Here is a 115,343-nt window from a genome sequence, read left to right on the forward strand (position 1 = left end):
ACCGGCTTGATGATGGTAGCCAAAACGCTGCCTGCGCAAACCGCGCTGGTCGATCAGATGCAGGCACGCAGCGTGTCACGCCAATATGATGCAGTGGTGATTGGTAAACCTGTATCGGGCAGTACCATTGACGCGCCTATTGGCCGTCACCCTAAAGATCGTAAGCGTCAGGCGGTAACCGCATCGGGCAAACCCGCGATTACCCATTTTCGCGTGGTTGAGCGCTTTCGTGCTCATACCCACGTGCGCTGCAAGTTGGAAACGGGGCGCACCCACCAAATCCGCGTGCATATGGCCCATGCCCGTTATCCCTTAATTGGTGACCCCATGTACGGCGGTCGCGCCAAGCTGCCGCCGGGTGCTGCGGAGCCGTTGAAGGAGATCCTGCGTGAGTTTCCCCGTCAGGCGCTGCACGCGCGTAAATTAATTTTCAAGCACCCGGTCAGTGGCGAAACATTAACCTTTCAGGCAGACCTCCCCGATGATTTGTTAATGTTGTTGGATTACCTGCGCGAAGATAATGAGACGATGCGATGAGCGATGCCATTAATTTACGGCCGACGCTTTTAGTGCCGGACTGGCCTGCACCGACTAACGTACGCGCCTTTGTGACGACCCGGGAATCAGGGCCTAGCCAGGGTGATTTTGCCGCTTTTAATACCGCCTTACATGTGGGCGATAATGCTGATCATGTGGCGCTTTGCCGTCGTTTGCTGCAAAAGGAAATAGGCGACGAGCGGCCTCTGCTGTGGCTGAACCAGACCCATGGCGCCCGCGTGCAACAGGTTTATCAGTCCGAGGCTGCCGACGCGGACGCGGCCATTGCCACGTCCAGTGAGTATGCCTGTGTAGTGTTAACAGCCGATTGCCTGCCGGTGATGTTCTGCAATCGAGCGGGTACCCAGGTGGCGGTTGCCCATGCTGGTTGGCGTGGTCTGGCGGGTGGTGTGCTGGAGGCGACCATTGCCGCCATGAACACTGACCCCGACGATATTTTGGTGTGGTTAGGTCCTGCGATCTCTAACGCCCAGTTTGAAGTGGGGCCGGAAGTCTACGGCGCCTTTGTTGCCGTTCATCCAGATACCGCTGACGCCTTTGACCATAGCCCTTATCGTCTGGGCCATTACATGGCCGATTTATACCGTCTGGCGCGCTTTCGCTTAGAGGCGCTGGGGGTCAATAACATTAGCGGCGGCCACTTCTGCACCGCCTGCGAGTCGCGTTTCTACTCCTACCGTCGCGATGGTGGTAAGACAGGACGTATGGCCAGCGTGATCTGGATCAATTAACGTCAATAAAAGCTTCTTTTAAGCCAGCGGTTTGCGCCGCCACCTCTTGAAAAGCGTCGAACTGACGCCATTTAACTTGTCAAGCTAAGAGTGATTTAGCACGTCTAATGACACGTTATCGGGTTACGCGGTGCGTCCAAACGCACGGCTACCCCAGGAGGAATTCCATGCGTTTTGATAAATTTACCGCCAAGCTCCAGAGCGCGATTGCCGAGGCGCAGTCGCTGGCTGTGGGTCGCGGCCATAATCAGCTAGACCCCGCCCATTTGCTGCTAGCCCTGCTCGACACCAAAGACACCGGTATTAAAGCCCTGATTGAAAAAGCCGAGGGCAGCCCTTCGCGCTTGCGTGATGGTTTGGTACAGCAGTTGGATAACTTGCCCAAGGTGGGGCAGTTCGATGGCGAAGTGCAGCCATCGCGGGATTTCATCAAGCTTTTCAACTTAACCGATCGCGAAGCGCAGAAGCGCGGTGACCAGTTTATTGCCAGTGAGCTTGTGCTGCTGGCGGCGCTGGAAATGAATTCGGCGATTACCAAACTGCTCAAAGAAGCCGGGATTAACCGTAAATCTCTTGAGGCCGCCATTAACAGCCTGCGCGGCGGTGCCACCGTCGACGATGCGAACGCTGAAGATCAGCGTGAAGCACTCAACAAATACACCATGGACCTTACCCAGCGTGCGCTGGACGGCAAGCTTGACCCGGTAATCGGTCGCGATGATGAAATTCGCCGTACGATTCAAGTGCTGCAGCGGCGTACTAAAAATAATCCGGTACTTATCGGCGAGCCGGGCGTGGGTAAAACCGCCATTGTCGAAGGCTTGGCCCAGCGCATCGTCAACGGTGAAGTGCCGGAAGGCTTAAAAGATAAACGCGTGCTTTCGCTGGATATGGGCTCGCTGCTCGCCGGCGCGAAATTTCGTGGTGAGTTTGAAGAGCGCCTAAAAGCCGTGCTCAAAGAGCTCTCCCAGGAAGAGGGGCGGGTGATCCTGTTTATCGATGAGCTGCACACCATGGTCGGCGCGGGCAAAGCCGAAGGCGCCATGGATGCGGGCAATATGCTCAAGCCTGCCCTGGCGCGCGGCGAGCTGCACTGCGTCGGGGCGACTACCCTGGATGAGTACCGCAAGTACATCGAGAAAGATGCCGCGCTGGAGCGCCGCTTCCAGAGGGTGTTGGTGGATGAGCCTTCCGAAGAGGACACCGTGGCCATTCTGCGCGGCCTGAAAGAGCGCTATGAAGTTCACCACGGCGTGGATATTACCGACTCCGCTATTATTGCCGCGGCTAAGCTCTCGACACGCTATATCACTGATCGTCAGTTGCCTGACAAAGCCATCGATCTCATCGATGAGGCCGCCTCGCGGATTCGTATGGAACTGGACTCCAAGCCAGAGTCGATGGATCGTCTTGATCGCCGCTTGATCCAACTCAAAATGGAGCGGGAAGCGCTTAAGAAAGAGACCGATGAAGCGACTAAAAAACGCCTGGAAGCACTTAATAATCAAATACACGAGTTAGAGCGCGAATACGCCGACTTGGATGAAATCTGGAAAGCCGAGAAAGCCAGTATTCAGGGGGCTGCGCAGTTTAAGGCCGAGCTTGAGCAGGCGCGCATTGACCTGGAACAGGCCCGCCGTCAGGGCGACTTGGGCCGTATGTCGGAAATTCAGTACGGCAAGATTCCAGAGCTCGAGAAGAGAATTGCTGAAAGCGGCGAGGGGGAAGCGGATACCTCCAGCCACCAGCTGCTACGCTCCAATGTCACTGAAGAGGAGATCGCCGAGGTGGTTTCCCGCTGGACGGGCATTCCGGTCTCCAAGATGCTCGAAGGCGAGCGCGATAAACTGCTGCGTATGGAAGAAGCGCTGCATCAGCGGGTGATTGGGCAGGATGAAGCCGTCGAGGCGGTCGCTAACGCGGTGCGTCGCTCTCGGGCAGGGCTTTCCGATCCCAACCGGCCTAACGGCTCGTTTCTGTTCCTCGGCCCCACCGGGGTGGGTAAAACCGAGCTATGTAAGTCGCTGGCCAACTTCCTGTTCGATACCGAAGAGGCGATGGTACGTATCGATATGTCGGAGTTTATGGAGAAGCACTCCGTGGCTCGCCTGATTGGTGCACCTCCCGGCTACGTCGGCTATGAAGAGGGTGGCTACTTAACCGAGGCCGTCCGCCGCAAGCCTTATTCGGTGCTGCTGCTGGATGAGGTGGAAAAAGCCCACCCGGATGTTTTCAATATTCTGCTGCAGGTATTAGAGGATGGCCGCTTAACGGACGGTCAGGGGCGCACGGTGGACTTCCGCAATACCGTGATCGTGATGACCTCTAATATGGGCTCGGACATTATCCAGCGCATGGGCGGCGACGTTAGTGCTGATAAAGACAGCGACTATGAGGCGATGAAAAACATGGTCATGGAGGTGGTGGGTAACCACTTCCGGCCTGAGCTGATCAACCGTATCGATGAAGTGGTGGTGTTCCACGCCCTGGGCCAAGAGCAGATTCAGGCGATTGCCGGTATTCAGCTTGAGCGCTTAAAAGTGCGCCTCGCCGAACACGACCTGAAGCTTGAGGTTAGCCCAGAAGCGATGGCGCAATTGGCGGTCGTAGGCTTTGACCCTGTCTATGGGGCCCGGCCACTCAAGCGGGCGATTCAGAGCCGTATCGAGAACCCGCTGGCCCAAGACCTGTTGGGGGGTAAATTTGCCCCTGGTGATACCATTCATATCAACGCGGAAGACGGAAAACTGGTGTTTAGCTCATAATTGATGTCGCTACTTCGCGCAATTGAATAGGTCAAAAGCCCCGCTAGTAAAGCCAGCGGGGCTTTTTTTATGGCTTCTTGCGACCTTTGTTGCGTTTGGCCTGATCGGAGGTTGACAGGCTGAGGGCGCTAATGGAATCTTGTCGGTTCCTGATTTGCGGGCGCGGACTCAACGGGCAACCCCTAATTACCGCGTGAAGGGTAGGCGAAAGCCTCTACCCGCCGAAGGACTTCCGGGCTTGGGCTAACCGCCCAACCTGGCCAACGCCCCGACACGGCGAACTGCCGTGAAAGGGAACGACTGATTTATGTTTGGCATACATCGGCGTTCCCGATAAGAGTGCAGGCCCTAACCGGGCCTCCTGCCAGGGTTTGGCATCAGGTGTCGGCAAGGGCCGACAGCGGCATACCGCCGCACTCGACACCGTGCCCAGTTGGGTACGGATCGCACTCGAGACCTTCAGGGGAGAAATACAGTGGAACTGCTTTCCGGCGCAGATATGATCGCCCGCTTCTTGCAAGATGAGGGCATCGAATACATTTATGGTTACCCCGGCGGTGCAGCGCTGCATATTTACGATGCACTCTTCCGCCAGGACAAAGTGAAGCACATTCTGGTGCGTCACGAACAAGCGGCTACCCACGCCGCCGATGGCTATGCCCGCGCTTCGGGCAAGCCCGGCTGCGTACTGGTCACCTCAGGCCCCGGTGCCACCAACGCCGTTACCGGTATTGCTACCGCCTACATGGACTCGATTCCCATGGTAGTGCTGTGTGGCCAGGTGGCGAGTCATCTGATCGGTGAAGATGCCTTCCAGGAAACCGACATCGTTGGTGTGACGCGCCCGATCGTGAAGCACAGCTTCTCGATCCGTCATCCGTCTGAAATCCCGGAAGTGCTCAAAAAGGCCTTCTACTTGGCATCTACCGGTCGGCCAGGCCCGGTGGTGGTCGATATCCCTAAAGACATGACCGCCCCCACCGAACGCTACGAGTACGTCTACCCGAAAAAGGTCAAGATGCGCTCGTACAACCCGGTCACGCGCGGTCATACCGGGCAGATCAAAAAAGCCGTCGAGATGATGCTTAAGGCCAAACGCCCGGTGTTTTATACCGGCGGCGGTGTAGTAACGGGCAAAGCCAGTGAAGGCCTGACTGACTTGGTCAAACAGCTGGGCTATCCAATTACCACCACCCTGATGGGTATCGGCGCGTATCCTCAAAGTGACCGTCAATGCTTAGGCTGGCTGGGCATGCACGGCTCCTATGAATCCAATATGGCCATGCACCACGCCGACCTGATTATTGCCATTGGCGCGCGGTTTGACGACCGCGTCACCAACAGCACGTCGAAGTTCTGCCCGACAGCTAAAATCATCCATGTGGACGTCGACCCAAGCTCGATCTCTAAAACGGTGCGTGCCGATGTGCCTATCGTGGGCCCGGCCTCCAGCGTTATCAATGAGATGATCAGTTTGGTGCAGGGGCATAAAATTGCCCATCCTGAAGCACTGACTGAGTGGTGGGAGAAGATAGATGGCTGGCGTGCCGACCGTGAAGGCAAGCTTTATGAGCCTTCCAAGGTGGGTGAAGCGCTTAAGCCACAGGAAGTTATTGAAGCGCTTTGTCGGGTAACCCGAGGCGAAGCCTACGTGACTACCGATGTTGGTCAGCACCAGATGTTTGCTGCCCAGTACTACAAGTTTGATAAACCCAACCGACTGATCACCTCAGGTGGTTTGGGCACCATGGGCTTTGGTTTCCCCGCCGCCATGGGTATCAAACAGAACTACCCGGATGATGACGTAGTGTGCGTCACCGGTGAAGGCAGCTTCCAAATGATGATGCAGGAGCTCTCTACCTGTAAGCAGTACGGTGTAGGCGTTAAGATCGTCAACCTTAACAATGCGTCGTTGGGTATGGTGCGTCAGTGGCAGGACTTGAACTATAAGTCACGCCACGCGCACTCCTATATGGAGTCTTTGCCGGACTTTCATATGCTGATTGAGGCGTATGGGTTTACCGCTATTACCGTCAATACCCTTGATGAGTTGGAGCCTGCGCTGGAGCGTGCCTTTGCTGATAAGCACGAGCTGGTCTTTCTTGACGTGAAGGTCGACCCTTTTGAGCACGTCTATCCGATGCAGGTGCCGTTAGGTGCCATGCGCGACATGCTGCTGTCTAAAACGGAGCGTACCTGATGCGTCATATCATCTCGATTCTGTTAGAAAACGAACCGGGKGCGCTGTCACGTGTAGTCGGGTTGTTCTCGCAGCGTAACTTCAACATTGAAACGCTTAACGTAGCGCCCACTGAAGACCCGTCGCTCTCGCGCTTAACAGTCACCACCGTGGGCGACGACCGGGTGATCGAGCAGATCACCAAGCATCTCAATAAGCTGATTGATGTGGTCAAGCTGGTGGATCTCACTGAAGGTAACCATATCGAGCGCGAGCTGATGCTAGTGAAGGTGAAAGCGCTCGGTGCGGCCCGCGATGAGGTGAAGCGCACCGTGGATATCTTCCGTGCTCAGATCGTCGACGTATCGCCGAGCCTGTACACCGTGCAGATTACTGGCGATGCGGGCAAGCTGGATGCCTTCCTGCAGGCCATGGCGCCAGTGGGTATTCTAGAGGTCGCCCGTACCGGGGTCTCGGGTATTGCTCGGGGTGATAAGGTGTTATCGCTCTAAGTGCCCGTAGTGCAACACTTTAAATGAAGTGAAAGCGCCGCTTCCATGGTTTGCATGGAGGCGGCGCTTTTTATGGATGGCTGTATGGTCGTTCGCTTTTACGCTTATGTTTGCCTATACCTAGGTGCAATTGGCTGGCTGGGCAGCACTCACCGTGTAGAATGAAAGCGATCACTGTTCCCGTGACTTCACTTTTAATGGATGAAACCTATGACACAGGACGCTCGCGATCAAGAGCATGCTAGCTCGGATCAGCCAAACTCAAGCCCAGGTCAGGAGGGCTCTTCACAGCCAGACAGTACTCAATCAGGTAGTGTTCAGCCTAATGGTGCTCAGTCAAACAATGCTGATCAGTCAGATAGTTCTGATCAGTCAGAAGTAGTCGGTAATGAGGACTTGGCGGCGGCCTTCTTGCGTGAGACGGAAGTGGTCGAGGAGACCGTAGAGGACGGCAAAAAGATTCGTCGTCGGGGTATCTATTTACTGCCTAACTTATTTACCACTTCGGCACTTTTTGCCGGGTTCTTTGCGGTGGTGGCTGGCATTAATGGTGAGTTTACTTCGGCTGCCGTCGCGATTTTTATTGCTATGGTGCTGGATGGCTTGGATGGCCGTGTCGCACGAATGACCAATACGCAAAGCGAGTTTGGCGCTGAGTATGACAGCCTGGCCGATATGATTTCATTCGGTATGGCGCCTGCTTTAGTCGCCTTTACCTGGATTCTGCAAGACATTGGTAAAACCGGCTGGGTGGTTGCCTTTCTTTATGTTGCTTGCGCGGCACTTCGTCTTGCCCGCTTCAATGTTCAGATCGGTAGTGTCGATAAAAAGTGGTTTATCGGCTTAMCAAGCCCTTCTGCAGCGGCGCTAGTGGCAGCCAGTGTGTGGACCTTCCATAGCTTTGATGCTGACGCCTTTGGCTTCAAACTGCTAATGCTGGTAGTCGTGGCGGCGGCAGGCGTGCTTATGGTGAGTAATATCCGCTACTACAGCTTCAAAGATCTCGACTTTAAAAAACCGGTACCTTTTGTTGTGCTGCTGGCCATCGTGCTGGCCTTTGTAATGATCTCGGTTGAACCCTCTGTAATGCTGTTATTGCTGTTTGGTGCCTACGTGGCTTCAGGCCCTGTTTTAGCCGTTATGCGTAAGGCAAAACCCAAGAACTGATTTTTACCCTATCTTCATAAAATTGTTTTTACAAAAGCCCTTGCCAACTCGGCAGCGAAGCCTTAAAGTACGCATCCGCTGCCGGGGACGCCAAGCGTTACCAGCGGTGCATAAGGTGTAAAAGCCTTGGTTTGTCAGGCAGTTAACGCTTTTGCAAAAGCAAGCGGTTTTGGATGTTGATTGATCCGCATCGAAAACAACGCCCTTGACAAACGCCAGGAAATGCGTAGAATACGCCTTCCTCGCTGAGGCAGGCCAGTTCAACGGCAGCCCGGTTACTTTCACAGTAACCAAGCAGCGAAACAGCTCTTTAACAATTTGATCAGGTAATTCATGTGGGCGCTTGCTGATGTTGGTGACAAATCACCAAATATCAAGGCAAGCGACTCAAGCAATAAGGTTTTAAAGGATTCGTCCTTTGGGATCTGTTTTGAATGAATTCGTTTGAACCTTGAGCCAAGTTTGGTTCGCTTCTGTCACTTTCGAGTGGCGGGTAAGAAMCGCATAGATCTTAAACTGAAGAGTTTGATCATGGCTCAGATTGAACGCTGGCGGCAGGCCTAACACATGCAAGTCGAGCGGTAACAGGGGKAGCTTGCTMCCCGCTGACGAGCGGCGGACGGGTGAGTAATGCATAGGAATCTGCCCGATAGTGGGGGATAACCTGGGGAAACCCAGGCTAATACCGCATACGTCCTACGGGAGAAAGGGGGCTCCGGCTCCCGCTATTGGATGAGCCTATGTCGGATTAGCTAGTTGGTAAGGTAATGGCTTACCAAGGCAACGATCCGTAGCTGGTCTGAGAGGATGATCAGCCACATCGGGACTGAGACACGGCCCGAACTCCTACGGGAGGCAGCAGTGGGGAATATTGGACAATGGGGGCAACCCTGATCCAGCCATGCCGCGTGTGTGAAGAAGGCCCTCGGGTTGTAAAGCACTTTCAGCGAGGAAGAACGCCTATCGGTTAATACCCGGTAGGAAAGACATCACTCGCAGAAGAAGCACCGGCTAACTCCGTGCCAGCAGCCGCGGTAATACGGAGGGTGCAAGCGTTAATCGGAATTACTGGGCGTAAAGCGCGCGTAGGTGGCTTGATAAGCCGGTTGTGAAAGCCCCGGGCTCAACCTGGGAACGGCATCCGGAACTGTCAGGCTAGAGTGCAGGAGAGGAAGGTAGAATTCCCGGTGTAGCGGTGAAATGCGTAGAGATCGGGAGGAATACCAGTGGCGAAGGCGGCCTTCTGGACTGACACTGACACTGAGGTGCGAAAGCGTGGGTAGCAAACAGGATTAGATACCCTGGTAGTCCACGCCGTAAACGATGTCGACCAGCCGTTGGGTGCCTAGAGCACTTTGTGGCGAAGTTAACGCGATAAGTCGACCGCCTGGGGAGTACGGCCGCAAGGTTAAAACTCAAATGAATTGACGGGGGCCCGCACAAGCGGTGGAGCATGTGGTTTAATTCGATGCAACGCGAAGAACCTTACCTACCCTTGACATCTACAGAAGCCGGAAGAGATTCTGGTGTGCCTTCGGGAACTGTAAGACAGGTGCTGCATGGCTGTCGTCAGCTCGTGTTGTGAAATGTTGGGTTAAGTCCCGTAACGAGCGCAACCCTTGTCCTTATTTGCCAGCACGTAATGGTGGGAACTCTAAGGAGACTGCCGGTGACAAACCGGAGGAAGGTGGGGACGACGTCAAGTCATCATGGCCCTTACGGGTAGGGCTACACACGTGCTACAATGGCCGGTACAAAGGGCTGCGAGCTCGCGAGAGTCAGCGAATCCCTTAAAGCCGGTCTCAGTCCGGATCGGAGTCTGCAACTCGACTCCGTGAAGTCGGAATCGCTAGTAATCGTGAATCAGAATGTCMCGGTGAATACGTTCCCGGGCCTTGTACACACCGCCCGTCACACCATGGGAGTGGACTGCACCAGAAGTGGTTAGCCTAACGCAAGAGGGCGATCACCACGGTGTGGTTCATGACTGGGGTGAAGTCGTAACAAGGTAGCCGTAGGGGAACCTGCGGCTGGATCACCTCCTTAAACGATGCGTCACAGTCGGTAAGCGTCCACAATGAATTACCTGATCAGATAGCTGTTGATGCGCAGTGATAAGCCAGCCGCCTACGGCGTTGCCTTATCACTGCGTATAGCAGTCGCTCTTTAACAATGTATATCATGCTGACAAGAACATACCGCAAGGTATGGTCTTAAATTGTGATACGTCTCAAGCGTATCCGGCAAAATGAAACGTGATCATTGCGACATCCAGACTCCTTCGGGTTATAGGGTCAAGCAATGAAGCGCACACGGTGGATGCCTAGGCAGCCAGAGGCGATGAAAGACGTGGTAGCCTGCGATAAGGCTCGGTGAGGTGGCAACAACCTGTGACCCGGGCATTTCTGAATGGGGAAACCCACTCATCATAAGATGAGTATCGTGCACTGAATACATAGGTGTACGAGGCGAACCAGGGGAACTGAAACATCTAAGTACCCTGAGGAAAAGAAATCAACCGAGATTCCCCTAGTAGCGGCGAGCGAACGGGGACCAGCCCTTAAGCATGTGACTGATTAGGCGAACACGTTGGGAAGCGTGGCCGTAGCGGGTGATAGCCCCGTAGTCGAAAATCTGATCATGTGAAATCGAGTAGGTCGGGGCACGAGAAACCTTGACTGAAGACGGGGGGACCATCCTCCAAGGCTAAATACTCCTGGCTGACCGATAGTGAACCAGTACCGTGAGGGAAAGGCGAAAAGAACCCCGGAGAGGGGAGTGAAATAGATCCTGAAACCGTGTGCGTACAAGCAGTAGGAGCAGACTTGTTCTGTGACTGCGTACCTTTTGTATAATGGGTCAGCGACTTATATTCAGTGGCGAGGTTAACCGTATAGGGGAGCCGTAGGGAAACCGAGTCTTAACTGGGCGACACAGTCGCTGGATATAGACCCGAAACCGAGCGATCTATCCATGAGCAGGGTGAAGATTGAGTAACATCAATTGGAGGCCCGAACCAGGATCTGTTGAAAAAGATTTGGATGACTTGTGGATCGGAGTGAAAGGCTAATCAAGCTCGGAGATAGCTGGTTCTCCTCGAAAGCTATTTAGGTAGCGCCTCACGTAGTACCGCCGGGGGTAGAGCACTGTTTCGGCTAGGGGGTCATCCCGACTTACCAACCCGAGGCAAACTCCGAATACCGGTGAGTAACGCGTGGGAGACACACGGCGGGTGCTAACGTCCGTCGTGAAAAGGGAAACAACCCAGACCGTCAGCTAAGGTCCCGAAATCCTGGTTAAGTGGGAAACGATGTGGGAAGGCTCAGACAGCTAGGAGGTTGGCTTAGAAGCAGCCATCCTTTAAAGAAAGCGTAATAGCTCACTAGTCGAGTCGGCCTGCGCGGAAGATGTAACGGGGCTAAACCAGGTACCGAAGCTACGGGTTCATCCTTTGGATGAGCGGTAGAGGAGCGTCGTGTACGCCAATGAAGGTGGATTGAGAAGTCTGCTGGAGGTATCACGAGTGCGAATGCTGACATGAGTAACGATAAAGGGAGTGAAAAACTCCCTCGCCGGAAGACCAAGGGTTTCTGTTCGACGCTAATCGGAGCAGAGTGAGTCGGCCCCTAAGGCGAGGCCGAAAGGCGTAGTCGATGGGAAACGGGTCAATATTCCCGTACCGGACATGGTTGCGATGGGGGACGAAGAAGGCTAGGTGAGCCAGGCGTTGGTTGTCCTGGTGAAAGTGAGTAGGCTGAGGGTTTAGGTAAATCCGGACCCTTTCAAGGCCGAGACACGAGATGAACTGACCACGGTCAGGAAGTCACTGATGCCACGCTTCCAGGAAAAGCCTCTAAGCTTCAGATCATGTGCGACCGTACCCCAAACCGACACAGGTGGTCAGGGTGAGAATCCCAAGGCGCTTGAGAGAACTCGGGTGAAGGAACTAGGCAAAATGGTGCCGTAACTTCGGGAGAAGGCACGCCGGCGTAGGGTGAAGAGACTTGCTCTCCTAGCCCGAACCGGTCGAAGATACCAGGTGGCTGCAACTGTTTATTAAAAACACAGCACTCTGCTAACGCGCAAGCGGACGTATAGGGTGTGACGCCTGCCCGGTGCCGGAAGGTTAAATGATGGTGTTAGCCGCAAGGCGAAGCTCTTGATTGAAGCCCCGGTAAACGGCGGCCGTAACTATAACGGTCCTAAGGTAGCGAAATTCCTTGTCGGGTAAGTTCCGACCTGCACGAATGGCGTAATGATGGCCACGCTGTCTCCACCCGAGACTCAGTGAAATTGAAATCGCCGTGAAGATGCGGTGTACCCGCGGCTAGACGGAAAGACCCCGTGAACCTTTACTATAGCTTCACACTGGACGCTGATGTTGCCTGTGTAGGATAGCTGGGAGGCTTTGAAACTCGGACGCCAGTTCGGGCGGAGCCAACCTTGAAATACCAGCCTGGCATCATTGGCGTTCTCACTCAGGTCCGTTATCCGGATCGAGGACAGTGTGTGGTGGGTAGTTTGACTGGGGCGGTCTCCTCCTAAAGAGTAACGGAGGAGCACGAAGGTACCCTCAGCACGGTCGGACATCGTGCATTGAGTGCAAGAGCATAAGGGTGCTTGACTGCGAGACAGACACGTCGAGCAGGTGCGAAAGCAGGTTCTAGTGATCCGGTGGTTCTGTATGGAAGGGCCATCGCTCAACGGATAAAAGGTACTCCGGGGATAACAGGCTGATACCGCCCAAGAGTTCACATCGACGGCGGKGTTTGGCACCTCGATGTCGGCTCATCACATCCTGGGGCTGAAGTCGGTCCCAAGGGTATGGCTGTTCGCCATTTAAAGTGGTACGCGAGCTGGGTTTAGAACGTCGTGAGACAGTTCGGTCCCTATCTGCCGTGGGCGTTGGATGTTTGAGAAGGGCTGCTCCTAGTACGAGAGGACCGGAGTGGACGACCCTCTGGTGTTCCGGTTGTCACGCCAGTGGCATTGCCGGGTAGCTATGGTCGGACGGGATAACCGCTGAAAGCATCTAAGCGGGAAGCCCCCTTCAAGATGAGACATCCCTGAGGCCTAGAGCCTCCTGAAGGGCCCAGCGAGACCAGCTGGTTGATAGGCACGGTGTGGAAGCGCTGCAAGGCGTTGAGCTAACGTGTACTAATGGCCCGTGAGGCTTGACCCTATAACACCCAAGGGGTCTGGTCGTGATGATGACGCAACATTCAAAGCCGGATACGCAGCGTGTGGCCCAAGCGACATAACGCCAGGGCGACAGGCAATGAGACGATCACAAGATAGCAAAAACGCTAGTCAGCATGATGTACATTAACAGTTACGCCTGACGACCATAGCACGCGTGAACCACCTGATCCCTTGCCGAACTCAGAAGTGAAACCGCTTAGCGCCGATGGTAGTGTGGGGTCTCCCCATGCGAGAGTAGGTCATCGTCAGGCACTTATTATGAAAAATCCCCCAGGGCTGATGCCTTGGGGGATTTTTTTTGTGTTGGGTGAAGGGTAAGTCGTGAATCGTGAGTAGAAAACGTTGGTGAATGGGGGTCTCCCCAATATCCTGTTCCGCCTCACGCCTCACGCCTCACGCCTCACGCCTCACGCCTCACGCCTCACGCCTCACGCCTCACGCCTCACACTAAGGCTATCCGCAGATTGTCTCCAGGGCTTCAATCAAACTATCCATCTCATCATCGGTGCCGATGGTGATACGTAGGAAGTTGTTGAGCTCGGCGGTATTAAAGTGGCGCACCAGAATGCCCCGCTCGCGCAGGCCCGTAAATAGCTGGGCGCCTGAGTAGTCGGGGTGCTGGGCAAGCACGAAGTTGGCCTTAGAAGGCAGCACCTCAAAGCCCAAATTTTCGAGGCGCTGACGGGTACGCTCACGGGTGGTAATCACATGCTCGCGGCAGGCTTCAAAATGCTCGACATCTTTCAGCGCGGCGATGCCTAGTAGGCTTGCCAAACTATCGACAGGATAAGAGTTAAAGGAGTCTTTTACCCGCAGCAGGCCATCAATCAACTCCTGTGAGCCCACCGCATAGCCCAACCGCAAACCTGCCAAACTGCGTGATTTAGAAAACGTGCCGGTGACCAGCAGGTTAGGATAGCGATCAATTAGCGCTACAGCGCTCTCAGCGCCGAAATCGACATACGCCTCATCCACTAGCACTACGCGATCAGTGACTCGCTTAAGCAGTGCCTCAATGGCCTCCAGCGGGTGCGCATGGCCGGTAGGCGCATTCGGGTTGGCAAAAATAACGCCGCTACGGTGCGTGGCCGCCGCCAGCGCATCAATATCGACTTCCCACAGGGCGTTAAGGGGATGCTTACGCAGCTCAACGCCATAAAGATTGGCGTAGACGGGATAGAAACTATAGGTGATCGTGGGTACGTCGAGGGGCGCGTTATGGCGGAAAAATGCCTGGAAGGCAAGCGCCAGCACTTCATCGGAACCATTGCCTACAAAGACTTGGCTGCTCGCTACCTGAAACGACTCCGCTAATGCTTCACGCAGCGCTGCAGAGGTTGGGTCAGGATAGAGGCGCAGATGGTCTGTCGCGTAATCGCGCAGCGCCTCACCGACACCCGGAGCGGGCGGGTAAGGATTTTCATTGGTATTGAGCTTAACAAGCTGCTCGCGTGGCTGCTCACCGGGCACGTAAGGGGTAAGTTCGCGAACGGCCGGACTCCAGTATTGGCTCATAGGGGTAACCTGATTATCCTAGCAAGGTACACCATGGTCGCTTGAAGGCTAACTAAGCGCAAGCATTCGCGTAGCTAGGGGTGTGCGTCGCACCTTGTAGCGGTTATGCTGTCACAAGTGCGCGTAAATAAATGTGATGTCCAACACGAGATTAAGGAGACACTCTATGCAACTTAAGAGTTTGCTGGCCGGTTCGGCCATGTTGGCACTGCTGGCTGGCTGTGCAAGCGGCCCTATGGAACAGCAGCAAGAGGAAGCGGCTGCCGCACAGCAAAATTACCAGGGCTCACTGCCTTGCCGTAATTGCGATGGTATCGATCTGGATGTCACCATGGTGGGTGAAGATATGAGTCCAGCTGAAGAACGCACCTTCACGCTGAACGCCAGCTACCGTAACCACCCTCAGACCCCGCCAGATGAAAACTACGCGGGTAACTGGGAAGTGCTAACAGGTACACCGTCTGACCCGGACGCTACCGTTTACGAGCTGACGCCCGATGGCGATGGTCAGATTTACTACTTCATGCGTATCGATGACAGCACGTTGGAGTTGATTGACCCAGAGCGTCGCCGCTTTGAAAATGGCGAAATGCTGCAGCTAAAGCGTCAGTAACGCGTTAGCCAGTAGTACAAAAGGCGGCCACTGGCCGCCTTTTGTGTTTGTAGCGGTGAATAGCGTAACGCAGGCAAGTGCAACAGGTTTAAGCAATTTAGCGCTTGTGGCAACTCAGCGAAGATAAGCCATAAAAGCTAGCAACAGTAGGAGTGTAATGGCAGTGGCTAAAGCCAAAAGCGCCTTTGTATGCACCGAGTGCGGCGCCGAATACCGTAAATGGCAGGGGCAGKGCAGCAGTTGCCAAGAGTGGAACACCCTCAGCGAAGTTCATTTGGCAAGCGCCCGCCCCGGTGGGGGTGCAACCCCCGGCCGATCTGGCTACGCGGGTGATCTGTCGCGCGAAGTGATCGACCTGGGTAATGTGGATCTCAGCGAAGTACCACGTATGAGTTCCACCTTCGCAGAGTTTGACCGTGTGCTGGGCGGCGGGCTTGTGCCTGGCTCTGCGGTGCTGTTGGGGGGCAATCCTGGCGCGGGTAAATCGACCCTACTGCTGCAAACGGCCTGCAAGCTGGCCCAGCAGCGTCGTATCCTCTATGTGACGGGGGAGGAGTCGCTCTCTCAGGTCGCCATGCGTGCCCATCGCTTACAGTTGCCCACCAATGGTTTGAAAATGCTGGCCGAGACCAGTGTAGAAACTATTCTGGCGGTGGCTGAGCGGGAGAAACCAGAGATTTTGGTGATCGACTCCATCCAAACCATGCATCTGGAAGATATAGCTTCTGCGCCTGGTGGCGTTGCCCAAGTGCGCGAGTCGGCCGCCGCGCTGACGCGCTTTGCCAAGAAGACCAATACCGTCTTATTACTGGTGGGGCACGTCACCAAAGACGGTTCACTGGCTGGCCCTAAAGTGCTTGAGCATATGATTGATGCCTCGCTGTTATTAGAAGGCGGTGCAGACTCACGCTTTCGCACCCTGCGCGGACAGAAAAACCGCTTTGGTGCCGTTAACGAGCTCGGCGTTTTCGCTATGCTAGAGCAGGGCCTTAAAGAGGTTAAAAATCCCAGCGCGATCTTTCTTTCCCGTCAGGAGGAGCAGGCCCCAGGTAGCTTAGTCATGGTCGTCTGGGAAGGCACTCGGCCGATTCTGGTCGAGGTTCAGGCGCTGGTGGATGAGTCCGCGCTGGGTAATCCACGCCGAGTCGCCGTCGGCGTGGATCAAAACCGTCTGGCCATGCTGTTAGCGGTACTTAATCGCCACGGCGGCCTGTTTACCGGCGACCAGGACGTATTTTTAAACGTCGTCGGAGGTGTCAAAGTGCTCGAAACCAGCGCTGATTTGGCAGTACTGTTGGCGGTGGTCTCTAGCCTGCAAAACCGAGCCCTGCCCAAAGAGCTGGTGGTCTTTGGTGAGGTTGGACTATCGGGCGAAATACGCCCGGTGCCCAGTGGTCAGGAGCGCATCGCCGAAGCCGCCAAACACGGTTTTCTACGTGCCATTGTACCCCGCGCTAATGCCCCCAAGCAGCCGCCCAAAGGTATGGAGGTCATTGCCGTGGATAAGCTTAGCGACGCGCTGGACGCTCTGTAGTATGCGCCATGCTGGGCTAAACTGATGATATTCCCCAAGTGCCAAGGAGAGACACGATGAGTTCGATTCGCTTGACCCAATATAGCCACGGCGCAGGCTGCGGCTGCAAAATCGCCCCAGATGTGCTGGATGGGATTCTGGCCAAGGCAGGGCCAGCGGCGGGCCATAAGCGGCTTATCGTCGGCAATCAAGGGCGCGAGGATGCGGCCGTCTACGATCTGGGCGATGGTCGCGGCATGATTGCCACCACGGACTTCTTTATGCCCATTGTCGATGACCCCTTCGATTTTGGACGTATCGCCGCCACCAATGCCATCAGCGACGTTTACGCCATGGGCGGCAAGCCAGTGATGGCGTTAGGTATTCTGGGCTGGCCGCTGGATAAGCTTAGCGCTGAAGTAGCGGGCGATGTAATGGCTGGTGCCCAGGCGGTGTGTCGCGAATTAGGCGTTGCTCTGGCCGGTGGCCACTCTATCGATGCGCCCGAGCCAATTTTCGGGCTCGCTGTGAACGGCTTGGTCGATCTAGACAAGCTCAAGCTAAACAGCACCGCCAAGCCCGGTGATCTGTTGTTCTTAACCAAACCGTTAGGCGTGGGTATGTTAACCACGGCAGAGAAACGTGGTTTGTTGGAAATGGGCCATCACGGGCTTGCCCGGGAAACCATGCTCAAGCCCAATAACATTGGCGTGAAGTTGGCCGATGTGAAAGGGGTGAACGCCATGACCGATGTCACTGGTTTTGGTTTAGCAGGCCACCTTGCGGAAATGTGCCAAGCCAGCAGTGTGATGGCACAAATTGATTTCCGTAAGCTGCCACGTCTCGCCGAGGCGGAGTCGTATCGTCGCCAGGGAGCTGTGCCTGGCGGTACGCTGCGTAATCGCGATGCCCTGGGTGAAAGCCTGCCCGCCATGGACGAAGCCCACTGGCAGTGGTTATGCGACCCACAAACCTCCGGCGGCCTGCTGCTCAGCGTTGACCCCGCCTGGGAAGATGACGTTGAGCGCATCGGTCGTGAATTCGGCCTGTCGTTACACTCATTTGGAGTAATGAAAGCGCGTCAAGGCAACGCCTCCATTGAGGTGGTCGGGTGACACTAGCCACGACGCCAGCGGTATTGAGTTTAATCAGAGAAGAGCAGCCGCTAATTGATGTGCGCGCCCCTGTGGAGTTTGCCCAGGGCGCGCTGCCGGGGGCCGTCAATCTGCCCTTGATGGTCGATAATGAGCGTCATCAGGTCGGTATTGCTTATAAAAGGCACGGCCAAGCCGCGGCGATTGAGCTGGGCGAGCGTTTAGTCAGCGGCAAGGTCAAGCAGGCCCGGATAGCGGCGTGGCAGACGTATTTAGCCGAGCATCCGGATGCGCTGATTTACTGCTTTCGCGGTGGGCTACGTTCAAAAATCGCACAGCAGTGGCTGGAAGAAGCCGGTATCTCAAGGCCGCGCTTAGAAGGTGGTTGGAAAGCCATGCGCCAAGCGCTGTGTGAGCGCATTGACGCGGCCGCGCTTCAACCCATGCTGGTTGTCTCGGGGCTGACCGGGTGTGCAAAAACGACGCTGATTAACCAGCTTGAGAACGGCGTTGACCTGGAAGCCTACGCGCACCATAAAGGCTCTGCCTTCGGGCGCAGGCCCGAAGAGCCTGCCACGCAAATCAACTTTGAGCATGCGCTGGCCAAGCGGCTAATTGGGCTGACGGAAGGGCTGGTCATCGAAGATGAGTCCCGCCAGATTGGTAATGCCAATATTCCCTTGAGCTTCTGGCGAGCGCTGCAGCAATCGCCACGGGTGCGTATCGAAATGCCGTTGGATTGGCGCCTCGCTCAAATCCAGCAGGACTATATTATCGATCTGGAGCTGGCCTATGCCGCTCGCCATGGCGATTATCAAGGCTGGCAATTAATGCAGGCGCAGTTAAGCAACGCGCTTATTCGGTTAGGAAAACGCTTAGGCAATGCGCGCCTGCAGCGCTTACAGCGGCTGCAGGCACTGGCCTTTAAGGAGCATGCCCAAGGCAACCCTCAAGCCCACGAAGCCTGGCTTGCGCCGCTACTTACCGAGTACTACGACCCGCTTTATCGCTACCACTTAGAGAAGCAGCGCGACGCTGCTCCGCCAGAAATCCATGTGGGTGATTGGGATAGTTGCTTAGCGGCCGTCAGGCAGTGGAACCGCTGACGGCCATATATCTTGCTGCGGTTACGCCGCTTTAAGCCACTGAGTCATAACGCGATCCAGTAGCGGCGCCAAATTAATAAAGCGGTTAGGGGTCTCAAGGATCTGCGCATCGTCCTGAATATAGCGGGCGGCGGCAGGCGATGCATTGGGCCACTCGGCAGTGCCCAGCAGCTGTTTTACGCTAGCCGCGGTGGCTTCCAGATGGCAGAGCAGGCCGATGACGCGCCCCCTGTCCCAGGCAAATCCTTGCAGCGGCGCTGCTTCGCTACCGCCTAAGGGAAAAGCATCGTCGGGTAGGCTGAAGACGTAGCGGTGCCACATAAAAGCGGTGAATGTTTCGGGTAAATCCAGCGCGCTTTCCGGCGCTAAGGKGACCGTATGCCAGCCTGTTTCAGCATAAGKGCCAGGCGCCACCACTGAGCCCAACGCCTGGGCAATCCAGTGAGCACCCACGCCAATACCCAACAGCGGCTTTTGGCCGTCCAGATAGCGGTTGATCAGTTTTTCTTCAGCTTTAAACCACCCCGCTGATTGGCTGAGCAGCGCCTCTGGGCCATCAAGCACAATCAGCGCATCAGATTCGCTTGGGCGGGGTGTTAGCTCACCTGCGTAGAGATGAAAAACGGTGTAACTATGGCCCATACTGGTTAGCCAGTCGGTTAAACGGGCGGGGCCATGGTCAGGGCCGTGCTGTAGCAGATGAATATGCATGGTAATCTCCTCGCCGGCCGTACAATCATCAAAGCGCTGGGGGATCACCCCAAGCGTATAGAGAAGATAACGTACCCGCTACTTTTCACCAATATCCCACGTCAAGCGATCCAGGAAATCACTATGGTGTCGAAACCTCAGGGCTTTTACCAACGGCTGCAAGAACTCACACTCCCTGCCCAGCAGGCCTTTATGGCGGCGCTGTGTGAGCGCTTGCTGCCTAACTATGTGCTTTATGAGCAAACCACTGGCCAGGGTGATAGCCATACGCTGCGTACTGTGCTGAGTTTGGTTTGGGAACGGCTTAATGTGCCCAATGCCAGTATCGACTTTGCCCGCCAAGCGGAAAAGCTCGCCGAGTGTGAGCCGCCGGAACAGGATGACAGCTTTGGTGCCCGGCGTGCCCTGGATGCGGTGGTGTCGGTTTCGGCGCTGCTGGACACCCTGCAAGGCGACTCCCCAGAGGCCGTGTTGGACGTGAGCCGCACCTCTCGAGCGGGCGTACGCGCCTTTATAGAGCTCACCGAGGGTGAGGTTGACTCCCAGGCGTTGGCGCTGATTATTCGTGATCATCCGCTAATGGCCGACGAAAATGACTTCCAGGACGCCGTGCTGGAAGCCGTTAGTGAACCGCTGGATAAAGCGGCGATGAAAGCGGTGCGCGAACTAGGTCACAATGGTGGTATCAGCAATCTAGGTTTAACGCTGGACGAGGTTGAGGAGTAGCGGTTAAAAGCGCACCCCTGCAGTTATCATCATGCCGGCGGCGCCAAATACAATCAGGTCAGATTCAAACCGGCCCCACTGGACACCGATACTGGGGAGTACTGCCGGGGCGATTTCCAAGTGATTGAGCGGAATCTTGTCGCGATACTCGCCCTGGTAGCCGCGCAGGAGCCCCCCGGTCAGTTTGGCGCGCACGTTTAACCCCTGATCGGTTTGCCAAAGAGGAAATTCCCGCCCTGCATAGAAGTACCATGACGGTTGATCAAAGGAGTTTTTGAACCAAGCCACGCCCGCTAGCCAGTTATTCGGATTATGCAGTTCAATGCTGATCAGGTCTTGCTGGTTAGTGTGTTCCGGGTCGGGGCTGAAGTGGCGGGTATAAAGGCTGGTTTGCACCAGGGTATGATCCCACTCCAACGACGGAGGCCAATCAGAGAACGCTGTAGCAGGCATACTAAACAGCAGGCCTGCTAGCCATCCCATCCATGGATGTGAGCGAAACATTCGACGTTCCTTGTTGATAAAGGGCATTTTAAAGGCGCATTTCAATACCGCGTTCGGCCATATAGCGCTTCGCTTCAGGAATGGTGTACTCGCCAAAGTGGAAAATGCTCGCGGCCAGCACTGCGTCGGCGCCACCTTTGAGTACGCCATCGACGAAGTGATCCAGGTTGCCCACACCACCTGAGGCAATGACTGGCACGCTCACCGCTTCGGAAATCGCATGGGTCACGCCCAGGTCAAAACCAATCTTGGTGCCGTCGCGATCCATGCTAGTGAGCAACAGCTCTCCCGCGCCGAACTCCACCATCTTCTTCGCCCACTCAACGGCATCCAGGCCTGTTGGGCGGCGGCCACCGTGGGTGAAAATCTCCCAGCGAGGCGTTTCACCCTCTTCAGAGACCCGCTTGGCGTCAATGGCCACCACAATGCACTGGCTACCAAAACGCTCGGCGGCTTCGCGCACAAACTCAGGGTTGTTGACCGCCGCGGTGTTGATCGAGACTTTGTCTGCCCCGGCGTTCAACATGGTGCGAATATCGTCACAGCTGCGAATGCCGCCACCGACGGTCAGCGGGATAAATACTTCCCCAGCGATGCGCTCGACCATCTCCACCGTGGTGTCGCGGTCTTCGTGGCTGGCGGTAATATCGAGAAAGGTAATCTCGTCGGCGCCCTGCTGGTTATAGCGCTGGGCAATCTCCACCGGATCACCGGCATCGCGAATGCCGACAAAATTAACGCCTTTGACTACGCGTCCGGCGTCTACGTCCAGGCAGGGGATAATGCGTTTAGTAAGGCTCATGAGCCGCCTCCCGTTAGTTGGTCGCTCAATCGCTGGGCTTCGGCAACATCCAGGCTGCCTTCATAAATCGCCCGGCCAGTGATCGCGCCCAAAATACCGCTGTCAGCCACCTCGCAGAGTGCTGTGATGTCGTCCAAATTGGTTACACCACCCGAGGCAATCACCGGTAAACCACCTTCACGGGCCAGCGCAGCGGTGGCTTCCACGTTGACGCCCTGCATCATGCCGTCGCGGGCAATGTCGGTGTAGACGATGCTGGAAACGCCATCGTTGGCGAAACGCTTGGCAAGCTCAGTGGCTTTAACCGTAGAGACCTCTGCCCAACCGTCGGTGGCAACATAGCCATCTTTGGCATCCAGCCCCACAATCACATGGCCGGGGAAGGCGCGGCACATCTCGCCCACAAATGCAGGCTCTTTTACCGCTTTGGTGCCGATAATGACGTAAGAGACACCGGCACTTAAATAATGCTCAATGGTTTCCGCACTGCGAATACCGCCACCAATTTGAATCGGCAGGTTGGGGTAGGCGCGGGCAATCGCCGTAACAGCGTCGCCATTCATCGGCTTGCCTTCAAAGGCGCCGTTTAAATCCACCAGGTGCAGTCGGCGGGCGCCTGCCTCTACCCAGCGGGCCGCCATAGCGACTGGGTCATCTCCGTAGGAGGTCGCGTCTTCCATGCGGCCCTGTTTCAACCGGACACACTGGCCATCTTTGAGATCAATAGCGGGAATTATCAACATACAAAATCCTCTCAGGGCGTCCAGGTGACAAAATTTTCAAGCAGTCGAAGGCCTGCGCGGGAGCTTTTTTCCGGGTGGAACTGCACCGCGAAGGTCGAATCCCGGCCAATGGCCACATGGGCGCTTACCTTGCCGTATTGAGTCGTGCCAAATACCTGGGCATCTTCCGCGGCATTCACGTAGTAGCTGTGCACAAAGTAGAAGTGTTCGCGGTTATCAATACCGGCCCACAAGGGGTGTTCATGGTGCTGCTCGACCACGTTCCAGCCCATATGGGGGACTTTCAGGCGTTGTTCGTGGGCATCGCGCATATCGCCTGGGAAGCGATCCACGCTGCCTTTAAAGAAGCCCAGGCACTCCACGCCGCCATTCTCTTCGCTGCGCTCCAGCAGCATCTGTTGACCCACGCAGATTCCCAGCAGCGGTTTAGCCTGGCGGGTTAAAATATCGTCCACCAGCCCGCGTAATTCGGTGCGCTCAAGTTCGCCAACGCAGTCGCGAATGGCCCCTTGGCCAGGCAGTACCAAGCGGGTCGCGCCCAGGATGCGGCGCGGGTCGCGGGTAATGACGACATTCTCATGGGTCACATGCTCCAGCGCTTTGGCCACGGAATGTAAATTACCCATTCCATAGTCGATTACAGCAATGGTCATGAAGCGCTCCTTGGAGAAGTGGACAAAATAGGGCTAACGGCACAGCCCGTGGCATCGCGCAGGCTACAGCGCAGCATTATAAGCTCCCTTTGGTGGAGGGCATTTGGCCTGCCATGCGCGGGTCTTCCGCCACGGCCATACGTAGCGCCCGGCCGAAGGCCTTAAAAATCGTTTCCGCCTGATGGTGGGCATTAAAACCTTTAATATTGTCGATATGCAGCGTTACGTGGGCATGATTGACGAAGCCTTGGAAAAACTCCCAGAACAGCTGAGTGTCCATACTGCCGATGGTATCGCGAGTAAACTCTACGTTCATGTGCAGCCCTGCCCGACCAGAAAAATCGATCACCACGCGCGAGAGTGCTTCATCAAGGGGGACATAGGCGTGCCCATAGCGGTAAATACCGCGTTTATCGCCAATGGCTGCAAAAAACGCCTGGCCTAGCGTAATACCCAGGTCTTCTACGGTATGGTGGTCGTCAATATGCAGGTCGCCATTGGCGTTGATGTCGAGATCGATCATCCCATGGCGGGCAACTTGATCAAGCATATGATCCAGAAACGGAACGCCGGTTTGGCAATTGAGACGGCCTTCACCGTCGAGATTGACGCTGACCTTGATCTGCGTTTCGTTGGTGTCACGGCTAACCGTGGCAATACGCGCTGACATGTTGCATCTCCTGCGCTAAGGCGCACTCTGAGGGACGGCCGATGGCTCTGCATCAACTTACCATTATTTGATCAGCCTATGGCGAAGCGACCATTATAGTGAATCGGCGCCTTCATCCGCTACAATGCGCGAAATGTAGCCGCAATCAATTGCGGCAGTAATAGCAGCCAGGCTGCTTTGGCGAAGAGGATTTCACCATGCCGGTGACACTGCACCATGTCGACCAGGCCCGTTGGGAGGCCGATGAGCAGGTGCGCCTTGATCTGATGCGCATCTACCAGGATGCGCCCCAAGAGCGCATGCCCACTCCAACGGTTGAGCCATTTATTGAACAACATTTTGCAGGCCAGCACTTTTTTGCCTGTGCACTTTTCAATGACCGGCTGCTGGGGGCCGTTGCCGTTCAAGAGGGCGAAGACCGAGCGTGGTGGCTTTCAGAGCTCTGCGTGCGCAAAACCACCCGCCGCCGTGGCGTCGGTTCGCGCTTAATGGCCCTGCTGGGCGAGCAAGCCAAGCAGGAAGGCCGCGTTCTGCGCATTGAAACGTCTACCTTACCACTGGCCGACCGTGTGCTGCTCTCCAAGCTAGGTTACCGGCCAATGGCTAATCCAGAGACTCCGGCGGCGGGAATGCCCGCCACCAGCGATTTTGTTGAGCTAGACCCACAAGGGAAAGGGTAATGAAACAACTATTACGTATTGTACTGGCAGCCGTCGGTATTCTTGCCATCGTCGCGGTCGCCGCCGTGGTCTATKTGACCMCCTTTCTGGATCCAGAAGACTTTAAGCCCCGTTTAACCGCCGTTGTTGAAGAGCAAACCGGGCTCAACTTGGCGCTGGAAGGCCCCATTACCTGGTCATTCTACCCGCGTATCGGCGTTAGCGTAGAGAAAGCCCGCGCCTGGTTGCCCGAGCAGGCCGAAGATAGCGCTGCTTTTGCGGCGATTGACCGCGCGGAAGTGAGCGTGGCATTCGGCCCGTTGCTACGTGGGGAAATTGCCGTTGACGGCCTAACGCTAGACGGTATGCGCCTTAACCTGGAGCGCGACGCTCAAGGCGAAGGTAACTGGGAACCCTTGTTAGAACGCCTCTCTGAACATAATGAGGGAGCGGCTGAAACGGTGCTGGCACCCGCCAGTGCAGGCCCCAATGCAGACGCAGGTAGCCTGGCGGTGGTATTAAGTATTGCCAGCGTTGAAGTGAAAAATGCCGATATTCGCTTCCGCGATGCGCAAACCCAAGCGCTGTGGCGCATGCAGCAACTGAATATCTCGGGTAGCAACGTTAACCCACTGCGCGCCTTCCCATTGAAGGCCATGTTTACGCTGACCAAGCATAATCGACTTGATGCCGAAGTATTGGAACGCACCCCCGATCTTACCAGCGAGATTAATCTCGAAACGCGCGTGCGGCTTGGCTTGGCGGATAAGCTGTTTGCCCTGGAAAATATGGCACTGMCCACCCGAACGACTAAAGGCGCAGAGGGCGAGCCACAGCAGCTCAGTTTAAAAGCCGCCGAACTCGTTGCACGTATGGGCGAACAGCAACTGACCATTAAAGAAGGGCTGCTTGAAACGGGCCTGCGCAATGCGGATAACTGGCAGGGTAGTTTGGCGCTGGCCCTTGCCTTTGGTCTGGAGAGCGATTGGCAGGCACAAACGGCCCAGTTGAAAGAGCTACAGCTCACCGGGCCGGATGGTCTCAGGGTCAGTGGGCACCTTAATATTGAGCAGCTGCGCGATGCGCCGCGCTACCGTGGCCAGCTAACGGCAGCCCCGTTTACGCTACGCCCCTGGCTGGCCCGTGCAGGCGTTACGCTTACTACAGCGGGTGAGTTGGCGCTCAGCGATGTGGCCATGACCAGCCCTATTGAAGGCGATGCCGAGCAGTTCTCACTGCCTAGCCTTTCGTTGGTAGTTGACGACAGTACCTTTACCGGTGAACTATCGGCCGCGCTGGATGGCTCACGCTTGGCGTTCGATTTAGCCGGTGACCAACTAGACCTTGATCGCTATCTTCCCGGTGAGGCCACCGCCAAACAGGCGAGTCGCGGCTTGCTACGCAAAGCCTTTGCTCAGGAAAACAACACATTAGTGCCGCAATCGTTGCTCAGCGGGCTGGCGTTAGAGGGCGACCTGAGCGTGGATACGCTTATTTTTGCGGGCCTGACCTTCAACAATCCACGCTTGCAACTGCGTGGCGACGACGGCGTTCATCGGCTAACGGCGTTTGAGTCAGGCTTCTATGAGGGTGAACTCAGCGCTACCGGCCAGGTTGATGCTACGGATTCCATCCTTGAGKGGGCGCTATCGCCGACTATTAACAACGTTCAGGTGGCGCCGTTGATTGAAGCGATCAGTGAAAAAGAGGAGGCATCACCACTGCGCGGTCGCTTTAATTTAACCGGGGATGTCACCAGTCAGGGCAATACCCGTGAAGCGCTTATCGGCAACCTCAATGGCGCGCTTAATGCTCGTCTAAACGAAGGCGCGATTTTGAATACCAATATTTCCAAGCAGATGTGCGAGCTGGTGGCTCAGCTAGAAGGGCAGGGCACCTTGCGGGATTGGCACACCGATACGCGCTTTGAGCGTTTTGATGCGACTTTCCAGATTAGCAACGGTTTAGTGGAGAGTGACGACCTGCTAATTACCCTGCCCGGCATCGATGTGCGCGGAGAAGGCGAACTCAATCTCGCTAGCTTGAACTTCGATAGCCGTGCTAATGCTCGCTTGGTCGACACCGCTGACGCGGCCTGTGAGGTTAATCCGCGTCTGGAGCAACTGCCGTTACCCGTGCGCTGTGAAGGTAATTTCGGCGATGAGCGTACCGAGTGGTGCCGCTTTGACCGCGAGATGTTCCAGACCGCCGTGGTTGACCTGCTGCGTAACGAAGCCGGGGATCGAGTGGATGAAGAGCTGGAAGAGCGGTTGGGCGACTCGTTAGACGAACTAGATGAACGCCTTGGCGAAGGCGCTGCTCAAGAACTCCGCGACGGCCTGCGTAGTCTGTTTAACTGAGTATCTCGACATTCTGAACTGAAACAGTCCCTGTAGCGCCGGCCTAAACGCCGGCGCTTTTGTATAGTGACTAGTTCACCACCTTACTTTTAGAAAGCTTGCTGTTTAAGGAACGCACATGACGGATATGCCCACGCCGCGGCTGGCGGCAAGCGAATTCCAACAGCGCCTACTGGCCTGGTTTGACCGCTATGGTCGCCACGATTTACCGTGGCAGTCGCCACGCAGCGCCTACCGCGTATGGGTGTCGGAAATTATGCTGCAGCAGACCCAGGTTGCCACCGTTATCAGCTATTTTGAGCGTTTTATGGTGCGCTTTCCTACCCTGGAAAGCCTCGCCAAGGCGCCGCAGGATGAAGTGCTGCATCTCTGGACAGGGCTTGGTTACTACGCCCGCGCGCGCAACTTGCATAAAGCTGCCCAGGTTGCGTTGGCGGAGCACGGTGGTGAGCTACCGACACAGAGTATCGACGCTTTAGTGGCGCTGCCCGGCATTGGCCGCTCCACCGCTGGCGCTATCATTGCGCAAAGCACGGGGCAGCGGGCCGCTATTTTAGATGGCAATGTAAAGCGCTCGCTCACTCGCCTGCATGCGCTTTCAGGCTGGCCGGGCAAGCCTGCGGTGGAGCGAAAGCTGTGGGCGCTGGCGGAGTACTACACTCCCACCGCGCGGCTGGCCGATTACACCCAGGCGATGATGGATTTTGGCGCCACGCTATGTAAACGCAGCAAACCGGACTGCCTGAGCTGCCCGTTTAACGATGTCTGTTTGGCCTACGCCCAAGGCGAGCCAAAGCGTTACCCAGAATCCAAACCGAAAAAGGCGCTGCCCACCCGGCAAACGATTATGCTGATGCTGCGCGACCAGGAGGGCCGGGTATGGCTGGAACAGCGCCCGCCTAGCGGCTTATGGGGCGGGTTATGGAGCTTGCCGCAGTTTGACAAGCACAGTGAACTCAACGACTGGCTTGAAGACAACGCTGTTAACCCAAAGCGGGAGACTACATCGCCTAGTTTTTATCACACCTTCAGCCATTTTCGCCTGGAGATTACCCCGCAGCCGGTCAGCTGCGATAGGCTGGGCGGTGTTCGCGAAAGCGGCGTATGGTACGACGTTAATCATCCGCCCGCGCTGGGCCTTGCCGCCCCGGTTAAAGTGCTGCTGAGCCAGCTAACGCCCTTTAGCCTCAATCCAACACCCGGCCACGCTTAATAAGCGTTTTCAAGCAGGTTGGATGAGATCATTGAATGAAGATGCAGAACCAGGAGCACGTTATGAGCAATACCGTTTTTTGCCGCAAGTACCAAAAAGAGCTAGAGGCGCTACCATTCCCTCCTTTGCCGGGTAAACAGGGCCAGGAGATTCAAGCCACCGTTTCCAAGCCCGCCTGGGAAGCCTGGCAGGCGCTGCAAACCCGCCTGATCAATGAGAAACACCTCAACATGCTCGACCCTGAATCCCGTGCGTACCTCATGGAGCAGATGCAACGCTTCCTAGATAACCAGGAGACCGACMAAGCCGAAGGCTATGTGCCGCCTACGCAGGCATGAATGGCGTGCATGAAGAGAGCGGGATCGTTCTAGGGGCGGGTGATTGGATAGCGCAACTGACTTGTAATCAGTGGCTCTAGGCATGGGTGTAGAGAAAGCCGAGCCAGAGATGGCGCAGGAAAAAAGACCTCTAAGCATCGGTATCGCAAGAAAGTTTCACAAAGGTGTTGACGAAAAGCGGCGTTTTTAGTTTAATACGCACCGTTGGCAGCGGCCAGATAGCTCAGTTGGTAGAGCAGGGGATTGAAAATCCCCGTGTCGGCGGTTCGATTCCGTCTCTGGCCACCACACTGCTGGGGTATCGCCAAGTGGTAAGGCACCGCTTTTTGGTAGCGGCATTCCCAGGTTCGAATCCTGGTACCCCAGCCATTGCCAACAAAATTTCTTGTTGATTGCGAAGCCCAACAGCAAAGCAGTCATGTTCTCAAGAAAACGTGAAGCGCCGACATAGCTCAGTTGGTAGAGCAACTGACTTGTAATCAGTAGGTCCCGGGTTCGACTCCTGGTGTCGGCACCACTGAAAGAGTGGTTAAAAGTTAAGCGTTAGAGAATTAGATTAAGCCGTCCGAAAGGGCGGCTTTTTCGTATCTGAAATACCTATTCAGTATTGGCTTTATCCACACCTGCTATTTAGACAGGGCTGTGGATAACACGCTATTCAGAAAGCTTGCTGCGCCTGTATATACGTTAGATAACCAGCGAAGCTTTAAAACCTTAAAGATAGCGTTGCCTAACCGTATTGCTAATAAAGATGCACCGCTTCGAAGGCCGCCAGTGGTTCATTATTCTCCCCCGACAGTACAAGCGTCGCGCCATTCACGCTCCATGCTGTTACCTGCTTGAGCGCGGTTAGAAAGTCTCGTTCAGTTTTCATTTGGGCCGTTGGACAGGCCATTTTAGTGCTGGCGATTTGACCAAACGCTATGTGCTCATTTTTAACACGGTAGCTGCCCATCAGGGTATTGCAGCCGGTAGCGCCGGCTAAGCGAGAAGCCTCTTGATGAAGAACCAAATGCGCTTCACGGAAATTCTCTAGGGCGACGACCGGCGCGCCATCAAGCGCTACCAGCCTCCAGTAGGTGTTGATCAAGGTTTCATCAGGGTGATGGGCTGTCTCTTGGCTATCCATGGCTGCTGAAGAGCACCCGGCGGTTATTAATAGGGCACCGATAAATCCATAAAGCGCTAGCCGTCTTTTCAAAGCCTGATTCCTTATTCAGTTAACTAAAAAGGTTAGAGCCATTAGCCGCAAATATTGTGGCATCGAGCGTGCTTTTTAGGTGACTTATTGCTCAAAAAGCCACTCTTCAATTTTTTTCACGTAACCTACGTTATCAAACCGGAAATCACGCCTTGCGAGGAAATTTTAGTCGACTAGGCTACTCCCTGCACGACGATTGAAGCGTGCATTGTTATGAATATTTGCAACATCGTTCGATCTGAAACCTAATCATACAAGGAGTGGATTAGATGACAGTCAAAAGCACACCGCTAAATGCTGTAACCGCCCATAAGCAATATAGTGAAATGGCCGATACGCCTAACGTTCACGGTACACAGGCTCAGCGCCCACAGGTACAGGATGCCTACCCGTCGCGCTTAGCCACACCCCCTGCAAACACTTGGCTGCCGCGCCAAGATGCGGTCGTTAAGGGCCGCCAGCTTTCTGGCCCGTTAAGCCAGGCGCAGCTCGATGAGTTTGAGCGTAAAGGGTTTTTGTTTATCCCTAACCTTATTGAAGGCGCAGAGCTTGAGGAGCTGCGTCAGGAAATGAAGGTGCTGATGAGCAACGATGAGTATCTCAATCAGGATTTCAGCGTCACTGAGCCAGAGAGTCAGGAGATCCGCTCGCTGTTTGCGGTGCACTTCCTCTCTGAGCGCTTGGGCAAGCTGGCCAGCGATGAGCGCGTAGCGGGCGCGGCCCGTCAAGTCATTGGCGGCGATCCTTATGTGCATCAATCGCGGATTAACTACAAGCCTGGGTTTGCCGGTAAAGGCTTTAACTGGCACTCCGATTTTGAAACGTGGCACGCAGAAGACGGCATGCCCGCAATGCATGCGGTTAGCGCATCGCTGATCTTAACCGATAACCACGAGTTCAATGGCCCGTTAATGTTGATTCCTGGCTCGCACAAAAAGTTTGTGCCATGCCTAGGTGAAACGCCGGAGGATAACCACAAAAGTTCGTTGAAGGCGCAGGAAGTGGGCGTGCCCAGTCCAGAGGCGCTGGCCGAGCTAGTGGCGGAACACGGTATTGAAGCACCCAAAGGCAAGGCGGGCGGTTTGCTGCTGTTCGATTGCAATACGCTGCATGCCTCGAACGCCAACCTTTCGCCCGACCCGCGTAGCAACGTGTTTTTCGTATTTAACCGTCAGGATAATCGTTGCCAAGCGCCTTATGCGGCAGCTAATCAACGGCCAGATTTCTTGGCCCATAGCCCTGATCAACCGGGGGAGCAATATCGCTAACCCGCAGTGGGGAAACAAATTCATGGCCGAAGGGTGTGGAACCTTCGTCTAGGTGGGGTAAACTGTTGCGCCTGTCGTTGCGAATGCGGCACGCATAATGAGAAGGAGAATACCCGCCATGCGTTTTGTTCCACAGTTTACCGATGGCCAGGAGTTTCCCCACCCGCTGGGCAAGGTTGTCTGCATCGGCCGTAATTATGCCGACCATGCGAAAGAGCTGGATAATCCGGTTCCCACTGAACCGCTGCTGTTCATTAAGCCGTCGACCAGCGTTGTGGATCTAACCAAGCCGTTGGACCCGCCGTTTTCACGCGGCGACGTGCATTATGAAGTCGAGCTTGCGCTATTAGTGGGTGAAACCTTAACCCATGCCACCCTGGATGAAGCCGAGCGTGCGATTGTCGGTATTGGGTTGGCGATGGATTTAACCCTGCGTGATGTACAGACGAAGCTAAAAGAGAAGGGGCACCCTTGGGAAATCGCCAAAGCCTTTGATGGCGCTTGCCCGCTTTCGTCGTTTCTGCCGCTAAGCCGTGTGCCCAACTGGAATGCGCTGGCTTTCACCCTTGAGATTGATGGGGAAGAGCGTCAGCACGGTGAAGGTTCCGATATGATCTTTGCTGTCCCCACGCTGGTAGCTGAGATGAGCCGCCACTTCACCCTGGAGCCGGGTGATGTGATCCTAACCGGCACGCCTTCTGGCGTTGGGGAGCTGGTTCGCGGTTCATCATTGCGCTTAACCTTGACGGGTGGTTTAGAAATTGAGACCAGCGTCGTCGAGTAACTAACCCATTGACGCGCAAGAAGTGAAGCCGATAGCCCGCCACAAGCATTCGCTACCGTTAAGCTCAATAGAAACGCCACCCGTTAACCACGGGTGGCGTTTCTTTGTGGGCTGTTTWCGACAGGCTATTCAAAAAAGTTAGTCAATATAAGTCATTCAAGATAGGTATAACCTTCGAGTCCTTCGCTTAAGCTGGCCGCAAAGCGGGCCTGCTCATCCGCCGTAAAGCCGCTTGCGGCTAGTTGGTCGGTGAGTTTCTGCTTGAGCACATTGGCATTGAAGTTAACGTAGGCAAGTACTTGGGCCACTGAGTCCCCCGCGAGCGGGTTTGAAAGAGTCCACTCGCCGTCTGCATTGAGTGCGGCGTCAACGGAGTCAGTGTCGCCGAACAGGTTATGCAAATCGCCTAGGATCTCTTGATAGGCGCCCACCAGGAAGAAGCCTAACCAGCGCTCGTCATCGGAAGCCCACTCGGGTAGCGGTAGGGTGCTCTCCACCCCCTGGCCGTCGACGTAGCTGTCGATGCGGCCGTCGGAGTCGCAGGTGATATCCTGAATCACCGCCCGCCGGGTGGGGGCTTGATCGAGCCCGCTAAGGGGCAGCACCGGGAAAATCTGTTCGATGCCCCAAACGTCAGGCACCGATTGAAATAGGGAAAAATTGACGAACAGTTTATCGGCGAGCTTCTCAGCGAGTTCATCCATAATTTCGCGATGGGCACGGTTGCGGGTATCAAGCTGAGTACGCAACCGCGCGCAGGCAGCCATATAGACCCGCTCGCCTTCGGCCCGGGCGGTAATATCACTCAACCCCATCACGAAGCGCTCCTGTAACTCACTCACCGCTTGCAGCAGGTCGTGCCAGGCTTCTACCAGCATGCGCGGCTCTTGAGCGGTGGCGAGTTGCTCGAACMCCCGCCATAGCAGCTCTACTTGGGCATCTTCTTGGTGCTCTTCTCGGTTCCCTGCTAGCGCATGCCGTTCTGGCGGGGTGTCATCAATACGCTCTTCGCCAATCACGTTGGTAATCAGTACCGCATGGTGGGCGGTCAGCGCACGGCCTGATTCGCTGATGAGATGAGGCTGCGGCAGGCTCGCCTCTTGGCAGAGCTGGGCAAAGGCGCTGACTACGTTGCGCGCGTATTCACGCATCGAATAATTCGCGGAGCAGAAACTGCGTGAGCGAGTGCCTTCGTAGTCGATACCCAGGCCGCCGCCTACATCCACGGTATCAATGGGCGCGCCCAACTGCATCAGGTTCTGGTAGAAGCGCGCGCACTCGCGTAGGCCGCGCTGAATGTCGCGAATATTGGCGATCTGGGAGCCCAGGTGGAAGTGCACTAGCTGCAGGCTTTCCAGCGCATCTTCGCGACGTAGGGTGTCTACCACCTCTAGAATCTGGCTGGCGGTGAGCCCGAACTTGGATTTTTCGCCGCCGGTATTCTGCCATTTGCCTTTACCCACCGAGGCCAAGCGGGCGCGCAGGCCTATGCGGGGCGTGACCTCCAGCTCGCGGGCCTCTTCCAAAATCAGCTGCAGCTCGGAGAGCTTTTCGACCACCAAGTAGACCTTATGGCCGAGCTTTTCACCCAGCAGCGCCAGTCGCACGTATTCGCGGTCTTTGTAGCCGTTACACACAATCAGCGATGAGCCACCGTCGGAAAGCGCTAACACCGCCAGCAGTTCTGGCTTGCTGCCCGCTTCCAGTCCTACGCGACCACTGCCGCGCTCGGCGGTCGCCAGAATTTCTTCGACCACTCGGCGCTGCTGATTGACTTTAATCGGGTAAACCGCGGTGTAGCCGCCCTGGTAGTCACAGTCGCTCATCGCGGCATCAAAAGCGCCGCACAGCTGCTCCACCCGGTCGTGAAGAATATCGCTAAAGCGCACCAGCACCGGCAGGCGCAGCCCGGCTGCTTGCAGTTGGCGCACCAGGCCGCTAAGCGGTAGCGCTGGGCCTTCCGCATCGCTACCCAGCGGGCGCACCAGGGCCTGACCGTGGTCATCCACGTCGAAGTAGCCGCTGCCCCACTGATCAATATTCCAGGTACGCCGTGCGCGCAGGGCAGGGCTAGTCGTTGCCATCACACTCATGCAGACACCTCAGGCAGCGGCAGTGCACCATGGGCAATGCGCGCGGTTAAAATAGTACGAAAACGGTCAGGGTCGTGGGGGGTCAAATCGTGGGCCGGTGGATCAACATAGACCACCAGTAGACGCGACAGCCAGTAGCGCAGCGCCGTCATGCGCAGCATGGTCGGCCACAGCTCACGCTCAGCGGTGGTTAATGGGCGACGTGCCTGATAGGCGCGCAGTAGCGTCTCGTAGCGCTCGGGATTGAGCGTGCCATCTTCGTTAGAGGCCCAGTCGTTGATCACGATTGCCACATCAAACAGCAGGTCGCCGGTGCAGCCATTATAAAAGTCGATAATGCCGCCAAGCTGATCCCCCTCGAACAGGGTGTTGTCGCGGAACAGATCACCATGCAGAGCGCCCTGGGGCAGCTCACCGTGTTGGCTGAAGGCACTTTCGAAATCGTCGMCCTCATCCTTCATCAACATTTGATCCGCGGGGCTGATATAGCTCAGCACCTTATGGTGCATAACCTGCAACCAGTTTAGATCCCGTGGGTTAGGGCGGTGGCCAGGAAAGCGCTTTGACACCACGTGCAGGCGGCCCAAGGTGTCGCCCAGGGCGTGGCACTGGGCTAAATTAGGCGCCTCGGGATGGCGTCCAGGCAAGCGCGGGTAGAGCAGCGCCGGTTTGCCCTCCAGGCTATGCAGCGCGATACCTTCACGGTCGTGAATGGTGCCAGGCACTGGCAGGCGGTGCTCGTCCAAATAGTCGAGCAGTTCAACGAAGAACGGCAGCTCTTCGTGCTCGCCCTGTTCGAACAGGGTTAACACCAGCTCGCGGTGGTCGGTGGTGACAAAGAACGTCGAGTTTTCGGTGCCGCTCGCCACCCCCTGTAGGGAAACGAAACTGCCAACATCAAATTTTTCTAAAAACGCGGCGACCTGTGCGTCGCTAAGCGGGGTAAATACAGCCATGAGAGTCTCGCCCAGGTTGCTAAGCCCATTATTGTAGCGGCTTGGTCGCTGAGTTGGCAGCGTTGTTGTGATAACAGAATAGAGTTTGACTCTGCAGGCCGCCTGCGCAGCGGGTATCATGTGAGTAACTCTTTTTAGCACTTATTTTTTTACGACTCACTTTAGGAACTTGGTTATGGCTCGCGCTCCGATCGTCCTCGTCGATGGCTCCTCCTATCTTTACCGTGCCTTTCATGCGCTACCGCCGCTAACGACTTCCAGTGGTCAGCCGACAGGCGCGGTGAAGGGCGTGTTGAATATGCTCAAGCGGCTGATTAAGGATTACCCCGAAAGCCCCATGGCGGTGGTTTTCGATGCGCCGGGCAAAACCTTCCGCGATGAGATGTACAGCGACTACAAAGCCCACCGTCCACCCATGCCCGATGACCTGCGCAGCCAAATCGCGCCGCTGCACGCCTGTGTGAAAGCATTGGGCCTGCCTCTGCTGTGCATTGAAGGGGTGGAGGCGGATGATGTGATTGGCACCCTGGCCCACCACGCCACCGAAGCAGGGCGCGATGCGGTCATTTCCACCGGCGACAAGGATATGGCGCAACTGGTCAATGCCCATATCACGCTGGTCAACACCATGAAGGATGAAACCCTGGACGAGGGGGGCGTGGAGGATAAGTTCGGCCTGCCCCCTGCGCTGATTATCGATTTTCTCGCCCTGATGGGTGACAAGGTCGATAACATTCCTGGCGTGCCCGGCGTGGGTGAAAAGACTGCGATTGGTCTACTGCAAGGCATGGGCGGCGGCCTGGAGACCATTTATAGCGATTTAGAACGGGTCAAAACGCTTACTTTTCGGGGCGCAAAAACGCTGCCCAAGAAACTTGAAGAGCATCGCGATCAGGCCTTCCTTTCGTATCAGTTAGCGACCATCAAGGTCGATTGCGATTTGCCGGTGGGCTTGGATGATTTGGATATTGCCCACCCGGACCGTGAAGCGCTGGTCACGCTGTATAAAGAGATGGAGTTCCGTCAGTGGCTAGGTGAGTTGCTGGAAGGCAAAGATGAAGGCGTGGATGATGKGAAAGGCGGCGAGCCTGCCCCTGCCAGCGCTGACGATAGCGAGCCCGAGGGKACGGAGGCATCTGCCAATGGGAGTGCCCGTGAAGATTATGTCATCCTCGAACAGGCAGACTTTGAGCGCTGGCTGGATAGGCTACAAAACGCCGAGCGCTTCTGTTTTGATTTGGAAACCACCAGCCTCAACTATATGGATGCAGAAATCGTCGGCGTCGGCTTGTCGCTGGAAGCGGGGGAGGCGGCCTATATTCCGCTGGCCCACGACTATCTGGATGCCCCCCAGCAGCTTGACCGCAAAACGGTGCTGGCGGCGCTAAAGCCGCTGCTGGAAGACCCGACCAAAACCAAGATTGGCCAGAACCTCAAGTACGATATTTCGGTGCTGGCCAACTACGCCATCTCAGTGGCGGGCCCGTTTGCCGACACCATGTTGGCGTCGTACGTGCTCAACTCCACGGCTACCCGCCACGATATGGACTCGCTGGCGCTGAAGTATTTGGGCGAAAAGACCATCTCCTTTGAAGAGATTGCCGGTAAGGGCGCCAAGCAGCTCACCTTTAACCAGATTGCCCTGGAGCAGGCGGCGCCTTACGCCTGCGAAGATGTCGATATCACCCTACGGCTGCAGCAAACGCTACGCCCACAGGTCGAAAACGAGGGGCGCTTGGCAGAAGTGCTGGATAATATCGAACTGCCGCTGATCAAAGTGCTCTCGCGCATTGAGCGTAATGGGGTGGCGGTGGATGCTGACCTACTGCACAAGCAGAGCCAGCAGTTAGAAAAGCGTATTGGCGAGCTAGAGCGCGAAGCGTTTGAGCTGGCCGGGCGCGAATTTAATCTCGGCTCACCCAAGCAGTTAGGGCAGATTCTGTTTGAAGAGCAGAAAATCCCGGTACTCAAGAAAACCCCTAAAGGCGCACCCTCTACCGCGGAAGGTGTGCTGGAAGAGCTGGCGCTGGATTACCCACTGCCCAAGGTGATTATGCAGCACCGGGGGCTGGCCAAGCTTAAGTCCACCTACACCGATAAGCTACCGCGTTTGCTCAATAAAGCCACTGGCCGGGTGCACACCAGCTACCACCAGGCGGTCACCGCCACCGGCCGGCTGTCGTCGTCGGACCCGAACTTGCAGAATATCCCCATTCGTACCGAAGAGGGGCGCAAAATTCGTCAGGCATTTATCGCCCGCCCCGGTTATCGCATTGTTGCCGCGGACTACTCGCAGATCGAGCTGCGTATTATGGCGCACCTTTCCGAGGACAAAGGCCTGCTGGAAGCCTTTGCCGAGGGGCGTGATATCCATACTGCTACCGCGGCGGAAGTGTTTGGCACCTCCCTTGATAAGGTGTCGGGCGACCAGCGGCGCAGTGCCAAAGCGATTAACTTCGGCTTGATCTACGGCATGAGCGCCTGGGGGCTGTCGCGCCAGCTGCATATCGAGCGCAATCAGGCGCAGACCTACATCGACCGCTACTTCGACCGCTACCCCGGCGTGGCTCGCTATATGGAGCGCATCCGTTCCCAGGCGGGGGAAGATGGCTTTGTCGAAACCGTGCTGGGTCGGCGGCTATACCTGCCGGAAATTCAGTCGCAAAACCGCAACCGCCGTCAAGGCGCCGAACGCACCGCCATTAACGCACCGATGCAGGGCACCGCGGCGGATATCATCAAGCAGGCGATGATCGATGTGGATGCATGGCTGGCAGAAGGTGAGTTCGACGCGCTGATGGTCATGCAGGTGCACGATGAGCTGGTATTTGAAGTGGCCGAGAAGCAAGTTGATGCGTTTATCGAGCAGGTGCAAAAACGCATGCAGGGTGCGGCAGCGCTAAAAGTGCCGCTAATAGTAGAGGCGGAGAGCGGCGCCAATTGGGATGAGGCGCACTAGCCAGGTGATAAGGGCATTTTGTCGCAACCGCAACATGCATAGATAAGGAATTGACCAGGATCAAATTTTTGACTCGGGTGGAGGCATAACCTTATACCCATCGCTTTGCCTGGGTGAGCGCCAGTCAGTGGTTTCCCGGTGGGGCGAGGGGTGTGTTTAAGCTATCCATCGGGAGTCACTCATGGACATTGTTGAATTATCCAGGTTGCAGTTCGCCTTTACGGCGATGGTGCATTTCCTGTTTGTACCTTTAACGCTAGGGCTATCGATACTGCTGGCGATTATGGAGACGGTCTATGTGATGACCGGTAAGACCATTTATCGTCAGATGACCAAGTTCTGGGGCAAGCTGTTCGGTATTAACTTTGCGTTGGGGGTAACCACCGGCATCGCTATGGAGTTTCAGTTCGGCACCAACTGGTCGTACTACTCTCATTATGTCGGCGATATCTTCGGCGCGCCGCTGGCGATAGAAGCCTTGATGGCGTTCTTCCTTGAGTCGACCCTGGTCGGGCTGTTCTTTTTCGGCTGGGATCGCCTGTCAAAAGAGAAACATCTGGCGGTTACCTGGTTGATGGCGCTGGCGACCAATATGTCGGCCCTGTGGATTCTGGTGGCCAATGGCTGGATGCAGCATCCCGTGGGGKCAGAGCTCAACCTTGCCACCATGCGTATGGAGTTGACCAGCTTTGCTGAAGTGCTGCTCAACCCCGTTGCCCAAGTCAAATTCGTGCATACCGTGTCGGCGGGCTACGTCACCGGCGCGGTTTTCGTGCTGGCGATTTCAAGCTGGTACCTGCTCAAGGGTCGCGAGATCGCCTTTGCCCGGCGCAGCTTCACGATTGCGTCGGCCTTTGGCTTGGCCAGTGTACTGTCGGTGATTGTTCTGGGCGACGAGTCTGGTTATGAGCTGGGAGACGTCCAAAAGGTCAAACTGGCCGCCATCGAGGCCGAATGGCAAACCCATCCCGCTCCGGCCGCCTTTACCCTGTTTGGGCTGCCCAACGAGGCTGAACAGCGCACCGACCTAGCCATCAAGATACCTGGCGTGATGGGCTTGATCGCTACGCGCTCGCTGGATACCGAAGTGATGGGGATACGCGAGCTTAAGGCGGAGCACCGCGAACGCATCGTCAACGGCCAGGAAGCCTATGCCCTTATGCAGCGCCTGCGCAGCGGTGAAGAGCGCGAAGGGGATCAGGCCCGGTTCGAGGAGGTGCGCAGCGATCTCGGCTATGGGCTGCTGCTTAGCGCTTATAGCGACGATGTGGCCAATGCGACGGCCGCCGAGATTAACCAGGCCGTAGAGGCGTCGATTCCCAAGGTTTGGCCGCTGTTCTGGTCTTTTCGGGCCATGGTAGCCGCTGGCTTTAGCATGCTGCTGCTGTTTGCCCTGGCCCTCTGGCATAGCGTGCGCCGTCAGCCTGAGAAGTCCCCTTGGTTACTGCGCTTTGCGCTGTTCAGCCTGCCGCTACCCTGGATCGCCTGTGAAGCGGGCTGGTTCGTGGCCGAGTACGGCCGTCAGCCGTGGGCCATCGGCGAGATCCTCCCGGTGCACCTGGCTATTTCCAGTCTGACTGCTGAGCAGGTGCTCACTACCCTGATTGCCATCGGCATCCTTTACACCACCTTCGTCATCATCGAAATGTGGTTGATGCAGCACTTTGCCCGCAAGGGGCCTTCCGGTAGCGGTTATCTGGATGATGAAGCCGATTCCGGCTACCTAATTTCCACCCCGCCACGGGAGGCATGATGATGGACTACGAAACACTTAGGTTTGTCTGGTGGGTGCTGATCGGCGTGCTGTTGATCGGCTTCGCGGTCACCGATGGATTTGATATGGGCGTTGCCACCTTGCTTAAGGTCGTTGGCCGCAACGATCTTGAACGTCGGGTGATGATCAACTCCATGGCGCCTCACTGGGACGGCAATCAGGTCTGGCTGGTGACCGCCGGGGGCGCACTGTTCGCTGCTTGGCCGCCGGTTTACGCAACCGCTTTCAACGGCTTCTATTTCGCCTTGATGTTGACGCTGTTCGCCCTTTTTCTGCGCCCCTTAGCGTTTGATTACCGCTCCAAGTTGGACAACCCCACCTGGCGCAGTCGCTGGGACTGGGGGCTGACGATCGGCTCCGCCGTTCCTGCGCTGATCTTTGGTGTCGCCTTTGGCAATCTTCTCCAGGGCGTTCCCTTCCAGTTCGATGACTATCTGCGTTTGGAGTATCAGGGCGGCTTACTGGGGCTATTGAATCCGTTTGCGCTGTTGGCCGGGCTGTTGAGCCTGCTGATGTTTGTCACCCACGGCGCCGCTTGGTTGCAGCTTAAAACCGAGGGCGAATTGCGCCGCCGTAGTGCGGCCATCGGCAGCCTCACCGCATTGGTGTGCGCGGTACTGTTCGTGCTGGGTGGGGTCTGGCTGCTATGGGGCGTTGATGGCTATCAGGTGGCCAGCGTGATCGACACCCAGGGCTACAACGATACCACTGGCAAAATCGTCACGGTCAGTGTTGGCGGTTGGATGACCAATTACAGCCGCTTCCCGCTTTTATGGCTACTACCGATAGTAGGGGTGCTGGGTTTTGTACTCTGCTCGTTGACCATGAAGCTGGGGCGCCATGCGCTGGCATTTACCAGTTCGGCGGTTGCCATGGCCATGGTGGTGGTCACCACGGGTGTGACGATGTTCCCTTTCGTGATGCCGTCGACACTCAACCCTAATCATAGCCTCACCATGTGGGATGCCACGGCGAGTGAGTTGACGCTCAAGATCATGTTTGTGGTGGTGTGTATCTTCGTGCCGTTGATATTGCTCTATACCGCCTGGAGTTATTGGGTCATGCGCGGTCGCCTAAATGAGCAGTTTATTCGTGATAACGACAAAGCACTTTACTGAGGAGATTATCCTATGTGGTATTTCGCCTGGATTTTGGGTGTCACGCTGGCGGCTGTCGTCACTGTTCTTATCGCCATGCGGCTTGAAGTGAATGGCTATGAAGGCGAAGCCGAGCATGAGCGGAGCGACTGACGCTATTGACCCGGGGCAGCGGCTGAACCGCTGCCTGGCCCCGCAACGCTGGTGGTTGCGGGGCGCCACACTGCTTGCGCTGATCGGCGTGGTACTGCTGATTACCCAGAGTTGGCTGCTGGCGGCACTGTTCCATCACTGGTTACTGCTCTGGCAGGGCAGGGAGACGCTGGGCCACCCGTCCGCATGGTTAGCAGGGCTGGCAGTATGCATGGTGCTCCGCCCTTTGCTCCACGCCGGCCGTGAAGGGTTATCTCGCCAAGCCAGTCGGCATGCCCGTGTCGCCTTACGCAGCCAGTTATTAACGCAGCTTGGCCGTCTTGGGCCGGTTAGGCGCCAATTTGGCAGCGATGGTGCCTTGGCAACTCAGGTGCTGGAGCAGGTGGACGCCCTGGACGGCTACATTAGTCGCTATCGGGTACAGAGTCTGCTGGCCGTTGTCGTTCCCTGCCTGATCGCGGCGGTGGTGGCGTTGCATAGCCCGTTGGCCGCGGGATTAATGCTGATGACCGCACCCTTGGTGCCGCTGTTTATGATCCTTGTGGGCCGTGCCGCTGCGGGTGCCAGTCAGCAGCAGTTCACGGCGCTGGCGCGTATGGGTGGCCGCTTTCTCGACCTGGTTCGAGGGATGGCAACGCTGCAGCGCATGGGGGCGACCGACCAGGCGGAGGCCAAGGTCGCCCAGGCAAGTGACGCCTACCGTGGGCGTACCATGCGGGTGCTTAGACTGGCCTTTCTATCCAGCGCGGTGCTGGAGTTTTTTGCCGCGCTGGCGATTGCCCTGGTGGCGCTCTATCTAGGCTTGGGCTTGCTTGGCCTATTGCCCTGGGCGAAAGCAGACGTTCCGGTGCCGTATCAGGGAGCGCTGTTTATTTTGCTGCTGGCGCCCGAGTTCTATGCGCCGCTACGCCAATTGGGCAGCGATTATCATGCCCGTGCCGAAGCGCTGGGCGCGATGCAGGCGTTGTCGCCTCTGCTGGAAGCGGACACTTGGCAGCCCCAAGGGTTGCCGCTCTCTCCAGCAGCGGTAAGCGGTGAGTCTCTTGCTGTTGAATGCCGCGAGTTAAGTGTTAGCGGTGAGGGCGGGCGTCTGCGGCTGGCGCCGCTTAATCTGACGCTGGCCGCGGGCGAACGGCTGTTGGTGCAGGGCGAGAGTGGGGCGGGCAAGTCGAGTCTTTTACAAGCGCTGCTGGGGTTTACTGCCTACCAGGGCAGCCTGAAGGCGAAGGGTTGCGAGCTTTCCCAATGGCCTCGCGACGCCTGGCAACGCCAGCTTGGCTACCTTAGTCAGCAACCGCCGATACAGTCCGGCAGCATTGCGGAGAATCTGCGCTTGGCGGCCCCAGACAAATCTGATGCAGAGCTTATTGAAGTGCTCACCCAGGTCGGACTTTGGCCAATTCTGGTTCGTGGTAATGGGCTTGCCACGCAGTTGGGTGAGCGCGGGCAGGGGGTTTCCGGCGGCCAGCTGCAACGCTTGGGGTTGGCGCAGTTGCTGCTTCGCGATGCAGCGCTATGGCTGTTCGATGAGCCCACGGCCCATCTCGATCCGGATGCCGCCTGGCAACTCAACACACTGATCGAGCAGCTTAGCCGCGGGCGTAGCGTGATGATTGTCAGCCACGAGTCGGCTGGGCTGGGGTGGGTTGACCAGCGAGTAGAGTTGTCATTGCAAGAGGCTATGGCATGTTGCGGCTAAACAAGACACCGTCCGGGATGCCTACCCCCACCATCCGGCTGCGTGATTTGCTGTTGCTTAGGCGCGGCGGTTGGTCGCTGGCGTTCTTGCTGGGCGCCGCCACGCTGCTGGCCGTTATCGGCTTGCTGGCCATTTCAGGTTGGTTTATTACCGCCGCGGCAGTGGCCGGGACGGTGACAGCGAGTGCCTTCGGCTTCGACTATTTTCGTCCCGCGGCTTTGATTCGTCTGTGTGCCATCGTTCGCACGGCCGGGCGCTATGGTGAGCGCCTAGCCTCCCACGATGCCGCCCTGGGGTTGCTAAAAGACCTGCGTTGTCGACTTTTTATGGCATTGGGACAAACGCCTTTACAGTCGGCTTCCCGTTCATCGCACTACGGCACGGCCAGTACCATGCATCGGCTGGTCAGTGATATCGACCAGCTTGATCAGGTAGTCTTGCGAGCACTGCTGCCCTGGGGCTGGGCCGGGCTAATGGTGATGGTCGTTATGGCTGGCCTTTACTGGTTGAGTGAAACCCTACTTTGGGCCGCCGCGCCGGGGTTAATGTTAGCCTGGCTGGGGCTGCCGTTACTGGCGTTATGGCGCGGTATTGGTCAGGCACGCCAGAGTGCTGAGTTTGCCGAGCATCGTCGGGTGGCACTGATTGAGCCTTTGGCAGCCATTACCTCGTTGGTGTTGTGGGGGCGATGGGCGGATATGGCACAACGAGTGAAAAGTTACGATGCCGACTATCTGGCCCACCAGGAGCGGCAGCAGTTGCTGGCTAGCCTGACCACCGCGTTGCAGCAGGTAGCGTTGGGAGGCGCCATTGTGGGCGTGCTATGGCAGGCAGAAGGGCTATTGGCGGCTAGCCATTTGACGGTGCCGATGCTATTAGCCGCGGTATTGGCGATCCTGGCATTAGGGGAGATTTTGGCGCCGCTGGCCAACAGTTTTCTAGCCTTGGGGGCGAGCCTTGCCGCACGGGATCGTCTCAATGCCCTGGTGGAGGTAGCGCCAAGGGGGCAAGCTGGCATTGAGTTCGCTGATACCACACCGCCTGCTTGGCATCTCAACGTCAACCAATTAACCGCCAGCCTGCCCGGTGCACTGGTGGGGCCGCAGCGTATTAGTCTGGCGTTGCAGAGCGGTGAAATACTCTGTGTGCATGGCCCCTCAGGTTGCGGGAAATCGACCCTGTTGCAGGTGTTGGCCGGCGAGCTGCTGCCACTTAGCGGGGAGTGTTGCCTTAACGGCCACTCTATTGAGCAGTGGTCGTTTCACCATATCGTCGGCTATCTGCCCCAGCAGTGGAACTTGTTTGATATGAGCCTGGAGGAAAACCTACGCCTCGGTGACCGCGATGCCAGCGATAGCGAGCTATGGAGCATTCTCGACGATCTGGCGCTGGGCGCTTGGGCACGCGACTTGCCCCAGGGCCTGGAGACGCCTTTGGGCGAGTATGGTGCCGCCGTTTCCGGCGGGCAGGCGCGGCGTATCGCCCTGGGACGAGTGCTGTTGGCGCGACGGCCGATTCTACTGCTCGACGAGCCATTAGCCGGGCTGGATGCCATTACACGGCAGCAAGTGGTTGCTAGCCTTGCGCGCCGTACAAGGGATGGGATCGTGGTTATTGTCAGCCACGTGCCCTTAGAGCTGCCAGCAAGCCGGGTGCGTAGCCTCTATATCCAGGAAGATGGCCGACCCCGGCAGACCCCCATGCTCGCCTGTTTAGACCCGCTATAACGCAAAACCCCCGCAGCGTAGCTACGGGGGTTTTTAGTACGCGTTAAATCACTTAACGCCAGCCGACGCGATCAAAAATGCGGATCGCTTCAGGGTTGTTCTCACCTAGTACGCTGATGTTTACGTCATCTGTTTTGAAGTTGCCCCAGGATTCCAGGACTGGGTCTTTCTTGATGCCTTCAACCACCGGGAACTCGTTGTTGCCAGAGGCAAAGATTTCCTGGGCGGTGTCGGAAGCCAGGTACTCAAGGAAGCGCACCGCGTTTTCGCGGTTAGGCGCACCTTCTACGACACCGGCACCGCCAACATTAACGTGGGTGCCGCGGTCATCCTGGTTGGGGAAAATAATACCCACTTTACGCGCCGCTTCACGCTCGGCGTCGTCGTCGGATTTCAGCAGGCGAACATAGTAGTAGTGGTTGGCCACGGCAATATCGCACTCGCCGCTGGCAACACCGAGAATCTGGTCGGTATCGCCACCTTCCGGATCCCGCGCCATGTTATTCACAACGCCCTGGGCCCACTCTTCGGCACCCTCTTCGCCGTGGTGCTCAATCATTGAGGCCAGCAGCGACTGGTTATAAATATTGTTGGAAGAGCGGATGCATACTTTGCCTTCGAACTGCGGGTCGGCAAGATCTTCGTAGCTAGTGATCTGGCTCGGGTCGAAGTTTTCACGGTTATAGTAAATCGCCCGGGCGCGCTGACTAAAACCAAACCACAGGCCGTCAGGGTGGCGCATGGATTCAGGTAGCCGCTCGTTGAGGACATCCGATTCAACGCTTTGGAAGATGCCTTCATCTTCCGCACGCCATAGACGGCCTGCGTCGACGGTCATCATGACATCAGCCGGACTCGCCACGCCCTCACGCTGAATACGCTCAATCAGCTGGTCTGAGTCGCCTTCAAGGATGTTAACTTCGATGCCTGTCTCTTCGGTGAAAGCATCGTAGAGGTGCTCGTCAGAGTCATAGTGGCGAGCGGAATAGAGGTTGAGCTCGTCTGCCGCGGCCTGACCGGCAAACGTGGCGCCCACCATCATCGCTGCCATCGGAGCAACAAAGCGTATGGTTTTCATTTAGTACATCCTTATTTAATAAATGATAATAAGTTGCATTATTAACATTGTTATTGAAGCGTTTCGTATGCTGTCCGTCAAGACCCTATTAGTAAAACATTGGTAGAAGAAATGCGATGCGTGCATAACTCACCAATAAAAAATAGAATGCAAACAACTTCCAAATGTACCCAATCCGCGTTTAGACGTTTGTCGGAGCGGTTTGACCAGCTGCAAGTGGTGATTTATGACAGCAACCCTGAAGGTCGCCTCGGCGGTGCCTAGCGCATCAGCGTTAACGCTGCACAATGTACGTCATGCCTATGATGGCCATACGGTAGTAAAAGGCGTGGATTTAAGCGTTTCCCCAGGCGAGGTAGTTTGCCTACTGGGCCCCTCGGGGTGCGGTAAAACAACGCTGCTGCGAATCGCTGCGGGCCTTGAAGTGCTACAAGAGGGCAGCGTGTCCTTGGAAGATGTTTATATTGCAGGCCCAGGTCAGCGCCATGTGCCGCCGGAGAAGCGTAATGTTGGGCTGGCATTCCAAGACTCGGCGCTTTTCCCCCACCTAACCGTGTTGGAAAATGTCACCTTTGGGCTTAAACATTTAACCTCTCGTGAGCGTCGCGAGCGGGCGGCACAGTTGCTTGAACAGCTGGGTATGGCCGCGTATATGGATGTTTACCCGCATATGCTCTCTGGTGGGCAGCAGCAGCGAGTGGCGCTGGCGCGTGCGCTGGCGCCATCGCCGCGTTTAATGCTGTTGGATGAGCCGTTCTCAAGTCTGGATGCGCGGCTACGTGACCGCATCCGCGACGATACTCTCCACGTGCTAAAAAAGGTCGGCGCGGCGACGCTGCTGGTAACCCACGACCCCGAAGAAGCCATGTTTATGGCCGATCGCATCGCGCTGATGCGCGATGGGCGAATCGTGCAGACGGGAAMGCCACGCGAGCTTTACTGCGCGCCTCAAGACCCCTTTGTGGTGACCTTTTTTGGCGACGTCAATGAGCTACAGGGCAAAGTGCATAATGGTGCTGTGAGCACGCCTGTTGGGCGGGTGCCTGCCCCCGGATTAGCGGAGGGTAGCGACGCGCAAATCATGATACGCCCTGAGGCGCTGCGCATTGTTGAGCGAGATCTGCCAGCGGATGAGCATCGCCATAGCCATGTGGTAATGGCGAAGCTACTCGGACGCACCAGCCTGCTACACCTGTGTGCCCATAGCGAAAACGGCCTTGAGGCTCACCTACACGCGCGCGTACCGGGGGTGTTTCTACCCGCAGAAGGCCAACCGGTGGATATTCACCTCGACCTTTCACAAGTATTTGTGTTCCCGTTCACGGCTTAATCTTAATCAGGACTGAGCACCAGGACGTGAGCGGCGCATGGCCATGCTGAGCAGAATAACCGGCAAAATGCCCACCACCACAATGGCCAGCGACGAGGTGGAGGCTTCGGCCAACCGTTCGTCAGAGGCCAGGTTATGTGCCCGCACGGCCAGGGTGTCGAAATTGAAGGGGCGCAGAATAATCGTCGCTGGCAGCTCCTTCATGACGTCAACGAAGACTAAAATCCCCGCTGCCAGTAGGCTGCTGCGCATCATCGGTGTGTGAATATGGCGCAGCGTGCCGCCTGCGGTTTGCCCCAGGGTACGCGAAGCGGCATCCATACTGGGTGTTACTTTGCCTAGGCTCGCCTCAACGGCATTGAACGAGACGGCTAAAAAGCGCACCACGTAGGCGTATAGCAAGATAAACGCCGACCCACTGAATACCAGGCCAATGATGTAGCCATAGTGATTATTGAGCCAGGTGTTAAGGGCGTTATCCAACCAGGCAAACGGGATTAAAATACCCACCGCGACCACCGAACCCGGGATCGCGTAGCCCATAGAGGCGACCCGGGAAGCCACCCGCGCAAACGTCGTGTCGTGCATGCGTACGCCGTAGCTCAGCACAACGGCCAAGCACACGGCGATCAGCGCTGCCACTGTTGCCAGCCCCAGGCTGTTCCAGGCGTAGCCAATAAAGCGCGAGCCCCACAGAGAATCGCCCCCCTGCAGCGCTAAATTGAGCAGAATGCCGCTGGGCAGTAAGAAGCCCACCAGCACCGGGACTAAACAAGCCAGCGTCGCTGCCGCGGCTCGCCAGCCGTGCAGCGCGTACTCCGGCAACTGCTGATAGCGATTGGTGGTATGAAAGTAGCGGCGCTTGCCCCGCGACCAGCGCTCTAGCAGCACTAACACAATCACGAAGGTGAGCAGGCACGCCGCTAACTGCGCTGCCGCCACCTGCTCACCCATGCCAAACCAGGTGCGGTAGATACCGGTGGTAAAGGTATCCACGCCGAAGAACTGTACAGCGCCAAACTCGTTAAGCGTCTCCATCAATACTAGCGATACTCCGCCTACCAGCGCAGGACGCGCCAGTGGTACGGCGACGCTGGCAAACAGTTTCCATGGGCCACGGCCGAGGGTGCGGCCCACATCCAGCACGCAGACCGACTGCTCCAGAAATGAGGCGCGGGCCAGCAGGTAGACATAGGGGTAGAGCACCAGGGTAATCACCGTCGCGGCGCCACCTAGCGAGCGAATATTGGGAAAGTAGTAGTCGCCATACCCCCAGCCAAATGTCTCGCGCAGCAGGCTCTGTAACGGCCCGGCAAACTGCAAAAAGTCAGTGTAGGCGTAGGCGATCACGTAAGTGGGCACCGCCAATGGCAGCAGCAGCGCCCACTCGAATAGCCGTTTACCGGGAAAGCGGCACATAACGACCAGCCAAGCTGTGCCGGTGCCGATGATGAGCGTGCCGAGCCCTACTGTCACAACGAGCCAGAAGGTGTTGTTCAAATAGCGTCCAAGTACGGTGCTGGCCAAGTGTTGCCAAACGCCATCGGTGGGCATCGCGATATGCGCAAATACCACAAGCACGGGCAGGGCAACCACGAACGCTACCGCGATCAGGGCAATCGACCAGGGGGTAGCGCGACGGCTAAGCGAAGAGGAGAAGGCGAATAGCCCGCGATAGCCGGATCTGAACAAGCGAACACTCCTTGCATTGACGGAAAGCAGTAGCGAAAAGCCGGAAAGTAGCGCAGCACACTTAATGCGAAATAGTGTCGGGCGTGAATAGTAGCATTGGCGACGCCCTGCTGCAGCTTTGCAGGCTCGTCATTAATGCAAAAAAGCCCGCCGGAGCGGGCCATAATGGTTGGAGGATAAGCTTTGGAAGAAAGGCCTAGTAACCCAGTAGCATGCTTGGTAGGCCGGTAATCAGCCAGGGGAAGAACGCCATCAGCGTACAGGCGAGTAGAATCAACGCGACAAAGGGTACCACTGCTTTGTAAAGATGGACGATTTCGACACCGGGTGGTGCCACACCTTTCAAGTAGAACAGTGCATAGCCAAAGGGTGGGGTCAGGAACGATGTCTGAAGCACTACCGCCACCATCACCACGAACCACAACATATCCACGCCCATAGTTTCGACGATGGGCAGCATGATGGGGAAGCTCAGCAGAACAATACCGGTCCAATCCAGGAACATGCCCAGAATAAATACCAGGAACAGCATCAGGATTAGCGCCCCAACGGTGCCGCCGGGCATGGCCAGCACCAGCTCGCTGATCACGGTCATACCGCCACCGCGTGAGAATACACCGGTGAATGCAGTAGCCCCCACCAATACGAGCATGACCATGGTGGTGGTTTTACCCGCTTCTATCATCGTCCAGAAGCAGGTGCTGATTTTGCGATCACCAAAAATCATAAACAGAATAAAGGCGATAAATACGCCGATGGCCGAGGCTTCGGTAGCCGTGGCGACGCCGGTAAATAGCGCACCCAACACGCCTAGAATCAACGACATGGGCGGGAGCACGTACTTCGCCAGCATGATAAGCAGTTGTTTAGTGCTGACTTCAGCGCGCTCTTCCGCCGGTACCTTGGGGCCGTAGCTGGGTTTGATATAGCAGATGATCAACACGTAAAGGGCGTACATAACGCCGAGCAGCAGGCCGGGAATCAGCGCGCCAGCAAACAGGGCGCCCACGGAGACCGGTGAGTAGCTGGCCATGAGGATCAGCATAATGCTGGGTGGAATCAAAATGCCCAAACAGCCGCTGGCCATAATGACTCCGGCGCTGAGCTCTTTGTTGTAGCCATACTTGAGCATTGGCACCAGGGCAATCATGCCCATCACCGCAATCGAGGCGCCCACAATGCCAGTGGTGGCCGCTAGCAGCACCGAGACGATAACCACGGTAAGCGCCAGACCGCCACGCAGGTTCGCCAGTAGTAGGCGCATGGCGTCAAACATCTTCTCGGTAACGCCGGAGTCGTTTAAAAACCGCGCCATTAGGATAAACAGCGGTATCGCCACCAGCACATAGTTGTCCATGGCGTTACCGAAAATATTGTTGATCAGGGTGCCGAGTATGCGCTCACCGGGGCCGAGAAAAGCACCGATAACTGCTACACCGCCCAGCACAAACGCCAGCGGGTGACCCATAAACAGCCCGATCATTAGGCCGCCAAACATGACCAGCGTGAGTAATTCAGGACTTAGGTTCATGCTGATGTCTCCTCGCGAAGCTGCATGATGGCGCGCAACACAATGGCAATAGCCTGCAGCAAGATCAGGATGGCGGCGACCACAATCACCCCTTTAATCGGGTAGACCGGGATCGAGACCATGCCGTAGGTGGTTTCACCGCGACTCCAGGCGCGTTCAAAGAAACTCCAGCCCAGGGTGATCAGCATCCAGATAAAGGGGACAAAGAAAATCAGATAGCCGAGGACGTCAAGCACGGCTTGCTTCTTACGCGATAACAAGCGCTTGAGCACGTCAACTTCCACATGGGCGTGGTGCTTGAGACCGTAGGCCGCCATCAGCATGAAGTGGGCGCCAAACAGCATTTTGGTGACGTCAAAGGCCCAGTCGCTGGGGCGCCCAAATAGAAACCGTGACGCAATATCGAACAGAACAATCAGGGTAATGATGGCAATCAACGGGGCGATGATGCGCCCAAAGGCTTCATTGATGGCATCGATCGCCTTGGCAATCGCATTCATGGAAGATCTCCGCAGTCAGCACAAAAAAACCGCCCCGGAAACCGAGGCGGCACAGAAGCGCCTTACAGGCAGGCTTCGATCTCTTCCAATGAAGGCAGATTGTCCATCACGCGGCTCATATTGTAGGGTGCGGAAACATCGCGCCACGTCGCATAGTGCTCAAGATAGGCAATCATTGATTGGTAGACTTTGGCGTGGTCAGGGTCTTCGCAAGCGCCGCGTAGAATAACCTCGTTGGTAACCTCCTGGATGCGTGCCAGATCCTCTTCAGAGAATTGGTTGATCGTTACCCCCGCGTCAATAAACTTCTGGGTGGCTTCGGTGGACTGGCGCTCAGACCAGGCCAATGACCATGCCATGGTGGCGTCCGCTGCGATGCGCAGGGTCTCTTGGGTCTCTTCGGAGAGCGCATCCCAGGCGTCTTTATTGATCATCACACCAAATACGCTGGCCGACTGGTGCCAGCCGGGCGTTGCCCAGTAGTCGGCCACTTCGGCAAAACCTGCATTAAAGTCGACCCCAGGGGTAGAGAACTCACCCGCATCGATGACGCCGCGCTCAATGGCTTGGTAGACTTCACCGCCTGCCAGGGTGACCTGGGAGCCGCCCAGCTCTTCAAGCACGCGGCCCTGGTCGCGACCCGAAAGACGTAGACGCTTGCCGTCTAAATCGGCAATGCTCTCAATCGGGGTACGGCCCATAAAGCCCGACTCATTGTTAGTGATGCCGTAGGGGAGATAAACCATGTTGAACTGGCCATAAATCTCTTCATACAGCTCGCGGCCGCCCCACTGCTGAATCCAGTTGAGGTAGTCAACGCCATTAAACAGGCTGGTCGTGGTGGCCAGTGGCGAAAAGGCGGGGTTTAAGCCTGCCCAATAGCCCGGCCAGTCGCCTGCGGCTTCAATGCTGCCCGTTTCAGTGGCGTCAAATACTTCCGTGCCGGGCATTAGCGTACCGCCTGCGCGGAAATTGATCTGCAGCTCTTCACCCGCCAGTTTATTGACCAGTTCCACCCAGTGCTGGTCAATCTTGATCAGATCAAGGTTTTCCGGCCAGGTGGTGGTCATTGTCCACTCTTCTTGTGCTTGGGCGGTGGTCGTTAACGTAGCGAAGGCAATACCAGCGGCAAGGCCGGTGAGGGCGAATTTGGTCATTTTTTTCATGATGTATTTCCTGGTTTGGCGTGTGGCGTTATTAGTGTTGGTTACCTGAATGCAGGAAAGTGCAGCACCGCTGGATTACGTTTACGTAAACAAGGGCTTTTAGCGCTGCAGAGCTAAATTAGCACAACAGCCCCGCTGCAGTGCAATATCAGTAATGTAAGCGGCCTCATCGCTAGGTTTTATAAAAAATTTTATATATGCAATTTAAACAACGAGTTATCGAATATTCTTAGAGTAATAGTGAGTGGTGAGATCGCTTTAAAACGTTGAAAGTAGTTAAATTATTCAACCAAAGTTGTAAGTAGAAAGCTTGCCACAAAGCGCTCAGCGGCACGCTGATACACTGATAGGCTAACGTAATGGGAAGCAGTCGCGCTGGAGTAGGGAATTATATTGCTTAAGAACCACGTGTTAGAGAACCAACAGCAAATGCGAAGGGTGGCCGCGTTAGTGCATCACGCACAGCGTTTAGCCCGCCGCCGCTGGCGCCAGCTAGTTTGGCTAAGCGGCGATGCTCAGCAGTGCCAATCCCTCGCGCAGGCGTTATGGCAAGCCCACACCTGGCAGGCGCCGCTGTGGGTGGGCGATAACTACCTATCGCCACGCAAGGCGCGCATGCGCCTGGGTGCAGAGCACCAACTGGTAGTGCTCGACACTCACGGCACGGGGTTTGATCCTGAGGCACTGGGGGCGCTGGCGGGCACGATTACTGCCGGTGGTTTGCTGGTATTACTCACGCCACAACCTTGGGGAGCGGCACCCGACCCGGACTATGCGCGTTTTACCGACCACCCCTGGCACTGGTCCGAGCTGAGCTGCCACTATCTTTCGCGCTTGGCGCGTCAGTTGCAGGCCTCAGCTCAGCTAGTGCGCTGGGACGTTGATCAGTCGTTGCATCTACCTCACCTGCCTGCGCGCAAAGTAGACAACACAGCAACGGCTGATAGTGACTGCCTAACCGCAGACCAAGCCTACGCAGTGAAAGAATTGATTGGCTTGAAACGGCGTCGTCCGTTGGTCATCACCGCTGATCGCGGGCGCGGCAAAAGCGCCGCGCTGGGTATCGCCTGCGCACGGCTGCTAATGCGCAAAGCCCAACGCATAGTGCTCACCGCGCCGCGGCTGAGTGCAGTGGAGAGCGTATTCGAACGGGTCGCGGCACTCTGCCCGGATGGCCGTCGGGTGGCCCCAGGCCACTTCGTGCTGGCCGAAGGCAGCGAGCTGATTTTTTTACCCCCGGATGGCTTAACCGAGCAGATTAACGCCCAGCAGCAGGGCGGTGATGGCAGCTACTTAATGGTTGATGAGGCGGCGGCGATTCCCGCTGCGCTGTTAGAGCAGTGGCTGGCCGCCTTTCCGCGGATTGCTTTCGCCACCACGGTGCACGGCTATGAGGGCTCGGGAAGAGGGTTTGCGCTGCGCTTTCGCGCGACCCTGGAGCGGCTGACGCCCCAATGGAAAGCGCTAACGCTGAACGCCCCCATCCGCTGGCATAGCGGCGACCCGCTGGAAACCCTGGTCAATCAACTGCTGTTGTTAAAAGCACCGCTGCCCATCGCGCAGCCGGGTGGCAGCGCAGTGGCAGCGCAGGTGGTTGATCAGGGCTTGCTTGCCCAGCAAGACGCGGGGTTGGAAAAGCTGTTTGGACTGCTGGTGCAGTCCCACTACCGCACCTCTCCCAACGACCTGCGCCAACTACTTGACGGTCCAGGCACCCAGCTACGCACGATAGAGCAGGCCGGTGAGCCTCAGGCGGTGTTGGTCACCCGGGAAGAGGGCGGCTTTGAGCCAGCCCTAGCCGACCAGGTGGCCCGTGGTAAGCGGCGTCGCCAGGGGCATTTGTTGGCCCAATCGCTGGCGACCCACGCCGGTAGTCGCGCGGCGCTAACGGCGCGCTGGCGGCGGGTGGTGCGTATTGCTAGCCACCCTGAACGGCGTCGCCAAGGTTTGGGACAAGCGTTGTTGGACGAGGATATGGCCGCCGCCACGCAGCAGGGTGTTGCGCTCTATGGGGCGACTTTTGGCGCTGAGGCGTCACTGCTTCGCTTTTGGCTGGCGCAGTGTTTTACCCCGGTGCGCTTAGGCATTACCCGGGAGGTATCCACCGGTGAGTTCGCTGTAATGGTGGCGAAAGCGCTGAATTCAGAAGGCGAGGCGGTGCTTGCTGATCTTAGCGAGCGCTTCCAGGCAGGCTTGCCTAGTCTGCTGGCGTTTGAACTCAAGGCGCTACCCGCTCCAGTGCTCGTATTGCTGCTCGCTCAACTGCCGAGCATGCCACTGAGTGACCGCGAGTGGCAGGATATTGACGATGTAGCCACCGCCCATCGCGACCCCGCGCTTGCTCGCACGGCGCTGCAAGCCTTGGCCCGCGAAACAAGCCAGCGCACTTTAACCGAGCCACAGCAACTGGCGCATCAACAGTTATCTGCCTGGGCGTTTCAAAATAGTGCCCTGGAGAATGCCCATAATGACGCCTTAAAAGCCCTACGCCTCGCTGTGAATAGCCTCATTGAGGTAAAGTAGTTCGGTTACCGATAATGAAGAGTCTTTATGAACGCACATCTTGACGCGCTTGAGCCCTGCTTGGTTTGGCGCCATTTTCGAACGCTGTGTAATACGCCGCGCCCCTCTGGGCATGAGGCGGCACTGGTGGCTACCCTCGAAAGCTGGGCCGATGCCCAGGGCCTCGCCCACGACCGCGATAGCTTCGGTAATTTACGCCTTCGTAAATCGGCCTCTCCCGGCTGCGAGCAGGCACCCGGCGTGGTGCTCCAGGGGCACCTGGATATGGTTGCGCAAGCCAATAGCGGTCACGCCCACGATTTCACCCGTGACCCGATCAGCACCTATGTGGCCGACGGCTGGCTGCACGCCGATGGCACCACCCTAGGGGCTGATAACGGGCTGGGCGTGGCGGCGATTCTCGCCGTGCTGGAAGACCCTGATCTTCGCCACGGGCCACTGGAGGCGCTGTTTACCCTGGAGGAAGAGACCTCCATGGGCGGTGCGCTGAACCTGGCGGAGAACTGGCTTGAAGGCTCGCTGCTGCTCAATCTGGATAGCGAAGATCGTGGTCAGGTCTATATTGGCTGCGCGGGTGGGGCCGACGTTGAAGTGGATGCCCAGCTGCCCAGCGCCGCCGCTGGTGATCACGAGCGAGTGATCGAGATCGCCTTGACCGGCCTGAAGGGGGGCCACTCCGGTGCGGATATCCATAAACCGCTGGGGAACGCCAACCGGTTGTTGGTTCGAGTTTTGCGCTCCTTGGAAGCGTTTGATGCGCGCTTGATTAGCTACCACGGCGGCACCTTGCGCAATGCAATCCCACGGGAGGCGTTTGCCCAAGTGGCGCTGCCCGCCGATGAGGTAGACGCCGCGATGGTCGCTATCGCGGGGCTGGAAAAAATTCTGTTAACGGAGCTGGGTAGTGGCGATAGCGGCCTTAACATCAGCGCTCAGCGTTTGGCTGAGTTGCCCGCTGCGGAACCGCTTACCCTGGACGCCAGTGTAATGCTGCTGGCGGCACTTCACGCCGCCCCCTGTGGGGTCGAGCGGATGAGTGCCGATGTGCCGGGGGTCGTAGAAACCTCCAATAACCTGGGTGTACTAAGCCTCGAAAATGGGCGGTTACATCTCTGCGCCCTGGTACGCTCACTGCACGACAGCGCGGTGGTCGCCATGGCGGATCGCTTTAAAGCGCTGTTTGGGTTGATTGGCGCGCGGGTAAAGGTGGAAAACAGCTACCCGGGCTGGGCGCCTAATCCTGATGGCGCGCTATTGGCGACCTTTAAAGCCCGCCATGCGGCGCTGCTGGGCCGCGAGCCGGAGGTGAAGGTCATCCACGCGGGGCTTGAGTGCGGTATTCTTGGCAGCAAATACCCGCAGCTGGATATGATCTCCTTTGGGCCACTGATTCGCGGCGCCCACTCACCGGATGAGCGGGTGGAGTTAGCCTCTGTGGAAGAGTTCTGGCCGCTGCTGCGGGCGTTGATTGAGGATCTTGCCGATCAGCGCTGATCGTCCCACGCGAACACAAAAACGGCACCTACGCAGCGAAGGTGCCGTTCTTAGCTCAAAAGATGACGCTTACTTGCTTAAATAGGCGTTGAGCATCCAGATGGTTTTTTCCTGCTCGCGGATGTAGTCACCGGCTTGTGCGGCGGTGCCTTCATCGTCGGCGTCAGAGGCGAGCGACAGCAGTTCACGCTGCAGCTCAATGATTGTTTGGTACCCTTTGAGCACGCCTTTGACGCAGGTGTTACCGTCGTGAACGTCTTTATCTTCCTGAATGCGCGATAGCGTTACGTAGTCGCTGTAAGCGTGTACCGGCTTGTGGCCCAGGGTCAGGATACGTTCGGCAACTTCGTCTACTTTGGTCAGCAGGTCGGTGTAAAACTCTTCAAACTTGGCGTGCAGTTCAAAAAAATCGTTACCACGAACATTCCAGTGGTAGCCGCGCACGTTCATATAGAAAATTTGGTAGTTGGCCAGCAGGTGGTTGAGCTTTTCGGCGAGTTGACTAGCGCTACCTTCGTGTAGGCCAATGCTATTGGTATCAGTCATATCCTGCTTCCTCTTTATGCCGCAATATTGATGCAACAGTGTTTGTGTCGCAATGTGCGGCGGTTAATGCGTGTTACCAGAATAGGGTGTCTTAGCGCCGGTGCAAAACAAGTTTTTTGCATCGCTGCCATAGCTCTTTGGCATCAGTGCTTCGACATTAAGTCGTTGCCGTTACCCTTTGGCTATTGCATTAGATGCTGGCGATGAGGGCTTTTTTCAAGGGCTGCACATGGTGTTTTAAGGACTATGCACCCACAGCCGCAGCAAGCTTTCGCAGCGCGCTTCCAGCAGTTCAGCGGTGCGCGGTAGCGCATCGGCTAAGGTCATCGGGCCGTCGGCCAAAGTAAACGCTGCCGTTACCCCTTCGTCAAAGCAGGCCTGCCAGCCATCGCCTAGGCTGCCTGCCAACACGATAACGGGTTTGTTAAGGCGCTTGGCGGCGCGGGAGACGCCAATGGGGGTTTTACCCGACAAGCTTTGGCCATCCAGACGCCCTTCACCGGTGATGACCAAGTCGGCACGGGCCAAGTGCGAGGCCATATCCGCTTGCTGCATAATCATCTCAATACCGGGTTTTAACGTGGCATTTAAAAACGCCTTGGCTGCAAACCCCATGCCGCCCGCGGCGCCTGCGCCCGGCAGCGTTCGGAAATCATCGCCTAATGCATGCGCGCTGATATCGGCGAAGTGGCCAAGCGCTCGATCCAACTGTTCAACTTCTTCAGGCGATGCCCCTTTTTGCGGGCCAAATATCGCGCTGGCCCCGCGCTCGCCCAGCAGCGGGTTATCCACATCAACGGCGGCTTCTAGGCTGAGTTTGGCTAACCGCGGGTCTAGCCCGTCAAGCGCTAAGCTAGCCAGCTGGCTAAGCGCTGCGCCGCCGGGAGGTAGCGGTTTGCCGCTTTGATCTAAAAAGCGCACGCCCAGTGCTTGTAGCATGCCTGCCCCAGCGTCATTGGTAGCGCTGCCGCCGAGCAGTAAAAGCGCTTTTTCGGCGCCTTGATCCAGCGCCGCCAGCAGCAGTTCACCCACTCCAAAGGTGGAGGTGTGCAGTGCATTGCGCTCATCGACGCCGAGGTGCTGTAAACCACTGGCTTCTGCCAACTCAATAAACGCGGTACGCTGGTCGCTCAGCCAGCCCCAGGCCGCTTGGCGAGGACGCCCCAGGGCGTCTTGAACGTTGAGCTGGCGCCGCTCAGCGCCGGTGGCGGCGATCAGAGCGTCTAAACTGCCTTCGCCGCCGTCAGCCAATGGGCAGGCTTGAACGTGCGCCTCGGGTATGGCGCGCTGCACGCCCCGCGCCATGGCGGCCGCGGCGTCTTGGGCGCTCAGCGCATCTTTGAAGCTGTCGGGGCAAAGTAAAACATTCATCAGCACGTTCTCCACAAAACAGTGTCTTCACTACAATGTCATTTCATTTAAGCATGACTAGCTTCGGCGAGCTAAACCAGCGGCCTCGTCCGTTAGAGGATCTAACATGAAGTCGATACCCATAAGCTTAACCTGTCTGCTAGCACTGGCTGGCTGCCAAGTGATTCCTGATCGCCTGCCGCAAGCGGAACCAGCGCCTGCGGCTGCGTGCTATTTTCCCGCCAACCATGAGCGGGCGTTAGAAACCAGTGTTGAGGTGCTCACCGAATGGGGCTTTACCCTGAACTCTACTGATACCGCCTTGGGTTTGATTAGCGCCAGTCGGGAACGTGCGCTACACGGCTATTATGATCCTTACGATGATGCCTACGGCTATGGGCGTGGAATGCGGGTCTTTGGTGGCTTGGGTATCGGACGAGGTTCCGGTGTCGGGTTCGGCATAGGGAGCAGTTTTGGCGGTGGCGTAGGCCAGCAGCCGGTAGAGTTTGAGCGTGTGTCGCTATTGGTCGACGATACGCATATACGCATATCCCGCGATATCCGCCGCTTCGATCACTGGGGTGATCTGCGCGAATCCTACAGTGCCAGCAACGACGATTTCTGTCAGCGCTTTCAAACCCGCTTTACGCAAACCGTCCCCGCCACCGGGAGGCCGTTATGACGCTTCGGCACTGGTTGTTAATTGGGCTATTGGGTGGATTGGTCGGCTGTGCAACGACCACGCCCTTGGAGCCCCGTGAGTTGGCTTATAGCACTTCATCAGAAGAAACCTTCCGCGAAGCCGTCGAGTTGATGGTGGAGCAGGGCTATGTGGTTCGCCATGCGGATCTATCGCTGGGGCGGGCTGAGGCATCGCTTGCTCGCTGGCCGGAGTATCGGCTGCAGTTGCAGGTGAGTGAAGAGGGCAGTGGCAGCCGTGTGCGGGTATCGGCGTTGAGGGGCAACCAGCCGCTGCCGCCCTATTTGCTCGACCCTTGGCTGGTCGCCTTGCAGCATAAACTGGGTGTCGCGCCATGAAGTGGGCAGGTAGCGTAGTCGCCGTTTGCTTGGGCATGAGTAGCGTTCTGGTCAGCCCCGGTGCCCATGCCCACCCTCACGGTTGGATCGATCTGAGTGTGCGGGTCATCACCGATGATCAGGGCGTGGTGAGTGGCCTGCATCAAACCTGGCGTATGGACCCTTTTTATAGCCTGGTGGTTTTTGAAGAGCTCCAGCAGGTAGAGGGTGCCAGCCTCGAACAGGGGCTCGACCAGCTAGGCAAAGAGATTCGCGATAACCTTGCCGCGCAGCACTACTTAACTGAAGTGCGTATTAACGGTGAACGCCAGGCATTGGGCGAGGTAAGCGAGTATACCGCCATGGAGCGCGATGGGCGGCTGACCTTTATGTTTATCCTGCCGCTGGAAACGCCGCAGCCGCTGACAGACGCCCTGCTTAGCTACCAGGTGTTTGATCCCACCTACTACATCGAAGTGGTGCACGAGGAGGCGGACGGTCAGCCTCGGGATGATGCGCTGATACTGCACGGCGAGCCTGCCTGTGAGTTGGCTATTCTCCCCGCGGACCCGGATCCTGAACTGGTGATGCAAGCGGCGCTGCTCGACAAGGATGAGAGTGGTGAGCCAGGCCTGGGGCGCTATTTTGCCGAAACCGGCCAAGTTGATTGTCGCTAGGTGCTGTTCGAAAACAGGCAGTGGCGTGCTGTTTTATAGCTATGTTATCTTGTAACATTTTTTGCGTTGGAGCGTTAAGATGTCCTTAACAAGGCCCTTCACACGTCACTTAGGGTTAATGCTAGGCCTGTTGCTAGTCGCAGCAGTGCTTATCATTGTTTGGCAAGGCGGTTTTCAGAGCGTTAGCTATCAGCTACTTGGTTGGCAGCGTGATCTGCACCGCTCGCTAACGCTGGCGATTACCGAACTGTCACGCACCCCCAGTATGGCAACGTGGGTGAGCTTGCTGAGTGTTAGCTTCGCCTATGGCGTCTTTCATGCCGCCGGTCCGGGGCACGGTAAAGCCGTCCTGGCGACCTACTTAGCCACCCACGGTGGTGCGGTAAAGCGCGCCCTGGGGCTGTCGTTTGCCGCCTCTTTGCTGCAAGGGGTGACCGCCATTGCGCTGATTGTGGTGCTGGTTTACGGCCTGGGCTGGATCACTCGCCAGGCCATGGGTAGCGTTGCCTGGGTGGAGCAGGCCAGCTTTCTGCTGGTGGCGGCGCTAGGGGCGTGGCTATGCTGGCGAGCCGTCAAGCAATTGCGGCGAGCCTATCAGCCTCAGCGAGCGGCTCATGCGTACAGCCCAGGCCACGAGCATCATCAAGACCATGATCATAGCCACTGTTGCGGCGGTGCTCACCATATTGAGCCGCAGCAGGCGTTAGATTGGCGTACGGCGATAATGACGGTCGGTGCCATAGGCATGCGCCCATGCAGCGGGGCAGTGTTAATGTTGGGGGCGGCTAGCCTGCTCGGCCAGTTCGCAGTCGGCGTGGCGTCTGTTGTGGTTATGTCGCTGGGCACGGGGCTCACGGTGTCAGCACTCGCACTGGCCAGTATTTTAGCCCGCGGCTGGGCGCAGCGGCGATTGTCCAAACAGCAGCACAGCCAGCGCAGCGTGCAAAAAGCCACCGGCTGGGTGGCCCTGGCCGGTGGTACGCTGATTGTCGTACTGGGCATCTCACTTAGCGTCGCGGGTATCGCCCAGCCTGCGAGTGGGCCACTTCTCAATGAGCCACCTGCGCGGCAAGGCCATCCATTAACGGGGTAACGGGTAGGCTACACATCCAGTCCATTGATAAGCGCCAGCAGTTGGTCGCGTAACTGTGCTTGTTCATCCAGATCGTAAGGTTTAGGTGAGCCGTTGCCCCAAACAGGGGCAGGCCAGGTTGCATCGCTGTGCCGACGAATAACAACGTGCACATGCAGCTGGCTAACCACATTGCCGAGCGCGGCAATATTAACTTTGTCCCCACCCAGCGCTTCTTTCATTGCATCGCCTAGCTGGGTGGCCTCGCGCCAAAGCTGCTGCTGGTCATTGGCAGAAAGCTCAAACACTTCACTGATAGAAGCGTGGCGCGGTACTAGGATCACCCAGGGATAACGCGCGTCGTTCATTAACAGCACGCGGCTTAATGGGAGGTCGGCAATAGGTAAGGTGTCGGCGGCAAGGCGTTCATCTAGCTCGAAATTGATCAAATGATAGGCTCCACACAGCGGTTAGATGATTGTTAGCATAGCAGCCGCGCAGTGACGTAGGGAAAACGAGCGCGATTGCCAAAACGCTGTTACCCTGAAAAAACTCCCAAGTGGCAAATTAAGTTGCCAGCGGAGTTTCCCGATGTTGAATAACTCGTTAAGGAGAACGGAAAAATGAAAAAATTATTGGCCATGAGCTTTATGCTGCTGATGACAGCGGGTGTGCTAACGGGTTGTAATACCATCTCTGGCGCTGGCCAAGATGTGCAAGAGGGCGGTAAAGCCGTCCAAGATGCAGCTGAATAAGTAAGACTGCGTTTTAAAGCAAGTGGTATCCAACGGGCTAGGCTAACGCCTGGCCCGTTGGATTTATAGCCTACCCTCATAATCTACTTTTGGAGATTCAAGGATGAAACCCCGTATTATTCTGGCTAAGCTCGCTGCTGTTGGCGCTTGTGCAATGCTGCTAACGGCCTGTGCTAGCTCGCAAATGCCGATTTCTCCAGCCAACGACGACGTAGACGCTGCGCCACCGCCGCCAACGGTAACGCCCAACGGATCTAATCAAGAGCAGGCAGCTGCCTGCGATCTTGAGGCTATCCAATACGCCATCGGCGAACCGTTCGATGAAGCAATGGGGTCGCAGTTACAAAGTGAGAGCAGCACTCGTCAAGCGCGCGTATTGCGCCCTGGTGAGGCCGCCACCATGGACCACCGCCCGGATCGTTTGAATATTCATCTTGATGATCAAGATGTCATCGAGGAACTTCGCTGCGGCTAACCTAAGATCAGTACGACGCAGGCGGCGGTCAACACGCCCATGGTGATGTTGAACGCCCGCCACGCGGCATCTGTTTTGATCCACTGCCCAATTGCACTACCAAAGCCAGCCCATAGCGCAATACAGGGCAGCGCCACCATCTCAGCAAAGCCAGCAAGTAACAATGCATTAAATACCGGTTGGCCGCTTTCGGGTAGAAAACCCGCCATCAGCGCCAGTCCCATTACCCATGCTTTAGGGTTGGCGAACTGAAACGCCGCAGCCTGCCAGAACGTAAACGGTACGCTATGGGCTTGGACGTGAAGATTGGGCGGCGGGGCGCTGGCAATTTTCCAAGCCAAATAGAGCAAATACGCGCTGCCTACCCAGCGCAACGCGGTTTGAATTGCAGGGTAGCGTTCAAACAGCACGCCCAAGCCCAGCGCTATGCCCGCAAAGAGTAAAAAGCAGCCACCTAAAATTCCCCACATATGCGGCAATGTGCGCTTAAAGCCGAAGTTGGCGCCAGAAGCGGTAAGCATAACGTTATTTGGCCCAGGGGTAAGCGTCATCGACATCATATAGAGCGCGGCCGGACCGAGGATTACCCATTCGCTGTTCATTTTATTGTATCCATACAATTTGTGGTTGAGGATTGCTTTAGATCGCCTATTGTTAGCATAATGGGGATTAAATTAACGTCAAAGGTTTTATTGTCACCATGACAATGTGGGTGCCTTCGCTCGCTGAGTTTTCTGGTTCACGCTATCGCGCTATTGCCAGCGCCATTGAAACCGCTATCCAGGCAGGTGAACTACTGCCTGGGGAGCGCTTGCCGCCCCAGCGCCGTTTGGCTGATGCGCTAGGGGTGACCATCGGCACGGTAACCCGGGGTTACGCTGAAGCTGAACGCAGCGGTTGGGTATCGGCACGGGTGGGTAGCGGCACCTATGTGAGGAGCAAAACGCAAGACAACGCTGTTAGCCTGACGTTTCCCGCTGATGAAACGGCCGGTGTGATCGATTTAAGTCTTAGCCTGCCTCCGCCCCACCCGTTGCGACAGTCGCTGTTGAGCGAAGCGCTGCTCGCCTTAAGCCAATCCGGTGCAGCATTAGCGCGGGGTGTGACTTACCAAGAGTCCCAGGGGCGTCGCGAGCATCGTGAGGTGCTGGCTCGCTGGTTAAATACCTTAGGCATGTCTCTGATGGCTGATGAACTGCTGATCACCCAAGGTGGCCAGCACGGCATTAGTCTGGCGCTCAGCACCTTGCTACGGCCGGGCGAGCTGCTGGCTGCCGATGCCTTGACCTACCCCGGTGCCATCAGCGCAGCGCAGCAAGGTCATCTCAAGTTGGTAGGGATTGGTCAAGACAGCGAAGGGATGCGCATGGATCTGCTGGAGGCGCAGTGTGCCCGGCAGCCGCCGAGAGCGATTTATCTTACGCCGGAGCAGAACAACCCCACCGGCGCGTGTTTAAGCGCGCCGCGTCGCGAACAGCTGGTGGCGCTGGCGAGGCGCCATGATATCTGGCTGATTGAAGACGGCGTGCAATATCTACCCGCTGAGCAGCGTGGTACGCCTCTTTACAAGCTTGCGCCAGAACGCACACTGTTTGTGTTTAGCACCGCTAAAGTGTTGGCGGGGGGGCTGCGAATTGGCGTGCTGCGGGCGCCTAAAAGTTTGCACGAGCGGTTAGCGACTGGCCTGCGCGCCCAGAGTTGGATGGTGCCGCCGCTAATGGTCGACGTGGTCTGCCACTGGATTAACCAAGCCGCGGCGGAAAAACTACTTACCTGGCAGACCCAAGAGTTAGCGGAGCGTCAACAGTTGGCCGCCCAATGGCTGCAAGGGTTTACCCTAAGCGGGCGCTCCCACAGCAGTAATGTATGGTTGACGCTGCCAGAGGGAAGCCGGGCCGTAGAGCTGTGTGATCGGCTACTGCAGCGGGGCGTTAAGGTAAGCAGCGCTGAGCCCTTTTGTGTGGGCAGCACCCCCGCACCCCAAGCCATTCGTCTATGTGTTGGGGCCGCGGCGGATCGCAGCGAACTCATTCAGGCATTGGGCATTGTTGCCGCCTGTTTGGGCGAGCGGCCGTTAGCCCCCGCCMCCTTATGAATTATTCATAGCGGTCTTTCCAGCCTTGATGGCTTATCTGGTCTTTAAGCATTTCGAGAATGTCATACATCACCTGCTCGGTAACGCGATTGCTGCCTTCGTCAACCGTTAGCCAAGTGTCGAAGCCGCTGTCGGCGGTGCGCTCAACTAACTGCCTAAACTCATCGGAATGAATACCTAGCAGCAGCTCATCGACTAGTCGCTGGGCGACGCCACTGAGTGATGCCTCCATAGCGCTGGTGGCCTGCTGCCCCATGGGCAGGCGGTTAAGGCGCTGAATCTCGGGGCTTTCCCGGAGCGTACGGCTAACCAAATCGCTGATCGCCGCCATAATGGACTGACGGTTGTGCTGGTACGCTTTGCCGATAGTGCTCTCCAACCGCTGCGCAATCTCATGAATCAGCTGCGACTTGCGGGGCATGATCACACGCTCAATCACGCGCTCGGTCAGCGAATCGCTGGCGCGTATCTGCTGCTGTACATTGCCCAATAGCCGTAGCGCGATACGGTCAGAAAGCTCCTCCAGCAGAATATCGTAATACTTGGCAACAAATTGATAGACATACCAGTGGGTAACATCAATAAGGCCGAGGCGATGCAGCCGATTGATTAACGATACCACGCGTAGAATACGCAGCAGGCGGAAGCCTGCGAGGGGAATGCAGCCCAGCACGTCATACCAGTGCACGAAGGGGTAGAAAAACCAGCGGTGGTAGCGCCGCTCGGCAATGGCAATTGACCAGCCCAACAGTACATCGACGATAAAAAAGCTGACAAATACCAAGTCGATGGTGATGAAGCGGCTATGAATCACCTCATCGTAGAAAGTATGAAAACCGGGCGCGAGATTGGCGATGCCTTGGTTAATAGGGCCGAGCAGAAACAGTGAATCAAACAGCAGTAGCGCGAGGTTAATCACCACCAGCGTCAGAATGAAAAAATCCCAACCAATATGGGCGTATTCAACCGCTTTAGGCAGGTGCGGGTAGCGTTCCCTGGCGGGCATACGAACTCCTTGTCGTTGGATGGGGCGTCGAGGGCTATGTTTTTGACTGGGTCTTAGGCGGGTACTGATGCTGGGTAAACAGCTCTTCTTTCTCGGCCTGTTTGCGTAACTTCTTGCGTAAAGCCGCCTTTTCAAAGCGTAGCTGCTGTAAGGGCGTTGCCAAGCTGAGCGGCGGTACGCTGGCGGGTTTTCCGTCCTCATCCACAGCGACCATGGTCAGGTAGCAGCTGTTGGTATGACGGATCAGCTTATTGCGAATATCTTCTGCTACGACCTTAATGCCCACTTCCATTGACGAGCGGCCAACATGATTGACGCTGGCTAAAAAGGTCACCAGCTCGCCGACATGAATCGGCTGTTTAAACAGCACCTGATCCACCGACAGTGTCACCACATAGTGGCCCGAATAGCGGCTGGCGCAAGCAAAAGCGACTTCATCGAGCTTTTTAAGAATCGCGCCGCCATGCACTTTGCCGCTGAAATTTGCCATGTCGGGCGTCATCAGTACGGTCATGGAGAGTTCATGCTGCCCAGGCAGGGCAGCGTTCGCGCTGAGTTCGGCGTCTGTCATACGGTGCTCCTGCGGTGATTTGCTACGGTTAACGGCTGCCCCTTCCTCAGGGCAGCCGTTGGCTATTGATTTAGAACGATGCGCTTATTAAAACCACAATAGGCCCACGGAGATGATAATACCGGTGATAAAAAGCTGAATCAGGCAGAAACCCATAATATCTTTGGCCTTCAGCCCGGCAATGGCGAGTACCGGTAGCGCCCAGAAAGGTTGCAGCAGGTTGGTCCAGGCATCGCCCCAGGCCACTGCCATGGCTACCCGTGGAATGTCAGCCCCCAGGGCCTCAGCGGCAGGCAGCATCACCGGCGCTTGCACAGCCCACTGGCCGCCGCCGGAGGGGACGAACAGATTGACAATCCCTGCGCTGATAAACGACCAGAACGGCAGTGTCGTAGCGGTGGCAAAGGAGACCAGCCACTCAGACATACTCTCTGCCAGCCCAGACTGAACCATAATGGCCATAATGCCCGCATAAAAGGGGAATTGGATGACAATCCCCGCGCCGCCTTTAATCGCTTCATTCAAGCTATTGAGCAGGTTGCGGGGCGTGCGGTGCAGCACAATGGCTAAGAACAGAAACAGGAAATTGACGACGTTAAGGTTTAAACCGCCGCCGCGCAGCAAAAAGTGATCCAGCAAGAACAGTAGCCCCGGCACGCCGACCAGCAGGGCGAGGGTCATGCTGTTTTCCAGGCGCTCCGCCGGGCGGGTAAGGCGACCAACCGGTTCCGGCTCATCATTCAGCACGCTGGGGTCGACGTAGACGCTATCCTTCTCATCCGGCAGCATCATGCGGTTTACCAACGGAATGGCAATAAACAGGCAGACCACGATGCCGAGGTTAAATAAGGCGAAAATCGTTGAACCGGTGCCAATCACGCCAATCTGGTCGGCGGAAAAATGCCCTTCGGTGGCGATGGTCAGTGGTATCGAGCCCGCCAAACCGCCGTGCCACACCACAAAACCAGAGTAGGCGCTGGCGACGAGTAGCCGGTAGTCAACGCGGATCAGCCGAGCCAGCTCTTTGGCAAATAGCGCGCCGACCACAAGGCCAAAGCCCCAGTTAATCCAACTGGCCGCTAATGACACCAGTGTGACTAGGATAATGGCGCCGCCCGGGGATTTAGCAGTAGCGGCGATTTTTTGCAGAATGCGTTTTACCGGCGGTGAGCTTGCCAGCATAAAACCGGTGACCAGCACCAACAGCATCTGCATCGAGAACGTCAACAAGCCCCAGAAGCCATCGCCCCAGAAGCGCAGCACCGCCAGGGGTGTTTGGCGCTCAATGGCAATGGCGGCAACCGAGGCAATTAACGTTAGCAGCAGCACGAAAATATACGGATCTGGGAGATAGCGCTCTACCAGCTTTACCGCCGGTTTTGAGATCATTTTAAGCATGGGATGCTCTCTTTATTCATTATTAGGAAGTGGCTAAGCAAGGTCTTTGCAAGGTCTTTGAAGTGCCTACGCAGTGCAAGTACATAGCTAATATACGGGGGAGTGCGGCGTTTTTCACGTTGAAGCTGTCCGGCTAATCTCACGTTAGCGCCGTTATGGCCAAGCGTGGATATGTTAACGCCAGTGAGTCAGGCGGTAACGGCGGTGGTAGAGAAAATAATAGTAGTGAATCAGGACGGTTGAGCGAACCAGCGTAAACAGCATAAACGAAAGCCACAGCCCATGGTTGCCTAGCCCCTGGGTTAGCCACCAGATGGGAAGATAGGCGGCCAGGCCAATAAAGATACTGTTGCGCATTTCACGTACCGCGGTGGTGCCAATAAATACCCCGTCGAGTAGATAGCTCCATACCGCAATCAGCGGCATAACGACCATCCATGGCAAATACTGTGCCGCGGTCGCGCGCACCTCTTCAAGGCCAGTAAGCAGCGCAATCAATGCATTGCCGCCTAGCGCGAACAACAGGGCGGCGGCACCCGCTGTCCAGAATGAGAAACGCGCAGCAGCACGCACGGTGGTCGCAAACTCACGCCAATCCTTGCGCCCATAGGCGCGCCCAATCAGCGATTCGGCCGCATGGGCAAAGCCATCCAGAGCATAGCTGGTGAGCATAATAAATTGCAGCAGGACAGCGTTGGCAGCGAGCACCGTATCACCCTGACGAGCGCCTTGGGCGGTAAAGAACGCCATGGCAAATAGCAGGCCGAGGGTGCGCACAAACAGGTTGGCGTTGACGTTAAATAGCGCTGTGTAGGCCGCCAGTGCCAGCAGACGCTCGCGCAAAAAATGGCCCTCTAGTCGGGCTAGCTGGCGCAGCACTAAGTAGCTGCCGAACGCTAACGCACTATAGTCGGCGATCACGCTCGCCCAGGCAACGCCGTTGCTGGTCATCCCCAAACCCACCACAAACCATAAATCCAGCACGATATTAACGCTGTTGGTGAGCAGCAGAATCATCAGCGTGACGCGGGAATTCTGTTGGCCCAAAAACCAGCCCAGAATGGCGTAGTTGGCAAGCACCGCGGGCGCAGACCATAGGCGAATATGGGCGTACTCTCGCGCTAAGKGGGTGGCTACTTCGCTGCCATCTAACAGCCACAAACCCAGCGTAATCAGCGGTGAGGCAAACACAATCAGCAGGCTGCCGATCACCAGCGCCATGATCAGCGATTGCCCCAGTAGATTGCGCACATCCGAGTCACTCTCGCGGCCCATGGCTTGGGCGACTAGCCCTGTGGTGCCCATGCGCAAAAAGCCAAAGCCCCAGTAGAGGAAGCTAAACAGTGTAGCGCCGAGGGTGACGCCCGCCAGATAGCGGGAGTCGGGCAGGTGCCCGACCACAGCGGTATCTACCAGCCCAAGTAGGGGGACGGTGATATTAGAAAGGATGATTGGCCAGGCGAGGGCCCAAATCCGCATGAGGCTTAGGCAGCAGTGATGATGCGGTACTTCTTCATCAGCTGCTCTTGGGTCTCGTGGCGCTCAGGGTCAAGTGGAATGCAGTCCACCGGGCAGACTTGCTGGCACTGAGGTTCGTCGTAGTGACCGACGCACTCGGTGCATAAGTTTGGGTCGATGACGTAAATCTCCTCGCCGGGGGAGATAGCATCGTTGGGGCATTCGGGCTCGCAGACGTCGCAGTTAATGCATTCATCGGTAATCATCAGGGCCATGGGCATACCTCGCAGATGGCATTCACACCCAGGCTAACGAGTACCTGAGTGTTTTACTCAACAATAGCGTTGGCTAGCTAGTGTAGTGGTTACGCAGCGCTTCGGCGACCTGTGGATGCACCAGCGGAGAAATATCGCCACCCAGCTTGGCAATTTCGCGCACGATGGTTGAGGAGATATATGAATTCTCCACCGCGGGGGTTAAAAACACGCTCTCAAGCTCCGGATTCTGCGCCCGGTTCATATTGGCCAGCTGAAGCTCGTACTCAAAGTCGGAGACCGCGCGCAGGCCGCGCAGAATGATCGTCGCCCCCTGCTCGTGCATCATGGTTGTGAGCAGGGTCGAAAAGCCGATTACCTCAACGTTGGGGAGCGACGCACACACCGTTTTGGCCAGCGCCATGCGTGTTTCCAGGTCGAGGTGGGGGCTTTTTCCGGGACTTGCCGCCACTGCGATGACCACTTTGTCGAACATGCGTGCACCACGTTCAATGAGATCAAAATGGCCGTTGGTGATAGGGTCGAAGGTGCCGGGGTAGACGGCGATATTAAGCTTGCGCGTGCTCATTCCTCGCTCTCCTCGTCCAGGCGGCCAAACGGATTGTCGCTGGTTAATGAGACGGCATGAGCGTAACCGGGGATATGAATCCGATCCGCATGAATGTCCAGCTCTGGGCCTTCGAGTACCGCTTCGCCAAACTGGTAGCGTGGTGCGTAGTGGCCAAAGTCTGCCTGGGCAAGGTAGGCAGCTGCCGCTTCGCGGGTTGCGACCCGACGCGTTTTCCAGGCGCTGACCGCGTCTGCGCCGTGGCGCTGAGTCAGCAGGCGCTCGGTGACTGCAGGTGACAGCACCACGCCGGTGGCATTGTTGCCGCCGAAGCCCTTGGCGTTAATAAAGGCAGCGTCTGCACGAAATGTTTGTGCCGTTTGCGAGAAGTGTAGCCGTTCGGCATACACATCGTCGGCGACGGCATCCAGGGTAGGGATGCCTGGCAGCAAGTCGTGGGCAAAGCTGCCCAGGGCGCTTGCCAACTGGTCTCCCGCCGCGGAGCCTTGGGAGTGACCGATAAAGGCTTTGATGGCCACCACCGGCCAGTCGTTAATGCCGTTGGCGCGGGCGATTTCGTCGAATACATGGGATTCGGTAATGCGGTTTTTGGGGGTGCTGGTGCCGTGCGCATGCAAAAAGCTGCGCTCTTTAAGGGCTTTTTCACCCAGGATATCGCGCACCAGCGCAGTCGCTTTACCCAGGGTGATGTAATTACCAATCCCCGGCGCCGAAATCGAGCGCTTGTAACCGTCGGCATTGACGAATACGTCAGGCACCGCGCCGAGAATATCCGCGCCGACTTCCATTGCCAGCGCATCGTCCATCAGCAGCACAAACTGGCTGGCTTCCGCCATGGTAAAGCCGCAGTTGCGCGCAAAGGGACGGCAGGCGCGCTGGTAATCGCTGTCGGTGAGCAGCTCCAGCGCATCCAGGGCTTTCAGGCCCGCGTCGTCGGCCAGCGCGCCCATGGCCCTGAAGCCCTCTATAATCTCCGGCGTAATGGGGGCGTCCGCGGTGCCTACCATCACCACACGGCGGCGTCCGGCCCGAATGTCGTCAATGCCCAGCCGCAGGTTGTAGAGAAAACTAGCGCAAGCGCCAAGAGCCGCCCCGGTGCCGCCCACGCTGCCGAGTACATAGGCATTCAAAAAGTCGGCGGGCATCTGACCATAGCCCAGCGGCATCTGCTTGGAGGTGGCACGCTGGCCGCTCACCAAGCTTTTCAGTAAGCCGCCCCAGCCCTGATCGTCTAACTGGCCAATGGAGTTACCTGCGTACACGGCAATATGATCCGGGTTTAACTGCTGACGCAGTGTCTCCCAGGAGAGGCCGCTGGCGCCCAGGCAGTCGCTTGCGCCAAATACCGCCAGCGATAGGCCGCGGGGGTGGTGCACACTGCGGTAGAGGCTCGCCGGGTCAAAGCCGCTGGGTAGCTGAGCCGCCGCGCGAACCTTGGGTAGCTGGGCGTCAGGCAGCAGTACTTCAAGCACTCCGGCGGGCACACTGACTTCTACCTCGCGGGCATCAATATCGCGTACCTGCCAATCAGCGGGCAGATTTTCAGGCAGTTGGCGGCGGCGCAGGGTAAAACGTAGCGGCTCGGCCAACTGCATGCTGGCGTGCCGATTAGACGGCATGCCGGGATCTAGAAAGCGCGGGTCTTCATTGCGGCGGATCAGGGTGTGGTTCAATACCTGATCACGCAGCGACTGAGCCGGGGCCTCTATGGGGTGGCCTTGACTGTCGTGCCACCCTTTTTCGGAGTGCTCTACTAGGCGCATAAGCGCCGCCAAGCCTTCCAGTGTCTGGCGTTGCTGGTCAGCAGGAAGGGCATCAAGCACAGTGCGGCGGAAGGCCTGATGGCCAGAGGTTCTGCCAGCGGGATTGATGCCGCCCATGCCGACAATCACCGGTAAGTGTGACAAGCCGGGTTCCTCTTAATACGGTGGTGGTAACAATTATTGGCAACGGTCATGGCAGATTTGGCCCAGTACCATGCGCTTAATAAGGTCACTAATAAATTCGTTAGGCGTGATCATAGCACCGGGTGCGCAACGGCGTCATGCCGCAAGCGTTCGAGACTGATAGAATTACGCTTTTCAGCCGAGTGATGGCATGCAGMATAATTCTCGAACAGTGACGTCTAATCAGCCAGGCCCGCACCAGGATTTGGCCCGCCGAGTCAATCGCGCGCTGACCCATCCACTGCGTAAACCGATCGCCGAACATACCCAGAATAATTTTGCCCAGGCGGCTGAGTGGTTAGCTAGCCGTCAAGCACCGTTGATACTGGATTCAGGCTGCGGTGTGGGGGTATCGACACGCCAACTGGCGGCGCAGTTCCCCGCCCATGCGGTGATGGGCATTGATCGCAGCGAAGATCGCCTGGGGCGTGACCACGGCAAGCTGCCAGACAACGCACTGCTGGTAAGAGCCGATCTTGTCGACTTTTGGCGTTTGGCCTACCAAGCTGGCTGGGCGCCTGAGTATCACTTTCTGCTTTATCCCAACCCTTACCCCAAGGCGGGGCATCTAAAAATGCGCTGGCATGGGCATGCGGTTTTACCCACACTGTTGGCGCTTGGTGGGCGCCTTGAATTGCGCTCCAACTGGTCACTTTATGTTGAAGAGTTTGCTTTGGCGGTGGCGCAGGTAACCGGTCAACAGGCAGCAGTGACTGAAATTGCGCCTAAAGATGACTATTTAACGCCGTTCGAGGCTAAGTATGCTCGAAGTGGCCAGGCACTGTGGCGTTTATGTGTTGATTTGGAGCGAACATGACGTTTGTTTATTTGGTGTTGGCGATTGTGGCTGAAGTGATCGCTACGAGTGCCCTAAAGGCCTCCTTGGGGTTTACCCGCCCGCTGCCCAGCGTGGTGGTTGTGGTGGGCTACGGGCTAGCCTTTTATTTGCTCAGCCTGGTACTGCGTACGCTGCCGGTGGGGGTCGCCTATGCGATTTGGGCAGGCCTAGGCATTGTGCTGGTCACCTTAGTCGGCATAGTGGTGTTCGGTGAAAAGCCTGATTTACCGGCGGTAGTAGGGATTAGCTTGATAGTAGCCGGTGTAGTCATGCTGCAAGTGTTTTCTAAAATGAATGTGCATTGAGGTATTGTAATGGGTCGTTTTGCTCGTAAGCGTATGCGGCGCTGGTCGCTGATGACCGGTGTTGCCACGCTGGCTCTGTGTGCCAGTACCAGCCTGCTCGCCGATTTTAATCGCCTGGGTCAGCTGCAAAATAAAGGCTTTTCGATTAGCGCCGAGGCCCGCCTTTTGGATGCTGGCTCAGGCGCCAATACACTGTTAGGCAGCATTACCCCGGATCGCCAGCTGTCACCCGCTTCGGTCACTAAAGCCTACCTATCCGCGGCGGCGCTGAACCGTTTTGGCCCCCAACACCGCTTTACCAGCCAACTGGTCAGCGCAGCTAGCATTGATAATGGCGTGCTGCGCGGCGATTTGGTGTTTGAGGGCGGTGGGGACCCGGGCCTCACCACTGAAAATCTGTGGCGTTTGGTGCAGCGCTTGCACTTAGCCGGGGTGCGCGAGGTTGATGGCGCTTTGGTGGTCAGCCAGTGGCGCTTTGGGGCGGTGGACTGTATTACCACCGACCGCTGCAATGCGCTCAATCGGGTCGCCAATGCGTATAGCGCGCCGCTCTCCTCGGCAGGGGTTAACTTCGGCAGTTGGTGCGTCAATGTCGCTCCTGCCACTAGCGCAGGAGCACCTGCCCAGGTGGGGCTGTGCGATAGCCAGACATCGCTGATTACCATCGATAACCAAGTCGTCACTCGACCGGCCAATAGTGGTACTGAGATTAGCGCTGAGCGTATCACTGATGAGCGCGGCGACGTGATGCGTCTGACGGGGCAGATTTCCACCAATGCCACTGCCCGTGATGTCTATCGTGGCGCGGGGGATGCCGCCGAAACCACCGCGCAAGTGTTGATGGGCATGTTGAATCAGGCGGGGATACAGGTGCGCGAACCGTGGCGCGTCAGCTCGTCGCAACCGCCCGGCAGTGCCCAGCGTTTGGCCGCGGTGGACAGCCAACCACTGCAAGAGCTATTGCTGCGCATCATGAACTACTCCAATAACTACATGGCTGATGTGCTGGCGCTGGATCTCGTCGAGACGCCCCAGGCGCAGCTACGCCAAGCCGGCCAAGCGATTGAAACGTACGCTCAGAGCCTGCCCGGACACGGGCCGTTAACCCTCTACAGTGGCAGCGGGCTGACCACTGAAAACCGCACATCGGCCCAGGGCGTTAACGTGATGCTGGAGGATATGTTTCGTCAAAGCAGCCTGTTTCCCAGCTTTGTGGCGGCCTTTCAGTCGCCAGCTAATGGGGTAATGCGCTTTATTCGGCGAGGTTCCTCCACGTTTCAAAATAACGTCATGATCAAAACCGGCACGCTTAACCAACCCTTTGCCGTGCGCGCAGCAGCGGGCTATTTTCGCACCGCGCAGGGGCGCTGGGGGGTGTTTAGCGTTATGGTCAATGGTAACAGCAGCACGCCGTATTTAAGCTGGTCTGAAGTGCTGGATCCGTTGTCACTGGATCTAGAAGCAATGATATTAGCCAACTAATCAAACTCCACGCTCACAAGGTGAGGCGACTTGCATGAAACCTGGGCATACCGGTTTAACCCATTTGGTTCACTCCACGCGTTATTCGTGGAAAGGCTTAAAAGCGGCGTTTAGAAACGAAGCGGCTTTCCGCCAAGAGGTAGGCATTACGGTTGTGTTGCTACCCTTCGCCTGGTGGATTGGCGAAGGTCCCATCAGCTGGCTACTGCTGGTGAGCAGCCTGTTTTTTGTCCTCATAGTGGAGCTGCTTAACAGTGCGATTGAAAATGTCGTTGACCGGATCGGCACCGAGCACCACGAGCTTTCTGGAAGGGCCAAGGATATTGGTTCGGCGGCGGTGATGCTGTCGCTGATGATGGCCGGTCTCACCTGGGGGCTATTGGGCTGGGAAAAATTCTTTGGCTAAGCTGAGTTAAAAGCCGCACTTTTTTAACACGCTGTCAGCGAGGTCGTTATGCAAGCATTTAAAGGACTTAGGAACGACGATTTTTTACCGTTGTCGACGCTGCCAGCGTCGTTACAAAAAGCCACTCAATCCGCCTGGAAGCGGCTAAGCGAGGCGCTTGCTCAAGCCGACAATGTCGCCGAGATGACCAAACAGGAGCCACCGTCCAGTAGCTGGCAGGCGCTCTCGGAGCAGCGCCGTGAAGCGTTGGCTAAAGTGCTGGCGATTTCGACCTTTGCGCTGGATACCCTGGTGCGTTTCCCTCACTGGCTGGTTGAACTGGATATAGCCGGAGAACTGGATGTAAACCCTGGGCGTGATGAGCTGGCCAGCTGGCTGAGTGAGTCGCTTGAAAACGCCGAGGACGAAGAAGCCCTGCAGCGGGCGGTTCGCCGTTTTCGCCGCAAGCGTATGCTGGGGATTATTTGGCGCGMCCTTAACCGTGCTCCCGGCTATCTCATGTGGGATACCGCCAGGGCGGTATCCGAGCTGGCTGAAATTTGTTTAGAGGCGGCATTAACCTGGCTTKAGCAGTTTTATGCGCCGCGTTGGGGCTTACCTGCTCCACGCCAGGACGGTATACCCCAGCGTCTGGTGATTCTGGGCATGGGCAAGCTGGGCGCGGGAGAGCTGAATCTCTCTTCCGATATCGATCTGATCTTTGCCTTCCCTGAAAAAGGMGAAACCCAAGGCGGGCGCAAGCCGTTAGAGCATCAGGAGTACTTTACCAAGCTGGGGCAAAAGCTGATCGCCGCGTTAGATGCCATGACCGCCGACGGCTTCGCTTTCCGCGTTGATATGCGCTTGCGGCCGCTGGGGGACGGCGGCCCGTTGGTGGGCAATTTTGCCATGCTCTCCAGCTACTATCAGGACCAAGGCCGCGAGTGGGAGCGCTACGCGATGTTGAAAGCGCGCCCGGTCGCCGGGGATGTAGACGCGGGCGACGAACTCCTGGCCGGGCTGCGCCCCTTTGTGTATCGCAAATATCTCGATTTTGGTGCCATTGAGTCGCTGCGCGAGCTGAAAGCGATGATCAACCGTGAAGTAAAGCGTAAAGGCATGCAGAGCAATATCAAGCTCGGCCCCGGCGGCATCCGCGAGGKAGAGTTCGTGGTGCAAGCGTTTCAATTGATTCGCGGTGGCCGCGATACGGAGCTACAGGTGACGTCGCTGAACACGGCGCTCAATCGCCTGCCCGAGCTAGGCCTGCTGCCCCAGGAAGTGGTTGATGAGCTGCTGCCTGATTACGCCTTTTTACGCGATGTGGAGCATGCGCTCCAGGCGCTGGAAGACCGCCAGACGCAAACTCTGCCCAGCGATGACAGTGACCGCGAACGGGTAGCCTTCGCCATGGGCCATGAAGACTGGCCGGGGCTGGTCGCCCAGCTTGAAGAGGTGCGCGAGCGAGTGCGCCAGCACTTTGATGCCGTGATTGCCGACCCCGAGGAGGATGTCGACGAGGCCAATGATGATAGCCAGCTTGGCTTGGCCCAGTGGCGGCTTATTTGGCGCGGCGAGTTAGAGGCGGAGGAGGCCTGCGCGCACCTCGCAGAGGCGGGTTTCCACGCCCCTGAAAAAGCCTTGAAGCGGCTGCAGAGCCTTTACCACTCCCGGCAAGTGCAAAGCATGCAGCGAATTGGCTTTGAGCGCCTGGATGCGTTAATGCCGCTACTGCTGGATGCCGTGGCAGACAATGACGCACCGGATACGGCGCTGGTGCGGGTGCAGCCGCTGATTGAAGCCGTGCTGCGACGCACCGCTTATCTAGCGCTGTTGCGCGAAAACCCTCAGGCGCTTGAGCACCTGATGCGCCTATGCGCCGCCAGCCCATGGATCGCCGAACAGCTGTCGCGCTACCCGATCCTGCTCGACGAGCTGCTAACCCCTGAAACGCTGTATACCCCCGCCGATAAAGCGCGCCTGGCCGATGAGCTGCGTCAAACGCTGAATCGCCTGCCAGAGGATGATGAAGAGGCCCAACTAGAGGCGCTGCGCGTTTTCAAACACGCGCAAACGCTGCACGTAGCGGCGTCGGATATCTCGGGCACGCGACATCTAATGAAAGTAAGCGATTACTTAACCTTTATCGCCGAAGTGATTCTCGATGCCGTGTTAGCCATGGCCTGGAAACATATTACCCGTAAGCACGGCGTTCCTGAGGGGCTGAATGCAGGAGAGGCTGAGTTTCTGATTGTCGGCTACGGCAAGCTGGGGGGCATTGAGCTTGGCTATAGCTCGGATTTAGACCTGGTTTTTCTTCACGATAGCGATGGTCAAGGCTCGACCGACGGCCCACGGCCCATTGATACAGCGGTGTTTTTTACCCGCCTGGGGCAGCGAATTATTCACCTGCTTACCGCGGTAACGCCCACCGGCACGCTTTATGAAGTGGATATGCGCCTGCGCCCATCGGGAAATTCCGGGCTATTGGTGACATCGCTCAAAGCCTTCGCTGAGTACCAGCGTCAGAATGCCTGGACCTGGGAGCACCAGGCATTGGTGCGTGCCCGAGTGGTGGCGGGTAGCGCTGCGCTGGCCGAGAAGTTCAGCCAGTTGCGGGGCGATATCCTAGGCGCTGAGCGCGATAAAGCTGCGTTGCGCGAAGAGGTGGTCAAGATGCGTCACAAAATGCGCGACCACCTGGGCAGTAAAACCACCAGCCAGACCTTCAACGTCAAACATGATGCAGGCGGGATGGTGGATATTGAGTTTCTCTGCCAATACGCGGTGTTAGCACTTGCTCACCAAACACCTGGGTTACTGACCTATAGCGATAATATCCGTATTCTAGAGAGCCTGACCGAGAGTGGGCACTTACCAGCAGAAGAGGCGGAGCGCCTTCGCGAGGCTTATCTGGCTTATCGTAGCGCTACCCATCGAGCGGCGCTTACCGGTGAAAAAGCGCTTAGCGATGGTGAAGAGTTCCGTGCTCATCGCGATATCGTCACCGCGCTCTGGCAGCGTTTTCTTGAGCCTTCCAGCGCTGATAACCACTAGTCAGACGGCTAATCAGGAAGAAACAGTGATAACAAGGAATAGGGCAGGGTGGCCCGTATGATTGGACATATTCTGGCCACTCTACTGCCGGTGTTTTTAATCGCCGGTTGTGGCGCTGTCTATGGGCGCTACCGTACGCCGGATATTCGCAGTCTCAATACGCTCAATATGGAGCTGTTCGTTCCGCTATTGGTATTCGCTGTGCTGGCCGACCGTCAAGCGCCGTTGGCAGAATATGCTTGGCTTGCTACGGCCGCCATTGCGGTAGTACTTGGCTCGGGGGTGGTGTTGTGGCCGCTGGCCAAGTGGTTAAAGCTGGATAGCAAAATTTTCCTTCCCCCGATGATGTTCAATAACGCCGGCAATATGGGCGTGCCGCTGCTGGTATTGGCGTTTGGTGCTGAGGCGCTGCCCGCGGCGGTGGTGGTATTTATTGTTGAAATGCTGCTGCACTTTTCGGTGGGGCTTTACATGCTCAACCCGCGCACCTCGCTGTGGCGAATGCTGCGTATGCCCATTGTACTCGCGAGTCTGGCGGGCTTAGCGGTGAATATCAGTGGGCTACCGCTGCCTGGTTGGCTGCTAGAGGCGATGCATATGCTGGGTGGGGTATGTATTCCGCTGATGCTGTTTGCGCTGGGGGTGCGGCTACTGGAGATTGACTTTAGCGATTGGCGTACAGGTATGTTGGGGGCGGTGCTTTGCCCGCTTTCCGGATTAGTGATTGCCTTGCCATTAATGTGGTTATTGCCGCTAAATGCGCTGCAGTTGGCGGTACTGCTGGTGTTTGCAGCGTTGCCCCCTGCGGTGTTGAATTATTTGGTCGCAGAGCAGTACCAGCTAGCACCACAGAAAGTGGCTTCGCTGGTACTGATTGGTAATCTGGGGAGTTTGGTGGTGATGCCGCTAACGTTGGCCGCGGCATTTACCTGGGTGTATCCGCCTCTGTCATAAATGACACAACACTAGATGCACAGGACTAAATACAGAGCTTACAGTGTGGCGTGAAAAAGTGACTAATTGCTTAACTAACGTTCATCTTTAACTTCATAGCTGCCTTCTAAAGTGTCCTGATGACCTGGACGGCTGTGCGTAGACGTGTGCCCGTGAGAGTAGCCACCGCCGATATCTTGCGCTTGCTGGGCGCGCATCTGCTCCATGCGCTTTTTCATTTTATGGCGCATAAACGGCATCATTGCCCAGCCAATCAGTAAGAAAAACAGGCCGAGTACCACGCCGACTATCATCAACGCGCCAAACGCCAACCATGTGAACAGCAGCTTTAGGCTGCCTGCCAAGCCGGTTGGTTGGGTTTGCGCAGCACGGGCGCGCCATTGGTTTGCCGCTTGCCATGCAGCGTTGCGTTGGTCGCGATTCATCTGTGGCATAAGAGCCTCCATCGGTTATTCGCCTCTATTTGAACACAGTTGATCTAGCAAGTTCACTGTTTGGCACTAGTGCGGAGGTGTGTCGACTATACCTACGATTATCTGCGTACAGTGCGATTAGGTTTTTCAACTGTTACCATTAAGCTGTACAAGACAAGTTTAGTTGTACAAGCATGCGGATAGTTGCGCAGTGCTTTTTCTAAACAGAGCTCATCTAACAGGACGGTTATATGGCTAATCATGGAGGCAAGTCGGTATTCATCGCATCAGTGGTGATTATCTTTGGCTTGGTAATTGTTGGAGCGTCATTTCCTGAAGGGTTTGCTAACGCGGCAGAGAGTGCGCTGACTACCATTACCGGGCTATTCGGGTGGTTTTATCTATTCTCAGTGTTCGGTTTTGTGATCTTTCTGTTTGGTTTGGCCATGAGCAAATATGGCAAGGTGCGTTTAGGCCCTCAGGACAGTCGGCCCAACTATACGTTTTTCTCGTGGATCAGCATGCTGCTGGCCGCAGGCTTTGGTGTCGGGCTGGTGTTCTATGGCATGGCCGAGCCTATGTTTCACTTCATTGAGCCGCCCTATGGCGATAGAACCGCCGAAACCGAAGCGGCTGCCCGTTACGCCATTCAATACAGCTATTTTAACTGGGGGATACATCAGTGGGCGGCTTTCTCAATCGTCGGTTTGATCATCGCCTATTTTCAATTTCGTAAGGGACAGGCTGGGTTAGTCTCTTCCGTGCTGTCATCAATTACGGCTAAGAATCCTAAAATTCGCCCCTACGCTTCCTGGTTGGATGTGTTTGCGGTGGTGGCCACGGTGATGGGCGTTGCTACCTCGTTGGGCTTGGGTGTGCTGCAGATGAACGGTGGTTTAAACGCCGTTTTTGGCCTGCCGGAGAACGGTTTTTGGCAGTTTGTGATTCTCTTCGTAATGTTCTGCGCCTATATGGCATCGACTTGGTCGGGCTTGGATAAAGGCATTAAACGCCTCTCTAATCTCAATATGATTTTATGTATCGGGTTGATGCTGTATGTGCTGTTCACTGGCCCAACCGTGGCGATACTAGAGACTATCACGGTGGGCATTGGTGACTATCTGCAGAACTTTATTGGTATGAGCCTGCGTATTTCACCCTATAGTGATAATGAGTGGGCGAGCAGCTGGACGATTTTCTACTGGGCCTGGGTCATTGCCTGGTCGCCCTTTGTTGGCACCTTTATTGCCCGGGTATCCCGTGGCCGTACCATCAAAGAGTATGTGTTTGGGGTGCTGTTTGTGCCGCCGCTGCTAGCCTGTTTGTGGATCGGCGTGTTTGGTGGCGCGGCGCTGCATATGGAGCTGAATGGCACCGATGTGGGGCTTGCGGCTGCGRCCCAGGATAATATCACCGTCGCGCTATTCGAGATGTTTGAGCTAATGCCCTTCACGGGCGTGCTGTCAGTGGTCGCGATGATGCTGATCTTTATTTTCCTGGTGACCTCCGCTGACTCGGCTTCGTATATCGTAGCGCAAATGACCGATAATGGTTCGATCAATCCGCCGCTGTATAAGCGGGTCATTTGGGGCGTGCTAATTGCCGCTATCTGCCTGACGCTAATAGCCTCGGGTGGTTTAACGGGGCTGCAGTCGGCGTCGGTACTTTCGGCACTGCCGTTCACCTTTATCCTGTATATGATGGTGTTTGTGTTAGTCCAGGAGCTACGCGCAGACCGCAAAGCCATGCTTACCCAGCTTTATCGTCGCCATGGCGAAACGCCGGTGGGCGCTGACGCCTTTGAAGCCGAACTATTAGGCGAGGAAGAGCGCTTACGCCGTGCACCGAGTGTGGTCAACCGGCGCATTAATAGTTAGCATCACTCATCAGCACTAATAAAAAGTAACCAAGCCTGGGGTTGCGGGGCGGGGTCATTTGGGAGCAGTGACACATGAAGCGAACATGCTAATGGCGCGGCAAGGGCGCCATGGCGCGACGCGCAGGCAGTCCAAAAGGGTTGCCTTTGATAGCTGGCTTGATCGGGTAGTCACAGTGGCTGTGCTTACGGCTATGGTCATTGGTCTGGCCGCTGTAGCCGCTCACTGGTTGCTCTAAAGCATCGGCTCCCCGCAACATTCGAGCTTAACGCCTGGCTTTATGCCGGGCGTTTGCGTGTCTCGACCCGGTTTCGGCCCAGTCGTTTGGCGCGGTAGAGGTGCTGGTCTGCGCGTTCAATCAGCGCTTCAGCGCTAATCAAAAAGCCGGGCGACATGCTGGCCACGCCCATGCTAACGGTAAGGTCTGAGTGGGTGCTGGAAAAAGCGTGGGGAATGGCCAGCGACAACACGGCTTCGCGCAAGCAGTTGGCAACGCCCACTGCGTCGTCATGATCTTGGCCCGGCAGTACACAGACAAACTCTTCGCCGCCGTAGCGGGCGAGTAAGTCCTTGGCGGGGTCGATACACTGATTGAGCGCATTAGCCACCGCGCGTAGCGTATCGTCACCCATGGCATGACCATAGTGATCGTTAAACTCTTTAAAGTTATCAATATCGATAAAAATCACTGAGAGCGACTGCTGTGTTTGCTGTGCCAAGTGCCAGTGGCGCTGATAGAAGTCATCAAATTGGCGGCGGTTCGCCACGCCCGTTAAGCCATCCATATTAGAGAGGTGATGGAGCTGGTCGCGCTGTTCCAAGCCTTGCTGAAACGCTTTTAGCAAATGATCCAAGCTATCCACCAGATGACCCAATTCATCATGCTGATGGCCCTTCAACACTGGCTTGGACCATTTCCCAGGTTGAGTGGGGTCGGTTTGGGCAATAGCTGCGTGTACTTTGAGCAGTGGTCGGGTAATGAAAAGGTGGAAAAAGGTGATGATGACAAGGCTTAAAATAAACGCCTCTAAAATACTCACCCCGACCACCGTATAAATACGCGCCAAAAACTGCTGAGTTAAGTAGCCTTCTGCCAGCATCAGTTCAATTTCGCCGACGACCGCTTCCGGCATATCGCTGCCCATGTAATAAGCGAGGGAGGTTCGGTAGTGCAGTATATCGCCAAATAAATACTGGCTGAGCCAGGTCGAACCAGCCTGTTCGGGCCTATCGAATTCAGCCAGCGCGCGGCCAAAATCGTCACGAATCGATACCCATGCGACCTCGTTATCATTAAACAGCCCATAGGCGATTTGGTGGGCGAGGTCTGGGTTAAGCTGGAAAGCGGCTTCTGCTGCGGCACCGTTGACAATTGTCAACTGCTGGGTGATGCGTTGCTCGGTTTCCTGGCGCATTTTGGTGGCGTGGCTGAGCAGTTCGATGCTGCCCGCTACGCCACTAATCAGCATAGCGATCAGCAGTGTGAGTAGCGCTTGCTTGGTGGTCAGGCTGCCTTTTTTAGGGCCGGGGGCGGAGAGAGGAAACCGCGGGCGAGGGCTGATCACTGGCTCTCCTTCTGCACATTGCGGTGCAGGGCATCCAACTGCGTTTGCAGGCGTGCCAGCAGCGCTTCAGACACGCTGGGGTGGCAGGCGAGATAGAGGGGGGCGCGGTAAAAGGTAAACAAATGCGCTAACGCGATGTCTTGTTCTTGTGCCATAAATTCACCGGTTGCTTTACCTGTCACGATCACATCTAGCAGGCCCGCCTTTAAACGCGCGATATTTTCTCGCTCCGAGGGAGCAAGAAGAACATTAATGCCGCTAGAAGCAACATAATCGCCTACAGCATCTTCGCGAAAACTGCCCACCCGCCAAGCGTGTAGCTCTGAAAGCGACGCGATGCTGAGTTCGCGCTCCGCTAAACTAAACGCTGCCCATTCATTAACTACCAGCGGCCCCACCCATTGAAACAGCGCTTCACGCTCCTGGGTGCGGGTCGTGGAGTAGACGCAGTGATTATCGCGTAAGCGTGCTTCGGTGTAAGCGCGTGCCCAAGGCAGTAGCCGAAAATAAGCCTCGATGTCTGCCTGGCGTAGCGCATCACGTAGCAGCAACGTTGCACTGCCGGTAATTCGCCCTTGGCCGTCCGAATAGTTGAACGGTGGGTACTCTTCAGTGTTGATCGTTAGCGGCAGCGTTTCTGTTGTAGCCTCTAGTGGCATCGCATGGAGTGAGATACTGTAGCTGCCGAGCGTGGTGAGCAGAGCAACGCCCATGCGGTATCGCCATCGGCGAGTAACGTCATTAGCCATCGTCAACTACCTCTGGGGCCGTTCCGCTATCACCCTGTCTAATGCCTGCTGCATCAGCGTTACCAAGCGTTGGTCGGTGGCTTGGTTTATGGCAAAGTATAGCGAAGATTCACTGAGAGTGTGTATCGGGATTAAATCATCTTTAGGATAACCTTCCGACTCAGCTATCCAGGCAGCCACCTCTTCACTGTAAGCCCATAAATCAACGCGCCCACGGGTCAGCATATTGAGCGCGCTACGGTTATCAATGGCCGGTACCAGTAGGCGTTCAGGGTAGCCCGCTTCTAATAGCGCTTGGGCGCCAATATCTTCCCGAATGACCGCTATGCTCAAGCCGCGATCAATCGCCTGTGGCAAAGACTCAATCGTCACCGGTGCGTCGCGATGAGCAAGCAGTACGACCCGATCTTGAGCAATCGGCCCCMCCCAGTGAAAATTGCTTTCTCTGGCTGGGGTGCGAGTGGTGGAGAACAGCACCGTGTTAGGCTGACTTAGCGCCAGCTCATAGCCGCGAATCCAGGGGTAGTTGCGGACGTCATGGCGGCTGAGAGGTGTCTTGGTGGCCGCAAAAATAGCCTCCAACAAATCAATTGATATACCGGTTAATTGTTGATTATCGATATAGTTATAGGGCGGGTACTCTTCAGTAATAAAGGTTAATGCCGCCAAGGTGTCGGGCTCATCAGCCTGTCCGCTTGCGACGATTGCCAGCCAGAGGCATAGCGCGGCCATCAACCCGGTTAAGGGTTGTCGGTACACTGGCCGTAGAGATGGCTGGGCTAATCCCATCGCAGTTCTATCCGTATTACTGATCAATCAATCAAACTTAGAGCAACGCTGGTCGGCTGTCACCTCTAATCTGCCAACGCAAGCCGTGGCATTTTGCCGGTTCCACCTGCTAGGCTTACGGCTTCCCTTGTGAGAGAAAGCTAATGCTGCCTGCTAACACTGTTAAGGCGACGGATGGCTACGCATCGCGTCGAGAAATTTTCGGCTGGGCGATGTTTGATTTTGCCAACCAGGCCTACACGCTACTGATTATTACTGTGGTATTTGGCGAGCTGTTTACCACCGTCATTGTGGGCGATCGGGGCGATAACTTCCGGCTTGCTAACTTCTTATGGAGTCTGGCCTTGGCGGTTAGTTATCTGATGGTGGTGATCACGGCGCCGCTGTGCGGCGCCGTGATGGATTACCGGGCAGAGAAAAAGCGCTTTCTGCTGATCAGCTATCTTGCCACCGTCGTCACCACGGCGATGCTTTATTTTGTTGAACCGGGCTATGTCATCATCGGGCTGTTACTGATTGTGCTGTCCAACTACGCTTATTCAATGGGGGAGTCGTTTATTGCCGCTTTTTTACCCGAGCTTGGGCCGCCGCAATCGCTGGGCAAAATTTCCGGTTTTGGTTGGGCGTTAGGTTACATCGGCGGTTTATTTGCGGCTGGCTTCACCCTGGTGGTGCTAGGCGAGGCCAGCGCGGACAACTTTGAGCGCATCCGCTGGGTAGGGCCCTTCGCTGCCGGATTTTTTCTGATTACCGCTATTCCGACTTTTTTATGGCTAAAGGAGCGTGGTACGCCCCAGCCTCGTGGCGTCTCTTATCGGCATATTGCTCTCAATCGCGTCACAACCACTTTTCACGAGTTGCGCCACTTTAAAGACCTGACCGTATTTCTGATTTCGCTGCTGTTCTCGATGGCCGGGGTCTACATCATCATCGCGTTCGCCTTCATTTATGGCGCTCAAGTGATTGGTTGGGATGAAAGCGTGCGCAATATCATGTTCATTATTGTCCAAATTACCGCTGCGGCAGGGGCCCTGGGGTTTGGCTGGATACAGGATCAGCTAGGCGCCAAACGTACTTACCAAATGACCCTGGCGCTATGGGTGCTGGCGATTATTGCTATCTGGGCAACGCCTGAACTTACCCAGTGGATCAACGGCCGTTTTGACCTGGAGTGGCAGGCCCAGCACCTGTTTCTGTTGGTTGGCTGCCTGGCGGGGCTTAGCCTAGGTTCTAGCCAGTCGGCAAGCAGGGCGCTGGTGGGGTTGTTTTCGCCCTTGGCTAAATCAGCAGAGTTTTTTGGTTTCTGGGGGTTGGCAAATAAGCTAGCGGGGGTATTAGGCATTGTCATGCTGGGTGTCCTGCAAACGCTGATTGGCTTGCAAGCGTCTATTCTACTCTGTGTTGCCTTGTTCGTTATCGCTATGCTGATTTGTGCCAGGGTCAACGAGCGCCGTGGCCGGGAGGCGGCACTCGCCTGGGAAGCCAAACAGTCCTAGCAACCATAAGGCTTGAAAGGGCGTCCTGACCTCAGTGAGGTGGAGTATGGCAACGCACATGGCAAGTCAAACGGCCCAGCGCGGTAGTATCGTTATGATGCTGCTGTTTTGGGTACTGTTAATGGCGGTGGGCACTTGGTGGATTCACGGTGGCCTGGAAAAAATGATGCGCCCCAACGCGAATATTGTGCATACGCTGCCTGCGGGTGAGCCGGTTACCTTACAGCGTAACCGTGCCGGGCATTTTGAGGCGCCTGGGCGCATCAATGGCACGCCGGTGACCTTTTTACTCGACACGGGTGCCACTTATGTGGCGGTACCGTCTGAGCTAGCCGACGAGCTCGGTTTGCAGCCTGGGCGTAGCGCTTGGTTTAATACCGCCAATGGCCGAGTCGAAGGCACTTTAACCGAACTGGCTGAGGTTTCCCTGGGCGGACTAAAAGTGCAGAATGTCCAGGGTTCAATTAGTCCCGGCATGGAGCGCGACACCGTACTTCTCGGCATGAGCTTTTTGAATTTATTGTCGATTGAAATACAGGCGGGCGAGATGGTATTGAGCCTTCCCGAGCAGTGAGTTCAAGTGGTGAGTGTGGGATTGATAGATTGGCCGGAAGCTTAAGGCAAAAAAGGCAGACCTCTGRGGGTCTGCCTTTTTGGTATGCTTTAGTCATCGTTACTCAATCATACATTACTCAAGGGTGTCGTTTCCTTCACCGGGCGGCGCCTTATAATGCCCCGGGATTTTCAACTTTTCCCCATTGGGCAGGTCGCGCACTTGGGTTGGAACGTAAACACGTTTAATGACACTTTTCGTTTTGCTACTTCCCATTGCAGGTTCCTCCTGTCAAATTGTCGACAGTTAGCGCTTTAACATTAGCTCCCGCAGGTGCGAGAATCAAGTGTTAGGGCGAACGTATTCATCAATAAGCGTGGTTGTAAAGACAGAAGCGGGTGTTTTGATGGTTTTGAGTTATCCTGAGTGTCAATAATGGGCGCCTGCGTTGATATTGGGTAAGCGGGTGAGAAAATAAACAGCCTAAGCGGAGTGCATAAAGAGGATGGTAGATCATTTGGAACAGCAATTTCAGGCGCTTGAGTCGCAAGAGTCTGTAATGCCTGACTATCCCGATCAAGATCATGTCTTGATCATTGAGGATGACCAGCGTTTAGCCGAGCTTACCCGTGATTACTTGGAAGCGAATGGCTTCCAAGTAACGCTGGAAGCTGATGGGGCTAAAGGGGTCGAGCGTATTTTAACCCTGCAGCCCGATCTGGTGATTTTAGACTTAATGCTGCCAGGGGAGGATGGCTTGGCGATTTGCCGCCGGGTTAGACCCAATTTTGCCGGCCCGATCATGATGCTGACCGCGCGCACCGATGACCTTGACCAGGTGTTGGGTCTTGAAATGGGTGCTGATGACTATGTACCGAAGCCGGTACAACCGCGAGTGCTGCTGGCGCGTATGCGCGCGCTGCTGCGCCGCGCCGACGGGCCAGCCCCGGACGGCGAAATGCGGCTGCGCTTTGAAAATCTGGAAATCGATAACGCCACCCGCGAAGCCTGGCTGTCGGGGGAGCGAATCGATTTAACCAGCGCCGAGTTCGRCCTGCTTTGGCTACTGGGCCGTAACGCTGGCCGTGTGCTCACCCGTGAAGAGATATTTAGCGACTTACGGGGTATTAAGTACGACGGCCAAGACCGCTCTATTGATGTACGCGTATCGCGCATACGTCCCAAGATTGGCGATGATCCTAACCAGCCCCACCGGATCAAAACCGTGCGCAGTAAAGGTTATCTCTTCGTCAAGGACAGTTGATCATTCAGAGGGACAGCATCATGCGGCGGGTGCTCAGTAACGGCTCGTTTTTACGCTTCTATTTGTTGCTGGGCATCGCGCTACTCGTGGTGTTTATGATCGCGTTAGCGGGGCGCTCCTTTATCGAACAGGTGCGCCGCGAAGACTACCGTGAGCAGCTTGCCGCGCTACCCATGTCGCTGATGACGCAGCAGCTCGCCGACGCGCCGCTAGCCCAGCGAAATGTTTTGCTTGAACGTTTTTCACAACAGCTAGATGTGCAGCTGACCCTACAGCCTATTAGCAAGGCGGACTTGGACTATTTTGAGCGGTCTCGCCTGGAGCAGGGCAAAATACTGGTCGCCGAAAGCCCCTGGCTATTGCAACAGCGCCTGCCCGGCGACACATGGCTGCTGCAAGCGCGCCTGGATGACTGGAGCGAGCATCAGTGGTATGGCAGCATTGAGCTGCTAGGTGAGTGGCTCGCCGCAGCGCCCGCGCAAGCGCGAGACGACCGTATCGCCGAACTGCGTCCTGGAAGCTGGCCACTGCAGCTTTTATCGTCGTTGCCTGCGGGGTTGACCGTGCAGCAGCAGGGCCAACTGGCCAGCGGGCACGTTATCACCCGGCTACTCTCCGATAAGCTGTCGATTACCCTGCTCTATCAGTTGCCTGGCGAGTCGCAATGGCTGCAAGCGGGKCCCATATCCCGCGGCGACACCTTGCCGCTGAATTTGCACTTACCCCTTCTGGTGGGGCTGATGATCGTGCTCAGCCTGATTATCTATTTGATTATGCGCAGTATTGAAGCCCGTATGGCGCGCTTGGAATTGGCCGCCACGCGGATCGCCAGTGGCCGCTTGGAAACCCGTGTAAAGGTCGAGAGCGGTGACTTTTTAGGCCGCTTGGGCATGGCGTTCAACGGCATGGCCAATCAGGTGCAGAGCCTGCTGCGCGGTCAACAAGAGATGATCCGGGCGGTTTCCCACGAGCTGCGAACCCCGGTAGCGCGCATTCGCTTTGCCGTGCAAATGGTCGAGGATATGACCGACCAGCCCGCCATTCGCCGCCAGCTTCAGGGCATTGATGCGGATATTGCTGAACTCGATGAACTGGTCGATGAAATCCTCACCTATGCCCGCCTGGGTGGCGAAACGGTGAACGGCGCCGAGCTAGAAACAGCACTGGTGGAGTGTCGGGCCATGGCCGAACGGGTGATCGATACGCTGTCGCCGCTACACAAAGGTTTAGCGCTGGCGCTTGCCCCGTGCCCTGAAATCGAACTGATGGCGGAGCCGCGCTATCTCCAGCGCGCGGTACAGAATTTAGTCGGTAACGCCTGTCGCTATGCTAAGTCCCAGGTGGTGATTCAACTCTGGGATGAGCCCAATCTGGTGCGTATCGATGTCGAGGATGACGGCCCCGGTATTCCGCCGGAAGCGCGGGCGGATATCTTCAAACCCTTTGCCCGATTGGACGACAGCCGCGCCCGCAGCTCCGGTGGCTATGGGCTAGGGCTTTCGATTGTGCAGAAAATCATGGCCGGGCACGGCGGTAGCGTGACCATCGATACCAGCCCGACTTTGGGCGGGGCACGCTTTACGCTGCTGGTTCCGCGTCGCGATCCGCCGGCTTAACCCCCGTTAGCACTGCAAAGGAGGTCTCCCGCGCAGTGCGTAAGAAATCCTGCATCCATGGCGCTTCTCGGGTCTCTTCGCGAATCGCCGCATACAGCGTGCTCCATACCCCCTGCTCACCCAGTTTCACCGCACAGACGTAATCGCGCTCTAAATACTCGGTTAGCGCCCAGTTGGGCAGTGCGCAGACGCCGCGCCCGCTGGCCACCAGTTGCATCATCATGATCGTCAATTCGGCGGTGCGTATCTCCTTGGGGCGCACATTCGCTGGCTGCAAAAATTGGGTAAAAATATCCAGCCGCGACTGCTCAACAGGGTAGGTAATTAAAGTTTCATCGGCCAGCGCCTGGGGTTCTATAAAGCCCCCACCTGCAAAAGGGTGCTGACGGGCGACGGCCAATAAGCCTTCATAGCGAAACAGCGGCGCGTAGTGAATGCCCTCAAGGGGCTGGGGGTCGGCGGTGATAACGAGATCTAGCTGCTCGCGGGCAAGCGCTGGCAGCGGGTCGAAGTGGTGGCCACTAGGGATATCGATCTCTACTTCCGGCCAGTGATCGCGAAAATAATCCACCGTCGGCATTAGCCACTGGAAACAGCTGTGGCACTCAATGGCCATATGTAAACGGCCCTGTTCGGTGCCTGCAAGGCGCGCCAAATCACGCTCCGCCTTACGGACTTCCGGCAGTACCTGGTCAGCCAGGGCGAGCAGGCGCAGCCCCGCGCGGGTGAATTCCACCGGGCGGGTTTTGCGCACAAACAGCGCGCTGTCGACGCGGCTCTCAAGATCTTTGAGCTGGTGTGATAACGCCGATTGGGTCAAATGCACGCGATCGGCAGCATCGACCAGAGAGCCGGTTTCGCGCAGCGCCAGCAGCGTGCGAAGGTGTCGTAACTCAATCATGTAGTGGCTCAATCATTGTGAGTATTGTTCATCTTTACTATTAGAAACTTTAGTTTGATTCATCGGGTTGCGGTGCCCAGACTGTGTGAAATTATTCACGTTGGTAGGGTTCATCATGACAGTTTCTCATATTCTCGGCTATCCCCGCATCGGCGCCCAGCGCGAGCTTAAAAAGGCCACGGAAGCGTACTGGAAAGGCGAGTGCACGCGTAGCGAGCTGGAAAGCACCGGCCGTGCGTTGCGCTTACGTCACTGGCAGGCGCAGCAGGATGCCGGGTTGGATTTAGTGAGCGTGGGCGATTTCGCCTTTTACGATCAAGTGCTTAACGTTTCAGTGGCGCTGGGGGCGGTGCCTGACCGCTTTAACGCCCAAGCAGAGGTGGCTGACGGCAAGGTCGACCTTGATACTACCTTCCGCATGGCCCGGGGGAGAGCGCCCAGCGGTGAGCCCGCCGCGGCGTGTGAAATGACTAAGTACTTCGATACCAACTACCACTACCTGGTCCCCGAACTGCACGCAGGGCAAACCTTTACCCTGGCGTCTAACCGTCTATTTGATGAAGTGGATGAAGCGCTACGCGCAGGATTTACCCCCAAGGTAACGCTAACGGGGCCGCTAACCTGGTTATGGTTAGGCAAAACCAAGGGGGATGACTTTGACCGCCTGACGCTACTCGACAGCGTACTCAACGTGTATGGCGAAATATTAGCGCGGCTTGCTACCCAAGGCATCGAGTGGGTGCAACTGGACGAACCTGCCCTGGTGCAGGATCTACCGCTGGCGTGGCAGCAGGCCTATGAGCGCGCCTATCATCGCCTTCAGTCAGCGCCGCTAAAACTGTTGCTGGCTACTTACTTCGGTGGCTTGGGGGACAACCTCTCGCTGGCGACCCGCTTGCCCGTGGCGGGTTTGCACATTGATGCCGTGCGCGCGCCGCAGCAGGTAGAAAGCGTGATTGACCGCCTTGGTCCGCACCAGGTGCTATCGGTGGGGTTTGTTGATGGCCGCAACATCTGGCGGGCCGATTTGGCTGCCTTGCGCGAACGCCTGCTGCCGTTAAAAGTACGCCTGGGCCAGCGGCTCTGGCTGGCGCCGAGCTGTTCGCTACTCCACGTGCCGGTGGATTTAGCGCAGGAGAGTGATCTTGATGGTGAGCTAATCAGCTGGCTGGCCTTCGCACGGCAGAAGCTTGACGAGGTGGTGACCCTGGCGCGCTTGATCGATAACCGCGTCACGCCTGTTGATGAGCAGCGTCTGGATCAGGCCACTCGGGCCTTGGATGCCCGGCGCGAATCAACCCGTATTCACCAATATGTGGTCAGCCAGCGTTTGGCAGCGGTTAGCCCCGCCGATAGTCAACGCCAGGCGCCTTATCCTGTCCGCGCTGAGGCTCAGCGACGGGCGCTTAAGCTGCCGCTATTTCCCACCACCACGATTGGTTCTTTCCCGCAAACCGATGATATCCGTGCCGCCAGGCGCGCTTTTAAAACCGGCGAGCTAGCGCTAACCGGCTACGAAGCCCGGATGCAGGCCGAGATCGCTTACGCCGTTGAGCGCCAGCAAGCACTGGGCATTGATGTCCCGGTGCACGGCGAGGCCGAGCGCAACGACATGGTGGAGTACTTTGGCGAGCAGCTTGACGGCTTTGCCTTTACCCGCTTTGGCTGGGTGCAGAGCTACGGTTCACGCTGCGTAAAACCACCGGTCATTTTTGGTGATGTATCGCGGCCTGCACCGATGACGGTGCGTTGGAGCGAGTATGCCCAAACCCTGACCGACAAACCCATGAAGGGCATGCTTACAGGACCAGTGACGATTCTGCAGTGGTCGTTTGTACGCGATGACCAGCCGCGGGAAACCACCTGTCGTCAGATCGCCCTGGCACTGCGCGATGAGGTAGTAGACCTGGAGAAGGCCGGGATCAAGATTATTCAAATCGATGAACCGGCGCTGCGCGAAGGATTACCCCTGCGTCAGCATGAGTGGCAGTCCTATCTGGACTGGGCGGKGGAGAGCTTCCAGCTAAGCGCCGCGGGTGTTGGCAATGCCACTCAGATTCATACCCATATGTGCTACTCGGAGTTCAACGACATCATTGGCGCGATTGCAGCCCTTGATGCCGATGTGATTACCATTGAAACGTCGCGCTCGGATATGCACCTGTTGGATGCCTTTCAGGACTTCGCTTACCCCAACGAAATCGGCCCAGGGGTTTACGATATCCACACCCCCAATATTCCCGAGGTGAGCTGGATGGTCGATTTGATGGAGAAAGCCTTGGAAAAGATCCCCGCTGAACGGCTATGGGTAAACCCGGACTGCGGCCTAAAAACCCGTGGCTGGGCAGAAGTAGAGCCAGCGCTGGCCAATATGGTGGAAGCGGCTAAGGTGTTACGTCAACGATACGCTTGAGTTTTCGCAGGCCAGAATCAAACCCGCTGCATTAAGCAGCGGGTTGAGTATGAGCGCTAACTTTTCGATGCCTTGCTTATCAGTGCCTAGCTTTTCGAAGCATAGGCGTAGAGCAGCGTTTCCTGGGCGCTGATCGCATCGGCTTCACCTGGGTCTTGTAGCTGATAGCTGCCGTCTGTTTGCAGCAGCCAACTCTGGCAGTTATCCACCAGGTAAGTTTCGAGATCCTTACGCACCCGAGTGGCGAGCTTCTTATCCAGCAGCGGAAAGCAGGTCTCTACACGATGGAACATATTACGCGACATAAAGTCCGCGCTAGAACACCAGGTCTCCGACTTGCCGTCATTGTGGAAATGGAATACCCGGGTATGCTCCAGCAGCCGGCCAATAATCGAGCGCACGCGAATGTTGTCAGAAACGCCAGGTACCCCCGGTTTCAAACAGCACATGCCACGAATAATTAAGTCGCACTCGACCCCCGCCTGGGAGGCTCGGTAGAGTGCTTTGATAAGCTTGGGCTCGGTTAACGAGTTGCACTTAATAATGATATGCCCGCGCTTACCCTTGCGCGCTATCTGCGCCTCGCGCTCAATCATTGCCACTAGCCGCTCATGTAGCGTGAACGGCGCGTGCAATAGCGTGTCGATTTTGCGCGCCCGGCCCATCCCCGATAGCTGCTGAAAAACTTTATGCACATCGGCACACAGCGCTTTATTGGCGGTCAGCAGGCTGTAGTCGGTATAAAGTTTGGCGGTTTTAGAGTGGTAGTTGCCGGTGCCCAGATGGGCGTAGTAGCACAGTTCCCCTTTCTCGCGGCGCACAATGTGCAGCATTTTGGCGTGGGTTTTGTAGGCCATAATACCGTAAACAACGATCGCTCCGGCTTCTTGCAGGCGAGAAGCCAACTGTAGGTTATCGGCTTCATCAAAGCGTGCGCGCAGCTCAATGACCACGGTGACTTCTTTCCCCTGGCTGGCCGCTTCTACCAGGGCATTAACAATAGCCGAGTCGGCACCCGTACGGTAAAGGGTCTGCTTCACCGCCAGTACATGGGGGTCACGGGCAGCTTCGCGCAGCAGGTCTTCAATCGGCGTAAACGACTGGAAGGGGTGATGGAGCAAAATGTCGTTCTTGGCAATAGCGTCAAACAGGCTACCCGCCTTAAGCGCTTTGGGAATGCTTGGGGTGAACGGCCGGTAGAGCAGTTCGGGACGGTCCACATCGCCTAGCACCGACATCATGCGGGTTAGGTTGACCGGCCCCTTGACGCGATACAGGTCGTCGCTCTCAAGCTCAAACTGGCGCAGCAAAAAGTTGATTAAGTCATCCGGGCAGCTGTCGGCGACTTCCAGGCGCACGCCGCTGCCGTAGCGGCGCGCCAGTAGCTCACCGCGCAGCGCCGAGGCGAGATCCGAGACCTCCTCTGGGTCAACGCTCATATCCGCGTTGCGGGTCAGCCGGAATTGGTAGCAGCCACGCACGCTCATGCCAGGAAACAGCTCCTCGGCATGGGCATGAATCATCGACGACAGAAAGACGTACTCGGAAAAGCCCTCTTCGCATAGCTCTTTAGGCAGTGCCATGAGACGCGGCAGCGAACGCGGCGCGGGTAGAATCGCCATACCACCGGCGCGGCCAAAGGCATCCTTACCCTCTAGCTCAACAATAAAGTTAAGGCTTTTATTGACCAGGCGCGGAAAGGGGTGCGAGGGGTCAAGCCCGATTGGGCTGATAACCGGCATGATTTCATTATCGAAGAACGCCTTAACCCAGGCCTTCTGCTCATCGGTCCACTGATCGCGGCGCCGAAAGCGTAGCCCGTGGGTTTCCAGCGCGGGCAGTAAGGTGTCGTTGAGTATCTGGTACTGGCGATCGATTTGCGCGTGAGCAAGCTGCGCGATCTCCGCCAACACCGCCTTGGGCAACCGACCATCGGCGGCGGTGGTGTCGTCGCCCAGGGCAATCTGATGCTTCAAGCCCGCCACTCGGATCTCGAAGAACTCATCCATATTGGAGGAGAAAATCAGTAGAAACATCAGCCGGTTGAGCAGCGGGTGAGCGTCGTCTAAGGCTTGCTCCAACACCCGGATATTAAACTGGAGATGCGATAGCTCGCGGTTAAAGTAGAGCTGGGTGTCGTCCAGGTCGGTTTCAGGCTGCGCTTCACGCGCCTGAACGCCGGTTGGAGTACGGTTAATCCGTAGCGGCATATCGCCATCGCTGCTGGTGTGATCAGTAGACGATAGTGGTAATGAATCTGATGCTTGCTCGTCCATGGTGGATCTCCCCGCGTTGATAGCTCGAAGGTATCATAGCCTGATACTGGTATATCAGTGCAGTATGCGGGGAGAAGATGACAAACAGGTGTCACCTGGTTGTCATCTTAGCGTTGCTGAAGTAAACGCGCGGCATCGAGGGCAAAGTAAGTCAGAATGCCATCCGCGCCTGCTCGCTTGAAGCACATCAACGACTCCAGTATCACCGTCTCCGCTTCCAACCAGCCGTTATCGAAAGCGGCGCGGTGCATGGCGTACTCGCCACTGACTTGGTAAGCGAAGGTGGGCACCTGCAGTTCGCTTTTTACCCGCCGCACGATATCCAAGTAGGGCATGCCGGGTTTGACCATCACCATATCGGCGCCTTCGGCGATATCCATGGCCACTTCGTGGAGCGCTTCATCGCTATTGGCGGGGTCCATTTGATAGGTGCGCTTGTCCGCTTTGCCTAAGTTGGCAGCTGAACCGACCGCATCGCGAAAAGGCCCGTAGTAGTGCGATGCGTATTTGGCGCTGTAGGCCATAATACGCACGTTGTGCAGGTGCTCTTGCTCTAATACCTGACGAATCGCGCAGATCCGCCCATCCATCATATCGGAAGGGGCCACGACGTCGGCACCGGCTTCGGCATGGGAAAGCGCCTGTTTGAGCAGCGTGTCCACCGTGCGGTCATTCTGTACGTAGCCGTGCTCATCAAGGATACCGTCCTGGCCGTGGCTGGTATAAGGGTCAAGGGCCACGTCGGTGATAATGCCTAAGTCGGGCAGAGCTTCTTTAAGGGCACGCACGCTGCGTTGAACTAAGCCGCTAGCGCTATAGGCCTCTTCGGCAAGCTCACTTTTATGCTCGGGGCCGACCACAGGAAACAGTGCCAGCGCCGGGATGCCCAGTGCATACGCCTCGCGGGCTTGCTCGATTAACAGGTCGATCGAGAGCCGCTCAACGCCGGGCATGGAGGCGATGGTTTCGCGCTGATTTTCCCCCTCTAGTACAAACACCGGCAGAATCAGGTCGGATGGGGTTAGGCTGTTCTCCTGCATCAACCGGCGTGAAAAATCATCGCGGCGCATACGGCGCATACGCGTGGCGGGAAAATGGCGGGCAGTGGGTGTACTCAAGGTGTCTCTCCATTAGAAGTAGTAAAGATCAGGTAACGTGAACATTAAGGATCGTAAATAAACATGCCTGAAGGCCTGGAGGGAGTATATCAGCCATGCCTTGCGGCGAAAGCCGCCTTGTGACAACACGACAGAGTGTCTAAAGTGAGCGATTGCTTTGCTGTATTGCCTTCGGCAGACCCTGGGATAAGGAGATAGGCATGACCAAACAGGTGGCAGTGATTTTAGCCGGCTGCGGCGTTTACGATGGTTCGGAAATCTATGAGACCACGCTGACGCTGCTGCGCCTGGATCAGTTGGGGATTGATTACCGCTGTTTTGCCCCGGATATTGAGCAGCACCATGTGGTTAACCACCTCACCCAAGAAGTCGTTGAGGGCGAGCAGCGTAACGTGCTGCTGGAGTCTGCCCGCTTGGCACGGGGCGACATTAGTCCATTGAACGAATTAGTGGCGGACGATTTTGATGCTGTCATTGTCCCCGGTGGTTTTGGCATCGCCAAGAACCTGTCGGACTTTGCCAGCGCCGGTGACGATATGCAGGTGTTAGAGGCACTAAAAGAGGCGCTGATAGGCTTTCGACAAGAAAACAAGCCGATTGGTTTGATGTGTATTGCGCCCGTCATTGTGCCCCGCCTGTTTGATGACGGCATTGCGGTAACGGTGGGCAATGACCCAGCGGTTTCCGGGGCAATTAGCGCCATGGGCGGGCTTCACCGGAGCTGTGGGGTAGAAGATATCGTAGTGGATATTGAACACCGCGTGGTGACTACGCCAGCCTATATGTTGGCAACGCGAATCAGCGAAGCTGCAACGGGCATTTTTAAGCTGGTAGACCGCATCAATGAAATGATGGATTTAACCACTGAGTAAATAAGTGCAAGCCATTTAAAAGCCGCCGCCATCATTGATGGCGGCGGCTTTTTTAATGACTTATCAGTCAATTGTCTGCGCTATACATCGGCCTCTTGATCTTCAGCAGCCTCTTGTTCCTGTTTGCGCTTACGCACCAGACGGCCAAACAGCAGCCCAACTTCATAAAGCAGGTACATCGGAATCGCCAGCAGGCTCTGAGAAATCACGTCTGGCGGGGTGAGTAGCATACCCACCACGAAGCAGCCTAGCAGAATATAAGGGCGCTTTTTAGACAGGCTCTCTACCGTGGTAGCGCCAGAAAGAATAAGTAAGAAGGTCGCAATGGGGATTTCAAACGCCACGCCAAAGGCAAAAAACAGCTTAAGAACGAAGTTCAGATACTGGTTAATGTCGGTCATGACAGCGACATTTTCCGGCCCGGTTTGGGTGAAAAACTCGAATAGCAGTGGAAACACCACGTAATAGGCAAATGCCGCGCCGCCGTAGAACAGCGCAATGCTTGAAACCAGAATCGGAATCGCCAGCGCTTTTTCATTGTCGTAAAGCCCCGGGGCGATAAACGCCCAGGCTTGGTGCAGTACGAAGGGAATAGCGATAAACACCGCCACCACCAGGGTGAGTTTGAACGGCGCCAAGAACGGCGACGCGACTTCCGTAGCGATCATCTGCGAGCCTTCAGGCAGAAGCGCCATTAACGGCTCGGCAACAAAGGTATAGATATCATTGGCAAAGGAGTAGAGGCCCAAAAAGACCACCAAAATCACGATCACGGCACGCATTAGCCGCGAGCGTAACTCGATCAGGTGCTCAATCAGTGGGGCTTGGCTCTGTTCTTCCCGCGGCTCCTTTGAATCGCCAGACATACTCATTGGTGATTACGATCCTTTTCAGATTCAGCCGTATTGGGTGCAGCCGATTCAGGTTTAGCCGTTTCAGGTTCTGCTTCGCGGGCGGGCGCTGCCGGGGCGGGCGTTGAAGAGGGCGGAGGCGTTTCTTCACGCACCGTTTGCAGGGCGTCATCCAGTCGAGCGCTGGCCTTGGCAACCCGCTGCTCCGTGTCGCTCTGCGCTGCCTGGGTCGACGGCGTATCAGAAGGCATGGCGTCAGCACCCGCGGGGGCATCGGCAATACTCTCTACGTCCAGCTTGGCTTTCTTCAAGCTGTCATCGAGCTTCTGTTGCTGCTCGTTAAGCTTTTGACGTAGCTCTTCTGCTTCCAGCTGGGCGCTGATTTCACGCTGCATACCGGATACCGTGCGCTTGATTTTGCCAATCCACATGCCCGCCGTTCGAGCAGCGCGGGGCAGGCGCTCGGGACCCAGTACCAACAGCCCGACGACACCAATCAGCATCAGTTCAAGAAAGCCGATATCCAGCATGGTTTATTTGCGCTCTTCGTTATGGACATCCGAAGAGCGGTTTTCAGCCGCTTTTTTCTCTTCGGCCTGAACGTCATAAGTGTTGCCTGGCTCTTCATGGCTCACTTTGGCATGGGGCTGGTCGGCCTCCTCTTTATCAGACTCTTTATTTTTCTCTTCGTCGTTGATGGCTTTCTTGAAGCCCTTGACCGCACCGCCCAGGTCGGTGCCCACGTTACGCAGTTTTTTGGTGCCGAAAACCAGGATGATAATGCCCAGCACAATCAGCAACTGCCAAATACTAATACCACCTAACATATGCGTTTCCTCATGGATGGTTAACGATCTTTTTAACACTAGCCCAGTTTCGACGAGCCTTAATTGCTAAGAGCAGTATTACATTACGTGCGTTACCACTATGCGACAGTAGTGACCGCTATGGCTGGCGGGAAGCCTTTTCCTCGTGTCCGGAAATGCCAACGCGCCGTGCCAGTTCGTCTAAAACAGCTTGATGATCCATCCCCAGGTGCGAAAGCATCACCAGACTATGAAACCACAGGTCCGCGGTTTCAGAAATCAACGCCTGGCGTTCAGCCTCTCCACCTTGCTCGGCGTCTTTTGCCGCCAGCACTGTTTCGGTCGCTTCTTCGCCCACCTTTTCGAGTATCTTGTTCAAGCCCTTATGATGCAAGGAGGCAACATAAGAATCTTCCGCCGCTGCATGGCGCCGCTGCTTTAATACCTCATTGAGAGTATCTAGTACATTGGCACTGTTTGTCGAAAAAGTATTGGTCGACAAACCATTAGGCGATGATGCATTGCTGTCCATGGGAATCCTTGTAAACGTTTAGTGCGTCGCTCTTTTGTTGTTCAGACCGTTGTTAAGATTGTTGTTTAGTTGGGTGTTCAGCGATGGCTTATTGCCACACCAACAGCAGTAGCCCGATGGCGGCAGCTGCCAGTATCGGCCACTCCTGGAGCGCAATCCAACCGCTTAATGGCTGCCAGGCCAGGGCCACCGCCAGTAGAATCAAACCAAGCCTTAGGCGATAAAGGCGCTTGCCCTGGCGCGCCATCTGCACGCGCATGGCGTTGATCGAATCGACCTGCTGGTGGCGCTGGCGATGTTCGTGCTCCATCCGGCTGAGCGCCTGGTGAGCCAAAACGGGGAGTTCGGGCAACTGGTGGGAAAGCTCCGGCGCCTGACGCTTTAGCGACTCCCATAAACCGCTGACCCCTGCACGCTCTTTCATCCACTGCTCTAAGTAGGGCTTGGCGGTGCTCCACAGGTCTAAATCCGGATAGAGTTGGCGCCCCAGGCCTTCAATATTGAGCAGCGTTTTCTGCAACAAGACTAGCTGCGGCTGCACTTCCATATTAAAGCGTCGTGCGGTTTGAAACAGCCCCAATAGCACCTGGCCGAAGGAGATATCTTTCAACGGCTTCTCTAAAATCGGTTCACAAACGGTGCGAATCGCCGCTGCGAATTCATTGGCGCGGGTATTTTCACCCACCCAGCCTGACTCAATGTGCAGCGCAGCGACTTCGTAATAGTCCTGGTGGAAAAACGCCAGTAGGTTGCGCGCCAAGTAGTCCTGGTCTTCCCGGGTCAGGCTGCCGACGATGCCGCAGTCGATGGCAATATACTGGGGGTCTTCGGGGTTGTCACAGTTTACGAAGATATTGCCTGGGTGCATATCCGCGTGGAAGAAGTTGTCACGGAATACCTGGGTAAAGAACAGCTCGACGCCGCGCTCGGCGAGCTTTTTCAGGTTGGTGCCCCGGGCAATCAGGGTATCTAAATCGGCGACTGGAATACCGCGAATGCGCTCTTGCACCATCACGTGACGGCGAGTGAAGGGCCAGTAGATGGTGGGGACAAACAGCAGCGGTGAGTCTTTGAAGTTACGTTTGAGCTGCGAGGTGTTGGCGGCTTCTTTATAAAGATCCAGCTCGTCAAATAATGTAGCTTCGTAGTCGCGAATAACTTCCACCGGGCGCAGGCGACGCGCCTCGGGGATTTTGGAGCATAATTTGGCGACTTGATACATCAGCGCCATATCCTGACGCATCACGCGATCAATGCCGGGGCGAATAATTTTCACCACCACGTCTTCACCGCCGTGCAGCCTTGCCGCGTGCACCTGGGCAATCGACGCCGAGGCTAATGGCACTCGGTCAAACTCCGCAAAGGCCTCTTCCAGCGACATTTCCAGGGCTTTCTCAACGCGGGCGGCAGCTTGTTCTCCAGGGAATGGCGGCACCTGATCCTGCAGTCGTTTCAGCTCATCGGCGATATCGGCCGGCAGCAGGTCGCGACGAGTCGAGAGCATTTGGCCGAATTTAATAAAAATCGGCCCCAGTGCTTCCAGGGACAGGCGCAGACGTTCGCCCCGGGAGCGCTTGCCAACGGGGATCAAGCGTAGCGGAGAAAACCACAGCAGTGCCCGGAGCCACCAGGGCAGCCGCTCTAACGGCAGCAGCGTGTCCAGTCGGTGGCGGCTGATCACCCAGCTTATCCGTAGCAGGCGCAGGCTCATGGGCGCGTCTCCTGTGGCGCAGGCTGAAGCTTTTCTAGTCGTCGCTGTAAGCGGTTTAGGCGCGCTTCCAGGCGATCGGTCGCCACCTCTAACTCAGTCAGGTGGTCGCGGAGCAGGCTACGTTGCTGCGGCCCGGGCAGCAGGCGTGCCTCTTCAAAGACATATTCAGACACATCCTGCATCAGCTCGTCTTTGGCGCGCAGCCCCCATCGGGCAGCGCGGCGCAGGCCTTCGGCCAGCGAGTGGGCGGGCATATCGCCCAGCCAGTGGGCCAGCTCGCTCTCCCAGTCGATGTCCAGGTCGAAGAGCAGGTCGCGAGTGGCTTCAAGCAGATGGATACGCCCGCGCACCGCCAGCTTGCCGTCAAACATAAGGCGTTCAATCGAAGCGCCGCTGATCCACTCGGAGAACGTTTCCGGGGTGAGCTCGACCACTGCGTCTACGTCGGTTTCATCAACGTCATCGCCGCGCATCAGGTCGAGCCCGGCGTAATGGTAGTGAATGACCAGCGCTAAGTGAGGCTGTTCGAGGCGCACCAGTAGACGGCTGCCCGCCAATGCCGCTAGCCGTGCAGGGGCCGCAGGGTCACGGGCGAGGAGGGCGTTGAGCGTGCGTTCACAACCGGCCAGCAGCAGGGTCGGGGTTACCAGCATGCTGACCTCTTGGTGGATAGCGTCTGAAACCTCATAGCTTAATGCCGCGGTGCAGTGCAACGATACCGCCGGTCAGGTTGGTGTACTCAACCCGCTCAAGCCCTGCCTCTTCCATCATGGCTTTGAGCGTTTCCTGATCCGGGTGCATACGAATCGACTCCGCCAAGTAGCGGTAGCTGTCGCCGTCCCCAGCTACCAGCTCGCCCATTTTGGGCAGCAGGCGGAAAGAGTACTCATCGTAAGCTTTGGAGAGCAGCGGATTGTTGGGCTTGGAAAACTCAAGTACCAACAGGCGACCACCCGGCTTAAGCACCCGGGCCATGGAGCGCAGCGCAGCGTCTTTATCGGTGACGTTACGCAGGCCAAAGGCAATGGTGATGCAGTCAAAGCTGTTGTCGGGGAACGGCAGGCTTTCGGCATTGGCTTGAACATACTCGACGTTGCCGCCCACGCCGTTATCCATCAGCTTGTCGCGGCCAACTTTGAGCATTGAGGCGTTGATGTCGGCAAGTACCACTTTGCCCCGGGGGCCAACCAAGCGGGAAAACTTAAGCGTCAAATCGCCCGTGCCGCCAGCGATATCCAGCACGTGGTGACCGGGGCGCACGCCTGCTCGCTCAATGGTAACACGCTTCCATATCCGGTGGATGCCCATGGACATCAGGTCGTTCATGACATCGTAGCGGGCAGCCACGGAGTGGAAAACATCAGCCACTCGCGAGGCTTTTTCATCAACAGGAACTTCCTGAAAACCAAAGTCAGTGGTGCGTTTTTCTGTGGGGCTCATTGGGCAGTAGCTCCCGAATTCGAGGCGGTGGCAATTCGACCGTAAGTCCTTTTGACCTTAAGGCCGACGCGATTAAAAGTTAATGCCATTGTAGCCTTGTCCACCCTGGCTTGTCTGCCTGGCTTCTTGTATAGGCCTGAGTCAGGTAGTCACAGTTGCTTGAATTGAATACTGGCGGGCTCTCGCGAGGCGCCGGCCTCTTTTAAGCGCTGCAAGTAGTTGTTCCAGTAGGCCTCTTGATGGGTAGCGAGGTCATACAGGTAGTTCCAGCTAAACAGACCGCTATCATGACCATCGTCAAAGTGCAGCTTCAATGCGTAGTTGCCCGCCTGGGTAATATTCTGTAGGCCGACATCTTTTTTACCCACTTGCAGTACCGCCGTATCGCCGCCGTGACCGCGTACTTCGGCGGAAGGCGAATAGACGCGTAAAAACTCGACCGGGAGGTAAAAACTCTCCCCACTGGCGTAGCCAAGCTCCAGTTCTCGGTTCTGCTTATGGTAGTGAACCCGAGTAGGGGTAGGGGCATTCATGATCAGACCTCATCGCTAAGTGTCCATGGCTTATGAACATAGCAGCAAGCCCGCGAAAAGCGGGCTTGCTGTTGCTGACTGTACTAGTGCTGATAATAACGGCAGGCGCGCAGCTTATAGAATATACCGCGACAGGTCTTCGTCGACCGCCAGTTCGCCAAGCTGCGCATTGACATAGTCGCCGTCAATTACCAGCGGGCTCTCCATATCGCCGCCTCGGAACGAGGCTTCTTCCAACAGCCGCTCCATCACCGTATGCAGGCGGCGGGCGCCGATATTTTCCGTGCCTTCATTGACCTGCCAGGAGATCTGCGCAATACGCTCAATACCGTCGGGGGTAAACTCAACGTCGAGCCCTTCGGTGGCCAGCAGCGCCTGGTACTGCTTGGTCAGCGAAGCGGAGGGCTCGGTGAGAATGCGCTTAAAGTCGTTAGGCGTTAGCGCGTCAAGCTCAACGCGGATCGGCAGGCGGCCCTGCAGCTCGGGTATCAGATCCGACGGGCGCGACAGGTGGAAGGCACCCGAGGCGATAAACAGAATATGATCGGTCTTAACCATGCCGTACTTGGTTGAGACGGTCGAGCCCTCAATCAGTGGCAGCAGGTCGCGCTGAACACCCTCGCGGGAGACTTCGCCACCGCTGGATTGGCCGCTGCCCTTGGCGACTTTATCGATCTCATCCAGGAACACGATACCGTGTTGTTCCACCGAATAGACTGCACGGGCCTTGATCTCTTCCTCGTTGACCAGCTTGCCCGCTTCTTCATCACGCAGCAGTACCAGCGCCTCTTTTACCGTGACGCGGCGGTTTTCGCGCTTCTGCTGGCCCATGTTAGAGAACATGCTCTGCAGCTGGCTGGTCATCTCTTCCATGCCCGGCGGGGTCATGATGTCGATGCCCTGGCCCTGGGAGGCGATTTCGATATCGATCTCTTTATCGTCCAACTGCCCTTCGCGCAGCTTCTTGCGGAAGGTCTGGCGGGTGCCGCTGTCTTCACGGGGCTTATCTTCCTGACCCCGCGGCGGCGGCAGAAGGGCATCGAGTACGCGGTCTTCTGCAGCATCGGCAGCGCGGTGGCTGACTTCTTCCTTGGCCTGTTCGCGCACCATCTTGATCGCGGCTTCCATTAAGTCGCGAATAATCGACTCAACGTCCCGGCCTACGTAGCCAACTTCGGTAAACTTGGTCGCTTCAACTTTAATAAACGGCGCTTTGGCCAGCTTGGCCAAACGGCGGGCAATCTCGGTTTTACCCACACCGGTGGGGCCAATCATCAAAATGTTTTTGGGCGTGACTTCAGGTCGCAGGTCGTCATCAAGCTGCATACGGCGCCAGCGGTTACGCAGGGCGATCGCAACGGCGCGTTTGGCATCCTGCTGGCCAATAATGTACTGGTCTAGAGCGTGAACAATTTCGCGGGGTGTCATCTGAGTCATATCGGTAACCTTAAATGTGCATTAAGCAGCGTTGGGTGGTCGCGTGGACTAATTAGCGACCGTCAATCGACAGCTCTTCGAGGGTCACGTGGTGGTTGGTGAATACACAGATATCACCAGCGATCGAAAGCGACTTCTCGGTAATTTCACGCGCCGACAGCTCGGTGTTTTCCAGTAGCGCTCGGGCGCTGGCCTGGGCGAAGTTGCCCCCAGAGCCAATGGCAATAATGCCGCGCTCGGGTTCGACGACGTCACCGTTGCCGGTAATGATCAGCGAAGCGCTATGGTCGGCGACGGCCAGCAACGCTTCCAAACGGCGCAGCGCCCGGTCGGTGCGCCAATCTTTGGCAAGCTCAACAGCGGCCTTGGTCAAATGGCCCTGGTACTTTTCCAGCTGCGCTTCAAAGCGCTCAAACAGGGTGAACGCATCCGCCGTGCCACCCGCAAACCCGGCCAGTACCTTGCCGCGGTAGAGGCGGCGTACTTTGCTGGCGTTACCCTTCATTACGGTATTGCCCAGCGATACTTGGCCGTCGCCAGCGAGGGCGACCTGATTACCACGACGGACAGAGACAATGGTGGTCATGGAGATAACTCCTTGGGGGGAGGCGCGCTCCCGATGACTGATCGGCCGCTGCAGGCGGCCGTAAAAAAAGCGATTCACAACAAAATGCGGGCGGCTGATAAAAAATCAACCGCCCGCAGGTATTCAGGAGGGGATTATTAGTTTTGCAGTTGGATAAGCAGTGGCTCGATTCCTTGGGTATTCATTAAATCCTGGGCACGGTTCAGCTCCCGGGTGTCTTCGTAAGGCCCCACTTGGACACGGTGCCAGGTATTGCCGTCCGCCTGTACTTCGCTGATTTCCGCCAGCAGGCTTAAATTGCGCAGTCGGCCACGCAGCTGTTCGGCGTCGCTGGCCTCACGAAATGAGGCGGCCTGAAGCATATAGCGCCCTGGGGTGTTGGTGGCCGCTTCATTCTCCTGGGCTGCCGAGACCTGATCTTCAGGCCGGGTGTTGGCGGCAATCACCTGGGCGATGGGGTCGTCGCCCGCGGCGCCAGAAGCCGCGGCGCTATCGGCTGCCTGTTCGGGAGCTTCCGGGCGCACAACGCTGGAAGGCAGCGAAACGCCTGGCGCAATGACCTCGGTTTCTGGCAGCAGGGTGTAAAACTCAAACGTCGGCATTGACGGTTCGGCGGCCTCCTCGGTTTCCCGAGCGGCAGCGCGCTCTTCGCTACCTGAGGGCTTGGGCATCACCGTGGCCTGGGGCGTTTCACTCGGCTGCTCTTGCCAGGGGGCGGTGCCGTGCTGGTGCTGCGCCAAAAAGAAGCCAGCTGCCATACCGGCAAGGCCCCACAGCCAACCGGGTAGGCGAAAGCCCCCGCCTGAGCTGCGGGAGGACTTGCGCTGCGAGGTGGCGCCGCGGCGGGCGGCGGGCTTTTTACGCGGGCTAGCCATTGCTTACATCTCCTCTGGGGCGCTAACCCCCATTAAATCAAGCCCGTTGCGCAGCACTTGACGGGTGGCAAGGCCCAGCGCCAGGCGGGTATTGCGTAGGGTGTCGTCCTCGACCATTACTTTGACGGCGTTGTAGCAGGTGTGGAAATCGCCGGAAAGATCGAGCAGATACTGGGCAACCTGCTGGGGTTCACGATTTTTGGCAGCCGTTTCAACGACTTCAGGGAAACGCGCTAAACGGTTTAGGACGGCTTTCTCCTGGTCGCTATCAAGTAGCGCCAGGTTGGCCAGTGCCAAGGCGTGATCAAATGGCTGGTCGGCATCCTGGGCTTTGCGCAGCATGCTGCATACCCGGGCATGGGCGTACTGGATGTAGTAAACCGGGTTGTCGTTGGACTGCGAGCGGGCCAGGTCGATATCAAAGGTGAGCTGTGAGTCTGCGCGGCGAGCGGCGAGGAAGAAGCGCGTGGCATCGCGGCCTACTTCGTCGATCAAGTCGCGCACGGTGACGTAGCTACCGGCGCGCTTGGAGAGTTTTACCTCAACGCCGGAGCGGGTGACCATGACCATCTGGTGGAGCACATAGTCGGGCCAGCCTTTGGGAATGCCCACTTCCAGCGCCTGCAAACCGGCGCGTACACGGGTAACGGTGGAGTGGTGGTCGGCGCCCTGCTCGTTAATCACGGTTTTGAAACCGCGCTGCCACTTGTCCAGGTGGTAGGCTACATCGGGCAGGAAGTAGGTGTAGCCACCCTCGCGTTTGCGCATCACACGGTCTTTATCATCACCGAAGTCGGTGGTGCGTAGCCACATGGCGCCATCGTCTTCATAGGTGTGGCCCGCGTTCACCAGCTTTTCAACGGTGGCGTCCACCTTGCCATCTTCGTAGAGCGATGACTCCAGGAAATAGACGTCAAACTCGACGCCAAAGGCTTTGAGGTCCAGATCCTGCTCGCGGCGCAGCCACGCTACGGCGAACTCTTGAATCGCCTCTAAATCGTCAGGGTCGGTTTTGGCGGTGACTTCGCGGTCATCGGCACTGACTGTTTTGCCTGCCAGGTAATCGTTGGCTACATCGACGATATACTCGCCGCGATAGCCGTCTTCGGGCCAGCTTTCATCGTCAGGGCCCAGGCCTTTGACCCGCGCTTGTACTGAGCGGGCCAAGTTGGCGATCTGGGCGCCAGCGTCGTTGTAGTAGAACTCGCGGGTGACATCAAAACCGGTGGCTTCGAGCAGGCGGCATAGGCAGTCGCCAATGGCCGCGCCTCGACCGTGCCCCACGTGAAGCGGGCCGGTGGGGTTAGCGGAAACGAACTCGACCTGAACCTTCTCGCCTTTGCCGACCATGCTGCGGCCAAAGGTGTCGCCACAGTCGAGTACTTGGGCAACAATTTGCGCGGCGGCGTCGGCGGCGGCGAAAAAGTTGATAAAGCCGGGGCCCGCAATCTCGGTTTTTTGGATAGCATCGCTTTCGGGAAGCGCTTCAACCAGCGCGTTGGCTAATTCACGCGGGTTTTTGCCGGCCGGTTTGGCCAGCATTAGCGCCAGATTAGTGGCGTAATCGCCGTGGGCTTTATCTTTGGTAGGGTCGACTTTGATGCTGGGCTGAAGGTCGTTGGGCAGCACGCCTTGGTGCTTGAGCGCGGTAACTGCGCCTTCGAGCAGTGAAACTATCGTATCTTTCATTGAGGTATCCGGTGTCGTCGGTGGCGGCGTGTGCTAACGCGCAGCTGTAAAAGGTGCGTCGGTAAGGCGGCTATTATCGGCAATTGAGCCGCAGTTTCAAAGGCGTGTTGCTAAACAAGTGCCAAGAGATAAGCGCTACGCGAGGGTTTGTGGGTCGATATCAATCGACCAGCGTACCTTGCGTGCTTCGCGATTGGCTTCAAGCCACTGCACCAGCCAGCTAACGGCGGGGTGCAATTGGCTGCGTTTATCGGCTGCTAGCATAACGTGTAAATGGTAGCGGTTCTGGCGTCTTTCCATCGGGGCAGGCACTGGCCCTAGGCAGCGGGTGGCCACGCGGGATTCTTTAAGCCACTGGCGCAGGGCCTGGGCGGCTTGTTGCGCCATGGCTAAAGCGGCCTCCTCTTTGGGGCTTTCGATGCGTAGCAGCGCCATAAAGCAGAACGGGGGCAGCTGGGCGATACGTCGTTCTTCGAGCATATTGCGCGCTAGCGCCCCATAGCCATGCTCGGCCAATTGGCCCAGATGAGGATCGTCGTGGTGCAGGGTTTGCACCAGCACGCGGCCAGGGTGGGCGGCGCGACCGGCCCGGCCCGCCACTTGCTCAAGCAACTGGGCACTATGTTCGAGAGCACGGAAATCAGCGGCGTAGAGGCCGCCATCGGCATTGACCACCACGACCAGCGTGACATGGGGTAGGTGGTGGCCTTTGGCGAGCATTTGAGTGCCGACCAACACGCAGGGCTCGCCGCGTTGAATCTCTTTTAATACTTGCTCAAAGCTATCCTTGCGTCGGGTGCTATCGCGGTCAATGCGGTGGATGGTGGTCTTCGGAAACAGCGTTTGCAGGGTCTCTTCGGTGCGCTCCGTTCCGCTACCCAGGGCGCGTAGGTCGCCGCTGCCGCATTCGGGGCAGGCATCCGGTAGGGCGCGGCGGCTATCGCAGTGGTGACAGGCCAGCAGCGGTGGCTGGCGGTGCAGCGTCATGCGCGCGTCGCACTGGTTACAATCAGCCATCCAGCCGCAGGCGTGGCAGGCAAGGGTCGGGGCAAAGCCGCGTCGGTTGATAAAAATCAGCACCTGCTTGCCAGCGCTCAAGGTGCTTTTAATCGCTTTGATGGCGCCGGGTAACAGGCCACCCTGGCGGCGCTGGTGACGTAGATCGATTAATTCCAGCTTGGCCGGTGGGTGTTGGCTGGGGCGCTGGGTAAGGCGCAGATGGCGGTAGGCACCGGCAAGTGCCTGATGCAGGCTCTCCAGCGAAGGGGTGGCGCTGCCCATTAGCAGCGGAATTTTATGGTAGTGGGCGCGTGCCACCGCAAGATCGCGGGCGTGGTAGCGCAAACCGTCGTGCTGTTTGTAGGAGCCGTCGTGCTCTTCATCGACAATAATTGCGCCGGGGTTGGCCAGCGGGGTAAAAATCGCCGAGCGGGTGCCGATGATGATCAGCGCCCGACCGCTGGCGGCGGCTTCCCACACGTCTAGCCGTTCGGGGTCGGTGAGGCCTGAGTGCAGCGCTACCACGGGTACCCGAAAGCGGCTTCTAAAGCGGGCGAGTGTCTGTGGAGTTAAGCCAATTTCCGGTACCAGTACCAGCGACTGCTTGCCCTTGGCGGCGACGGCTTCAATAAGCTGCAGGTAGACTTCAGTTTTGCCGCTGCCGGTGACCCCTTCGAGCAAACAAGGGTGATAGCCATCGATCTTTTCATGCAGCGCTGCCAGCGCCGTCGCCTGTTCACGGTTAAGCGGCAGGGCCGGTGTTGCCAGTAAGTTGCCGCTGGGCGGCGTTGGGGCCATCAGGATGTGTTCCTGGCTGGTCGCTAAACCTTTCTTCTCTAGCGCTAATAGCTGGTCGCGAGCAAAGCCGTGGGCGCTAACCGCGCGTCCGGGTAGCCCGTGGGGGTGCTGGCGCAGCAGCGCATGCAGCGCCGCTTGTTTAGGTGCTCGGCTGAGTGTTTCTGCGGCATCTTCGCCCTGGGCAAGCCAAAGGGTTTGGGTGCGACCGGCCATCGGGTGGCCCTGGCGTAGCCGCGCGGGCATAGCGTGGTGCAGGGTATCGCCCAGGCTGTGCTGGTAGTAACGGGCGGCAAAGCGGCATAGCCACAGCCAATCTTCCGGCAGCGGGGTGTCATCCAGCGCTTCGCTGATGCCACGTAGCTGGCTGCTTGGCAGGTCGCTGTGGTCGGCCAATTCGACAACCACGCCGATGACTTCGCGTCGCCCAAAGGGCACCCGCACCCTTAGCCCCGGCTGCCAGCCGCAGGGCGGCATTTCCCTGGCTGGCAGGTAGTCGAACAGGCGGCGCAGCGGCGAGGGCAGCGCTACTTTAAGCACTTGAGCGGGTGCTTGAGTGGGCATTTGAGAAGCTCTCCGCGAAGAAACAGAATCAGGCAATTGGCCTCCGGCGTTAGTTTTGCTAGAATATGCGACCGCTCTTAATCTTAAGGCATATCTTAACGGCATGTCTTAAAGACAGAGTGGCTAACCGGTTAGTCGTTTTTTCCAAACCCGTATGCGGTACCTGGCACGAGATCAGGTGGCGGCATATAGCTTCGTGAGGCTCGAGATGAGACAAGGTATTCACCCGAATTACAACACGGTCACCGCCAACTGTTCTTGCGGCGCCACTTTCCAAGTAGGTTCGACCTCTGGTCAGGACTTCTCTTTGGATGTGTGCTCTAACTGCCACCCGTTCTACACTGGTAAGCAGAAGCAAGCGACCACTGGTGGCCGCGTAGAGCGCTTCAACAAGCGTTTCGGCGCTGCTGTTAAGCGCGGCTAATCCCAGTCGGATAAGCCATATCGCCAGCATGCCTGTGCATATCAGGCTAAGCTCGCGCAAAACCCACGCCTCGGCGTGGGTTTTTGTTTTGTGGAATAATTTTTCATAAATGCTGCGCTACAGCAATAAGTAAAGCGTTATAGATAAGACCTATTTACATAAGTTTCAGCAAATAACTACGAAATGTGGCGAATATGAAGGGAAAATTCAGTTAAACGAGCGTTTTGTTGTAAGTTGACGGCGCGCTTGAGGCGTTCTGGTTTTTTCTATATTCTGAAATGACTTATCTACTTTATGTTAACTGGACTCTGACCATGACGGATGCAAATAAGCAGGCTGCTTTGGATTATCACGCGAAACCGATACCCGGTAAGCTTTCGGTGGAGTTGACCAAACCCACCGCGACGGCACGGGATTTGGCGCTGGCGTATAGCCCAGGCGTGGCTGAGCCAGTACTTGAAATCGCCAGGGATGCGGAAAATGCTTACCGTTATACCGGCAAGGGGAATCTGGTCGCCGTCATTACCGATGGCAGCGCTATTCTTGGCTTAGGCAATTTGGGTCCACTGGCGAGTAAGCCAGTCATGGAAGGTAAAGGCGTGCTGTTTAAGTGCTTTGCCGGTATCAACTCGGTGGATATCGAAGTGGATGCGGAAAGCCCACAGGCGTTTATCGATACCGTGGCGCGGATTGCCGATACCTGGGGCGGCATCAATCTTGAAGATATCAAAGCGCCAGAGTGTTTTGAAATCGAGAAAGCGCTGATTGAGCGCTGCAGTATCCCGGTATTTCACGATGACCAGCACGGCACTGCGATTGTCACGGCGGCTGGCATGCTGAACGCTTTGGATATTGCTGGCAAAAAAATCGAAGACGTTAAAATTGTTTGCATGGGCGCTGGTGCGGCGGCGATTGCCTGTATGCGGCTGCTGGTCTCTTGTGGTGCTAGTAAAGATAACCTGGTAATGCTGGATCGGCGTGGCGTTATTCATACCGAACGTGAAGGCATTAACGAATATAAGGCCGAGTTCGCCCGCGATACCGAGATGCGCACCTTAGATGATGCTATCGACAGCGCCGATGTGTTTATCGGTTTGTCAGGCCCGGGGCTGTTGTCTGCTGAGCAGGTCAAGAAAATGGCGCCCGATCCGGTGATTTTTGCCTGTACCAATCCTGATCCTGAAATTCACCCTGACGTGGCCCGCGAAGCTCGTCCGGATGTGATCATGGCGACCGGCCGTTCGGACTTCCCGAACCAGGTCAATAACGTGCTGGGCTTCCCGTTTATCTTCCGCGGTGCTTTGGATGTTCGCGCCACGCGCATCAATGAAGAGATGAAGCTGGCTGCGGTGCATGCGCTGAAAGATCTGGCCCGTGAGCCGGTGCCCCAGGAAGTGCTCAACGCCTACGAGCGCACAGAAATGAGCTTTGGCCGCGAGTACATTATCCCCACGCCTGTCGATATTCGCCTGCTGGCGCGGGTTACCTCGGCGGTTGCTCAAGCCGCGGTTGATTCTGGCGTAGCGCGTAAGCCATTCCCAGCGCACTACCCGCTGCAGTCAATTAATGACGTTTACGGCGGCTGAACCGCTGCGCCCAAGCGTATCCTTACGCCCGCTTCTTAGCGGGCGTAAGTGTTTTGAGGGGCTGTCCCGTTAGTCTTTTGCATAGCGCGTTAGTCCCTCCTGAGCGGTAGAGGCCACCAGGCGGCCGTCGCGGCTGTAGATATGCCCCCGCGCCAGCCCACGAGCGCCGCCTGCCCAAGGTGAGTCGATAACGTACAGCAGCCAGTCATCCAAGCGGCTGTCCTGGTGCAGCCAAAGGGCATGATCAAGGCTGGCGATGCGCAATTTGGGGTCGCGGTACTCAATACTGTGGGGAATCAGGCTGGTGGTCAGCAGGTTGAAGKCTGAGGCATAAGAGAGCAGGTGACGATGCAACGCTGGTTCGTCCGGGAGTGTGCCGGAAAGACGAAACCATAGGCATTGGCCCGCTGGCGTACCGTGGTCGGGGTTGCCGGGTAGATGGACAAACTCAATCGGGTGACCGGGAAAACGGTCGTGCTTGGCTTCGCCGCTCTCGATTAACGCTTCGGGGGTTGGCACATCCGGCATAGCGCGCTGATGGCTAAAGCTCGCCTCTTCGCTTTGGAACGAAGCGCTGCAGAAAAAGATAGGCCGGCCTTTTTGAATGGCAGTGACGCGGCGAGTGGTAAAGCTGCCACCGTCGCGAATAGTATCCACCTGATAAACAACGGGCCGGTGGGGGTCGCCGGGGCGCAGAAAATAGCCGTGTTGAGAGTGCGGTCTGCGCTCGTCGGGCACTGTGCGCGCGGCGGCTGCCAGCGCTTGGCCGAGTACTTGACCGCCGTAGAGCTGAGGAAAGCCCAGATCCTGGCTCTGGCCACGAAATAGCGTTTCTTCCAGCGTTTCTAGCTCCAGTAACGCTACCAGTTTGTTTAGCGCGTCTGTCATTCTCGGTATCCTTGCGGCTGTCTCTATCGAATGCTGTCGGTGAAAGCGCGAGCGGTGGGTAACCCTTTCATACGATCGTTTAGCTACCTTAGCGGAGTTTACGTTTATGCGCAGCGATGAATTTTACATGCACCGGGCACTTGACCAAGCCCACTTGGCCGCTGCCGCAGGCGAAGTGCCCGTGGGGGCGGTGGTTGTCGATGCGCAGGGGGAGATTATTGGCGTTGGCTGCAACGCGCCGGTGGCCAGCTGCGATCCCAGCGGGCATGCGGAGGTTCGCGCCCTGCGCGAGGCGGGCATGCACCAGCGTAATTATCGGCTGGAGGGCTGTACGCTGTTTGTCACCCTAGAGCCGTGCATGATGTGCGCAGGTGCGATGATACACGCGCGCCTGGCGCGGTTAGTGTATGGCGCCGCCGAACCCCGCGCTGGCATGGTTGAATCAAAGGCTAACCTATTGGCGCAGCCGTGGTTTAACCACCAGATAGAGGTGTCTGGTGGCGTTTTGGCCTCGGCTTCGCAAAAGCTGTTAAAGCGTTTTTTTGCCGCTCGGCGAGCGTCGGCTGATCAGTAGACGCTAGGCATCTTCCGTTGTATTGATTTCGCCGCACTCGACCCGGTTACGCCCGTTGTGCTTGGCGTGGTAGAGCGCTTCGTCGGCGGTTTGCATCATGCGCGCTAGATCGACGTCTGCAGGGCAACTAAAGGTAACAACCCCGGCGCTTAACGTGAGTGGTTTGCCGTCGGCATGGGTGAGGCTTGAGGTGGCCAATTTTTGACGCAGTTCATCCGCTACCTTAAACGCTGAGGGCAGGGGGTGGCCAGGCAGCMAGGCGACGAACTCTTCACCGCCGTAACGGGCAAAAACGCCGCCATGGTGTTCGATGTGCGATTTACCCAGTTGCGCAAAAAAGTGTAAATGCTCATCGCCGACTAAATGCCCCAATTGGTCATTAATTCGTTTGAAATAGTCGATATCGAACAGCACCAGGCTGGTCGGGCGTACCGACTGCAAGGTGTCGGCCTGTTCTAAAAAGTGGCGACGGTTAGCAATCCCGGTTAATTCATCGTGGCGCGCTAGCCACTCAACTTCCTGCTGTAACTTGCTGCGCTTGCGTATCTCCTGCTGCAGGKCGGCGTTGCTGTTTTGCATCGCGGTGTGCTGATGCCCCAGACGCTGAAAAGTATACAGCACGAGATAGAGTAAATACGTCAGGAGTAATCCGGTGACCAAGCTGATGGTTGGTAGCCGCGAGAGCTGGCTGGCCAGGTACTCCCAGCGTGGCTGATAGGAGAGCGTGAGCGCTTTATCTAATAAATTTACCTGAGAGTCGAACAGCCAAGGGCCTGGGTGGGTAGCGTCGCCGTGTTGAGCCAGCAGCTGAGTGCCGTTGTGCCAGCGGGTAACCCCTTGTTCGGCAGGTAGTTGGGCAAACAGCGCTTCAGCAAAGAGAGGGAAGCTCACCGCCATTGCTGCTGCGCCTAAAGGGACGCCATCGGCATTCAGCACTGGGAAGTAGTGGATGACGCCTGTGCCGCCTTGCAGCAGCTCAATAATATCCGTACTGCCCTCTTGTTGCCCCCTCAGCGCTGGCTCTAGCGCTTCGCGTCCTGCCGGTTGAACGTCGAAAAGGCGCCTTCCCAGGGCGCTTAAGTTGCTTGTGGTAAAGGGGTAAACGTGGCGTATAACGCTATCAGGTGTGACGAAGGCAATATTGATTAAATAGGTAAAGTCCTGCCGGTAGCCCGCCGCTTGATCTGTCCACTGCTGGTAGGTTGGCAGCGACCTCTGTAGCTGCCAAATACGCGCGAAACCACGCATGGCATTTAAGTGGGTGTTGATCTCTAAGGAGAGCTGATGGGTTGCTTGCTGGGCGCGTGCTTCAACCTGCTGATAGAGCCTCTGTTCGGCTTCATGGTGGAGCTTTTCCCAAAGCATCAAGACCGCGATGAGCAGCCCGCAGGCTGGCCAAAGCGCGTTAATCAAATAGCGTTTGCCGCGCCAGTAGCGCACTGACAGCAGGTATTGGCCCAGCAGTAATAGTCCCAACGTTAGCAGGCCAGGCCAGTCGGCCGTATAGCGCAGCAGCGGCGTAAAGGGTTGGCTGCTTGGGATTAGCTGTAAACCCGTCAGCAGTAGGGCCGCGAGCAGCAGTAGCGGTGCCCCTAAACGGGCACGTTGGCGAAGCAGTATCGCTAGCGCGCTCAACTGAAGGGCCAGTGTCATTAACAGCGGCGCGCGGAAACTTTCAAGCGCTATGGGCTGCGCCCAGCGGGTCAGCGTTTGCCAATCCGCGGTGGATGCCCAGCTTTCGGGTGTCAGATAGCTAATAAGCCCTGGCAACAGGAGTCCAATAGCGCTAATGCACAGCAGGCAAGTGAGCCAACGAAAACTTTTCAGCGTACTCAGTTGGGCTAGCGCCACCAGCACCAGTGCGGTAGAGCTAATGTTAGGATGAAGAGCGACAAGTGTAACGGCACAGCAGGCAGCAATAATCGGTAGCCAATGTGCAGCACGGGCAATGAGAAAGGGCATTGCATCCTCACGTTAATTAAGCGGCGGCACAAGCTCGAACAATAGCAGTGGATCATCGTTGACAGGCGTTTGCTCTAGTTGGAAAAACTGCTGGCGGCTGCGCTCAACATACTCAATCATTTCGTAGTAGCGGCGGATGTTGCGTACATATATCACCGGTTCGCCGCCCCGGGCGTAGCCATAGCGTGTTTGGCTATGCCATTCACGCTGCTGTAATAGCGGCAACGCGGCGCGCACATCGGCCCAACTGTCGGGATCGCCGCCGCGCACTTCGGCGATCTTGCGAGCGTCGTATAAATGCCCTAGGCCCACGTTATAGGCCGCCATGGCCATAAACAGCCGGTCATCTCCGGTGATGCTTTCCGGTAAGCGGTCTTTAATACTGCGCAAATAGCGGGCACCGCCGTCAATGCTCTGGGCTGAATCAGTGCGGTCACTAATGCCCATTTCGCCCGCAGTGTCATTGGTTAGCATCATCAAGCCGCGTACCCCTGTCGGCGAGACAGCGTCCGGGTCCCAGTGAGACTCCTGGTAGCCCACGGCAGCGAGTAGCTTCCAATCAAACCCCGTTTCACGAGCAGACTGTTGGAATAGCTCCGTATAGCGGGGCAGGCGTGCATCCAGGTGATCAAGAAAGGTGCGGGTGCCGACATACTCTAGATAGTCGTCATGACCAAAGTAGCGGCTAACCAGACGGTTCAAAGTGCCGCTCTCCTGCAGGTCTTGCAGAAAACGATTAGCGGCTTCTAGTAACCCCAAACCGCGGCCACTGGGCACCGCCCACGCCATGGAGAGCGGGTCGCCGAGGGTAAAGCCGCGCTCAACGTTGGGGAAAAACAGCCGGTTTAAACGAAACTGATGTTCAAAAATGACGGCCGCGTCCAGCGTGCCGTTCTCAACCCGTGCCAGCAGTTCGGCGACTTCCAGTTCGTGGGACTCTTTCCAACTCAGGGTGGGGTGGAGAATCTGCAGATCGTGCAGTGCTTCGCTGGTGCCCGCTTTGCTAAGGGTGCCTAGCTCCAGCCCGACGAGGTCACTCGGCTTACTAATACCATTCAACCCACGCCGGTATACGACGAGTGGCTGCATCTGAATAATCGGCCTGGTGTAGTAAATCCCCGGCGTATTGGGCAGCAGAGGAAGTGCTGCGGCACCCAGGTCGCCGCTTTCACGTACCGCGGGCAGCACGCTTTCTGGGTGATGGCTGGCGTCAAGGTTAAGGCTCACCCCCAGGTAGTCGGCAAAGCGATGCATAAGCTCGTACTCAAAGCCGGTAGGGCCCTGGCGGCCTTCGTAATAGGTCGTGGGCGTATTGCGGGTATGCACGGTAATAAAATCTTTTGCGCTGATCTGCGTCAGATGCTCGCCGGGAGGAACCAGGGAGAGAGTCGGTACCAGGGTCAAAAGCGTAATAGCGATCAGCGCATAATAAGCGCTGGCACGGGCTACAAAATGTCGGCAAATCAACGTCAGCATGGCGTCTTGTCGGCATGAAACAAGCTGCCACGATACCCAGCCAGGAGCAGGCTGTCACCTTGTTGATTTCGTGTGGCGGCTGGTTTCCAGTATCATAGTGGGATTGCCGCACTGCGGCCTGGTG

99 protein-coding genes, 3 tRNA genes and 3 rRNA genes (1 of these 105 running past the window's edge) are annotated in these 115,343 nt (G+C 56.7%); 55 read left to right on the plus strand and 50 right to left on the minus strand.

The genetic code is table 11. The annotated features are described in order from the left end of the window. The 9 genes from rluD to rrf all read left to right on the plus strand — a co-directional run. Nucleotides 1-537, plus strand: partial view of a 23S rRNA pseudouridine(1911/1915/1917) synthase RluD gene (gene rluD / locus HALO_RS04655; RefSeq protein WP_035580382.1) — the 3' portion only. It extends 423 nt beyond the left edge of the window; 537 of the gene's 960 nt are visible here — the last part of the coding sequence; the start codon falls outside the window, past its left edge; its stop codon occupies nt 535-537. After that, the gene (gene pgeF, locus HALO_RS04660) at nt 534-1,289 is read left to right on the plus strand and encodes a peptidoglycan editing factor PgeF (RefSeq protein WP_035580377.1); all 756 of its coding nucleotides are present in this window, start codon (nt 534-536) and stop codon (nt 1,287-1,289) included. The genes rluD and pgeF overlap by 4 nt, the downstream gene beginning before the upstream one ends. 167 nt (nt 1,290-1,456) lie before the next feature. Further along, nucleotides 1,457-4,054, plus strand: a complete 2,598-nt coding sequence (clpB, locus tag HALO_RS04665; protein ID WP_035580374.1) for an ATP-dependent chaperone ClpB — start codon at nt 1,457-1,459, stop codon at nt 4,052-4,054. A 475-nt stretch (nt 4,055-4,529) separates the two neighbouring features. Further along, entirely contained in the window at nt 4,530-6,254 is a 1,725-nt protein-coding gene (locus tag HALO_RS04670; RefSeq protein WP_035580372.1) for an acetolactate synthase 3 large subunit, read from the plus strand. Beyond that, the gene (ilvN, locus tag HALO_RS04675; protein WP_035580370.1) at nt 6,254-6,745 is read left to right on the plus strand and encodes an acetolactate synthase small subunit; all 492 of its coding nucleotides are present in this window, start codon (nt 6,254-6,256) and stop codon (nt 6,743-6,745) included. Before HALO_RS04670 ends, ilvN begins: the two co-directional genes overlap by 1 nt. A 201-nt stretch (nt 6,746-6,946) precedes the next feature. Beyond that, a complete protein-coding gene (gene pssA / locus HALO_RS04680; protein WP_442906052.1) occupies nt 6,947-7,912 on the plus strand; it encodes a CDP-diacylglycerol--serine O-phosphatidyltransferase in 966 nt (321 codons plus the stop codon). A 513-nt stretch (nt 7,913-8,425) separates the two neighbouring features. Beyond that, nucleotides 8,426-9,958: ribosomal RNA gene (locus HALO_RS04685) — 16S ribosomal RNA — on the plus strand. Between the two features lie 246 nt (nt 9,959-10,204). Further along, nucleotides 10,205-13,094: ribosomal RNA gene (locus HALO_RS04690) — 23S ribosomal RNA — on the plus strand. 155 nt (nt 13,095-13,249) lie between these two features. Continuing rightward, nucleotides 13,250-13,365 (plus strand): 5S ribosomal RNA (rrf, locus tag HALO_RS04695). The 16S, 23S and 5S rRNA genes sit together here, the layout of an rRNA operon. A 202-nt stretch (nt 13,366-13,567) precedes the next feature. Here rrf and hisC read toward each other — a convergent pair. Next, nucleotides 13,568-14,629: a histidinol-phosphate transaminase gene (gene hisC / locus HALO_RS04700; protein ID WP_081899180.1), complete on the minus strand. Its 1,062-nt coding sequence runs from the start codon at nt 14,627-14,629 to the stop codon at nt 13,568-13,570. Between the two features lie 166 nt (nt 14,630-14,795). On the opposite strand from hisC, the gene HALO_RS04705 reads away from it, so the two are divergent. The 4 genes from HALO_RS04705 to mnmH all read left to right on the plus strand — a co-directional run bounded on the left by HALO_RS04705 (nt 14,796) and on the right by mnmH (nt 18,955). Then, on the plus strand, nt 14,796-15,242 hold the full coding sequence (locus HALO_RS04705; protein ID WP_035585624.1) for a copper resistance protein NlpE N-terminal domain-containing protein: 447 nt from the start codon (nt 14,796-14,798) through the stop codon (nt 15,240-15,242). Nucleotides 15,243-15,405: 163 nt separating this feature from the next. After that, nucleotides 15,406-16,776: a DNA repair protein RadA gene (radA, locus tag HALO_RS04710; RefSeq protein ID WP_050714124.1), complete on the plus strand. Its 1,371-nt coding sequence runs from the start codon at nt 15,406-15,408 to the stop codon at nt 16,774-16,776. 56 nt (nt 16,777-16,832) lie between these two features. Further along, on the plus strand, nt 16,833-17,870 hold the full coding sequence (selD, locus tag HALO_RS04715; RefSeq protein ID WP_035585623.1) for a selenide, water dikinase SelD: 1,038 nt from the start codon (nt 16,833-16,835) through the stop codon (nt 17,868-17,870). Next, nucleotides 17,867-18,955 (plus strand): tRNA 2-selenouridine(34) synthase MnmH, encoded by a 1,089-nt coding sequence (mnmH, locus tag HALO_RS04720; protein WP_035585622.1) that lies wholly within the window; start codon nt 17,867-17,869, stop codon nt 18,953-18,955. The genes selD and mnmH overlap by 4 nt, the downstream gene beginning before the upstream one ends. A 21-nt stretch (nt 18,956-18,976) precedes the next feature. Here mnmH and HALO_RS04725 read toward each other — a convergent pair whose 3' ends face one another. Next, nucleotides 18,977-19,666, minus strand: a complete 690-nt coding sequence (locus tag HALO_RS04725; protein WP_050713123.1) for a type 1 glutamine amidotransferase — start codon at nt 19,664-19,666, stop codon at nt 18,977-18,979. A 123-nt stretch (nt 19,667-19,789) separates the two neighbouring features. Here HALO_RS04725 and HALO_RS04730 point away from each other — a divergent pair, with 123 nt between their 5' ends. Next, nucleotides 19,790-20,392: a YjaG family protein gene (locus tag HALO_RS04730; RefSeq protein ID WP_035585768.1), complete on the plus strand. Its 603-nt coding sequence runs from the start codon at nt 19,790-19,792 to the stop codon at nt 20,390-20,392. A gap of 3 nt (nt 20,393-20,395) precedes the next feature. Here the strand turns inward: HALO_RS04730 and HALO_RS04735 are convergent, their stop codons facing one another. The 5 genes from HALO_RS04735 to hisB form a co-directional block, all read right to left on the minus strand. Next, a complete protein-coding gene (locus HALO_RS04735; RefSeq protein WP_035585620.1) occupies nt 20,396-20,896 on the minus strand; it encodes a hypothetical protein in 501 nt (166 codons plus the stop codon). A gap of 28 nt (nt 20,897-20,924) precedes the next feature. Further along, nucleotides 20,925-21,698, minus strand: a complete 774-nt coding sequence (gene hisF / locus HALO_RS04740) for an imidazole glycerol phosphate synthase subunit HisF (protein WP_035585619.1) — start codon at nt 21,696-21,698, stop codon at nt 20,925-20,927. Beyond that, nucleotides 21,695-22,441: a 1-(5-phosphoribosyl)-5-[(5-phosphoribosylamino)methylideneamino]imidazole-4-carboxamide isomerase gene (hisA, locus tag HALO_RS04745; RefSeq protein ID WP_035585618.1), complete on the minus strand. Its 747-nt coding sequence runs from the start codon at nt 22,439-22,441 to the stop codon at nt 21,695-21,697. Before hisA ends, hisF begins: the two co-directional genes overlap by 4 nt. Before the next feature lie 11 nt (nt 22,442-22,452). Then, nucleotides 22,453-23,094: an imidazole glycerol phosphate synthase subunit HisH gene (gene hisH, locus HALO_RS04750; protein WP_035585617.1), complete on the minus strand. Its 642-nt coding sequence runs from the start codon at nt 23,092-23,094 to the stop codon at nt 22,453-22,455. A 76-nt stretch (nt 23,095-23,170) separates the two neighbouring features. After that, entirely contained in the window at nt 23,171-23,764 is a 594-nt protein-coding gene (hisB, locus tag HALO_RS04755) for an imidazoleglycerol-phosphate dehydratase HisB (protein WP_035585616.1), read from the minus strand. 197 nt (nt 23,765-23,961) lie between these two features. Here hisB and HALO_RS04760 point away from each other — a divergent pair, with 197 nt between their 5' ends. From HALO_RS04760 to HALO_RS04790, 7 genes are all read left to right on the plus strand, one after another. Continuing rightward, nucleotides 23,962-24,444 carry a GNAT family N-acetyltransferase gene (locus tag HALO_RS04760; protein ID WP_035585615.1) on the plus strand — a complete coding sequence of 161 codons (483 nt, stop codon included), beginning with the start codon at nt 23,962-23,964 and terminating at the stop codon, nt 24,442-24,444. Continuing rightward, nucleotides 24,444-26,783 (plus strand): AsmA family protein, encoded by a 2,340-nt coding sequence (locus tag HALO_RS04765; RefSeq protein WP_050713124.1) that lies wholly within the window; start codon nt 24,444-24,446, stop codon nt 26,781-26,783. The genes HALO_RS04760 and HALO_RS04765 overlap by 1 nt, the downstream gene beginning before the upstream one ends. 118 nt (nt 26,784-26,901) lie before the next feature. After that, the gene (gene mutY / locus HALO_RS04770) at nt 26,902-27,996 is read left to right on the plus strand and encodes an A/G-specific adenine glycosylase (protein WP_035585613.1); all 1,095 of its coding nucleotides are present in this window, start codon (nt 26,902-26,904) and stop codon (nt 27,994-27,996) included. Between the two features lie 62 nt (nt 27,997-28,058). After that, complete coding sequence (locus HALO_RS04775) at nt 28,059-28,334, plus strand: oxidative damage protection protein (RefSeq protein WP_050713125.1); 276 nt, start codon at nt 28,059-28,061, stop codon at nt 28,332-28,334. A 212-nt stretch (nt 28,335-28,546) separates the two neighbouring features. Continuing rightward, nucleotides 28,547-28,622: transfer RNA gene (locus HALO_RS04780), tRNA-Phe, on the plus strand. Nucleotides 28,623-28,628: 6 nt separating this feature from the next. Then, nucleotides 28,629-28,703, plus strand: a tRNA-Gln gene (locus HALO_RS04785). 72 nt (nt 28,704-28,775) lie between these two features. Then, a tRNA-Thr gene (locus HALO_RS04790) sits at nt 28,776-28,851 on the plus strand. Between the two features lie 225 nt (nt 28,852-29,076). Here the strand turns inward: HALO_RS04790 and HALO_RS04795 are convergent. Then, nucleotides 29,077-29,535 carry an META domain-containing protein gene (locus HALO_RS04795; RefSeq protein ID WP_050713126.1) on the minus strand — a complete coding sequence of 153 codons (459 nt, stop codon included), beginning with the start codon at nt 29,533-29,535 and terminating at the stop codon, nt 29,077-29,079. A 269-nt stretch (nt 29,536-29,804) separates the two neighbouring features. On the opposite strand from HALO_RS04795, the gene thpD reads away from it, so the two are divergent. Next, the gene (gene thpD, locus HALO_RS04800) at nt 29,805-30,803 is read left to right on the plus strand and encodes an ectoine hydroxylase (RefSeq protein ID WP_035585611.1); all 999 of its coding nucleotides are present in this window, start codon (nt 29,805-29,807) and stop codon (nt 30,801-30,803) included. A 118-nt stretch (nt 30,804-30,921) separates the two neighbouring features. Further along, a complete protein-coding gene (locus tag HALO_RS04805) occupies nt 30,922-31,587 on the plus strand; it encodes a fumarylacetoacetate hydrolase family protein (protein WP_035585610.1) in 666 nt (221 codons plus the stop codon). Nucleotides 31,588-31,739: 152 nt separating this feature from the next. Here HALO_RS04805 and speA read toward each other — a convergent pair whose 3' ends face one another. Continuing rightward, nucleotides 31,740-33,680 carry a biosynthetic arginine decarboxylase gene (gene speA / locus HALO_RS04810; protein ID WP_050713127.1) on the minus strand — a complete coding sequence of 647 codons (1,941 nt, stop codon included), beginning with the start codon at nt 33,678-33,680 and terminating at the stop codon, nt 31,740-31,742. Further along, complete coding sequence (locus HALO_RS04815) at nt 33,677-34,636, minus strand: homoserine kinase (RefSeq protein WP_050714125.1); 960 nt, start codon at nt 34,634-34,636, stop codon at nt 33,677-33,679. The genes speA and HALO_RS04815 overlap by 4 nt, the downstream gene beginning before the upstream one ends. A 175-nt stretch (nt 34,637-34,811) precedes the next feature. Between HALO_RS04815 and polA the strand changes: the two genes are divergently transcribed. From polA to cydC, 6 genes are all read left to right on the plus strand, one after another. Beyond that, nucleotides 34,812-37,595, plus strand: coding sequence for a DNA polymerase I (polA, locus tag HALO_RS04820; RefSeq protein ID WP_050713128.1), 2,784 nt, complete (start codon nt 34,812-34,814; stop codon nt 37,593-37,595). A gap of 181 nt (nt 37,596-37,776) precedes the next feature. Further along, nucleotides 37,777-39,348 carry a cytochrome ubiquinol oxidase subunit I gene (locus HALO_RS04825; RefSeq protein WP_050713129.1) on the plus strand — a complete coding sequence of 524 codons (1,572 nt, stop codon included), beginning with the start codon at nt 37,777-37,779 and terminating at the stop codon, nt 39,346-39,348. Then, nucleotides 39,345-40,487 carry a cytochrome d ubiquinol oxidase subunit II gene (cydB, locus tag HALO_RS04830; protein ID WP_081899179.1) on the plus strand — a complete coding sequence of 381 codons (1,143 nt, stop codon included), beginning with the start codon at nt 39,345-39,347 and terminating at the stop codon, nt 40,485-40,487. Before HALO_RS04825 ends, cydB begins: the two co-directional genes overlap by 4 nt. A 12-nt stretch (nt 40,488-40,499) precedes the next feature. Further along, the gene (cydX, locus tag HALO_RS04835; protein ID WP_035561958.1) at nt 40,500-40,619 is read left to right on the plus strand and encodes a cytochrome bd-I oxidase subunit CydX; all 120 of its coding nucleotides are present in this window, start codon (nt 40,500-40,502) and stop codon (nt 40,617-40,619) included. Next, nucleotides 40,603-42,318 carry a thiol reductant ABC exporter subunit CydD gene (gene cydD, locus HALO_RS04840; RefSeq protein ID WP_081899178.1) on the plus strand — a complete coding sequence of 572 codons (1,716 nt, stop codon included), beginning with the start codon at nt 40,603-40,605 and terminating at the stop codon, nt 42,316-42,318. The genes cydX and cydD overlap by 17 nt, the downstream gene beginning before the upstream one ends. After that, nucleotides 42,306-44,045 carry a thiol reductant ABC exporter subunit CydC gene (gene cydC, locus HALO_RS04845; protein ID WP_035585602.1) on the plus strand — a complete coding sequence of 580 codons (1,740 nt, stop codon included), beginning with the start codon at nt 42,306-42,308 and terminating at the stop codon, nt 44,043-44,045. Before cydD ends, cydC begins: the two co-directional genes overlap by 13 nt. Before the next feature lie 52 nt (nt 44,046-44,097). On the opposite strand, the gene HALO_RS04850 is transcribed toward cydC, so the two are convergent. Further along, nucleotides 44,098-45,123: a Fe(3+) ABC transporter substrate-binding protein gene (locus HALO_RS04850; protein WP_035585600.1), complete on the minus strand. Its 1,026-nt coding sequence runs from the start codon at nt 45,121-45,123 to the stop codon at nt 44,098-44,100. A 226-nt stretch (nt 45,124-45,349) separates the two neighbouring features. Here HALO_RS04850 and HALO_RS04855 point away from each other — a divergent pair, with 226 nt between their 5' ends. Beyond that, nucleotides 45,350-46,453: an ABC transporter ATP-binding protein gene (locus HALO_RS04855; RefSeq protein ID WP_050713130.1), complete on the plus strand. Its 1,104-nt coding sequence runs from the start codon at nt 45,350-45,352 to the stop codon at nt 46,451-46,453. A 6-nt stretch (nt 46,454-46,459) separates the two neighbouring features. Here HALO_RS04855 and HALO_RS04860 read toward each other — a convergent pair whose 3' ends face one another. The 4 genes from HALO_RS04860 to dctP form a co-directional block, all read right to left on the minus strand. Continuing rightward, nucleotides 46,460-48,145 carry an ABC transporter permease gene (locus HALO_RS04860; protein WP_035585596.1) on the minus strand — a complete coding sequence of 562 codons (1,686 nt, stop codon included), beginning with the start codon at nt 48,143-48,145 and terminating at the stop codon, nt 46,460-46,462. 196 nt (nt 48,146-48,341) lie between these two features. Then, nucleotides 48,342-49,676, minus strand: a complete 1,335-nt coding sequence (locus tag HALO_RS04865; RefSeq protein WP_035585594.1) for a TRAP transporter large permease — start codon at nt 49,674-49,676, stop codon at nt 48,342-48,344. Beyond that, nucleotides 49,673-50,176, minus strand: a complete 504-nt coding sequence (locus HALO_RS04870) for a TRAP transporter small permease subunit (RefSeq protein ID WP_035585592.1) — start codon at nt 50,174-50,176, stop codon at nt 49,673-49,675. Before HALO_RS04870 ends, HALO_RS04865 begins: the two co-directional genes overlap by 4 nt. 62 nt (nt 50,177-50,238) lie before the next feature. After that, complete coding sequence (gene dctP, locus HALO_RS04875) at nt 50,239-51,342, minus strand: TRAP transporter substrate-binding protein DctP (RefSeq protein ID WP_035585590.1); 1,104 nt, start codon at nt 51,340-51,342, stop codon at nt 50,239-50,241. 429 nt (nt 51,343-51,771) lie between these two features. On the opposite strand from dctP, the gene HALO_RS04880 reads away from it, so the two are divergent. Continuing rightward, nucleotides 51,772-53,865: a tRNA(Met) cytidine acetyltransferase TmcA gene (locus HALO_RS04880; RefSeq protein ID WP_050714126.1), complete on the plus strand. Its 2,094-nt coding sequence runs from the start codon at nt 51,772-51,774 to the stop codon at nt 53,863-53,865. Nucleotides 53,866-53,892: 27 nt separating this feature from the next. After that, nucleotides 53,893-55,359: an aminoacyl-histidine dipeptidase gene (locus HALO_RS04885; protein WP_035585586.1), complete on the plus strand. Its 1,467-nt coding sequence runs from the start codon at nt 53,893-53,895 to the stop codon at nt 55,357-55,359. 69 nt (nt 55,360-55,428) lie between these two features. Here the strand turns inward: HALO_RS04885 and HALO_RS04890 are convergent, their stop codons facing one another. Next, a complete protein-coding gene (locus HALO_RS04890; RefSeq protein ID WP_022522067.1) occupies nt 55,429-55,905 on the minus strand; it encodes a Dps family protein in 477 nt (158 codons plus the stop codon). Between the two features lie 237 nt (nt 55,906-56,142). Then, complete coding sequence (locus HALO_RS04895) at nt 56,143-57,276, minus strand: glycerate kinase (RefSeq protein WP_035585584.1); 1,134 nt, start codon at nt 57,274-57,276, stop codon at nt 56,143-56,145. Between the two features lie 106 nt (nt 57,277-57,382). Between HALO_RS04895 and HALO_RS04900 the strand changes: the two genes are divergently transcribed. From HALO_RS04900 to HALO_RS04915, 4 genes are all read left to right on the plus strand, one after another. After that, nucleotides 57,383-57,937 (plus strand): hypothetical protein, encoded by a 555-nt coding sequence (locus tag HALO_RS04900; protein WP_035585582.1) that lies wholly within the window; start codon nt 57,383-57,385, stop codon nt 57,935-57,937. Then, a complete protein-coding gene (locus HALO_RS04905) occupies nt 57,934-58,293 on the plus strand; it encodes a hypothetical protein (protein ID WP_035562000.1) in 360 nt (119 codons plus the stop codon). The genes HALO_RS04900 and HALO_RS04905 overlap by 4 nt, the downstream gene beginning before the upstream one ends. Further along, nucleotides 58,290-58,949 (plus strand): DUF1007 family protein, encoded by a 660-nt coding sequence (locus HALO_RS04910; RefSeq protein WP_035585580.1) that lies wholly within the window; start codon nt 58,290-58,292, stop codon nt 58,947-58,949. The genes HALO_RS04905 and HALO_RS04910 overlap by 4 nt, the downstream gene beginning before the upstream one ends. Nucleotides 58,950-59,028: 79 nt before the next feature. Continuing rightward, complete coding sequence (locus tag HALO_RS04915; protein WP_035585578.1) at nt 59,029-60,042, plus strand: nickel/cobalt transporter; 1,014 nt, start codon at nt 59,029-59,031, stop codon at nt 60,040-60,042. An 8-nt stretch (nt 60,043-60,050) separates the two neighbouring features. Here the strand turns inward: HALO_RS04915 and HALO_RS04920 are convergent, their stop codons facing one another. Continuing rightward, on the minus strand, nt 60,051-60,470 hold the full coding sequence (locus HALO_RS04920) for an HIT domain-containing protein (RefSeq protein WP_035562004.1): 420 nt from the start codon (nt 60,468-60,470) through the stop codon (nt 60,051-60,053). A 174-nt stretch (nt 60,471-60,644) separates the two neighbouring features. On the opposite strand from HALO_RS04920, the gene HALO_RS04925 reads away from it, so the two are divergent. Together HALO_RS04925 and HALO_RS04930 are read left to right on the plus strand one after the other, a co-directional pair. Beyond that, nucleotides 60,645-60,776, plus strand: a complete 132-nt coding sequence (locus tag HALO_RS04925; RefSeq protein ID WP_027958626.1) for an entericidin A/B family lipoprotein — start codon at nt 60,645-60,647, stop codon at nt 60,774-60,776. Nucleotides 60,777-60,879: 103 nt separating this feature from the next. Beyond that, the gene (locus HALO_RS04930) at nt 60,880-61,251 is read left to right on the plus strand and encodes an I78 family peptidase inhibitor (protein ID WP_035562007.1); all 372 of its coding nucleotides are present in this window, start codon (nt 60,880-60,882) and stop codon (nt 61,249-61,251) included. Here HALO_RS04930 and HALO_RS04935 read toward each other — a convergent pair. After that, a complete protein-coding gene (locus HALO_RS04935; RefSeq protein ID WP_035585576.1) occupies nt 61,248-61,853 on the minus strand; it encodes a LysE family translocator in 606 nt (201 codons plus the stop codon). The two genes, HALO_RS04930 and HALO_RS04935, sit on opposite strands and share 4 nt — an antisense overlap. A gap of 98 nt (nt 61,854-61,951) precedes the next feature. On the opposite strand from HALO_RS04935, the gene HALO_RS04940 reads away from it, so the two are divergent. Next, on the plus strand, nt 61,952-63,346 hold the full coding sequence (locus tag HALO_RS04940; RefSeq protein WP_050713131.1) for an aminotransferase-like domain-containing protein: 1,395 nt from the start codon (nt 61,952-61,954) through the stop codon (nt 63,344-63,346). A gap of 1 nt (nt 63,347) precedes the next feature. Here HALO_RS04940 and HALO_RS04945 read toward each other — a convergent pair whose 3' ends face one another. The 7 genes from HALO_RS04945 to HALO_RS04975 all read right to left on the minus strand — a co-directional run bounded on the left by HALO_RS04945 (nt 63,348) and on the right by HALO_RS04975 (nt 70,529). After that, a complete protein-coding gene (locus HALO_RS04945; RefSeq protein WP_035585572.1) occupies nt 63,348-64,352 on the minus strand; it encodes a hypothetical protein in 1,005 nt (334 codons plus the stop codon). A gap of 34 nt (nt 64,353-64,386) precedes the next feature. Further along, on the minus strand, nt 64,387-64,923 hold the full coding sequence (locus HALO_RS04950; RefSeq protein WP_035585570.1) for an acyl-CoA thioesterase: 537 nt from the start codon (nt 64,921-64,923) through the stop codon (nt 64,387-64,389). 87 nt (nt 64,924-65,010) lie between these two features. After that, a complete protein-coding gene (locus tag HALO_RS04955) occupies nt 65,011-66,321 on the minus strand; it encodes a short-chain fatty acid transporter (protein WP_035585568.1) in 1,311 nt (436 codons plus the stop codon). A gap of 174 nt (nt 66,322-66,495) precedes the next feature. Then, nucleotides 66,496-67,800 (minus strand): MATE family efflux transporter, encoded by a 1,305-nt coding sequence (locus HALO_RS04960; protein WP_050713132.1) that lies wholly within the window; start codon nt 67,798-67,800, stop codon nt 66,496-66,498. A gap of 5 nt (nt 67,801-67,805) precedes the next feature. After that, complete coding sequence (locus HALO_RS04965; protein ID WP_035585565.1) at nt 67,806-68,054, minus strand: YfhL family 4Fe-4S dicluster ferredoxin; 249 nt, start codon at nt 68,052-68,054, stop codon at nt 67,806-67,808. A 73-nt stretch (nt 68,055-68,127) separates the two neighbouring features. Continuing rightward, nucleotides 68,128-68,622, minus strand: coding sequence for a pantetheine-phosphate adenylyltransferase (coaD, locus tag HALO_RS04970; RefSeq protein ID WP_035585562.1), 495 nt, complete (start codon nt 68,620-68,622; stop codon nt 68,128-68,130). Then, complete coding sequence (locus HALO_RS04975; RefSeq protein ID WP_442905727.1) at nt 68,619-70,529, minus strand: beta-ketoacyl synthase; 1,911 nt, start codon at nt 70,527-70,529, stop codon at nt 68,619-68,621. Before HALO_RS04975 ends, coaD begins: the two co-directional genes overlap by 4 nt. 190 nt (nt 70,530-70,719) lie before the next feature. Here HALO_RS04975 and trmB point away from each other — a divergent pair, with 190 nt between their 5' ends. Genes trmB through HALO_RS05005 form a run of 6 tightly spaced genes read left to right on the plus strand, consistent with a single transcriptional unit; the run spans nt 70,720 to nt 77,589 of the window. Next, nucleotides 70,720-71,385, plus strand: a complete 666-nt coding sequence (trmB, locus tag HALO_RS04980; RefSeq protein ID WP_050713133.1) for a tRNA (guanine(46)-N(7))-methyltransferase TrmB — start codon at nt 70,720-70,722, stop codon at nt 71,383-71,385. After that, entirely contained in the window at nt 71,382-71,711 is a 330-nt protein-coding gene (locus HALO_RS04985) for a DMT family transporter (protein ID WP_035585558.1), read from the plus strand. The genes trmB and HALO_RS04985 overlap by 4 nt, the downstream gene beginning before the upstream one ends. A 9-nt stretch (nt 71,712-71,720) precedes the next feature. Further along, nucleotides 71,721-73,193 carry a D-alanyl-D-alanine carboxypeptidase/D-alanyl-D-alanine endopeptidase gene (gene dacB / locus HALO_RS04990; RefSeq protein WP_035585556.1) on the plus strand — a complete coding sequence of 491 codons (1,473 nt, stop codon included), beginning with the start codon at nt 71,721-71,723 and terminating at the stop codon, nt 73,191-73,193. Nucleotides 73,194-73,227: 34 nt separating this feature from the next. Continuing rightward, nucleotides 73,228-73,599 (plus strand): diacylglycerol kinase, encoded by a 372-nt coding sequence (locus HALO_RS04995; RefSeq protein WP_035585554.1) that lies wholly within the window; start codon nt 73,228-73,230, stop codon nt 73,597-73,599. A gap of 48 nt (nt 73,600-73,647) precedes the next feature. Further along, nucleotides 73,648-76,635, plus strand: a complete 2,988-nt coding sequence (gene glnE / locus HALO_RS05000; protein WP_050713134.1) for a bifunctional [glutamate--ammonia ligase]-adenylyl-L-tyrosine phosphorylase/[glutamate--ammonia-ligase] adenylyltransferase — start codon at nt 73,648-73,650, stop codon at nt 76,633-76,635. 57 nt (nt 76,636-76,692) lie between these two features. Next, nucleotides 76,693-77,589, plus strand: a complete 897-nt coding sequence (locus HALO_RS05005; RefSeq protein WP_035585760.1) for an AEC family transporter — start codon at nt 76,693-76,695, stop codon at nt 77,587-77,589. A 74-nt stretch (nt 77,590-77,663) separates the two neighbouring features. Here HALO_RS05005 and HALO_RS05010 read toward each other — a convergent pair whose 3' ends face one another. Continuing rightward, entirely contained in the window at nt 77,664-78,023 is a 360-nt protein-coding gene (locus HALO_RS05010) for a hypothetical protein (RefSeq protein ID WP_035585550.1), read from the minus strand. A gap of 230 nt (nt 78,024-78,253) precedes the next feature. Here HALO_RS05010 and HALO_RS05015 point away from each other — a divergent pair, with 230 nt between their 5' ends. Next, a complete protein-coding gene (locus HALO_RS05015) occupies nt 78,254-79,879 on the plus strand; it encodes a BCCT family transporter (protein ID WP_050713135.1) in 1,626 nt (541 codons plus the stop codon). An 88-nt stretch (nt 79,880-79,967) separates the two neighbouring features. Here the strand turns inward: HALO_RS05015 and HALO_RS23200 are convergent, their stop codons facing one another. The 4 genes from HALO_RS23200 to HALO_RS05030 are packed head-to-tail and all read right to left on the minus strand — an operon-like array spanning nt 79,968 to nt 82,982. After that, nucleotides 79,968-80,138 (minus strand): hypothetical protein, encoded by a 171-nt coding sequence (locus tag HALO_RS23200; protein ID WP_172821657.1) that lies wholly within the window; start codon nt 80,136-80,138, stop codon nt 79,968-79,970. Between the two features lie 19 nt (nt 80,139-80,157). Then, nucleotides 80,158-81,444 (minus strand): GGDEF domain-containing protein, encoded by a 1,287-nt coding sequence (locus HALO_RS05020; protein ID WP_035585546.1) that lies wholly within the window; start codon nt 81,442-81,444, stop codon nt 80,158-80,160. After that, nucleotides 81,441-82,193 (minus strand): substrate-binding periplasmic protein, encoded by a 753-nt coding sequence (locus HALO_RS05025; protein WP_231896810.1) that lies wholly within the window; start codon nt 82,191-82,193, stop codon nt 81,441-81,443. Before HALO_RS05025 ends, HALO_RS05020 begins: the two co-directional genes overlap by 4 nt. Nucleotides 82,194-82,199: 6 nt before the next feature. After that, nucleotides 82,200-82,982, minus strand: coding sequence for a substrate-binding periplasmic protein (locus HALO_RS05030; protein WP_231896811.1), 783 nt, complete (start codon nt 82,980-82,982; stop codon nt 82,200-82,202). 143 nt (nt 82,983-83,125) lie between these two features. Here HALO_RS05030 and HALO_RS05035 point away from each other — a divergent pair, with 143 nt between their 5' ends. From HALO_RS05035 to HALO_RS05050, 4 genes are all read left to right on the plus strand, one after another. Then, the gene (locus HALO_RS05035; RefSeq protein ID WP_035585544.1) at nt 83,126-84,478 is read left to right on the plus strand and encodes an MFS transporter; all 1,353 of its coding nucleotides are present in this window, start codon (nt 83,126-83,128) and stop codon (nt 84,476-84,478) included. Between the two features lie 58 nt (nt 84,479-84,536). After that, the gene (locus HALO_RS05040; RefSeq protein WP_035585755.1) at nt 84,537-85,052 is read left to right on the plus strand and encodes a retropepsin-like aspartic protease family protein; all 516 of its coding nucleotides are present in this window, start codon (nt 84,537-84,539) and stop codon (nt 85,050-85,052) included. 484 nt (nt 85,053-85,536) lie between these two features. Beyond that, nucleotides 85,537-86,295 (plus strand): response regulator, encoded by a 759-nt coding sequence (locus HALO_RS05045; protein ID WP_050713136.1) that lies wholly within the window; start codon nt 85,537-85,539, stop codon nt 86,293-86,295. A 20-nt stretch (nt 86,296-86,315) separates the two neighbouring features. Then, nucleotides 86,316-87,911: an ATP-binding protein gene (locus HALO_RS05050; RefSeq protein WP_035585540.1), complete on the plus strand. Its 1,596-nt coding sequence runs from the start codon at nt 86,316-86,318 to the stop codon at nt 87,909-87,911. Here HALO_RS05050 and HALO_RS05055 read toward each other — a convergent pair. Beyond that, complete coding sequence (locus HALO_RS05055; RefSeq protein ID WP_035585538.1) at nt 87,874-88,812, minus strand: LysR family transcriptional regulator; 939 nt, start codon at nt 88,810-88,812, stop codon at nt 87,874-87,876. The two genes, HALO_RS05050 and HALO_RS05055, sit on opposite strands and share 38 nt — an antisense overlap. A gap of 115 nt (nt 88,813-88,927) precedes the next feature. Here HALO_RS05055 and metE point away from each other — a divergent pair, with 115 nt between their 5' ends. Continuing rightward, the gene (metE, locus tag HALO_RS05060) at nt 88,928-91,225 is read left to right on the plus strand and encodes a 5-methyltetrahydropteroyltriglutamate--homocysteine S-methyltransferase (RefSeq protein ID WP_050713137.1); all 2,298 of its coding nucleotides are present in this window, start codon (nt 88,928-88,930) and stop codon (nt 91,223-91,225) included. 86 nt (nt 91,226-91,311) lie between these two features. On the opposite strand, the gene ppk1 is transcribed toward metE, so the two are convergent. Together ppk1 and hemB are read right to left on the minus strand one after the other, a co-directional pair. Then, complete coding sequence (gene ppk1, locus HALO_RS05065) at nt 91,312-93,501, minus strand: polyphosphate kinase 1 (protein WP_035585534.1); 2,190 nt, start codon at nt 93,499-93,501, stop codon at nt 91,312-91,314. 107 nt (nt 93,502-93,608) lie between these two features. Continuing rightward, nucleotides 93,609-94,619, minus strand: coding sequence for a porphobilinogen synthase (gene hemB / locus HALO_RS05070; protein WP_035585532.1), 1,011 nt, complete (start codon nt 94,617-94,619; stop codon nt 93,609-93,611). Between the two features lie 200 nt (nt 94,620-94,819). Here hemB and elbB point away from each other — a divergent pair, with 200 nt between their 5' ends. Then, nucleotides 94,820-95,491, plus strand: a complete 672-nt coding sequence (elbB, locus tag HALO_RS05075) for an isoprenoid biosynthesis glyoxalase ElbB (RefSeq protein WP_035585530.1) — start codon at nt 94,820-94,822, stop codon at nt 95,489-95,491. Nucleotides 95,492-95,571: 80 nt separating this feature from the next. Here elbB and tatC read toward each other — a convergent pair whose 3' ends face one another. The 13 genes from tatC to HALO_RS05140 form a co-directional block, all read right to left on the minus strand. Beyond that, nucleotides 95,572-96,363: a twin-arginine translocase subunit TatC gene (gene tatC, locus HALO_RS05080; protein ID WP_035585528.1), complete on the minus strand. Its 792-nt coding sequence runs from the start codon at nt 96,361-96,363 to the stop codon at nt 95,572-95,574. Next, nucleotides 96,360-96,872: a Sec-independent protein translocase protein TatB gene (gene tatB, locus HALO_RS05085; protein ID WP_035585525.1), complete on the minus strand. Its 513-nt coding sequence runs from the start codon at nt 96,870-96,872 to the stop codon at nt 96,360-96,362. The genes tatC and tatB overlap by 4 nt, the downstream gene beginning before the upstream one ends. 3 nt (nt 96,873-96,875) lie before the next feature. Further along, nucleotides 96,876-97,169: a Sec-independent protein translocase subunit TatA gene (tatA, locus tag HALO_RS05090; RefSeq protein WP_035585522.1), complete on the minus strand. Its 294-nt coding sequence runs from the start codon at nt 97,167-97,169 to the stop codon at nt 96,876-96,878. A gap of 118 nt (nt 97,170-97,287) precedes the next feature. After that, nucleotides 97,288-97,680: a phosphoribosyl-ATP diphosphatase gene (locus tag HALO_RS05095; RefSeq protein ID WP_050713138.1), complete on the minus strand. Its 393-nt coding sequence runs from the start codon at nt 97,678-97,680 to the stop codon at nt 97,288-97,290. Nucleotides 97,681-97,768: 88 nt separating this feature from the next. Continuing rightward, a complete protein-coding gene (gene ubiB / locus HALO_RS05100) occupies nt 97,769-99,391 on the minus strand; it encodes a ubiquinone biosynthesis regulatory protein kinase UbiB (RefSeq protein WP_035585520.1) in 1,623 nt (540 codons plus the stop codon). Continuing rightward, nucleotides 99,388-100,044 carry a ubiquinone biosynthesis accessory factor UbiJ gene (locus HALO_RS05105; protein WP_035585518.1) on the minus strand — a complete coding sequence of 219 codons (657 nt, stop codon included), beginning with the start codon at nt 100,042-100,044 and terminating at the stop codon, nt 99,388-99,390. Before HALO_RS05105 ends, ubiB begins: the two co-directional genes overlap by 4 nt. Before the next feature lie 31 nt (nt 100,045-100,075). Next, nucleotides 100,076-100,831: a bifunctional demethylmenaquinone methyltransferase/2-methoxy-6-polyprenyl-1,4-benzoquinol methylase UbiE gene (ubiE, locus tag HALO_RS05110; RefSeq protein ID WP_050713139.1), complete on the minus strand. Its 756-nt coding sequence runs from the start codon at nt 100,829-100,831 to the stop codon at nt 100,076-100,078. Between the two features lie 149 nt (nt 100,832-100,980). After that, entirely contained in the window at nt 100,981-101,364 is a 384-nt protein-coding gene (locus tag HALO_RS05115) for a gamma-butyrobetaine hydroxylase-like domain-containing protein (protein ID WP_035585514.1), read from the minus strand. 114 nt (nt 101,365-101,478) lie between these two features. Then, nucleotides 101,479-102,801 carry an ATP-dependent protease ATPase subunit HslU gene (gene hslU / locus HALO_RS05120; RefSeq protein WP_035585512.1) on the minus strand — a complete coding sequence of 441 codons (1,323 nt, stop codon included), beginning with the start codon at nt 102,799-102,801 and terminating at the stop codon, nt 101,479-101,481. A 52-nt stretch (nt 102,802-102,853) separates the two neighbouring features. After that, nucleotides 102,854-103,387: an ATP-dependent protease subunit HslV gene (hslV, locus tag HALO_RS05125; protein WP_035585510.1), complete on the minus strand. Its 534-nt coding sequence runs from the start codon at nt 103,385-103,387 to the stop codon at nt 102,854-102,856. Nucleotides 103,388-103,524: 137 nt separating this feature from the next. Continuing rightward, a complete protein-coding gene (locus tag HALO_RS05130) occupies nt 103,525-104,262 on the minus strand; it encodes an SPOR domain-containing protein (RefSeq protein ID WP_035585508.1) in 738 nt (245 codons plus the stop codon). A gap of 3 nt (nt 104,263-104,265) precedes the next feature. Further along, complete coding sequence (gene argS, locus HALO_RS05135) at nt 104,266-105,951, minus strand: arginine--tRNA ligase (protein WP_035585506.1); 1,686 nt, start codon at nt 105,949-105,951, stop codon at nt 104,266-104,268. 135 nt (nt 105,952-106,086) lie between these two features. Beyond that, nucleotides 106,087-108,309 carry a primosomal protein N' gene (locus HALO_RS05140; protein WP_035585504.1) on the minus strand — a complete coding sequence of 741 codons (2,223 nt, stop codon included), beginning with the start codon at nt 108,307-108,309 and terminating at the stop codon, nt 106,087-106,089. Nucleotides 108,310-108,517: 208 nt separating this feature from the next. On the opposite strand from HALO_RS05140, the gene rpmE reads away from it, so the two are divergent. Together rpmE and HALO_RS05150 are read left to right on the plus strand one after the other, a co-directional pair. Next, on the plus strand, nt 108,518-108,733 hold the full coding sequence (gene rpmE / locus HALO_RS05145) for a 50S ribosomal protein L31 (RefSeq protein WP_071694190.1): 216 nt from the start codon (nt 108,518-108,520) through the stop codon (nt 108,731-108,733). A gap of 314 nt (nt 108,734-109,047) precedes the next feature. After that, a complete protein-coding gene (locus HALO_RS05150; protein WP_035585503.1) occupies nt 109,048-110,319 on the plus strand; it encodes a malic enzyme-like NAD(P)-binding protein in 1,272 nt (423 codons plus the stop codon). A 69-nt stretch (nt 110,320-110,388) separates the two neighbouring features. Here the strand turns inward: HALO_RS05150 and HALO_RS05155 are convergent, their stop codons facing one another. After that, nucleotides 110,389-111,207 carry an acyl-CoA thioesterase gene (locus tag HALO_RS05155; protein ID WP_050713140.1) on the minus strand — a complete coding sequence of 273 codons (819 nt, stop codon included), beginning with the start codon at nt 111,205-111,207 and terminating at the stop codon, nt 110,389-110,391. 106 nt (nt 111,208-111,313) lie between these two features. On the opposite strand from HALO_RS05155, the gene tadA reads away from it, so the two are divergent. Then, on the plus strand, nt 111,314-111,781 hold the full coding sequence (gene tadA / locus HALO_RS05160; RefSeq protein ID WP_035585499.1) for a tRNA adenosine(34) deaminase TadA: 468 nt from the start codon (nt 111,314-111,316) through the stop codon (nt 111,779-111,781). Between the two features lie 3 nt (nt 111,782-111,784). Here tadA and HALO_RS05165 read toward each other — a convergent pair whose 3' ends face one another. Continuing rightward, entirely contained in the window at nt 111,785-113,743 is a 1,959-nt protein-coding gene (locus HALO_RS05165) for a GGDEF domain-containing protein (RefSeq protein WP_050713141.1), read from the minus strand. A gap of 12 nt (nt 113,744-113,755) precedes the next feature. Beyond that, complete coding sequence (gene mltF, locus HALO_RS05170) at nt 113,756-115,219, minus strand: membrane-bound lytic murein transglycosylase MltF (RefSeq protein WP_035585497.1); 1,464 nt, start codon at nt 115,217-115,219, stop codon at nt 113,756-113,758. Nucleotides 115,220-115,343: the final 124 nt, after the last annotated feature.

This window comes from Halomonas sp. R57-5 (genome assembly GCF_900070345.1).
Lineage (GTDB): Bacteria > Pseudomonadota > Gammaproteobacteria > Pseudomonadales > Halomonadaceae > Vreelandella > Vreelandella ventosae_B.

Excerpts from the sequence above, each read along its gene's own strand:
- tadA (WP_035585499.1), top strand. The coding sequence starts at position 111,314 with ATGCGCAGCGATGAATTTTACATGCACCGGGCACTTGACCAAGCCCAC.
- mltF (WP_035585497.1), bottom strand. The coding sequence starts at position 115,219 with ATGCTGACGTTGATTTGCCGACATTTTGTAGCCCGTGCCAGCGCTTAT.
- hisB (WP_035585616.1), bottom strand. The coding sequence starts at position 23,764 with ATGTCAGCGCGTATTGCCACGGTTAGCCGTGACACCAACGAAACGCAG.
- cydC (WP_035585602.1), top strand. The coding sequence starts at position 42,306 with ATGTTGCGGCTAAACAAGACACCGTCCGGGATGCCTACCCCCACCATC.
- ubiE (WP_050713139.1), bottom strand. The coding sequence starts at position 100,831 with ATGAGCCCCACAGAAAAACGCACCACTGACTTTGGTTTTCAGGAAGTT.
- pgeF (WP_035580377.1), top strand. The coding sequence starts at position 534 with ATGAGCGATGCCATTAATTTACGGCCGACGCTTTTAGTGCCGGACTGG.
- HALO_RS05010 (WP_035585550.1), bottom strand. The coding sequence starts at position 78,023 with ATGCCACAGATGAATCGCGACCAACGCAACGCTGCATGGCAAGCGGCA.
- HALO_RS05150 (WP_035585503.1), top strand. The coding sequence starts at position 109,048 with ATGACGGATGCAAATAAGCAGGCTGCTTTGGATTATCACGCGAAACCG.
- HALO_RS04900 (WP_035585582.1), top strand. The coding sequence starts at position 57,383 with ATGAAGTCGATACCCATAAGCTTAACCTGTCTGCTAGCACTGGCTGGC.
- rpmE (WP_071694190.1), top strand. The coding sequence starts at position 108,518 with ATGAGACAAGGTATTCACCCGAATTACAACACGGTCACCGCCAACTGT.
- HALO_RS05035 (WP_035585544.1), top strand. The coding sequence starts at position 83,126 with ATGCTGCCTGCTAACACTGTTAAGGCGACGGATGGCTACGCATCGCGT.
- thpD (WP_035585611.1), top strand. The coding sequence starts at position 29,805 with ATGACAGTCAAAAGCACACCGCTAAATGCTGTAACCGCCCATAAGCAA.
- hslV (WP_035585510.1), bottom strand. The coding sequence starts at position 103,387 with ATGACCACCATTGTCTCTGTCCGTCGTGGTAATCAGGTCGCCCTCGCT.
- HALO_RS23200 (WP_172821657.1), bottom strand. The coding sequence starts at position 80,138 with ATGTTGCGGGGAGCCGATGCTTTAGAGCAACCAGTGAGCGGCTACAGC.
- HALO_RS04945 (WP_035585572.1), bottom strand. The coding sequence starts at position 64,352 with ATGCCCGCCAGGGAACGCTACCCGCACCTGCCTAAAGCGGTTGAATAC.
- hisA (WP_035585618.1), bottom strand. The coding sequence starts at position 22,441 with ATGTTGATAATTCCCGCTATTGATCTCAAAGATGGCCAGTGTGTCCGG.
- HALO_RS04955 (WP_035585568.1), bottom strand. The coding sequence starts at position 66,321 with ATGCTTAAAATGATCTCAAAACCGGCGGTAAAGCTGGTAGAGCGCTAT.
- mutY (WP_035585613.1), top strand. The coding sequence starts at position 26,902 with ATGACGGATATGCCCACGCCGCGGCTGGCGGCAAGCGAATTCCAACAG.
- HALO_RS04865 (WP_035585594.1), bottom strand. The coding sequence starts at position 49,676 with ATGAACCTAAGTCCTGAATTACTCACGCTGGTCATGTTTGGCGGCCTA.
- ppk1 (WP_035585534.1), bottom strand. The coding sequence starts at position 93,501 with ATGGACGAGCAAGCATCAGATTCATTACCACTATCGTCTACTGATCAC.
- argS (WP_035585506.1), bottom strand. The coding sequence starts at position 105,951 with ATGAAAGATACGATAGTTTCACTGCTCGAAGGCGCAGTTACCGCGCTC.
- hisF (WP_035585619.1), bottom strand. The coding sequence starts at position 21,698 with ATGAGCCTTACTAAACGCATTATCCCCTGCCTGGACGTAGACGCCGGA.
- cydB (WP_081899179.1), top strand. The coding sequence starts at position 39,345 with ATGATGATGGACTACGAAACACTTAGGTTTGTCTGGTGGGTGCTGATC.
- HALO_RS05005 (WP_035585760.1), top strand. The coding sequence starts at position 76,693 with ATGATTGGACATATTCTGGCCACTCTACTGCCGGTGTTTTTAATCGCC.
- dctP (WP_035585590.1), bottom strand. The coding sequence starts at position 51,342 with ATGAAAAAAATGACCAAATTCGCCCTCACCGGCCTTGCCGCTGGTATT.
- cydX (WP_035561958.1), top strand. The coding sequence starts at position 40,500 with ATGTGGTATTTCGCCTGGATTTTGGGTGTCACGCTGGCGGCTGTCGTC.
- HALO_RS04880 (WP_050714126.1), top strand. The coding sequence starts at position 51,772 with ATGCGAAGGGTGGCCGCGTTAGTGCATCACGCACAGCGTTTAGCCCGC.
- hslU (WP_035585512.1), bottom strand. The coding sequence starts at position 102,801 with ATGACTCAGATGACACCCCGCGAAATTGTTCACGCTCTAGACCAGTAC.
- HALO_RS04935 (WP_035585576.1), bottom strand. The coding sequence starts at position 61,853 with ATGAACAGCGAATGGGTAATCCTCGGTCCGGCCGCGCTCTATATGATG.
- HALO_RS04735 (WP_035585620.1), bottom strand. The coding sequence starts at position 20,896 with ATGTTTCGCTCACATCCATGGATGGGATGGCTAGCAGGCCTGCTGTTT.
- coaD (WP_035585562.1), bottom strand. The coding sequence starts at position 68,622 with ATGAGCACGCGCAAGCTTAATATCGCCGTCTACCCCGGCACCTTCGAC.
- HALO_RS04730 (WP_035585768.1), top strand. The coding sequence starts at position 19,790 with ATGGTGTCGAAACCTCAGGGCTTTTACCAACGGCTGCAAGAACTCACA.
- tatA (WP_035585522.1), bottom strand. The coding sequence starts at position 97,169 with ATGTTAGGTGGTATTAGTATTTGGCAGTTGCTGATTGTGCTGGGCATT.
- HALO_RS04985 (WP_035585558.1), top strand. The coding sequence starts at position 71,382 with ATGACGTTTGTTTATTTGGTGTTGGCGATTGTGGCTGAAGTGATCGCT.
- HALO_RS05105 (WP_035585518.1), bottom strand. The coding sequence starts at position 100,044 with ATGCTGGTAACCCCGACCCTGCTGCTGGCCGGTTGTGAACGCACGCTC.
- HALO_RS05115 (WP_035585514.1), bottom strand. The coding sequence starts at position 101,364 with ATGAATGCCCCTACCCCTACTCGGGTTCACTACCATAAGCAGAACCGA.
- elbB (WP_035585530.1), top strand. The coding sequence starts at position 94,820 with ATGACCAAACAGGTGGCAGTGATTTTAGCCGGCTGCGGCGTTTACGAT.
- HALO_RS04850 (WP_035585600.1), bottom strand. The coding sequence starts at position 45,123 with ATGAAAACCATACGCTTTGTTGCTCCGATGGCAGCGATGATGGTGGGC.
- tatB (WP_035585525.1), bottom strand. The coding sequence starts at position 96,872 with ATGCTGGATATCGGCTTTCTTGAACTGATGCTGATTGGTGTCGTCGGG.
- HALO_RS04950 (WP_035585570.1), bottom strand. The coding sequence starts at position 64,923 with ATGACAGACGCCGAACTCAGCGCGAACGCTGCCCTGCCTGGGCAGCAT.
- HALO_RS04895 (WP_035585584.1), bottom strand. The coding sequence starts at position 57,276 with ATGAATGTTTTACTTTGCCCCGACAGCTTCAAAGATGCGCTGAGCGCC.
- HALO_RS04915 (WP_035585578.1), top strand. The coding sequence starts at position 59,029 with ATGTCCTTAACAAGGCCCTTCACACGTCACTTAGGGTTAATGCTAGGC.
- HALO_RS04890 (WP_022522067.1), bottom strand. The coding sequence starts at position 55,905 with ATGACTGATACCAATAGCATTGGCCTACACGAAGGTAGCGCTAGTCAA.
- HALO_RS04885 (WP_035585586.1), top strand. The coding sequence starts at position 53,893 with ATGAACGCACATCTTGACGCGCTTGAGCCCTGCTTGGTTTGGCGCCAT.
- HALO_RS05095 (WP_050713138.1), bottom strand. The coding sequence starts at position 97,680 with ATGGACAGCAATGCATCATCGCCTAATGGTTTGTCGACCAATACTTTT.
- HALO_RS04930 (WP_035562007.1), top strand. The coding sequence starts at position 60,880 with ATGAAACCCCGTATTATTCTGGCTAAGCTCGCTGCTGTTGGCGCTTGT.
- HALO_RS04705 (WP_035585624.1), top strand. The coding sequence starts at position 14,796 with ATGCAACTTAAGAGTTTGCTGGCCGGTTCGGCCATGTTGGCACTGCTG.
- dacB (WP_035585556.1), top strand. The coding sequence starts at position 71,721 with ATGGGTCGTTTTGCTCGTAAGCGTATGCGGCGCTGGTCGCTGATGACC.
- HALO_RS05040 (WP_035585755.1), top strand. The coding sequence starts at position 84,537 with ATGGCAAGTCAAACGGCCCAGCGCGGTAGTATCGTTATGATGCTGCTG.
- HALO_RS05055 (WP_035585538.1), bottom strand. The coding sequence starts at position 88,812 with ATGATTGAGTTACGACACCTTCGCACGCTGCTGGCGCTGCGCGAAACC.
- HALO_RS04760 (WP_035585615.1), top strand. The coding sequence starts at position 23,962 with ATGCCGGTGACACTGCACCATGTCGACCAGGCCCGTTGGGAGGCCGAT.
- HALO_RS04925 (WP_027958626.1), top strand. The coding sequence starts at position 60,645 with ATGAAAAAATTATTGGCCATGAGCTTTATGCTGCTGATGACAGCGGGT.
- HALO_RS04905 (WP_035562000.1), top strand. The coding sequence starts at position 57,934 with ATGACGCTTCGGCACTGGTTGTTAATTGGGCTATTGGGTGGATTGGTC.
- selD (WP_035585623.1), top strand. The coding sequence starts at position 16,833 with ATGAGTTCGATTCGCTTGACCCAATATAGCCACGGCGCAGGCTGCGGC.
- hisC (WP_081899180.1), bottom strand. The coding sequence starts at position 14,629 with ATGAGCCAATACTGGAGTCCGGCCGTTCGCGAACTTACCCCTTACGTG.
- HALO_RS04870 (WP_035585592.1), bottom strand. The coding sequence starts at position 50,176 with ATGAATGCGATTGCCAAGGCGATCGATGCCATCAATGAAGCCTTTGGG.
- ubiB (WP_035585520.1), bottom strand. The coding sequence starts at position 99,391 with ATGAGCCTGCGCCTGCTACGGATAAGCTGGGTGATCAGCCGCCACCGA.
- HALO_RS04910 (WP_035585580.1), top strand. The coding sequence starts at position 58,290 with ATGAAGTGGGCAGGTAGCGTAGTCGCCGTTTGCTTGGGCATGAGTAGC.
- hisH (WP_035585617.1), bottom strand. The coding sequence starts at position 23,094 with ATGACCATTGCTGTAATCGACTATGGAATGGGTAATTTACATTCCGTG.
- HALO_RS05130 (WP_035585508.1), bottom strand. The coding sequence starts at position 104,262 with ATGGCTAGCCCGCGTAAAAAGCCCGCCGCCCGCCGCGGCGCCACCTCG.
- HALO_RS05140 (WP_035585504.1), bottom strand. The coding sequence starts at position 108,309 with ATGCCCACTCAAGCACCCGCTCAAGTGCTTAAAGTAGCGCTGCCCTCG.
- HALO_RS04965 (WP_035585565.1), bottom strand. The coding sequence starts at position 68,054 with ATGGCCCTGATGATTACCGATGAATGCATTAACTGCGACGTCTGCGAG.
- clpB (WP_035580374.1), top strand. The coding sequence starts at position 1,457 with ATGCGTTTTGATAAATTTACCGCCAAGCTCCAGAGCGCGATTGCCGAG.
- tatC (WP_035585528.1), bottom strand. The coding sequence starts at position 96,363 with ATGAGTATGTCTGGCGATTCAAAGGAGCCGCGGGAAGAACAGAGCCAA.
- HALO_RS05025 (WP_231896810.1), bottom strand. The coding sequence starts at position 82,193 with ATGGCTAATGACGTTACTCGCCGATGGCGATACCGCATGGGCGTTGCT.
- HALO_RS04995 (WP_035585554.1), top strand. The coding sequence starts at position 73,228 with ATGAAACCTGGGCATACCGGTTTAACCCATTTGGTTCACTCCACGCGT.
- HALO_RS04805 (WP_035585610.1), top strand. The coding sequence starts at position 30,922 with ATGCGTTTTGTTCCACAGTTTACCGATGGCCAGGAGTTTCCCCACCCG.
- cydD (WP_081899178.1), top strand. The coding sequence starts at position 40,603 with ATGAGCGGAGCGACTGACGCTATTGACCCGGGGCAGCGGCTGAACCGC.